At 64.2% G+C, this 113,261-nt stretch carries 105 protein-coding genes, 3 tRNA genes and 2 pseudogenes (2 of these 110 running past the window's edge); 43 read left to right on the forward strand and 67 right to left on the reverse strand.

The features are described from left to right. The 3 genes in view from K3F49_RS23455 to K3F49_RS23465 are tightly spaced (at most 2 nt apart) and all read left to right on the forward strand, a layout consistent with a single transcriptional unit that may run on beyond the window. Positions 1-255, forward strand: partial view of a DUF3302 domain-containing protein gene (locus K3F49_RS23455; protein WP_234683313.1) — the 3' portion only. Its footprint begins 114 nt before the window's first position; 255 of the gene's 369 nt are visible here — the last part of the coding sequence; its start codon lies off the left edge, out of view; the stop codon is at positions 253-255. A 2-nt stretch (positions 256-257) separates the two neighbouring features. Continuing rightward, the gene (locus K3F49_RS23460; protein ID WP_234683314.1) at positions 258-455 is read left to right on the forward strand and encodes a hypothetical protein; all 198 of its coding nucleotides are present in this window, start codon (positions 258-260) and stop codon (positions 453-455) included. Next, positions 452-1,591, forward strand: a complete 1,140-nt coding sequence (locus tag K3F49_RS23465) for an HlyD family secretion protein (RefSeq protein WP_234683315.1) — start codon at positions 452-454, stop codon at positions 1,589-1,591. The genes K3F49_RS23460 and K3F49_RS23465 overlap by 4 nt, the downstream gene beginning before the upstream one ends. Positions 1,592-1,789: 198 nt before the next feature. Here K3F49_RS23465 and K3F49_RS23470 read toward each other — a convergent pair. The 9 genes from K3F49_RS23470 to K3F49_RS23510 all read right to left on the reverse strand — a co-directional run bounded on the left by K3F49_RS23470 (position 1,790) and on the right by K3F49_RS23510 (position 7,732). Then, positions 1,790-1,865, reverse strand: a tRNA-Phe gene (locus tag K3F49_RS23470). Between the two features lie 197 nt (positions 1,866-2,062). Continuing rightward, positions 2,063-2,245, reverse strand: a complete 183-nt coding sequence (gene yacG / locus K3F49_RS23475) for a DNA gyrase inhibitor YacG (RefSeq protein WP_234683316.1) — start codon at positions 2,243-2,245, stop codon at positions 2,063-2,065. 136 nt (positions 2,246-2,381) lie between these two features. Continuing rightward, the gene (locus K3F49_RS23480) at positions 2,382-3,011 is read right to left on the reverse strand and encodes a Maf-like protein (protein ID WP_148774643.1); all 630 of its coding nucleotides are present in this window, start codon (positions 3,009-3,011) and stop codon (positions 2,382-2,384) included. Positions 3,012-3,166: 155 nt separating this feature from the next. Next, a complete protein-coding gene (locus tag K3F49_RS23485) occupies positions 3,167-3,634 on the reverse strand; it encodes an arsenate-mycothiol transferase ArsC (RefSeq protein WP_234683317.1) in 468 nt (155 codons plus the stop codon). Positions 3,635-3,639: 5 nt separating this feature from the next. Further along, complete coding sequence (locus K3F49_RS23490) at positions 3,640-4,137, reverse strand: UPF0262 family protein (protein ID WP_234683318.1); 498 nt, start codon at positions 4,135-4,137, stop codon at positions 3,640-3,642. Next, the gene (gene hisD / locus K3F49_RS23495; protein ID WP_234683319.1) at positions 4,134-5,429 is read right to left on the reverse strand and encodes a histidinol dehydrogenase; all 1,296 of its coding nucleotides are present in this window, start codon (positions 5,427-5,429) and stop codon (positions 4,134-4,136) included. The genes K3F49_RS23490 and hisD overlap by 4 nt, the downstream gene beginning before the upstream one ends. Positions 5,430-5,575: 146 nt before the next feature. Further along, a complete protein-coding gene (locus K3F49_RS23500; RefSeq protein ID WP_234683467.1) occupies positions 5,576-6,025 on the reverse strand; it encodes a DUF2948 family protein in 450 nt (149 codons plus the stop codon). An 82-nt stretch (positions 6,026-6,107) separates the two neighbouring features. After that, a complete protein-coding gene (locus K3F49_RS23505; RefSeq protein ID WP_234683320.1) occupies positions 6,108-6,767 on the reverse strand; it encodes an NAD-dependent epimerase/dehydratase family protein in 660 nt (219 codons plus the stop codon). 26 nt (positions 6,768-6,793) lie between these two features. Continuing rightward, positions 6,794-7,732, reverse strand: coding sequence for an SDR family oxidoreductase (locus K3F49_RS23510; protein ID WP_234683321.1), 939 nt, complete (start codon positions 7,730-7,732; stop codon positions 6,794-6,796). An 86-nt stretch (positions 7,733-7,818) separates the two neighbouring features. On the opposite strand from K3F49_RS23510, the gene K3F49_RS23515 reads away from it, so the two are divergent. Next, complete coding sequence (locus K3F49_RS23515) at positions 7,819-8,457, forward strand: TetR/AcrR family transcriptional regulator (RefSeq protein WP_234683322.1); 639 nt, start codon at positions 7,819-7,821, stop codon at positions 8,455-8,457. Between the two features lie 9 nt (positions 8,458-8,466). Here the strand turns inward: K3F49_RS23515 and K3F49_RS23520 are convergent, their stop codons facing one another. From K3F49_RS23520 to K3F49_RS23540, 5 genes are all read right to left on the reverse strand, one after another. Next, positions 8,467-9,291, reverse strand: coding sequence for an alpha/beta fold hydrolase (locus K3F49_RS23520; protein WP_234683323.1), 825 nt, complete (start codon positions 9,289-9,291; stop codon positions 8,467-8,469). Between the two features lie 27 nt (positions 9,292-9,318). Next, positions 9,319-9,828 carry a hypothetical protein gene (locus K3F49_RS23525; protein ID WP_234683324.1) on the reverse strand — a complete coding sequence of 170 codons (510 nt, stop codon included), beginning with the start codon at positions 9,826-9,828 and terminating at the stop codon, positions 9,319-9,321. 190 nt (positions 9,829-10,018) lie between these two features. After that, a complete protein-coding gene (locus tag K3F49_RS23530) occupies positions 10,019-10,327 on the reverse strand; it encodes an EthD family reductase (protein WP_234683325.1) in 309 nt (102 codons plus the stop codon). 212 nt (positions 10,328-10,539) lie between these two features. Next, complete coding sequence (locus K3F49_RS23535; RefSeq protein WP_234683468.1) at positions 10,540-12,246, reverse strand: FAD-dependent oxidoreductase; 1,707 nt, start codon at positions 12,244-12,246, stop codon at positions 10,540-10,542. A gap of 25 nt (positions 12,247-12,271) precedes the next feature. Then, positions 12,272-12,460: a hypothetical protein gene (locus K3F49_RS23540; RefSeq protein WP_234683326.1), complete on the reverse strand. Its 189-nt coding sequence runs from the start codon at positions 12,458-12,460 to the stop codon at positions 12,272-12,274. A gap of 315 nt (positions 12,461-12,775) precedes the next feature. Here K3F49_RS23540 and K3F49_RS23545 point away from each other — a divergent pair. Beyond that, positions 12,776-12,850 (forward strand) — tRNA-Thr (locus tag K3F49_RS23545). Between the two features lie 1,024 nt (positions 12,851-13,874). Here K3F49_RS23545 and K3F49_RS23550 read toward each other — a convergent pair. The 3 genes from K3F49_RS23550 to K3F49_RS23560 form a co-directional block, all read right to left on the reverse strand. Beyond that, entirely contained in the window at positions 13,875-14,351 is a 477-nt protein-coding gene (locus K3F49_RS23550; protein WP_234683469.1) for a Crp/Fnr family transcriptional regulator, read from the reverse strand. A 198-nt stretch (positions 14,352-14,549) separates the two neighbouring features. Next, a complete protein-coding gene (locus K3F49_RS23555) occupies positions 14,550-15,179 on the reverse strand; it encodes a ferric reductase-like transmembrane domain-containing protein (RefSeq protein ID WP_234683327.1) in 630 nt (209 codons plus the stop codon). 11 nt (positions 15,180-15,190) lie between these two features. Beyond that, entirely contained in the window at positions 15,191-15,694 is a 504-nt protein-coding gene (locus tag K3F49_RS23560) for a peptidase associated/transthyretin-like domain-containing protein (RefSeq protein WP_234683328.1), read from the reverse strand. A gap of 271 nt (positions 15,695-15,965) precedes the next feature. On the opposite strand from K3F49_RS23560, the gene K3F49_RS23565 reads away from it, so the two are divergent. Then, a complete protein-coding gene (locus K3F49_RS23565) occupies positions 15,966-16,961 on the forward strand; it encodes an LLM class flavin-dependent oxidoreductase (RefSeq protein WP_234683329.1) in 996 nt (331 codons plus the stop codon). Positions 16,962-17,100: 139 nt separating this feature from the next. Here the strand turns inward: K3F49_RS23565 and K3F49_RS23570 are convergent, their stop codons facing one another. From K3F49_RS23570 to K3F49_RS23600, 7 genes are all read right to left on the reverse strand, one after another. Next, positions 17,101-18,810, reverse strand: a complete 1,710-nt coding sequence (locus tag K3F49_RS23570) for a methyl-accepting chemotaxis protein (RefSeq protein WP_234683330.1) — start codon at positions 18,808-18,810, stop codon at positions 17,101-17,103. Positions 18,811-19,070: 260 nt separating this feature from the next. After that, entirely contained in the window at positions 19,071-19,946 is an 876-nt protein-coding gene (locus tag K3F49_RS23575) for an amidohydrolase family protein (protein ID WP_234683331.1), read from the reverse strand. Positions 19,947-19,959: 13 nt separating this feature from the next. Beyond that, the gene (locus K3F49_RS23580; protein WP_234683332.1) at positions 19,960-20,352 is read right to left on the reverse strand and encodes a RidA family protein; all 393 of its coding nucleotides are present in this window, start codon (positions 20,350-20,352) and stop codon (positions 19,960-19,962) included. Between the two features lie 24 nt (positions 20,353-20,376). Beyond that, the gene (hpaH, locus tag K3F49_RS23585) at positions 20,377-21,180 is read right to left on the reverse strand and encodes a 2-oxo-hept-4-ene-1,7-dioate hydratase (protein ID WP_234683333.1); all 804 of its coding nucleotides are present in this window, start codon (positions 21,178-21,180) and stop codon (positions 20,377-20,379) included. A 3-nt stretch (positions 21,181-21,183) separates the two neighbouring features. Next, complete coding sequence (locus tag K3F49_RS23590) at positions 21,184-22,044, reverse strand: fumarylacetoacetate hydrolase family protein (protein ID WP_234683334.1); 861 nt, start codon at positions 22,042-22,044, stop codon at positions 21,184-21,186. Positions 22,045-22,082: 38 nt separating this feature from the next. Continuing rightward, entirely contained in the window at positions 22,083-22,700 is a 618-nt protein-coding gene (locus K3F49_RS23595) for a flavin reductase family protein (RefSeq protein WP_234683335.1), read from the reverse strand. Positions 22,701-22,703: 3 nt separating this feature from the next. Further along, on the reverse strand, positions 22,704-23,672 hold the full coding sequence (locus tag K3F49_RS23600; protein WP_234683336.1) for a Bug family tripartite tricarboxylate transporter substrate binding protein: 969 nt from the start codon (positions 23,670-23,672) through the stop codon (positions 22,704-22,706). Between the two features lie 127 nt (positions 23,673-23,799). Here K3F49_RS23600 and K3F49_RS23605 point away from each other — a divergent pair, with 127 nt between their 5' ends. The 3 genes from K3F49_RS23605 to K3F49_RS23615 are packed head-to-tail and all read left to right on the forward strand — an operon-like array spanning position 23,800 to position 26,746. Continuing rightward, positions 23,800-24,603: an IclR family transcriptional regulator gene (locus K3F49_RS23605; protein WP_234683337.1), complete on the forward strand. Its 804-nt coding sequence runs from the start codon at positions 23,800-23,802 to the stop codon at positions 24,601-24,603. A gap of 60 nt (positions 24,604-24,663) precedes the next feature. Beyond that, positions 24,664-25,959 (forward strand): O-acetylhomoserine aminocarboxypropyltransferase, encoded by a 1,296-nt coding sequence (locus K3F49_RS23610; RefSeq protein ID WP_234683338.1) that lies wholly within the window; start codon positions 24,664-24,666, stop codon positions 25,957-25,959. A 4-nt stretch (positions 25,960-25,963) separates the two neighbouring features. After that, positions 25,964-26,746: an alpha/beta fold hydrolase gene (locus tag K3F49_RS23615; RefSeq protein WP_234683339.1), complete on the forward strand. Its 783-nt coding sequence runs from the start codon at positions 25,964-25,966 to the stop codon at positions 26,744-26,746. A 6-nt stretch (positions 26,747-26,752) separates the two neighbouring features. Here the strand turns inward: K3F49_RS23615 and K3F49_RS23620 are convergent. The 11 genes and pseudogenes from K3F49_RS23620 to phnG form a co-directional block, all read right to left on the reverse strand. Continuing rightward, a pseudogene (locus K3F49_RS23620) lies at positions 26,753-27,706 on the reverse strand (aliphatic sulfonate ABC transporter substrate-binding protein). A 12-nt stretch (positions 27,707-27,718) separates the two neighbouring features. After that, complete coding sequence (locus tag K3F49_RS23625; protein ID WP_234683340.1) at positions 27,719-27,940, reverse strand: hypothetical protein; 222 nt, start codon at positions 27,938-27,940, stop codon at positions 27,719-27,721. 694 nt (positions 27,941-28,634) lie between these two features. Next, positions 28,635-29,246, reverse strand: a complete 612-nt coding sequence (locus tag K3F49_RS23630; protein WP_234683341.1) for a pyridoxamine 5'-phosphate oxidase family protein — start codon at positions 29,244-29,246, stop codon at positions 28,635-28,637. Positions 29,247-29,273: 27 nt separating this feature from the next. Continuing rightward, on the reverse strand, positions 29,274-29,870 hold the full coding sequence (gene phnN / locus K3F49_RS23635) for a phosphonate metabolism protein/1,5-bisphosphokinase (PRPP-forming) PhnN (protein ID WP_234683342.1): 597 nt from the start codon (positions 29,868-29,870) through the stop codon (positions 29,274-29,276). Then, a complete protein-coding gene (locus tag K3F49_RS23640; RefSeq protein WP_234683343.1) occupies positions 29,867-31,024 on the reverse strand; it encodes an alpha-D-ribose 1-methylphosphonate 5-triphosphate diphosphatase in 1,158 nt (385 codons plus the stop codon). Before K3F49_RS23640 ends, phnN begins: the two co-directional genes overlap by 4 nt. Before the next feature lie 12 nt (positions 31,025-31,036). Further along, entirely contained in the window at positions 31,037-31,735 is a 699-nt protein-coding gene (gene phnL, locus K3F49_RS23645) for a phosphonate C-P lyase system protein PhnL (protein WP_234683344.1), read from the reverse strand. 22 nt (positions 31,736-31,757) lie between these two features. Next, positions 31,758-32,555: a phosphonate C-P lyase system protein PhnK gene (phnK, locus tag K3F49_RS23650; protein ID WP_234683345.1), complete on the reverse strand. Its 798-nt coding sequence runs from the start codon at positions 32,553-32,555 to the stop codon at positions 31,758-31,760. Further along, entirely contained in the window at positions 32,548-33,444 is an 897-nt protein-coding gene (locus K3F49_RS23655; protein WP_234683346.1) for an alpha-D-ribose 1-methylphosphonate 5-phosphate C-P-lyase PhnJ, read from the reverse strand. Before K3F49_RS23655 ends, phnK begins: the two co-directional genes overlap by 8 nt. Continuing rightward, a complete protein-coding gene (locus K3F49_RS23660) occupies positions 33,441-34,556 on the reverse strand; it encodes a carbon-phosphorus lyase complex subunit PhnI (RefSeq protein WP_234683347.1) in 1,116 nt (371 codons plus the stop codon). Before K3F49_RS23660 ends, K3F49_RS23655 begins: the two co-directional genes overlap by 4 nt. A gap of 4 nt (positions 34,557-34,560) precedes the next feature. Then, positions 34,561-35,169: a phosphonate C-P lyase system protein PhnH gene (phnH, locus tag K3F49_RS23665; protein WP_234683348.1), complete on the reverse strand. Its 609-nt coding sequence runs from the start codon at positions 35,167-35,169 to the stop codon at positions 34,561-34,563. Between the two features lie 4 nt (positions 35,170-35,173). Beyond that, positions 35,174-35,638: a phosphonate C-P lyase system protein PhnG gene (phnG, locus tag K3F49_RS23670; protein WP_234683349.1), complete on the reverse strand. Its 465-nt coding sequence runs from the start codon at positions 35,636-35,638 to the stop codon at positions 35,174-35,176. Positions 35,639-35,757: 119 nt separating this feature from the next. On the opposite strand from phnG, the gene phnF reads away from it, so the two are divergent. Next, positions 35,758-36,486: a phosphonate metabolism transcriptional regulator PhnF gene (phnF, locus tag K3F49_RS23675; protein WP_234683350.1), complete on the forward strand. Its 729-nt coding sequence runs from the start codon at positions 35,758-35,760 to the stop codon at positions 36,484-36,486. A gap of 136 nt (positions 36,487-36,622) precedes the next feature. On the opposite strand, the gene phnE (K3F49_RS23680) is transcribed toward phnF, so the two are convergent. The 4 genes from phnE (K3F49_RS23680) to phnC form a co-directional block, all read right to left on the reverse strand. Next, positions 36,623-37,471, reverse strand: a complete 849-nt coding sequence (phnE, locus tag K3F49_RS23680) for a phosphonate ABC transporter, permease protein PhnE (protein ID WP_234683351.1) — start codon at positions 37,469-37,471, stop codon at positions 36,623-36,625. After that, a complete protein-coding gene (gene phnE, locus K3F49_RS23685; protein ID WP_234683352.1) occupies positions 37,468-38,352 on the reverse strand; it encodes a phosphonate ABC transporter, permease protein PhnE in 885 nt (294 codons plus the stop codon). Before phnE (K3F49_RS23685) ends, phnE (K3F49_RS23680) begins: the two co-directional genes overlap by 4 nt. Positions 38,353-38,430: 78 nt before the next feature. Then, entirely contained in the window at positions 38,431-39,366 is a 936-nt protein-coding gene (gene phnD, locus K3F49_RS23690) for a phosphonate ABC transporter substrate-binding protein (RefSeq protein ID WP_234683353.1), read from the reverse strand. 65 nt (positions 39,367-39,431) lie between these two features. Continuing rightward, complete coding sequence (phnC, locus tag K3F49_RS23695) at positions 39,432-40,241, reverse strand: phosphonate ABC transporter ATP-binding protein (RefSeq protein WP_234683354.1); 810 nt, start codon at positions 40,239-40,241, stop codon at positions 39,432-39,434. A gap of 174 nt (positions 40,242-40,415) precedes the next feature. Here phnC and K3F49_RS23700 point away from each other — a divergent pair, with 174 nt between their 5' ends. The 3 genes from K3F49_RS23700 to K3F49_RS23710 are packed head-to-tail and all read left to right on the forward strand — an operon-like array spanning position 40,416 to position 42,988. Further along, the gene (locus K3F49_RS23700; protein ID WP_234683355.1) at positions 40,416-41,075 is read left to right on the forward strand and encodes an LbetaH domain-containing protein; all 660 of its coding nucleotides are present in this window, start codon (positions 40,416-40,418) and stop codon (positions 41,073-41,075) included. Continuing rightward, positions 41,072-42,265, forward strand: coding sequence for an alpha-D-ribose 1-methylphosphonate 5-triphosphate diphosphatase (locus K3F49_RS23705; protein WP_234683356.1), 1,194 nt, complete (start codon positions 41,072-41,074; stop codon positions 42,263-42,265). Before K3F49_RS23700 ends, K3F49_RS23705 begins: the two co-directional genes overlap by 4 nt. A gap of 18 nt (positions 42,266-42,283) precedes the next feature. Beyond that, entirely contained in the window at positions 42,284-42,988 is a 705-nt protein-coding gene (locus K3F49_RS23710; RefSeq protein ID WP_234683357.1) for a DUF1045 domain-containing protein, read from the forward strand. Between the two features lie 102 nt (positions 42,989-43,090). On the opposite strand, the gene K3F49_RS23715 is transcribed toward K3F49_RS23710, so the two are convergent. The 5 genes from K3F49_RS23715 to K3F49_RS23735 all read right to left on the reverse strand — a co-directional run bounded on the left by K3F49_RS23715 (position 43,091) and on the right by K3F49_RS23735 (position 48,279). Then, on the reverse strand, positions 43,091-44,029 hold the full coding sequence (locus K3F49_RS23715) for a dihydrodipicolinate synthase family protein (RefSeq protein ID WP_234683358.1): 939 nt from the start codon (positions 44,027-44,029) through the stop codon (positions 43,091-43,093). A 136-nt stretch (positions 44,030-44,165) separates the two neighbouring features. After that, on the reverse strand, positions 44,166-46,247 hold the full coding sequence (locus K3F49_RS23720; protein ID WP_234683359.1) for a methyl-accepting chemotaxis protein: 2,082 nt from the start codon (positions 46,245-46,247) through the stop codon (positions 44,166-44,168). Positions 46,248-46,369: 122 nt separating this feature from the next. Beyond that, a complete protein-coding gene (locus K3F49_RS23725) occupies positions 46,370-47,140 on the reverse strand; it encodes an enoyl-CoA hydratase (protein WP_234683360.1) in 771 nt (256 codons plus the stop codon). Positions 47,141-47,172: 32 nt separating this feature from the next. After that, positions 47,173-47,625 carry a MarR family winged helix-turn-helix transcriptional regulator gene (locus tag K3F49_RS23730; RefSeq protein WP_234683361.1) on the reverse strand — a complete coding sequence of 151 codons (453 nt, stop codon included), beginning with the start codon at positions 47,623-47,625 and terminating at the stop codon, positions 47,173-47,175. A 45-nt stretch (positions 47,626-47,670) separates the two neighbouring features. After that, a complete protein-coding gene (locus K3F49_RS23735) occupies positions 47,671-48,279 on the reverse strand; it encodes a TetR/AcrR family transcriptional regulator (protein ID WP_346657341.1) in 609 nt (202 codons plus the stop codon). 157 nt (positions 48,280-48,436) lie between these two features. On the opposite strand from K3F49_RS23735, the gene K3F49_RS23740 reads away from it, so the two are divergent. Both K3F49_RS23740 and K3F49_RS23745 read left to right on the forward strand, forming a co-directional pair. After that, positions 48,437-49,696 carry an HlyD family secretion protein gene (locus tag K3F49_RS23740; protein ID WP_234683363.1) on the forward strand — a complete coding sequence of 420 codons (1,260 nt, stop codon included), beginning with the start codon at positions 48,437-48,439 and terminating at the stop codon, positions 49,694-49,696. Further along, positions 49,644-51,260 carry a DHA2 family efflux MFS transporter permease subunit gene (locus K3F49_RS23745; RefSeq protein WP_276575413.1) on the forward strand — a complete coding sequence of 539 codons (1,617 nt, stop codon included), beginning with the start codon at positions 49,644-49,646 and terminating at the stop codon, positions 51,258-51,260. Before K3F49_RS23740 ends, K3F49_RS23745 begins: the two co-directional genes overlap by 53 nt. Before the next feature lie 54 nt (positions 51,261-51,314). Here K3F49_RS23745 and K3F49_RS23750 read toward each other — a convergent pair whose 3' ends face one another. The 8 genes from K3F49_RS23750 to K3F49_RS23785 form a co-directional block, all read right to left on the reverse strand. After that, positions 51,315-52,976, reverse strand: coding sequence for a tannase/feruloyl esterase family alpha/beta hydrolase (locus K3F49_RS23750; RefSeq protein WP_234683364.1), 1,662 nt, complete (start codon positions 52,974-52,976; stop codon positions 51,315-51,317). 79 nt (positions 52,977-53,055) lie between these two features. Then, on the reverse strand, positions 53,056-54,510 hold the full coding sequence (locus K3F49_RS23755; protein ID WP_234683365.1) for a GntP family permease: 1,455 nt from the start codon (positions 54,508-54,510) through the stop codon (positions 53,056-53,058). 3 nt (positions 54,511-54,513) lie between these two features. Next, positions 54,514-55,533, reverse strand: coding sequence for a patatin-like phospholipase family protein (locus K3F49_RS23760; protein WP_234683366.1), 1,020 nt, complete (start codon positions 55,531-55,533; stop codon positions 54,514-54,516). 116 nt (positions 55,534-55,649) lie between these two features. Further along, positions 55,650-56,894, reverse strand: a complete 1,245-nt coding sequence (serA, locus tag K3F49_RS23765) for a phosphoglycerate dehydrogenase (protein ID WP_234683367.1) — start codon at positions 56,892-56,894, stop codon at positions 55,650-55,652. Between the two features lie 77 nt (positions 56,895-56,971). Further along, on the reverse strand, positions 56,972-58,204 hold the full coding sequence (locus K3F49_RS23770; RefSeq protein ID WP_234683368.1) for a rhodanese-like domain-containing protein: 1,233 nt from the start codon (positions 58,202-58,204) through the stop codon (positions 56,972-56,974). A 76-nt stretch (positions 58,205-58,280) separates the two neighbouring features. Further along, complete coding sequence (locus K3F49_RS23775; protein ID WP_234683369.1) at positions 58,281-59,462, reverse strand: PepSY-associated TM helix domain-containing protein; 1,182 nt, start codon at positions 59,460-59,462, stop codon at positions 58,281-58,283. Continuing rightward, positions 59,455-60,483: an extracellular solute-binding protein gene (locus K3F49_RS23780; RefSeq protein WP_234683370.1), complete on the reverse strand. Its 1,029-nt coding sequence runs from the start codon at positions 60,481-60,483 to the stop codon at positions 59,455-59,457. Before K3F49_RS23780 ends, K3F49_RS23775 begins: the two co-directional genes overlap by 8 nt. 2 nt (positions 60,484-60,485) lie before the next feature. After that, positions 60,486-62,813, reverse strand: coding sequence for a TonB-dependent siderophore receptor (locus tag K3F49_RS23785; RefSeq protein WP_234683371.1), 2,328 nt, complete (start codon positions 62,811-62,813; stop codon positions 60,486-60,488). A gap of 343 nt (positions 62,814-63,156) precedes the next feature. On the opposite strand from K3F49_RS23785, the gene K3F49_RS23790 reads away from it, so the two are divergent. Genes K3F49_RS23790 through K3F49_RS23805 form a run of 4 tightly spaced genes read left to right on the forward strand, consistent with a single transcriptional unit; the run spans position 63,157 to position 65,765 of the window. Next, positions 63,157-63,609, forward strand: coding sequence for a MarR family winged helix-turn-helix transcriptional regulator (locus K3F49_RS23790; protein ID WP_234683471.1), 453 nt, complete (start codon positions 63,157-63,159; stop codon positions 63,607-63,609). A gap of 34 nt (positions 63,610-63,643) precedes the next feature. Beyond that, positions 63,644-64,213 carry an isochorismatase family protein gene (locus K3F49_RS23795; RefSeq protein WP_234683372.1) on the forward strand — a complete coding sequence of 190 codons (570 nt, stop codon included), beginning with the start codon at positions 63,644-63,646 and terminating at the stop codon, positions 64,211-64,213. Next, positions 64,210-64,539 (forward strand): hypothetical protein, encoded by a 330-nt coding sequence (locus K3F49_RS23800; RefSeq protein ID WP_234683373.1) that lies wholly within the window; start codon positions 64,210-64,212, stop codon positions 64,537-64,539. Before K3F49_RS23795 ends, K3F49_RS23800 begins: the two co-directional genes overlap by 4 nt. Further along, positions 64,536-65,765, forward strand: a complete 1,230-nt coding sequence (locus tag K3F49_RS23805) for an MFS transporter (RefSeq protein ID WP_234683374.1) — start codon at positions 64,536-64,538, stop codon at positions 65,763-65,765. The genes K3F49_RS23800 and K3F49_RS23805 overlap by 4 nt, the downstream gene beginning before the upstream one ends. A 5-nt stretch (positions 65,766-65,770) precedes the next feature. Here K3F49_RS23805 and K3F49_RS23810 read toward each other — a convergent pair whose 3' ends face one another. Continuing rightward, entirely contained in the window at positions 65,771-66,655 is an 885-nt protein-coding gene (locus K3F49_RS23810) for a dihydrodipicolinate synthase family protein (RefSeq protein WP_346657343.1), read from the reverse strand. A gap of 178 nt (positions 66,656-66,833) precedes the next feature. Between K3F49_RS23810 and K3F49_RS23815 the strand changes: the two genes are divergently transcribed. Then, positions 66,834-68,246 carry an FAD-binding oxidoreductase gene (locus K3F49_RS23815; protein ID WP_234683376.1) on the forward strand — a complete coding sequence of 471 codons (1,413 nt, stop codon included), beginning with the start codon at positions 66,834-66,836 and terminating at the stop codon, positions 68,244-68,246. Positions 68,247-68,254: 8 nt separating this feature from the next. Beyond that, positions 68,255-68,920, forward strand: a complete 666-nt coding sequence (locus tag K3F49_RS23820; RefSeq protein ID WP_234683377.1) for a GntR family transcriptional regulator — start codon at positions 68,255-68,257, stop codon at positions 68,918-68,920. Positions 68,921-68,926: 6 nt separating this feature from the next. Here the strand turns inward: K3F49_RS23820 and K3F49_RS23825 are convergent, their stop codons facing one another. Beyond that, a complete protein-coding gene (locus tag K3F49_RS23825) occupies positions 68,927-69,148 on the reverse strand; it encodes a hypothetical protein (RefSeq protein WP_234683472.1) in 222 nt (73 codons plus the stop codon). Positions 69,149-69,222: 74 nt separating this feature from the next. Next, positions 69,223-69,408 carry a hypothetical protein gene (locus K3F49_RS23830; protein ID WP_234683378.1) on the reverse strand — a complete coding sequence of 62 codons (186 nt, stop codon included), beginning with the start codon at positions 69,406-69,408 and terminating at the stop codon, positions 69,223-69,225. A 230-nt stretch (positions 69,409-69,638) separates the two neighbouring features. Here K3F49_RS23830 and K3F49_RS23835 point away from each other — a divergent pair, with 230 nt between their 5' ends. From K3F49_RS23835 to K3F49_RS23845, 3 genes are all read left to right on the forward strand, one after another. Beyond that, a complete protein-coding gene (locus tag K3F49_RS23835; RefSeq protein WP_234683379.1) occupies positions 69,639-71,660 on the forward strand; it encodes a YgiQ family radical SAM protein in 2,022 nt (673 codons plus the stop codon). Between the two features lie 503 nt (positions 71,661-72,163). Then, entirely contained in the window at positions 72,164-72,622 is a 459-nt protein-coding gene (locus tag K3F49_RS23840) for an Rrf2 family transcriptional regulator (protein ID WP_234683380.1), read from the forward strand. 20 nt (positions 72,623-72,642) lie between these two features. After that, complete coding sequence (locus tag K3F49_RS23845) at positions 72,643-73,326, forward strand: class I SAM-dependent methyltransferase (RefSeq protein WP_452101114.1); 684 nt, start codon at positions 72,643-72,645, stop codon at positions 73,324-73,326. Positions 73,327-73,380: 54 nt separating this feature from the next. Here K3F49_RS23845 and K3F49_RS23850 read toward each other — a convergent pair whose 3' ends face one another. The 3 genes from K3F49_RS23850 to K3F49_RS23860 form a co-directional block, all read right to left on the reverse strand. After that, on the reverse strand, positions 73,381-74,352 hold the full coding sequence (locus tag K3F49_RS23850) for an alpha/beta hydrolase (RefSeq protein ID WP_234683382.1): 972 nt from the start codon (positions 74,350-74,352) through the stop codon (positions 73,381-73,383). A 423-nt stretch (positions 74,353-74,775) separates the two neighbouring features. Further along, positions 74,776-75,063: a DUF1488 family protein gene (locus K3F49_RS23855; protein WP_234683383.1), complete on the reverse strand. Its 288-nt coding sequence runs from the start codon at positions 75,061-75,063 to the stop codon at positions 74,776-74,778. 42 nt (positions 75,064-75,105) lie between these two features. Beyond that, complete coding sequence (locus tag K3F49_RS23860; protein ID WP_234683384.1) at positions 75,106-75,444, reverse strand: hypothetical protein; 339 nt, start codon at positions 75,442-75,444, stop codon at positions 75,106-75,108. Positions 75,445-75,653: 209 nt separating this feature from the next. Between K3F49_RS23860 and K3F49_RS23865 the strand changes: the two genes are divergently transcribed. From K3F49_RS23865 to K3F49_RS23875, 3 genes and pseudogenes are all read left to right on the forward strand, one after another. Next, positions 75,654-76,712 (forward strand): AraC family transcriptional regulator, encoded by a 1,059-nt coding sequence (locus K3F49_RS23865; RefSeq protein WP_234683385.1) that lies wholly within the window; start codon positions 75,654-75,656, stop codon positions 76,710-76,712. A 232-nt stretch (positions 76,713-76,944) separates the two neighbouring features. Then, complete coding sequence (locus K3F49_RS23870; protein ID WP_234683386.1) at positions 76,945-77,943, forward strand: ABC transporter substrate-binding protein; 999 nt, start codon at positions 76,945-76,947, stop codon at positions 77,941-77,943. Between the two features lie 164 nt (positions 77,944-78,107). Then, a pseudogene (locus tag K3F49_RS23875) lies at positions 78,108-78,206 on the forward strand (IS5/IS1182 family transposase); the annotation flags it as partial. Between the two features lie 298 nt (positions 78,207-78,504). Here K3F49_RS23875 and styB read toward each other — a convergent pair. Beyond that, positions 78,505-79,008: a styrene monooxygenase NADH-dependent flavin reductase subunit StyB gene (gene styB / locus K3F49_RS23880; protein ID WP_234683387.1), complete on the reverse strand. Its 504-nt coding sequence runs from the start codon at positions 79,006-79,008 to the stop codon at positions 78,505-78,507. A gap of 6 nt (positions 79,009-79,014) precedes the next feature. After that, entirely contained in the window at positions 79,015-80,265 is a 1,251-nt protein-coding gene (styA, locus tag K3F49_RS23885) for a styrene monooxygenase subunit StyA (RefSeq protein WP_234683388.1), read from the reverse strand. Between the two features lie 117 nt (positions 80,266-80,382). On the opposite strand from styA, the gene K3F49_RS23890 reads away from it, so the two are divergent. After that, on the forward strand, positions 80,383-81,312 hold the full coding sequence (locus tag K3F49_RS23890; RefSeq protein WP_234683389.1) for a LysR family transcriptional regulator: 930 nt from the start codon (positions 80,383-80,385) through the stop codon (positions 81,310-81,312). A 30-nt stretch (positions 81,313-81,342) separates the two neighbouring features. Continuing rightward, on the forward strand, positions 81,343-82,365 hold the full coding sequence (locus K3F49_RS23895) for an LLM class flavin-dependent oxidoreductase (RefSeq protein WP_234683390.1): 1,023 nt from the start codon (positions 81,343-81,345) through the stop codon (positions 82,363-82,365). Between the two features lie 63 nt (positions 82,366-82,428). Here the strand turns inward: K3F49_RS23895 and K3F49_RS23900 are convergent, their stop codons facing one another. Continuing rightward, complete coding sequence (locus K3F49_RS23900) at positions 82,429-83,988, reverse strand: autotransporter family protein (protein ID WP_234683473.1); 1,560 nt, start codon at positions 83,986-83,988, stop codon at positions 82,429-82,431. Beyond that, positions 83,978-85,312 carry a hypothetical protein gene (locus tag K3F49_RS23905; RefSeq protein ID WP_234683391.1) on the reverse strand — a complete coding sequence of 445 codons (1,335 nt, stop codon included), beginning with the start codon at positions 85,310-85,312 and terminating at the stop codon, positions 83,978-83,980. The genes K3F49_RS23900 and K3F49_RS23905 overlap by 11 nt, the downstream gene beginning before the upstream one ends. 506 nt (positions 85,313-85,818) lie before the next feature. On the opposite strand from K3F49_RS23905, the gene K3F49_RS23910 reads away from it, so the two are divergent. After that, positions 85,819-87,072, forward strand: coding sequence for a cation:proton antiporter (locus K3F49_RS23910; RefSeq protein ID WP_234683392.1), 1,254 nt, complete (start codon positions 85,819-85,821; stop codon positions 87,070-87,072). Positions 87,073-87,122: 50 nt separating this feature from the next. Here the strand turns inward: K3F49_RS23910 and K3F49_RS23915 are convergent, their stop codons facing one another. Then, a complete protein-coding gene (locus tag K3F49_RS23915; protein WP_234683393.1) occupies positions 87,123-87,719 on the reverse strand; it encodes a TetR/AcrR family transcriptional regulator in 597 nt (198 codons plus the stop codon). Positions 87,720-87,820: 101 nt separating this feature from the next. On the opposite strand from K3F49_RS23915, the gene K3F49_RS23920 reads away from it, so the two are divergent. The 6 genes from K3F49_RS23920 (at position 87,821) to K3F49_RS23945 (ending at position 100,009) form a co-directional block, all read left to right on the forward strand. After that, complete coding sequence (locus K3F49_RS23920) at positions 87,821-89,116, forward strand: MFS transporter (RefSeq protein ID WP_234683394.1); 1,296 nt, start codon at positions 87,821-87,823, stop codon at positions 89,114-89,116. Between the two features lie 197 nt (positions 89,117-89,313). Further along, complete coding sequence (locus tag K3F49_RS23925; protein WP_234683395.1) at positions 89,314-90,411, forward strand: glycoside hydrolase family 3 N-terminal domain-containing protein; 1,098 nt, start codon at positions 89,314-89,316, stop codon at positions 90,409-90,411. Between the two features lie 115 nt (positions 90,412-90,526). After that, positions 90,527-91,780 (forward strand): efflux RND transporter periplasmic adaptor subunit, encoded by a 1,254-nt coding sequence (locus K3F49_RS23930; RefSeq protein ID WP_234683396.1) that lies wholly within the window; start codon positions 90,527-90,529, stop codon positions 91,778-91,780. An 8-nt stretch (positions 91,781-91,788) separates the two neighbouring features. Continuing rightward, entirely contained in the window at positions 91,789-94,968 is a 3,180-nt protein-coding gene (locus K3F49_RS23935; RefSeq protein WP_234683397.1) for an efflux RND transporter permease subunit, read from the forward strand. Then, entirely contained in the window at positions 94,965-98,072 is a 3,108-nt protein-coding gene (locus tag K3F49_RS23940) for an efflux RND transporter permease subunit (protein ID WP_234683398.1), read from the forward strand. The genes K3F49_RS23935 and K3F49_RS23940 overlap by 4 nt, the downstream gene beginning before the upstream one ends. A 155-nt stretch (positions 98,073-98,227) precedes the next feature. Further along, a complete protein-coding gene (locus K3F49_RS23945; protein ID WP_234683399.1) occupies positions 98,228-100,009 on the forward strand; it encodes a tetratricopeptide repeat protein in 1,782 nt (593 codons plus the stop codon). A 190-nt stretch (positions 100,010-100,199) separates the two neighbouring features. Here the strand turns inward: K3F49_RS23945 and K3F49_RS23950 are convergent, their stop codons facing one another. Beyond that, on the reverse strand, positions 100,200-102,707 hold the full coding sequence (locus tag K3F49_RS23950) for a hypothetical protein (RefSeq protein ID WP_234683400.1): 2,508 nt from the start codon (positions 102,705-102,707) through the stop codon (positions 100,200-100,202). Between the two features lie 342 nt (positions 102,708-103,049). Between K3F49_RS23950 and K3F49_RS23955 the strand changes: the two genes are divergently transcribed. Both K3F49_RS23955 and K3F49_RS23960 read left to right on the forward strand, forming a co-directional pair. Continuing rightward, positions 103,050-103,673 (forward strand): tyrosine-type recombinase/integrase, encoded by a 624-nt coding sequence (locus K3F49_RS23955; RefSeq protein WP_234683401.1) that lies wholly within the window; start codon positions 103,050-103,052, stop codon positions 103,671-103,673. 426 nt (positions 103,674-104,099) lie between these two features. Further along, the gene (locus K3F49_RS23960) at positions 104,100-105,506 is read left to right on the forward strand and encodes a DUF5906 domain-containing protein (protein ID WP_234683402.1); all 1,407 of its coding nucleotides are present in this window, start codon (positions 104,100-104,102) and stop codon (positions 105,504-105,506) included. A 60-nt stretch (positions 105,507-105,566) separates the two neighbouring features. Here K3F49_RS23960 and K3F49_RS23965 read toward each other — a convergent pair whose 3' ends face one another. The 3 genes from K3F49_RS23965 to K3F49_RS23975 all read right to left on the reverse strand — a co-directional run bounded on the left by K3F49_RS23965 (position 105,567) and on the right by K3F49_RS23975 (position 109,320). Further along, a complete protein-coding gene (locus K3F49_RS23965) occupies positions 105,567-107,447 on the reverse strand; it encodes a site-specific integrase (RefSeq protein WP_234683403.1) in 1,881 nt (626 codons plus the stop codon). 101 nt (positions 107,448-107,548) lie between these two features. Next, positions 107,549-107,625: transfer RNA gene (locus K3F49_RS23970), tRNA-Arg, on the reverse strand. Between the two features lie 165 nt (positions 107,626-107,790). Next, positions 107,791-109,320: a sensor histidine kinase gene (locus tag K3F49_RS23975; RefSeq protein ID WP_234683404.1), complete on the reverse strand. Its 1,530-nt coding sequence runs from the start codon at positions 109,318-109,320 to the stop codon at positions 107,791-107,793. Between the two features lie 362 nt (positions 109,321-109,682). Between K3F49_RS23975 and rpmH the strand changes: the two genes are divergently transcribed. From rpmH to K3F49_RS24000, 5 genes are all read left to right on the forward strand, one after another. After that, the gene (gene rpmH / locus K3F49_RS23980) at positions 109,683-109,817 is read left to right on the forward strand and encodes a 50S ribosomal protein L34 (protein ID WP_008542748.1); all 135 of its coding nucleotides are present in this window, start codon (positions 109,683-109,685) and stop codon (positions 109,815-109,817) included. 26 nt (positions 109,818-109,843) lie between these two features. Further along, positions 109,844-110,248: a ribonuclease P protein component gene (gene rnpA / locus K3F49_RS23985; RefSeq protein WP_234683405.1), complete on the forward strand. Its 405-nt coding sequence runs from the start codon at positions 109,844-109,846 to the stop codon at positions 110,246-110,248. A 16-nt stretch (positions 110,249-110,264) separates the two neighbouring features. After that, on the forward strand, positions 110,265-112,109 hold the full coding sequence (yidC, locus tag K3F49_RS23990; RefSeq protein ID WP_234683406.1) for a membrane protein insertase YidC: 1,845 nt from the start codon (positions 110,265-110,267) through the stop codon (positions 112,107-112,109). A gap of 141 nt (positions 112,110-112,250) precedes the next feature. After that, positions 112,251-112,904, forward strand: coding sequence for a ribosome biogenesis GTP-binding protein YihA/YsxC (gene yihA, locus K3F49_RS23995; protein WP_234683407.1), 654 nt, complete (start codon positions 112,251-112,253; stop codon positions 112,902-112,904). A 32-nt stretch (positions 112,905-112,936) separates the two neighbouring features. Further along, positions 112,937-113,261, forward strand: partial view of a DUF423 domain-containing protein gene (locus K3F49_RS24000; RefSeq protein WP_234683474.1) — the 5' portion only. 8 nt of this gene lie beyond the right edge of the window; only the first 325 of its 333 coding nucleotides appear in the window; its start codon is at positions 112,937-112,939; its stop codon lies off the right edge, out of view.

Consider the following 113,261-nt stretch of genomic DNA (forward strand, 5'->3'; position numbering starts at 1 on the left):
GGTGCGATCGCACGCTCGCGCAACCACCCGCAGGCCGACGCCATCGGTATCTGCGGTTGGATGGGTATCATCACAATCGTGCTGTGGCCGATTGCGATGGTGTGGGCCTATCTGGTGCCTGGCAGACCGGTCGCGGGACCAGAACATGGCGCGCCCGAAGACCGAACGGCGTTGACGTCCAGGCTACAGCAATTGTCCCAACGCATCGCCGCCATTGAGAGCGAGCTACCCAAGCCCACCACCGGTGGAGCGTAGCCATGCTGTGGTCCCTGATCAGTTCCGCCTACATCATCTATCTCTACCGTAAGCTGAAGGCCGAGCAGGAGCCGCAGACGACGGCGCCGGCCGGGAGCGCATCGTCCAGCCTTGGCGCCGAACTGGACAGACTTGACCACCAGCTCGATTCACTTGAGGCGAGGCTCGCGGGCATCAAGGGACGGGAGACCATCCGATGATGGCCGCGATCTTCATCACCTATGCCGCCATCATCTGGCTTGTCTTCGACAAGCTGCGGCTCATCCGCTTGAGCCTTCCGCTGGCGCTCGCGCTGGCGGCGGTTGGACCGGTCTTTGCCTTCTATGTCATCGTGTCGATGAACAACTTTCACCCGTCATCGGCGGATGCGCGCGCCTTTCAGCGCGTCGTGCAGGTGGTTCCACATATCACGGCGCCAGGGCGGGTGCGGGACGTGGTGGCGCAGCCGAACGCTCCGATGAAGAAAGGCGACGTGATCTTCGCTATCGATCCCGAGCAATTCCAGTTCGACGTCAAAAGGCTGGAGGCAGCGTTGGCGGCGGCGGAGCAGACCGTGCCGCAATTGAAGTCGTCGCTCGATCAGGCCGCGGCCGCGGTCGAAAAGGCGAATGTCCAGCTCAAGCTCGCCAACGAAGACTTCGAACGTCAGAGCGAATTGTTCGAGAAGAAGGTCGTCGCGCAGGCCACACTCGATCGCGCCGAGCGCAATCTGGAAGCAGCCAAGCAGGCGGTCGCCGGCGCGCAAGCGGCGGAGGACCGCGCACGCCTGGCCTATCAGTCCAATATCGGCAGCGAGAACACCGCGGTCGCGCAAGTGCGGCAGCAACTGGCGCAGGCCAAGTACAATGTCGAGGAATCGACCGTGCGCGCGCCCTGCGACGGCTACGTTACGAACATCCAGCTCGTGCCCGGGGCCGTCGTGAGCGCCGCGGCGTCGGTGCTGCCGTTCGTGTGCGACCGGGACGAACGCAATCGGGGCGTGGTCGTGGCCACGTTCATGCAAGGGCCTTATCTGCAGATCCATCCGGGCGACTACGCGGAAGTGGTCTTCCCGATGTATCCGGGACGGGTGTTTCCGGGAAAGGTGTTGACGACAATCGACCTTGCCAGCGAAGGGCAATTGAGTGCGAGCGGCCTGTTCCCGGGCGCCAACGTCCCAGGCACGGCGCGCTTCGCCGTGCGCATCAAGCTGGACGATGCGGATAAGCTGCGCTTGCCGGCCGGCGCGCAAGGCAATGCCGCGGTCTACACCGGCAATGTGCAAATCGCCGGAATCATTCGCATGGCGCTGATGCGCATCACCAGCTGGACCAACTATCTGTTCTTCAGCGCTTAACGCAGAACCTGAGATCGGCAGCCCGTTCGGCGCGAATCAGACCCGCCGACTTGCGGACTACTGCTCGCTGGGGGCTTGAACGTACGCAAATTTGGTGAGCCGGAATGTAGCGAGCGAATTCTGCGAGCGCTCTTCGCGTCGACCGTCCAGCGAACACAATCCTGTTTGTGAGCGCTCCGGCGTGGAAAAGCGTAGGAATGGTGCCCAGGGGCGGAATCGAACCACCGACACTGCGATTTTCAGTCGCATGCTCTACCAACTGAGCTACCTGGGCGTGCTGAGGGAAGGACCCAAAGAGAAGGTCAAGGCCCATCGAGCGGGCGGTTTATAGTGGGCCGAGAGCGGCCTGTCCACCCGGCTTCGCCAACAGGCTTCGCCGGGGGCGGCCCGGCTGTGTACAAGATTGGGCGGGCTTGCCGCGGAGGGCGCGGGGCGCGGCCGGCGCCAGATTAAATAACTGATATTACTTGATTATTCTTCGCCGTCAGCCTCGTCGTCGCGACCGGGGATGACGTAGGAGCCCTTCAGCCATCGGTTCAAATCGACGTCGCGGCAGCGCGAGGAGCAGAACGGACGGGTGGCCGGCGCCTGCGGCTTGCCGCAGATCGGGCAGGTTTTAAGGTGCCCGGCGGTTTTTTTGACGTGGTCGTTCATGATGGCGGCAATCTACACGAGGTGAGAGGGTTCAAGCACCTCTCGGCAAACAGGTTCCGGCGGCGCAGGCGCAGAATCCCCGCCGGCCGATTCTACTGTGCATGGGGTTGTTTTCGAGATTTTTGTCGGGCCGCGATCAAACCGCGGTGGCGTTGAGCCAGCCGAAGCGGATCGGAAAGCCCTCACCGCCGAGCAGCGTGGTGGTCTCGTAGAGCGGCAGGCCGACCACGTTGGTATAGGACCCCACCATCTTCACCACGAAGGAGCCGGCGATGCCCTGCACGGCGTAGCCGCCGGCTTTGCCGCGCCATTCGCCGGAGCCGATATAGGCCTGGATGTCGTCTTCCGACAGGCGCTTGAAGCGGACGCGGGTCTCGACCAGGCGCTGGCGAAACGCCTCGCGCGGCGTCACCAGGGTGATCGCGGTGTAGACGCGGTGGTTGCGGCCCGACAGCAGCCGCAGGCACTGTGCGGCCTCGTCCACGAGATTGGCCTTGGGCAGGATGCGACGGCCAACCGCCACCACCGTATCGGCCGACAGGATGAAGGCGCCGCGGAGCTCGTCGTCGAGCTGGACTGATTTAAGCGCCGCATCGGCCTTGGCCCTCGCCAGGCGATTGGCGCAGGCGCGCGGCAGCTCGCCCCGCTTCGGCGTCTCGTCGACGTCGGCCGGCCGGAGCGCGTCCGGGTCGATGCCGGCCTGGTTGAGCAACGACAGGCGCCGCGGCGAACCGGAGGCAAGAACGAATTTGGGGCGGCCGAGCATCGGGTGATTTGGGGGATGAAGCAGGGGTGAATTTCGCGCGGAACCTATCGGAAGGGGGCTGATTTCACAACCCGGGAACCCAGACTTTACTGATTCGATGGGCCCACGATGCGTGTGCCCTTAGTCTGTGACGCGGGTGTTACGGCAGCCAAATACTACCCGCTCGCCGCGCCGACCTTGGCGAAACGCCGGCGGATCCGCATCAGGAGCTGGTCGCAGACCTCGCGATAAGCGGCGAGCTTCTGGTCGCGGCTGCCCTCGATGGTGGTGGGATCCTGCGTCGGCCAGTACTCGACGTCGGCCGCGAGCGTGCGGGTCAGCTCCAGCGCCTTGTGGTGCGCCTCCGGCGACAACGTGATGATGAGGTCGAAATTCAGCCCCTCCCAGTCCTCCAGCTCCTCGAAGGTCTGCGGCTTGTGGCTGGAGATGTCCTGCCCCAGCTCGTCCATCACCGCGACCGCGAAGGGATCGAGTTCGCCCGTCCTGGCGCCGGCCGACTTCACGTAGAGCCCTTGCGGAAACATGTGCTGCAGCAGGCTCGCGGCCATCGGCGAGCGCACGCTGTTCATCGCGCAGGCGAACAGCACCGATTGCGGATCGCGTGCGCGTGGCGGACCCGCCATCGCACTTAACCCTTCCAATGAAGAACAGTGATGAGCGTGAACAGCCGGCGCGAGGTCTCGAAGTCGACCCGCACCTTGCCCTTCAGCCGCTCCTGCAGCGTGCGCGAGCCCTCGTCATGGATGCCGCGGCGACCCATGTCGATGGCTTCGATCTTGTCCGGGGTCGCGGTGCGGATCGCCTGGTAGTAACTGTCGCAGATCATGAAATAGTCCTTCACGATCCGCCGGAACGGCGTCAGCGACAACAGATGTACGACCACTGGCGTACTGTCCTCGCGGCGGATGTCGAACATCAACCGGCTGCCGGTGATGCCGATATGCAGCGTGAACGGCCCCTTGCCGTCCGCACCGTCGGGCGCGAACAGGTTCTGCTCGATCAGATCGTAGATTGCGATCGCGCGCTCGTGCTCGATGTCGGGCCCGGAACGGCCGATCGAGTCCTCGTCGAGGGTCACCGCGACGATGCGATTGGTCGAGTCGTCCTGTTCGGGCGGCTGGGTCATGACAGATTGAGGCGCAATCCAATCGAGCGCGAATGGGCGTCCAGCCCCTCCGCTTGTCCGAGCGTCATCGCAGCCGGTCCCAGCGCACGCAGTTGGTCCGGGCCGCATTTCAGGATCGAGGTGCGCTTCATGAAGTCGGCGACCCCGAGCCCCGAGGAGAACCGCGCCGAGCGCGCCGTCGGCAGCACGTGGTTGGAGCCGCCGACGTAATCGCCGATCGCCTCCGGCGTATGCGCCCCGAGAAAGACAGCGCCGGCGTTGCGGATTTTCGCGGCGAGCGCGTCGGGATCACCCGTCATGATCTCGAGATGCTCGGCGGCGATCGCATCGGCGAGCGGAATGGCGTCAGCGAGAGACTTCACCATGATGATCGCGCCGAAATCGGCCCAGGACTTGCCGGCAATCACAGCGCGCGGCAGCGTCTTCAATTGCGCTTCGACCGCCTTCTCGACATCGGCGGCGAGCCGCGCCGAGTCAGTGATCAGGATCGATTGCGCGCTGGCATCGTGCTCGGCCTGCGCCAACAGATCAGCGGCGATCCAGTCGGCATTGCCGGTATCGTCGGCGATCACCAGCACCTCGGAGGGACCGGCGATCATGTCGATGCCGACCTTGCCGAACACCAGCCGTTTCGCGGCCGCGACATAGGCATTGCCGGGACCGACGATCTTTGCGACGGGCGCAATCGTCGCGGTGCCATAAGCGAGCGCGGCCACAGCCTGCGCGCCGCCGACGCGGTAGATCTCGCTGACGCCGCCAAGATGCGCAGCCGCCAGCACCAGCGGATTGAGCTTGCCGTCAGGCGACGGCACCACCATCACCAGGCGCGAGACGCCGGCGACCTTGGCCGGCACCGCGTTCATCAGCACCGAGGACGGATAGGCGGCAGTGCCACCGGGTACGTAGAGGCCGGCGGATTCGATCGCGGTATAGCGCCAGCCGAGCTCGACGCCGAGCGGATCGGTGAAGCGCTCGTCCTTCGGCAGCTGGCGGCGATGGTAGGTCTCGATGCGGTCGCGCGCGAGCTCGAGCGCATCCAGCGTCGCGGCATCGCAGGCTTTCTTCGCGGCTTCGATCTCGGCGGCCGAGACCCGAAGGCCGGATGCATCCAGCGTCAGCCGGTCGAACTTTGCCGTGGCCTCGAGCAGGGCAGCATCGCCGCGCCTGGCAACGTCATCGACGATGGTGCGCGCGGCGGCCTCGACATCGGCCGAGACCTCGCGCTTGGCGGCCAGGAAGGCCGCGAATCGCTGGTCAAAATCGGCGCTGCTGCGGTCGAGACGAACGGGCATTTTTGGCTTGGCTTCTGCTGGTTGAGGGGGCGCAGTCTGGCTCACCGGCCCCCTGCTCAATGGCGCGGCGGGGAAGCTGCGTCAACCCTTCGAAATCGACCGTTCCGGCGAGGGCCCAAGCCGGTTCGGCTGGTATACAGGCGATCTCAGCCCTCCCCCTCGATCTCCAGCCCCGTTCCCAATTCGTCCGCCCCCAGATCGGTGAGCTCGCATTCCAGGCATTCGACGTCGAGGCGAATGGCGCCGCCCTGGGCGAACAGCAAGAGCGCGCTGCCGCCGGGCTCCTCATCGCGGCCGCCTCGGGGATGAAACTCGATACCGACGAGGTCCAGGACCGCCTCAGGCGTCGCGAGGTCGATGTTGCGCGACTTGCACGCGAGCACGCGGTCGAAGCGGAGCGCTGAGACCAGCCGGCGCGGTTCGGCCTCGCCCGCCAGCGTCTGCTCCCAGTCCAGCCGGCTCATGCCGACCACCAGGCGCTTCTCGCCCTGCCGCCAGATGATGTCGGAAGGCTGGACGCGAGCATCCTGCACATGGGTCGAGATCACGGCGAGATCGTCGGCATCGAGCGCAATCAGTTTGAGTTGGGGAGACATCACCGACACTTCTCCTCGAGGGCTGGTACGGCTCAACGCGCAGGACTGCCGAAATTTCCGCGCAAACTAGCGATCGCACGACCTAGAGGCTATTGATATCCTTCATCTCCAGCACCTTCTTGGGATAGCCGACCCGGGCAACATGGATCATGGCGCGGCCCATCTGCTCAGTCGAGGTGACGAGCCCGGGCGAGATCCGGCGCAGCACCGACCACAGCGGCCAGGTCACATCATAGACCGCCTGCACCCAGGCCGTCTTCGAACGGATCCCGTGCAGCGGCTGGATCGCGCCGGGCCGGAACATGTAGGCGGCCTTGAACGGCAGCTTGAGCAAATCGTTCTCGGTCTTGCCCTTGACGCGCGCCCACATCCGCGAGCCCTGTTCGGTGGAATCGGTACCGGCGCCGGTGACATAGGTGAAGGTCATCTGCGGATTGAGTCGCGCCAGCGTCGTCGCCGCCGCGAGCGTGATGTCATAGGTGAGATGGCGGTAGCGCTCTTCGCTCATGCCGATCGAGGAAACGCCGAGACAGAAGAAGCAGGCGTCATAGCCGGCGAGCTGCGTCGCGATCTTCGAATAGTCGGTGAAGTCGTCGTGGATGATCTCGGTGAGCTTGGCGTTGCGCACGCCGATCGAACTACGCCCGACCACGAGCACGCGCTCGACACCGGCATCGACCAGGCACTCGCGCAACACGCCCTGCCCGACCATGCCGGTCGCGCCGAAAATGATGATTTTCATCGGGCCGTCCCCACCCAAATCGCGGCTCATGCGGCGGCCGCGATCCCGTCGAAGGATACACCGGTCAGCGCCGCCGAGACATCCCACAGCCTGGCAGAAGAAGCGAAATCCTTCGCCCGCGCCATGATCCGCGCCGCGACAGGCGGCCCCTTCAATTCGAAGAACCAGTTCGGGCCGTAATAGCCGCCGGGCTCGGCGGCCATCGACGTTGCCGCGAACAGCGTGGGCAGCGCGCCTTCCGCTGCGGACTGGCTCATCAGCGGCTGGAGCAACCGACCAACTCGCCATTGCAGGGTGTGGGTGCCGGGTCCGTTCGGAATGAGATCGGTGCGCGCGTAGCCGGGATGCGCGGCGACGCTTCGCAAGCCCCAGCCGGCCGCATCGCTGCGCCGCTGTAGTTCGAGCGAGAACATCAGCATTGCGAGCTTGGACTGGCAGTAAGCGCGCCAGGGGCGATAGGACCGCTGGCTCTGCAGATCGTCGAAATTGATCGCGCCGGAGCGATGCGCAAGACTGGAGAGATTGACGACGCGCGCAGCCTTTGCGCGGCGAAGCTGCGGCAGCAGGCGGGCCGTCAGGGCGTAGTGGCCGAGATAATTGGTGCCGAGCTGCATCTCGAAACCGTCCTCGGTCTGCTGCCGCTTCGGCAGCGCCATCACGCCGGCATTGTTGACGAGGAGGTCGAGCTGATCGTTGCTGGCGGCAAAACGCCTGGCAAAATCGGCGACGGAGGACAGGCTGGCGAGGTCGAGATGCTCATAGGCGATCAGGGCGTTGGGAAACTGCGCGCAAATGGCCTCGATCGCCCGCAGGCCCTTTGCGTCGTTGCGCCCGGTGAGTATGACGATGGCTCCGGCGCCCGCCAGCGCCAGCGCCGTCTCATAGCCGAGGCCGCCAGTGGCCCCGGTGACGACGACAGTCTTGCCGCTGAGAGAGGGGATGTCTGCCGTGCTCCAGTCGGTCATGCCAAATCTCCGCGTTCCGGGCTGGAATGAGGCCCGCGACGGGTCTAAATGTGCACTGAGTGCAAGTTTGCAAGAGGTGAAATGATTTGAAGGCTTCGAAGCCGAGCGGGAAACACCCCAAGTCGTTGAACGTCGGAGAGAAATCGCCGGCGACCGGGCTGCGCCAGCGCAAACAACAGGAAACCCGCGAGCGGCTGAAGCGCGCGGCGATGGCGCTGTTCCTGGAGCGCGGCTTCGAGGCCACGACCATCGACGACATCGCTGATGCGGCCGACATGTCGCGGCGGAGCTTTTTTCACTATTTCGCGTCGAAAGAGGACGTGGTCGCTGCCTGGCAGGAGGATGCGGCCGCAGCGCTGGTCGCTGAAATCCTGGCGCGGCCTGTGGACGAGTCCATGCTGACGGCGGCGGAGAACGCCATCGCGGCGGCGGTCAAGCGGATCGATCCGACCGAAGCGGCCGCGATGTCGCGGCTCAAGCGCGACAATCCCGCGCTTCAGGCCCGCGACCAGCTCAAATACGAAAAGCTCGAGCGCGCGCTCGCGGACGGGCTTGCGCAACGTTCGGGGCGCAAAGCGGACCGGCTCAAGGCCCGGCTCGTCGCCATGATCGCCACCGGCGCGATGCGCGTCGGCGGCGAGAGCTGGCTCAGCGAAGGCACACGCGACAAGCCGGAGGCTTTCGTCAAGCGGACCTTCGATGCGATCAGGGCGATCCTGAAGTGAGCGATCCGCTCAGCTCTTGAAGAACGCGAGCAGGTCCGCGTTGATGGTTTCGGAGTGCGTGGTCGGCATGCCGTGCGGAAAGCCCTTGTAGGTCTTCAGCGTGCCGTTCTTGAGCAGCTTGACCGACAGCGGCGCGGAATCGGCGTAAGGCACGATCTGGTCGTCGTCGCCATGCATCACCAGCACCGGCACGTTGATTTTCTTCAGATCCTCGGTGAAATCGGTCTGCGAGAACGCAACGATGCCGTCGTAATGCGCCTTCGCGCCGCCCATCATGCCCTGACGCCACCAGTTCTGGATCACCGCCTCCGACGGCTTTGCGCCGGGGCGATTGTAGCCATAGAAAGGCCCGGCAGCGATGTCGCGATAGAACGCCGAGCGGCCCGCGGCGAGCGCGGTCTGAAAACCGTCGAACACGTCCTTGGGCAGACCGCCGGGATTGGCCTCCGTCTTCACCATCAGCGGCGGCACCGCGGAGAGGATCGCGGCCTTCGCCACGCGAGACTCGCCGTGGCGCGCGATGTAGTGCACGACCTCGCCGCCGCCGGTGGAATGGCCGACATGGATGGCACCCTTGAGGTCGAGATGCGCGGTCACCGCCGCAAGATCGTCGGCATAATGATCCATATCGTGACCATCGGCGACCTGCGCGGAGCGGCCATGACCGCGGCGGTCATGGGCGACGACGCGATAGCCGCGGGTGACGAAGAACATCATCTGCGCGTCCCAGTCGTCGGACGACAGCGGCCAGCCATGGCTGAACACGATCGGCTGGCCCGAGCCCCAATCCTTGAAAAAGATCTCGACGCCGTCTTTGGTGGTGATGGTGGGCATTGGGGGGACTCCTTTAGCGAGATGCGATCAGGCGAATGCCATCGGCCTGTAGCGGCGCCAGGCGCCGATGGTGACCAGCACGAAGAACACCAGCACGATGCCCTGAACCACGGCGAACACCGGACCCGACGGCGGCGCCGGCGGCACGGCCGGTGCGAGCGCGGCCAGCGCCGGCACTTTCAGGAATGACTGGATCACCAGCACGAAGACGTTGAAGTACAGCGAAATCATCGCGGTCACGATGTAGACCGGCCGCCACGCGCCTTTAAGCTTCATGCCGTACAGCGCGATGCAGGCGATCGCCAGCAGCACCAGCGAGATGCCGGCGATGATGTACGAGGGCAGCAGCTCCTTGAACGGAAACAGGAAGCCGGTCGCATTGGTCAGAATGGTGAAAATGAGAAAGATCGCGGTGAGGCCCGGCATCGGCTTCGAGCCGAGCAGGCCGAACATCACGATCAGGCCGACCACGATGGCGATCAGGCTGATGATGACATGGACCAGTGTGAAGGCTTGCAGGCTCATCCCGAGAACCATGACATCTCTCCTATTCTCAACATTGAGATCGAAAGATTGATATTACGGTCCTCATCGGATTGCCACATGCGGCACGATCACACATGTGCGTGCAGCCATGCGTCATCGTGCGAATCGACAAACGCATGGCTGAATTTTTTTGCAGCGCTGTCACAAACGACAGCAGCCAAGCTGAAATCGATCGTCGCGATCAAACGTCCTTGGTGTCGAAGATCAAGAGATCGGCACCGCCACTGGCGAATTTCGGCACGTCGCCTGCGGCCGCCTTGCCCGCCTCGCTGCCGAAGGCCTTCTGGATGTCGCCCACGCTATCGAAGCTGAGAATGGCGACGAGGTGGATTCCGGACGGACCGGCGGGCGACCCGACTGCGCCCGTGCTCACGGCGTATTTCTTCAAACCGGGAAGTTTCTTCGCGAGCGGAATGTGGGTCTCGGCATAATGCTTGTCGAAGGCGGCAGCGTCTTTGGGCGTCTTGTAGAGCACGACGAGTTCGGCCATTTAGTCCTCCCGTTAAGCGTTTTGTTTGTAGATCCTCATGGTGAGGAGCGTGCGAAGCACGCGTCTCGAACCATGCAGGCCCGGGTTTGGCAGTCGGGCCTCGATCCTTCGAGACGCCGCTATCGCGGCTCCTCAGGATGAGGGGATACTCTGCATCAAGACGCGCAATGGCAAGCCAGATTCGACTTGCCGTCTGCTTGTCTTCTGCTTGACTAAAGCGCCGGTTTTGCGGCGTCGCCGAGATAGCCGTGCAGGGAGGCCACGACCTGCGCGCCTTCGCCGATGGCGCCGCCGACGCGCTTGACCGAGCCGGAGCGGACGTCGCCGACGGCGTAAACACCGGGCACGGAGGTCTCGAGCGGCGCCACCAGCTTGCCCTGGTTCAGCTCGGACTGCGCGCCCGTCACGACAAAGCCGCCGCGATCGAGCGTCACGCCGCAGCCGTCGAGCCAGCCTGTGGCGGGATCGGCGCCGACGAACAAAAAGAGATTCTTGATGTCGGCGGTTTCCTCGTCGCTCGACAACCGGCTCCGCAAGCGGATGCGCCGCAACAGCGAGGCTTCGTCGCCTTCGAGCGCGCTGATCTCGGTGTTGAACAGCAATTCGATGTTCGGCGTCGCCTCGATGCGCTCGATGAGATAGCGCGACATGCTGGCGCCGAGGCCGCCGCCGCGGATGATCATCAGCACCTTCTTGGCGTGTCCCGACAGGAACACGGCTGCCTGCCCCGCCGAATTGCCGGCGCCGACCAGCGCCACCTCTTCGCCGGCGCACAGCTTCGCCTCGACCGGAGAGGCCCAATACCAGACGCCGCGGCCCTCGAACTTGTCGAGGTTTGCGATGTCAGGCCGGCGATAGCGCGCACCGCTCGCGACCACCACCGCGCGCGAGCGCAAGGGATCGCTGCCATCGAGCGCGACGGAGAACGCGCCGTCCTTGCGCGCGCAGTCGAGCGACTGCACCGTCACGGGGATCATGATGTCGGCGCCAAATTTTTGTGCCTGGTTGAAGGCGCGCGCGGTGAGCGCCAGGCCGGAAATGCCGGTCGGAAAGCCCAGATAGTTTTCGATGCGCGCGCTGGCGCCGGCCTGGCCGCCGAAGGCGCGGGTGTCGAGCACGGCGACCGAAAGCCCTTCGGACGCCGCATACACCGCAGTCGCAAGCCCGGCCGGGCCGCAGCCGACGATCGCGACATCGTAGATGCGGTCATTGCGCGGGCCGCCGATCATGCCGATCGCGCGCGCAAGCTCGGTCTCGCCGGGATTGCGCAGCACCTCGCCGCTGGCGGCCACGACCAGCGGCCAGTCTTCCGGCTTCGGCGAATAGCGCGCGATCACCTCGGCGGCGTCGCGATCGCGCTCGGGATCGAGCAGATGATGCGGCTGGCCGTTGCGGGTGAGGAAGCCTTGCAGGCGCACGACGCCGGCCGAATGCGAGGGCCCGATCAGCACGATGCCGCCGACACCGGCCTGGAGCAGATTGACCCGGCGCAGGATCAGCGCACGCATGATGCGCTCGCCGAGCTCGGCCTCGGCCACCAGCAGCGCGCGCAGGCGCTCCGGCGGCAACAGCAGCGTCTCGACATCGCCCTCGGCGCGGCCGTCGACCAGCGCCGGGCGGCCGGAGAGCTGGCCGAGCTCGGCCAAAAATTGCCCCGGCCCCTGGTCGATCAACGGGGTGACATTGCCGAGCCCGTCGCGCTGGGTGATGGCGACATGCCCTTTCAGCACGACGAACATGCCAGGTCCCGGCTTGCCGGTTTCGAACAGCAGTTCGCCGTCTTTATATGTGCGGAGCTCGCCGAAATGCCTCATGCGCTCGATTTCGGCGGATGTCAGCGCGGGAAATGTCTGCTCGGGGCGGGTGAAACGCGACATCATCGCATTCCTGTCGGTCTGGTTCTGCTCGTTCTGCCCCATGGCCACGTCCACGTACTCCAAAATTCTAGCGACCCGCCTCGTCGGCGGTCCCCTCACTTAGGGAACCATCGTCGTTTTGCGAGGGGTCGGCGCTTGCGGCGCGTTCGCGCGCCTGCGCCTTGCGCCGCTTCAGATTCTCCCGCAGCGCCGATTTCAGGCGGTCGTCTCGCGATGCCCTCGCCTGTCTCGTGGTCTTGTCGTTCTCGTCAGCCATCACGGGTCCATACAGCGGTTGGCGATAACATGCCCGGAGAATGCGGCAGCTCAAGAGGCCCGCGCGGTCCCGATCGTGCGAAACTCAAAATGGGTCGAATCTGCCGCACGGGCCAACTGGCCAGTTGGCCGGGGACGCGGAACCAAAATCAGCGGAAAGTCGGCCGTTTTGGGCCAAAACAGCCGTCTTACCCCGGATATCGCTTCCATTTTCTCGCTTTGGCGGGTCCTGCAAGCTTGCACAGCGGGGAGGCCTGTGGCAGATATCGGCCCGCTTGGTAGGCCCCTCGGGCGGCCGATTCTTATCCCAGCACACGCTGCCGTAGCTCAGTGGTAGAGCACTCCATTGGTAATGGAGAGGTCGACAGTTCAATCCTGTCTGGCAGCACCATTCCATCTTCCACAATACGCATGAATCAGCATTCTCGCGGCCCCCAATGCCCGAGTTTTGCTGAATGCCGTCGCCCTCCTCTGTGAAGAGGGCGCAGGGAAGACCGGGTGCCGACGGGCACCCGCGGTCCGCTGCGCGAAAGTGTAGCGCAAGGAGACCGCACAGCAGCATACAGGTGACGCCGAACACTCGGCCTTCCCTGCGCGATGGGTTGACGGCGTATGCCGCGCTCTCCCCGGCGACGAATTCTTGTTGTCACCGTCACTTCGCGAGAGGCGACGCAACGCGCCCGGTTGAGGCGATGCATCCTCGCGAAAGCTTGGCTGTAGCGACGACAGCCGGGACCACACGGTTTGGCCGTACGCAGCGGCCCAGCTCTGCCCAAAGGCTTCGCCGGACTTGAGGCGCCGTTCGTACGACACGGCTTGCGCTGAGCTCACGGGGTTCGGCTCAATCCTCTGCCCGCCCTGCTCCCACATCCGCGCCGGCGCTGCCGCGTCCACCGCATCTCCGGCCCACGTTCGTGACGACGTACGATCGCCCCTCTCCTCGGGCCGGGATAGTGGCAATATGTCGTAATTCCGAATTTCGGTAAAGTGGAATATTTTTGCGGAAGAGGGTTGACGGGGTTTGGGGGGAGGCGGGTGTTTTGCCCGACCGGGTTAGATCAGCGCGCATATCGGATCCAAGATGCCGAGGCTCCGACCAGCTCAGCCGCGCAGGTAAGGTTAATTCTTCCTTTCGATTGTCGGTAAAATTTTATCCATTATCGTCTTTGTCATTGATGACAACCAGAGGCTCCATAGTGCTTGCGTTTTGCCTGATCGTGACTGGGACTGCGCTGCTTCTCTCCGGCTTGGTTGCCTTCGGCTTTCATAGAAACTCGCTGCACTCATTGGCGCTGCTGTAACCGGGCCGGCTTGTCGGATGGGTCGAGGGCAAGCGAAACCCATCGAAGGGCTCATTCGGTGCCGAGGTATGATGGGTTTCGCTGCGCTCTACCCATCCTACGCGCTACGCACAGTCAATTGTCGTCGCCGAACTGATGTCCCGTGATGCGATTGTCGGCGCGGCGCAGCCGCCGGCACAGTTCGCGATTGATGTTCTGCAGGACGATCACATAGGCGTGGATATCGGCCTTGTAGCAGGCGTAGAGTTTTTGGGCCGTCAGCTCGTAGAGCACCGTCGGGGTCTCCGCGACCACCGTGGCGGAACGGCTTTGCATTTCGATCAATGTCATTTCACCGAAGAAATCGCCGGGCCCCAGCCCGGAAATCGGGATGACGCTCCCCGAATTCCCGCGTTTGCTCACCGCGAGCCGACCGGATTTGACGATGAACATCGAGCGTCCCGGCTCGTCTTCCGCCACGACGGTTGCACCGATGTCGAAGTTGCGTTCGACCAGCATCGATATCAGGAGCTCGAGGCTTGGGTCCGTGAGACCGCCGAAGAACGGCGTCGCGAGCAGGAATGCTTTCAGATCGGGGGAGCTGACAGTCATCGTATGATGATATGCCCCACCGGAATTCACGGCAAGCTGAGCAGAGGACGGGTTGCGCATCGTCCAATCAGATAATCCGTGGCAGCAGCGTAGCCCGGATGGAGCGAAGCGCAATCCGGGACGACGGCGTCCGTGGCCAATGGCCCCGGATTACGCATGCGCTCCATCCGGGCTACGAATCTGAATCGGCGCGACGATTCACTGCCGCACGGCACTCTCCCCGCGCAGCGCCCGCTTGCGCCAGAGATCAGCCATGACCTTGATGGTTGCGGCAAGGACAAGCGCACAAAGCGCGGCCTTCGAGATGGTCTCCATCGTGCCTTCGATCAGCAGGCAATGAACCACGCTGCACGCGACGATGACGATCGCGAGGGGAACGTGCACGATGCGCCAGGTCCGCAATCGTAGCCCCAACCACCGTCGTAACGCAGCCAGAAGTGCGACAACGAAGATGGCCCACATCGCGATCACGCCGAAGGGCGAGAACGGCGTCGGCGATGAGAAAGTCAGCGCGTCGATCATGTCGGGCGGACTTGTGATCCAGAGGCCGGCGACATGGATCACCACGGCCAGAGCAAGCGTACCGCCAATCCAGTGATGGGCACGCCGTCCGCGATAAGCCGACAGGCCAGGCAGATATCCGCCGATCAGCAAAGGCTGGACCAGCACGAGACCGAGGGCAACAATTCCGGCGAAGCCGGCGAGGATATAGACCGCACCGCGCCATGCGAGTTGCTCGCTTGCCGCAGCGAACGCGATCGGCACGCCAATGGCCACAGCAAGGCCGGCCCAGATCAGGGGCGCCCGGACCGATCTCCACCCCTTCATCTGCAACGCGGTCAGGCCGGCTGAAGCACGAAGTGCGCCTCGAGGCTGGTTTCCTTGGCGCTTCGCATGATCGGACGCAGAAACACGGTTTTGAATTCACCGCTGTCATAAGCGAGGTGGCCGTGCGGCTGGCCGAAGATCGGAATGATCTGCGGCATCTCGAGCCGGAACGCGCCGTCCTTGTCGGTGAGCGTGGCGCCGTGACTCTGCGGCTCGTGCTCCTGCCCTTCGACCGTGTGCGCCCAGATCTGGATGCGCTGCCCGGCCAGCGGCGCGCCGTCGCCGGCGCGGCGCACGGTTCCGCTCATCCAGAAGCCGCCCTTGCCGATCCGGTCCACGATCGCCGCGCCCTTGCGGTAGTTGTTCGCGCCGCCCGTCATCGATTCCGTCGGTGCGAGGCCGTCTGCACGGGCGGGCAGCAGGAGGCCGGAAACCCCGGTCGTCAAAATGCCGGTCGCAAGGACGGCACCGCCGGCGACGAGGAGGTTGCGGCGGCTGAGTACGACGATGGTCATGTCGGTTCCTCCTGGCAACGGTGGGGCACGGTTAGCTCTCGTGCCCCGGCTCTGCGGCGCACCGTTCCACGCTGCACAGCGTCCGGGACACGAGATCGGCGCGTAGTAGCTGCCCCAAAGATACAACAACACGCGGGAAACGCCCAGTTGAGACGACGGGTGCAACAGGTCGGAATAACAGGGTTGTGAACGGCGCTCTACCTATCCTGCGCGCCGACACTACATGTCGCTCTCTCGGACGCGCAGATCCCCCCAGTTCGGCAGCCCTCACATGATCCCCTTTTCCGTGCTCGACCTTGCGCCCATCAAGCAGGGATCCAATGCGTCGCAGGCGTTTCGCAATTCGCTCGATCTTGCCCAGCATGCCGAACGCTGGGGCTTCAAGCGGTTCTGGCTGGCCGAGCATCACAACATGACGGGCATTGCGAGTGCGGCGACGTCCGTGGTGATCGGGCACGTCGCGGGCGGCACCAAGACGATCCGCGTCGGCTCCGGCGGCGTGATGCTGCCGAACCATTCGCCGCTGGTGATCGCCGAGCAGTTCGGCACGCTGGAATCGCTTTATCCGGGGCGGATCGACCTCGGCCTCGGGCGCGCGCCGGGCACCGACCAGTTCACGGCGCGGGCGATGCGGCGCGATCTTGCGACTGCGGCGGAGAATTTTCCGCATGACGTGCTGGAATTGCAGGCGCTGCTCGGCGACGTGCAGCCGAACCAGGCCATTCGCGCCGTGCCCGGCATGGGGACGAAGGTGCCGCTGTGGATCCTCGGCTCCAGCATGTTCGGCGCGCAGCTCGCGGCCATGCTGGGGCTGCCGTTCGCCTTCGCCTCGCATTTCGCGCCACAAATGATGATGCCGGCGCTGCGCGAATATCGCGCGCGGTTCGAACCCTCGGCGCAGCTCGACAAGCCCTATGCGATGGTCGGCGTCAACGTGTTCGCCGCCGACAGCAACGGCGAGGCGCAGCGCATGTTCAGCTCGCTGCAGCAGCAGTTCATCAATCTGCGCCGCGGCACGCCCGGCCAGTTGCCGCCGCCGGTCGACGACATGGACGCGCTGTGGTCGCCGGCCGAGAAGGCCGGCGTCGCGCAGTCGCTGGCGATCTCCGCGGTCGGTACGCCCGCAATGGTCGAAGAGAAGCTGAAGGCCATCATCGCCGACACCGCGGCGGACGAGCTGATGACCACGGGCCAGATCTACGATCACGCCGCGCGGCTGCGCTCGTTCGAGATCGTGGCCGAGGTGCGGGATCGGCTGGCGGGGTGATCCGTGTTGGTTGAAACGGTGCGAGCCAAGAGCTCGTCATGCCCGGGCCTGTCCCGGGCATCCACGTTCTTCGCGCGACGCAGAAAGACGTGGATGGCCGGGACAAGCCCGGCCATGACGCCATAATTCAGAGTGGCGCTTACGCCGCCCTGATCGAGTTCATAAAGCTGGCGACGCCGCGCTTGAGGCGGGTGCTTTCATTGGCGAGCGATTGCGCGGCCGACTGCACCTGGGCGGAGGCGCTGCCGGCCTCCGACGCGCCGCGCTGAACGTCGGCGATGCTGGTCCCGACCTGCGAGGTGCCTTCGGCGGCGCGCTGCACGTTACGGGAGATCTCCTGCGTCGCAGTGCCCTGCTGCTCGACCGAGGTCGTGATCGCAGCCGAGATCTCCGAGATCTTGCCGATCGTCGCACCAATCTCCTTGATCGCCGCGACCGAATCCCGCGTCGCCGACTGGATGTCGTTGATCTGCTGGCTGATCTCGTCGGTCGCCTTCGCGGTCTGCTCGGCGAGAGACTTCACTTCGGACGCCACCACGGCAAAGCCGCGACCGGCCTCTCCGGCACGCGCGGCCTCGATGGTCGCGTTCAGCGCCAGCAGATTGGTCTGGCCGGCGATGGTCTGGATCAGATCGACGACGTCGCCGATGCGGCTCGCGGCCTGCGACAGCTCGCTGATGCGGCTGTCGGTCTTCTGCGCCTGGCTGACCGCGTCGCCGGCGATCTTGGCCGAGGTCTCGACCTGGCGGGAGATCTCGCCGATGGAGGAGGCAAGCTCCTCGCTCGCGGCCGCCACCGAATGCACGTTCGCGGATGCTTCGTTCGACGCCGTTGAGGCGCGGTTAGAGACCTGCGAGACGGTATCGGCGGTCTTCGACAGCATCGTCGACGACGTCTCGAGCTGGCCGGCGGCAACCGAGACCAGCTCGATGATCTCGCCGACTTCGCGCTCGAACTGATCGGCCAGCCGGCTCATGTCGACCTTGCGGGTTTCGACCTGGCGCTTCTCGGCCACCACCTGCTGTTCGCGCATGCGGTTGGTCTCGAGCATGGCGTCGCGGAACACCTGCACCGTGCGGGCCATCTCGCCGATCTCGTCATGACGGTCGGCATAAGCCACCGGCGCATCGAGCTGACCGGCACTGAGCGAGGCCATACGCTCCTTCAGGCCCGTGAGCGGCTTGACCACGCTGCGCCCGACCGCCCAGGCGATCATGATCGAAATCAGCATCAGCACGGCGATGACCATCGAGGCCGTCTGCGCCATCGACCAGAACGAGTTGTCGACCTCCGACATGTACTCAGCCGAGCCGATCATCAGGTTCCACGGCGCGAAGCCGCGGGTGAAGGCGATCTTCGCGAGCGGGGTCGGATCGGAGCCGCTGCGGCGGAATGAATAACGCAGTGTGCCCTGGCCCTTTTTGGCGATGTCCATCAGGGTGACGGCAAAGAAATTGCCGTCGGCGTCCTTGTTCGGACGCATGTCCTTGCCGACGAATTGCGGAATGCCGGGGTTGGAGACGCACAGGCCCGTCTCGTAGTCGTAGATATAGGCGTAGTTGCTGTGGTCTTCGTACCAGACGCTGTTATTGGCTTCGAGGAAGCGCTTCCTGGCCTCCTCCTCGGTCATCTGGCCGGCCTTGAAGGCCTTGTAGTAGCCATCGGCCAGATTCCAGACGATGTCGACGGCAGCATGCGCCTTCTCGACCCGCTCGGTGACGAGCTGATTGCGCGCGATCCACAGCACGGTGGAAGCGACCAGCGCCATGCAGATCGCACCGACCACGGTCATGATGGCGAGCTTGGCGCCGATCGAGCGCAGCGAAAACAGGTTCTTGAGAGCCGGCATTCTGCCTCTTCGAGGTTGCTGGGCACGGCGCCATCGAGAATTCAGGCGGCGGGCCATCACGAGGTGGGAATGCGCAAACTAGAGGCAATTCGTTAAGAACTCAGTTACGCCACGAAGGTGTCACGGAAGCGGCGCGGGTGTTACCGAAGGATTAATATCGCCGCGTTCGTCATTGCGAGCGCAGCGAAGCAATCCAGAGTCCCTCCGCGGAGACAGTCTGGATCGCTTCGCTGCGCTCGCAATGACGGCGGAGGGGAAGACTAATCCGTATAGCCGAACAACTTCGCCGGATTATGCACCAGGATCTTTTCCAGCTCGACCTGATCGGGCGCGTAGCGATACATCAGCTCGAGCAGATCGGCGTCGTTCGGCGGCTGCTTCACCGAGACCGGATGCGGCCAGTCGCTGGCCCAGACGCAGCGGTCGATGGCGGCTTCGATATAGGTGCGCGCGATCGGGATCACGTCGTCATAGGGAGGGCCCGCCTGCGAGGTCTTCTCGCCGAGCGAGAGCATGACCCAGAAATTGCCCTTGGCGAGCAGCTCCAGCATCTTGCGCAAATTCGGATCGTCCTTGCCGCGCGAGGGCTCGGGCCGCGCCATGTGGTCGATCAACACAGGCACATCGAGATGTTCGTACTTTGCGACGCTGGAGATGATGCCGTCCTTCTCCGGCTGGATCTTGACGTACCAGCCGAGCTCGCGGATTCGTGCAATCGCCCGGGCGAAATCCGCGTCCGATAATACTGCGCCCAGCTCCTGCCGAAAACTGAAGCGCGCGCCGCGCACGCCGGCGTCATGCAGCTTGGCAAGATAAGCGTCGTTGGCTTCCGCGAACACCAGCGCATTGGCGCAGCCGCGATAATTCGGGCCCATCGCGGCGAGACCGTCGAGCACGACGGAATGATCGGCGCCATAGGTCGTGGTCTGCACGATGATGCCGCGCTCGATGCCGAGCGTCTTGTGCACGCGCAAGGCCGCTTCCCAGGTTGCACTCGGCATCCGATAGGCCGCGCCAGGGCGCTCCGGATATTTGTCGATGGGACCGAGCACGTGAAACTGGCTGTCGACGGTTTTCGGCGGCGGCGGCTTCACCGGACGGCGCGGGTTGGGATCGAACGGCAGATAGGTCGGCATGCGCAGGACTCCCTCAGTCGATCACGGCGGTGAAATCGCACTGCACCAGCGCGCCGCCGTCCATGTTGTCCATCGGCAGCGCATGACGCGCCGGGCGCGAATGCTCATCCGGAAACATTTTCAGCCACTCGACATTGACCGGGCCGCGCTGCGTACGGTCCTTCAGCCACACCGTCATCTTGATGATGTCGTCCGTGGTACCGCCGGCGGCCTCCACGGTCGCTTTCATATGCGCGAACATGTTGGCGCATTGGGCGTCGAGGGTCGAAGGCATCGCGCCGGCGGCATCGCGACCGAGGATGACGCCGGACATCACGAGATTGCCGATACGGCAGGCGTTCGGAATCGGATTGGCGTGCCTGAAGCCGCCGATATGGATGCTCTTGCGCCGCGTTGAGCCTGTCACGATGCGCCTCCTCTTATAGTTGGTTCAGACGAACTGGCACGACACGGAGCCGAAGGCGCCGTAGTCGGCATGAAAGGTATCGCCGCGGCGGATGTCGACCGGACGCGTGAACGATCCCGCCAGCACGACCTCGCCGGCGGCAAGGTGCTCGTCATGCGGCGCCAGGCGGTTGGCGAGCCAGGCGATGCCGTTGGCGGGATGGTTGAGCACGCCGGCGGCAAGCCCGGTCTCCTCGACCTCGCCGTTGCGGAACAGCAGCGCGCCGATCCAGCGCAAATCCGCGTCCAACGGACGGAACGGCCGGCCACCGAGCACCAGCGCGGCATTGGCCGCGTTGTCCGAGATCGTATCGACGACTTTTCGCGCCTTGCCCGTTTCAGGGTCGACGCGATGCATGCGTGTCTCCAGAATCTCCAGTGCGGGCGTGACGTAATCGGTGGCATTGAGCACGTCGAAGATGGTGCAATCCGGCCCGCGCAGCGGCGCCTTCAGCACGAAGGCGAGCTCGACCTCGATCCGTGGCGCGTGGAAGCGGTCGAACGGAATCGGCGTGGCGTCGGCATAGAACATGTCGGCGAACAGCACGCCGTAGTCGGGCTCGGAAATGCCGACGGCATTCTGCATCGCCTTCGAGGTCAGGCCGATCTTGTGGCCCCTGACGACGCGGCCGCGGCCCAGCTGCAGCCTGGTCCAGGCGCGCTGGACGGCATAGGCGTCCTCGATGCTGAAGCCGGGATAGTCCCTGGAGAACATCGGGATCAGCGCCTTGGTGCGCTCGGCTTCGTCGAGGCGCGCGGCAAGGCGCTCGATCGTGGCAGTATCGAGCATGATCTATTGCTCCGCGGCCACAGTGTTGCGCAGCACGCCGATGCGGCTGGACTCGACCTCGACGACGTCGCCGACCTTCAGCCAGCGCGGTGGGTCGAAGCGTGCGCCCGCCCCGGTCGGCGTGCCCGTCACGATCATGTCGCCGGGCTTGAGCGTAGCGAAGGTGGAGAGATAAGAGATCAGAACGTCGAACGGGAACATCAGCCGCTCGGTCGTGTCCTGCTGGCGCACCTCGCCGTTGACGCGCGTGACGATGTCGTGCGGCCCGCGCGGATCGAGCTCGTCCGCCGTGACGATCCACGGGCCGATGCTGCCGGAGCGATCAAAATTCTTGCCCTGCGTCACGTTGAACTTGCCGTGGCGCAACCAGTCGCGGATCGTGCCCTCGTTGCACAGCGTCATGCCGAAGATATGCGACCAGGCCTTTTCGCGCGGGATATGACGACCGCCCTGACCGATCACGATGACGAGCTCGCCCTCATAGTCGAGCTGCTCCGACACATGCGGCTTCTCCAGCGGCTGGCCGGAGCCCGTCATCGACGACATGCTGCGCACGAACAGGCTCGGATATTTGGGCAGGTCCGAATTGTCTTTGTACTCGGCATTGCGCTCGGCGTAGTTGACGCCGATGCACCAGAGCTTTTCCGGCGTCAGCACCGGCGGCAATAGCGCAAGCTGCTCCAGCGCGTAGTCCGGCTTCTGCCCGGCCACCGCCTCTTGCGCCTCGGCGAGCGCATTGGCCGCGATCAGCGCCTTCACGTCGGAGTAGTCGCGGCCGATCCGCCTGGTCAGGTCGACGACACCGCCATCAAGGGCCGCGCCGTAGCGCGGCTCTCCGTCCACCAGATAGCTCAACAGTCGCATCGTCGTTCTCCAATGGTCTTAAGGCGGCGTCCGCACGCTCAGTCCTTCGATTTGGGCGTCTGAAAGACCGTGTTCAGCGTCACGATCTCGCCCAGCGTGGCGTAACGCGGACCGCCGATGCGGGCGATCGGGTCAAGCGCTTTGGTCTCGACCTTGCCGTCATTCACGAGACCGTCGCGAATGTGGAACATCACGACCTCGCCGACGAGCAGCCGGCTGCGCGCCTCGCCGAATTCCAGACATTGGCGGAACACGCACTCCATCGCGACGGGTGCAACGCTAAGCCGCGGCACCTTGATGCGGTCGCAGGGCAGCGTCTCCAGCCCGAGATGCTCGACCTCGCTGATCTCTGGGGGATACTCCACCGAGCTGTCGTGCACCGCCGACATCAGCGGCGTATCGGCGATGTGGATCACGTATTCCTCGGTGTCGAGGATGTTGTGCGCGGTGTCCTTGTAATCGGCACCCTTGCGGCCGACGCTGATGGCCAGCATCGGCGGCTTCTGCGAGACGAAGGTGAAGGCGCTGAACGGCGCAAGGTTGAGCACGCCGCTTCGCGACAGGCTGGTCACCCAGGCGATCGGGCGCGGCACCACGATGCCGGTCATCAGCCGGTAGATGCGCTCCGCGCCGAGCTCGCTGGGGTCGATCCGCATCGTTCAGTCAGCCTTGATGTTGGCCTTGCGCACGATCGGAATCCATTTGGCGTCCTCGCGCTCGAGATAGGCCCTGAATTCGTCGGGCGTCATCGCGACGGCTTCGCCGCCGAGCTTGTCGAACTTGTCGACCACGCCCGGGTCTTTCAGGATCGCGACCAGCGTTTCGTGCAGCTTGTCCACGATCGGCGCAGGCGTGCCCGCGGGCGCAAACAGGCCGGTGAAGGTCTGGCCGTCAAAATCCTTGTAGCCGAGCTCGGTGAAGGTCGGCACGTCGGGCAGAGACTTCAGCCGATGCGGGCTGGTGACGGCGAGCGCGCGGAAAAGACCGGCCTTGATGTGCTGGAGGCTGACGGTGAGCTGGTCGAACGCGAACTGCACCTGCCCGCCAAGGAGATCGTTGATCGCCGGCGCGTTGCCACGGTAATGCGCCGTGACCCATTGCAGATCTAGGCTCGACTGCATCAGCTCGCTGAGCAGGTGGTTGGTAGTGCCGGGGCCGGGCGAGGCCATGGTCAGCTTGCCGGGCTCGCGCTTGGCGAGGTCGACGAATTCCTTGAAATTGTTGGCCTGCACCGACGGATGAACCTCGAGCACCAGCGGCGTCATCGAGATGGTCGAGATCGGCAGGAAATCCTTCTTCCAATTATAGGCGTCGCGCTTGTTGATCTCGGTCGCGAACAGCACCGGGCCGTTGGCGCCGACGAACAGCGTGTAGCCGTCGGGTGCCGATTTCGCGAAGGCCTCGCCCGCGATCATGCCGCCGGCGCCGGCCTTGTTCTCGATGATGAAGGGCTGGCCGAGCTTTTCCTGGAGCTTGTCGGCAATGATGCGGGCTGCGCTGTCGACATTGCCGCCGGCGGGATAGGGCACCAGAAGCTTGACGCTGCGGGCCGGCCATTGCTGGGCCGACGCGGGCCCCGCCAGCATCGCCGCCATCGCGGCCGCAACGGCGATCCAGATACCTCTCATGATGACCTCCCAGCACTTCCAATTCCACGTCGGGTGCCATGACGTCGCGCACAGCATTCCGATCGACGCGCAATCTCCAGACGCAGCCTTTACCTGTCGAGTGAATTGTGGCGTTGTTGTCCATATTATGGACAAAATACGCTCCCGAAGTTCCGCTCGCGTGACAGAGCCGCGACAAGGTGCGCAGGCGATCCGCCGCGCATTGTCTGTGCTGCGTATTCTTGCCGCAGGCCGCGAGAACGGCGTGCCATTGGCCGAGGTGGTGCAGGTGACCGGCCTCACGCGTCCGACCGTGCATCGCATCGTCCACGTGCTGATCGAGGAAGGCATTGTCGAGCGGCACGACCGGACCGGCCGCTACGCGATCGGCAACCAGGTGCCGGAGCTGGCGCTCGCGCGCCCCCGGCCCTCGCCGCTGCTGGTCGCCGCGGGTCCTTCGCTGCGGCGCGCCTCCGCCGAGATCGGCGACACGCTGTTCCTGACGGTGCGGACCGGCAACGACACGCTGTGCGTCGATCGCAGGATCGGCGCATATCCGATCCAGGTGCTGTCGATCGAGGTCGGCGCGCGCCGCCCGCTCGGCGTCTCCAGCGCAGGCGTCGCCATCCTCGCCGCACTGCCGGCGCCGGACGCGCGAAAAATCGTCACAGCGAACGAGAAGCGCTTCGAAGGTTACCGCACCGACGTCGCGACGGTGCTCGGCGAGATCACTGCCGCGCGACGGCTCGGATACGGCATGCGCGAGATCGGCCTCGTGCAGGGCACGAAATCGATCTCGACCTGGATCAAGACGCCGGACGGCCGGCCGGCGGCGGCGATGACCGTGTCCGCCGTTCGGACGAGGCTCGGCCCGCGCCGCGAGCAGGAGGTCGCGGAGATCTTGTTGCGCGAGACCCGCGCGATCGAGCAGGCCATTCGCGCGAGTGCCTAGGTCTGCGCGCGTTTTTGTGGCACAAGGGCCGCCATCGCCGATCGATCAACGAGGCCACGCATGCCCGCGCCAAAACCGCCTGCCTTCGAGACCCTGAGCCTGCACGCGGGCCAGCATCCGGATCCCGCGACCGGCGCCCGCGCGGTGCCGATCTACCAGACCACGTCCTACGTGTTCCAGGATTCCGATCACGCCGCCGCGCTGTTCAATCTGGAGCGCGCGGGCCACATCTATACGCGCATCTCCAACCCCACCACCGGCGTGCTGGAGGAGCGGCTCGCTGCTTTGGAGGGCGGCGTCGGCGCGATCTGCACCGCCAGTGGCATGGCCGCGCTGCATCTCGCCATCGCGACGCTCTTGAACGCCGGCGACCACATCGTGGCGTCGAGCTCGCTCTATGGCGGCACCATCAATCTGCTGGCGCACACGCTGCCGCGCTTCGGCATCACCACGACGTTCGTGAAGCCGCGCGATCATGACGCCTTCCGGAAAGCGATCAAGCCGAACACAAAACTCGTGATCGGCGAGACCATCGGCAACCCCGGGCTCGAGGTGCTGGATATCCCGAAGGTCGCGGAAATCGCGCATGACGCAAAAATTCCGCTGCTGATCGACAACACCTTTGCGACGCCCTATCTCAGCCGGCCGATCGAGCTCGGAGCCGACATCGTGATGCATTCGGCGACCAAATGGATCGGCGGCCACGGCATCGCGATCGGCGGCGCCATCGTCGACGGCGGCCGCTTCGACTGGCGCGCGTCCGGCAAGTTCGGCGTGCTGACCGAGCCTTATGGCGGCTATCACGGCATCGTCTTCGACGAGCAGTTCGGCACCGCGGCCTTCATCATGCGCGCGCGCACCGAGGGCTTGCGCGATTTCGGCGCCTGCCTGTCGCCAACCAACGCGTTCCAGCTGTTGCAGGGTGTCGAGACGCTCGGCGTTCGCATGGACCGCCACATTCAAAACACCCATCTCGTGCTGGAAGCGCTCAAGGCCAACAAGGCGGTAGACTGGGTGCTGCATCCCTCGCTTGAAGATCATGTGGACTACCAGCTCGCAAAGCAACTGCTCCCGCGCGGCGCGGGCTCGATCGTCTCCTTCGGCATTAAGGGCGGACGGCCTGCGGGGCGCAAGTTCATCGAACAGCTGCGCATGATCAGCCATCTCGCCAATGTCGGCGACGCCAAGACGCTGGTGATCCACCCGGCCTCGACCACGCATCAGCAGATGGACGCCGAGCAGCTCAAGGTGGCCGGTATCGGCGAGGAGCTGGTGCGGCTGTCGGTCGGCATCGAGACCGCCAGCGACATCATCGACGATCTCGCGCAGGCGCTGCGCATCTCGCAGAAGGTTTGACACGATGAAGCTCTCCGTCAACGGCGCCGAGGTGTTTGTCGCAACCGGCGGCCGCGAATTCGACAAATCCCTGCCCACGGTCGTCTTCGTCCACGGCGCCGGCTTCGACCATTCGACCTGGGCGCTGCATACGCGCTGGTTCGCCCATCACGGTTTTGGCGTGCTGGCGCCGGACCTGCCCGGCCACGGCCGTTCGGCCGGACCGTCACTCACAAGCATCGCCGACATGGCCGACTGGACGGCAGCTTTGCTCGATGCGGCGGGCGCGACCGAGGCGCACCTGATCGGCCACTCCATGGGATCGCTGATCTCGCTGGAGACCGCGGGGCGCCATCCCGAAAAGGTCTCGGCACTGAGCCTGATCGGCACCGCCGCGACCATGACCGTCGGCCCGGATCTGCTCAAGGCCGCCGAGGCCAACTCGCAAGATGCAAACGACATGGTCTCGATCTGGGGCCTCGGCTTCAACGCCGAGCTCGGCGGCAGCCTCGCGCCGGGCCTGTGGATGCATGGCGGCGCGCAGGCGGTGCTTAAAGCTTGCGAACCGGGCGTGCTGTTCAGGGATTTGTCGGCCTGCAATGCCTACGCGAATGCGCTTCAGGCGGCCGCGACCGTCAAGGTGCCTGCCACCCTCATCCTCGGCGAGCGGGACATGATGACGCCGGCAAAAGCCGGCAAGGCACTTGCGGCCGCGATCCCGCATGCGAAGACCGTCGTCGTGCCGGGCGCCGGCCACATGATCATGGCAGAGCGCCCGGATGAATTGCTGGCGGCGCTGAAGGGCTGAGCCGCCTCAGGAGCCCGGCGTCCACTTCCAGACGATGTCGGACACGTTGACCGGCTTCGGGATCAGGCCGAGCTTTGCGAAGCGATCGGCCACCGCTTGCTGGCTCTTGATGACCTCGGCGTCGAGAGGCACCACGCTATAAGTGGAGCGATTCACGAAGCGGCGGACGGCCGCGATATCCACGCCGGTCGCCTCCGATTGCGCTTTGGCGACCTCCTCGTGATGCTGTCCTGCCCATACGCCTTCAGAAGCGAAGGCAGTGTTGAGCCTGGCGACCAGCGACGGATATCTTTCGACGAAATCCGTATTGGCGATGTAGAAGGCATTCGGCTTGTGCACGTCCTTGTCGAAGACGAGAACGCGTGCATTCTCCTTCAACTCGGCGAGCGCGAGATAAGGATCCCAGATCGACCAGGCGTCTACCGAGCCCTTGACGAAGGCCGCGGTCGCATCGGCCGGCGCGAGCGGCGCGGGCGTGATGTCGGACCACGACACGCCGGCCTTCTCCAGCACGGCAACCAGCAGATTGTGCGCGCTCGATCCTTTGCCGAAGGCGACGCGCTTGCCCCTGAGGTCGGCAAGCGTCTTGATCGAAGACTCCTTCGGCACGATGATCGCCTGATTGTCGCCTTCGGACTTCACGGCGGCGACATAGCGGATCTTGGCGCCGCCGGCCTAGGCGAAGATCGGCGGGGTGTCGCCGACAAAGCCGAAATCGACGCTGCCGACATTGATGGCTTCGAGCAGCGGTGGACCGAATTGGAAGTCGATCCACTTGACCTCGATGCCGAGCGGCCTGAAGGCGTTTTCAAGCGTCCGGCGCTGGCGCACCGCGGGGAAGAAACCGCCCTTCTGCGTGCCGATGCGAATTTCCGTCGGCTTGTCCTCCGCGTGCACGGGTGCCGCGACAGCGGTCACAAGCAGCAGCGCGGCGATCAAGAGCTGTCGTCGTGCGGTCATGTCAAGGTCCTTTCAGTTGGCGAAAAGTGAAGAGTTCGCGCGCCGGCTCCGCTCGGAAAAAACGGCGCGGGCAGCACGCTCGGCTTCGCGCGCCGAGCGGAACTGGCGGCCTTCGAGGCTGTCGAACAGGCGCTCCGAGGAGAAGAAGCGGAAGCCGCGCTCATCTCTTGTGATGATGCCGGCGGCGCGGTCGTGAATCTCGATGATGTAGGCGTTCGACTGGTGCTGGGACATGACTGCTCGTTCGCCGGACTTTCGGCGCTTCTGTCTTGGGATTTGCAGTGTGGAGCGCTGTGAGGGTGCCGGTCAGCAACAACAACAGGCGCCGGTCGCCGCCGAGAAACAGCGCCGCGTCATGCACGCATGCATGTCGCTCGGGTTACGCTGGTGATCGGTTCTCATATCGCGGCATCAAGCTCGAGGAGCAGTTTCGATGCTTTCGAATATCGAGCGATTGGCGCGTTCGGTCAATGAAATGGCTATCCATATTTGAAGGCCGCGCGCTCGCCGCCTTCTCCCACCGCAAGCACTGACAGGCGGATTCAACTCGCGATCAGTTCAACACGGGGAGCGCGGCCAGCGTGGTAAGCTCTAGCTAACGTAAAGCAGAAATAGGGAGATCCCGATGCTGCTGGTCGACAACGCCTACATGACCGGACAGACGATCGCGCTGAGTGGCGGGATGGCGTTTAATTAGAGAGGACGTAGCGCCCGCGGCGCACGCTCTTTTCCAAGTTGGGGGAATGCCGTAGGGTGGGCAAAGCGAAGCGTGCCCACCATTTGCATGCGATTGGTGAGAATTCGTGGGCACGGCGCAAGTGCGCCTTTGCCCACCCTACGAATTCCGACTCGTCGATAGATTCCGCTCACCCGTCTCGCCGCTATCGCGGCGAGCCACCCTCTCCCACAAGGGGGGAGGAAAAGACCCTCACCACATTGTCGCGGCAGCGCGCTCCGGCCAGATGCGGTCATACTCCGCGCCGCCGACCTTGTTCTGGCTCATCTCGGCGAGGATCTGGCCGGGCGTCGGCAGCGTCTTCGGATCGATACGCTTGTCGGGATTCCAAAGGTCGGAGCGGACGATGGCACGGGCGCACTGGAAGTAGATCTCGTCCACATTCATCACCATGACGCTGCGCGGTGCTTTGTCCTCGACCTTGAACGAGGAGAGCAGCTGCCGATCGACCGAGAGATGCGCGCGGCCGTTGGCGCGGACCGCGTTGCCGGAGCCGGGGATCAGGAACATCAGCGACACGCGCGGGTCGCGCACGATGTTGCGCAGGGAATCGACCCGGTTGTTGCCGCGGCGATCGGGCAGCATCAGTGTCTTCTGATCGTGGATGCGGACGAAGCCGGGGAGATCGCCGCGCGGCGAGCAGTCGATGCCCTCGGGCCCGATGGTGGCGAGTGCGGCGAACGGCGCCTTCTCGATGAAGATGCGGTAGAGCGGCGTGACGTGATCGGCGACTTTCACGGTCGAGGCGTCATTGGTGGCGCCGTAGATGGCTTCGAGTTCCTCGACCGTCTTGATCACCGTCATTCCACACCCTCCTGGTTGCGCCGGCGGTTACTCGCGCCAGCATTCGTTCCTGATCGCGCGCACGAGCTGGCGGCTGTGATACTCCGCGCTGCCCGAATTGAGAATGGTGACGTCCGCATGTGCCGACTTGTCGTCGACGCTGCGCGCCAGGCGGTCAGCGAGATTACCGTCGGTGTTGCGCTTGCGCGCAGCAAGGCGCTGCGCCAGCACGTCCGGCGGCGCCGTAATCGCAACGACGACGACATTGGCGTAAGTCCCGCGCAGCGCGGCGATCACCGTGCGCGAGACGTTGGCGACGACGGCACGCCCAGTGCGGATGTCGTCGTTGATCTCGAGCGGCAGCGCGTACGAATGCCCATGCGCGTCCCAATGCACGGCGAAATCGCCGTGGGCCCGCGCGCGGGCGAATTCGTCGGGGCTCACCGCGATGTTGTCCTCGTCGGCAGAGGACGCACGCGTCACGACACGGCGCGGGAAGACGACGTCATGGTCGTCGGCACAGGCCGCCTGTGCCAGCCGCAGCAGCGTGTCCTTGCCGGCGCCACTCGGGCCGACCACGAGCACCAGCCGCCCGGGCCCGATTGCGCCCGCCGCGCCCTTCGCCGTCGTGACCGTCTCGCTCATGCGACACGGCCCCCTTCGCGCCAGACGCTGCGAACCACGGGAACGCTGCCGGCAACATGGACGCGGATCAGATCGGCGCGCTTGCCGATTGCGATCTCGCCGCGATCGGTGAGGCCGACCGCATCGGCCGGCGCCTTGGTCACGGTGCGAACCGCCGCCGGCAGGCCGATCGACGGCGCATGCTCGGGCAGTTGCAGCGCGCCCATCAGCAGGCTCGACGGGATGTAGTCCGACGACAGGATATCGAGCAGGCCTTCGCGGGCGAGATCCACCGCGGCGATATTGCCCGAATGCGAGCCGCCGCGCACCACGTTGGGCGCGCCCATCAGGATGTCGATGCCGGCCTGGTGCAGGCCGCGCGCGGCCTCCAACGTGGTCGGGAATTCCGCCACCGCGACGCCGTCTCGCACGGCGTCCGCAACATTCTCCTCCGTGGTGTCGTCATGGCTCGCGAGCGGAATCTTGTATTCGTGCGCCAGCGCCACGATCTCGCGCATGTTAGTCGCGGCATATTTCTGCTGGTACTCGAAGCGCTTTGCGAACAGTTCGTCGAGTTCGGCATCGGTCTTGCCGCCGCCCTTGCCGCGGTAGTAATCGCGCAGCTTGACCTCGTCGCGGAACTGGCGCTGACCGGGCGTATGGTCCATCAGCGACATCAGCTTGACGTCGGGACGGTCGATCAGCTCCTTGGCTTCCTCGACCACGCTCGGCATCGGGATTTCGCAGCGCAGATGCAGGAAGTGGTCGGCGCGCAGCAGATTCGAGTCGCGCGCGGTCGTGATCGCGGCGGCGAGCACGCCGGCACGGCCATCGACCTCCTCGGCGCCGTCCTCGCGCCAGACCCGCAGCGAGTCGAACACGGTGGTGATTCCCGAGGTCGCGAGCTGGCCGTCATAGGAGATCACGGCCGCGACCGGATTCCAGAACACCTTTGGCCGCGGCACGTAATGCGCCTCGAGATGGTCGGTGTGGAGCTCGATCAGGCCCGGCATGATCAGATCACCGCCGGCGTCTTCTGCGCCCGCCGGCGCCCTACCCTCGCCGATCTCGGCAATGCGTCCGTCTGCAAGAGCAAGCCAGCCCTGTTCGATCACCCGGTCCGCCAGCACGATCCTGGCGTTGGCGATCACGATATTGTTCGGCTTGGCGTTCATGTCCCTCTTCCTTCAGGCCGCGGCCGCAAAGCTGGTGACGTCGACGATGCGGTCGGCAATCAAATGGCGGATTTCGTCGTCATGGACAATGGCGACCATGGCAACGCCCTGGCGTTTCTTCTCGGCGACCAGCGCGACCACGACGGCGCGGTTGGCGGCATCGAGCGAAGCGGTCGGCTCGTCCAGCAGCAGGATCGGCAGATCCGAGATGAAGCCGCGGGCGATGTTGACGCGCTGCTGCTCGCCACCGGAGAAGGTCGCGGGCGGAAGCTGCCGGAGTCTTTCAGGGATATTGAGACGATGCAGGAGCTCGCCGGCGCGCGCCTGTGCGTCGGACCGGCTCATGCCGTTGACGATCAAGGGCTCGGCGACGACGTCGACGGTGGCGACCCGCGGCACCGCGCGCAAAAACTGGCTGACATAGCCAATGGTGGCGCGACGGACGTTGAGGACCTGCCGGGGCTCGGCCGTGGCGAGATCGATCACCTCGCCGCGATGGCGGATGCCGATGCGGCCGGAATCGCAACGGTAATTGCCGAAGATCATCTTCAGGATCGAGGATTTGCCGGCACCTGATGGCCCCGACAGCACGACGCACTCGCCGGGATCGACGTGGAAGGTCACGCCGCGCACGACAGGCAATTCGATGCCGCCTTGCAGGTGCATCGTGAAGGTCTTGTTGGCGTTGGCGACGTCGATCATGGCGGTCATGGGAGAACTCTTCTCGGAAGGCTTATGGCGGCAGAATCGAGGAGACGAGCAGCTGCGTGTAAGGCTCGCGCGGATCGTCGAGCACCTGGTCGGTGAGGCCGGTCTCGATGACGCGGCCGCCCTTCATCACCATCACACGATGCGACAGAAGGCGGGCGACCGCGAGATCGTGGGTGACGATGACGACGGCGAGATGCAGTTCGGCGACGAGATTGCGCAGGAGATCGAGCAGGCGGGCCTGGACTGAAACATCGAGGCCACCGGTCGGCTCGTCCATGAACACCAGCCGGGGCCCGGTGACGAGGTTACGCGCGATCTGGAGGCGCTGGCGCATGCCGCCCGAATAGGTGCGCGGCGCATCGTCGATACGCGCGACGTCGATCTCGACCCGCGTCAGCCAGTCGGAGGCGGACTCGCGAATGCGGCCGTAATGGTTCCAGCCCACCGCCATCAGCCGCTCGCCGACATTGGCGCCGGCCGAGACGGCCATGCGCAGGCCCTGCGCCGGATCCTGGTGCACGAAACCCCAATCGGTACGGAACAGCAGCCGTCGCTCGGCCTCGCCGAGTGCGGCGAGATCGCGGGTGACACCGTCGCGCATCCGATAGGACACCTGCCCGCCGCTCGCCGCGAGCTGTCCGGACAGGAGTTGCAGCAGCGTCGACTTGCCGGAGCCGGATTCGCCGACGATCGCCAGCACCTCGCCGGGATAGAGCGAGAACGACACGTCGCGGCACGCGGCAATGCGGCCATAGGACTTGCTGAGGGTCTCAGCGACCAGCAGCGGCTGATCGGTTTCGAGCAGATCCTGATCAGCCATTTGCCCCTCCCTGCGCCTTGTCCTTGTACGGCGCAGCACTCAAGGCACCGTGATGGCCGGCGGCCTGACGTCCTTCGCAATAATCGGTGTCCGAGCAGACGAACATCCGGCTGCCCTTGTCGTCGGTGACGATCTCGTCGAGGTATGAATTCTCGGCGGCGCACAGGGCGCAGGGCGCGTTGAAACGATACGGTTCGAACGGGTGGTCCTCGAAATCGAGCGACACCACCTTTGTATAGGGCGGGATCGCATAGATGCGCTTCTCGCGGCCGGCGCCAAACAATTGCAGCGCCGGGCAATTGTCCATCTTGGGATTGTCGAATTTCGGCGTCGGCGACGGGTCCATCACGTAGCGCGCGTTGACCTTCACCGGATAGGCGTAGGCGGTCGCAATGTGGCCGAAGCGGGCGATGTCCTCATAGAGCTTCACGTGCATCAGGCCGTATTCGGCGAGCGCGTGCATGCGCCGCGTCTCGGTCTCGCGCGGCTCGAGGAAGCGCAGCGGTTCCGGGATCGGCACCTGGTAGACCAGCACCTGGTTCGCGTGCAGCGCCGCCTCGGGAATACGATGGCGCGTCTGGATCACGGTCGCATCTTCCGTCGCCGTGGTCGTGGCGACGCCGGCAGTCTTGGCGAAGAATTTGCGGATCGAGATCGCGTTGGTGGTGTCGTCAGAACCCTGGTCGATCACCTTCAGCACGTCCTGCGGTCCCAGGATCGCAGCGGTCACCTGCACGCCGCCGGTGCCCCAGCCATAGGGCATCGGCATCTCGCGGCTGGCGAACGGCACCTGGTAGCCGGGGATCGCGATCGCCTTCAGGATCGCGCGTCGGATCATCCGCTTGGTCTGCTCGTCGAGATAGGCGAAATTATAGGCGGGCGCGTTCATTCCGCGGCCTCCTTCATGGCAGCGGGCCCGTTGGCCTCGGCAGAGGTTTCGGCAAATTCCTTGCGCAGCTTGCGCAGCAGGCCGAGCTCGGACTGGAAGTCGACATAATGCGGCAGCTTCAGATGCTCGACGAAGCCGGTGGCCTGGACGTTGTCCGAATGCGACAACACGAATTCTTCATCTTGCGCCGGGGCTCCGACCTCTTCACCGAGCTCGCGGGCGCGGAGTGCCCGGTCGACCAGCGCCATCGACATGGTCTTGCGCTCGCTCTGGCCGAAGGCAAGGCCGTAGCCGCGGGTGAAGCACGGCGCTTCCGTCGCCGAGCCCTTGAACTGGTTGACCATCTGGCACTCCGTCAGTTCGATCGAGCCCAGCGGCACGGCAAAGCCGACGTCTTCGGCAACGAATTCCACCTCGACCTCACCGAAGCGGATCTCACCGGCGAAGGGATGGTTGCGGCCGTAGCCGCGCTGGGTGGAATAGCCCATCGCCAGCAGAAAGCCCTCGTCGCCGCGCGCGAGATTTTGCAGGCGCAGATCGCGGTCCGCAGGAAAGTTCAGCGGTTCGCGGGTGAGATCGCCGACGCTGGCGCCGTCTTCGGCCCGCGGCGAGGTCTCGATCAGCCCGTCGCGGCCCAGAATATCGGTTACGCGCGGCGTCGGCGCCGTCGAGGCTTCGGCCACAGCCGGCGCTTCCGGCACAAAACCCTGGCCAAGCGAGGGATCGAGCAGGCGATGGGTGTAGTCGAAGGTTGGCCCGAGAATCTGGCCGCCGGGAATGTCCTTGAAGGTCGAGGACACCCGCCGCTGCACCCGCATGGCGCCGGTGTCGACCGGCTCGCTGGCGCCGAAACGCGGCAGAGTGGCGCGGAAGGCGCGGACCAGGAAAATCGCCTCGATCAGATCGCCGCGGGCCTGCTTGATTGCGAGCGCAGCAAGCTCGCGGTCATAGAGCGAACCTTCGCTCATGACGCGGTCGACGGCGAGCCCAAGCTGTTCCGAGATCTGGTCGAGCGAGACTTCCGCAACGCTCTGGTCGCCACGCCGCGCATTGGCGAGCAGGCGATGGGCGTTCTCGATGGCGCGTTCGCCGCCTTTGACTGCGACATACATGCCTCTAGCCTCCCTTGCTCATGACACGCGTGGTCCGCGGAATCGCCACCACGGCATCATCGGCGACCAGCACCACGTCGATGCCGCGCGGAAACAGCGGCTCGTTGAAGCGCAGGCGTTCAAACAGGTCGAACGGCTTGATCGACGCCTGGAGCGTTGCGACGCCGTCGATGCCGGGACCGCGCAGCTCGAAGCTGCGGCCTGCGTCAAGGCTATCGACCTGAATGATCACCGTGGTCGACCGATCCGGATATTCGTTGGTGCCGAGCGCGAAACGCTCCAGCGCCGGCAGTGCACCGCCGTCGCTGATCAGCGCAAAGGCCGCGATCGCGGAATCCTGGATCACAGGCGCGCCGGTATGAAACTTCAGCCATTTCAGCACGTCAGAGCTTTCCGACATCCGCGCATCGAGCCAGAGCGGCGTGTCGTGGTCGAACAGCGTCAGCGCGATTGCGGCGGTGCCGCGCATCATCGTGGCAGGCGTCCCAGCCATCGGCACGATGCGCTGGACCGAACCCGGCCGCGCCATCGCATCCATGACCGAGCGAAAGGTCGATTGCGCCGACAATACCTTGTCGACGAAACCCGGCGGCAGTTCCGCAATCGTGGTCATGGCCTCACCCCTCACCGCGCACCATGGTGTAGAAATCAACCTTCGTCGCAGCGGTCTCTTCCGCCGCCTGCTTGCGCCGAATCATAAGCTGCTCTCGCAACGGCGCGATAACGTCGCGCTCCACCAGCCCGCCAAAATCGCGCGACTGCACCAGCGCATCGCACAGCGCGATCAGCCGCGCCTTCTCACCGTCGCGCCCGAGCGTGTAGCCGAAACCGACCTCTCCGCTCGCAAGCCGCACCGCAGCGCGCGACACTGTCGCCTCGCCGAGATTGAAGGGCGCGCCGTCGCCGCCGACCCGGCCGCGCAGCATCACGAGGCCGTTTTCCGGCTCGCGCAGCTCTTGATGGCCGGGCAATGAGATCGTGCGGAGGCGGGCGGCGATCTCGCCCGCCTCCGCGTGCGCCAGCACGGCCATGGCGGCCTGGCGCTGGGCTTGCTGGGTGTTGTGCTGGGTCACCGAATCCACCGAACTTTTGACAGACCTTGCCGAATTCAAGTTGTCTATGATACTAGACAACTTGATACGGAAGCGCCATGACTGTTTCGTGACAGAGGTGTGATTTTCGGGCTAGGCTGATCGGCGACATGAGCATGCAGGACACCGCCTCCTCAGGCGTCGCGCTGTGGCGCCTCGTTGCCGACGGCATCGAGCGCGGCATTGCCGACGGCCGTTTTGCCGCAGGCGACAAATTGCCGGGCGAGATGGAGATCGCCGAAACCTATCGCGTCAATCGCCACACCGTGCGGCGCGCGCTGGCGGCGCTCGCCGAGCGCGGCATCGTGCGTGCCGAACGCGGCAGCGGAACCTATGTCGAGGCGCAGAAGCTCGCTTATCCACTGCGCTCGCGCACGCGCTTCTCGGAGATCGTCGGCGCCGAGGGTCGCGAGCCGCATGGCCGCATGATCGAGGCGTCAGAAGATGTCGCAACCCGCGAGCTGGCGCGGGAACTGGGATTGAAGACCGGCGCGCCGCTGGTGCGGATCGAAGCCATCCGCCTCGCCGACCGCACGCCGATCTGCGTCTCCACCACCTGGCTGTCTGCGGAGCTGTTTCCGGGCGCGGGCACGGTGTTTGCCGCGACGCGCTCGATGACGAAGATGCTCGAGCATTACGGGATCCGCGATTATCGCCGCGGCGCGACCCGGATCACTGCCGGCATCGTCGACGCCACCGACGCCGCGCGGCTCGACCTGCCGCTGGGGCGGCCGATCCTCGTGGTCGATGCGACGGACCTCGATCTCGAGGGCAAGCCGCTGGTGACGAAGCACTCGCGGTTCGCGGCCGAGCGGGTGGAGTTTTTGGTCGAGCCGTAGAGAGGCTCTCCTTCTCTCCACGAATCCGGACTTGTAGGGTGGGCAAAGGCGCATTTGCGCCGTGCCCACCATCTGTCAAACATTTCGAGAGAGGTGGTGGGCACGCTGCGCTTTGCCCACCCTACGGCACTGACGATTAGGCGACTGCTCGCCTTCCAATAATCGCGAACCGCAACTTGCTCGAAATAAAATCGATCGCGGCGACCGCGACCAGGATCATCAGGATCAGGAACGACACCTTCTGCCATTCCAGCACGCGGATCTGCTCGGCCAGTTGAAGCCCGATGCCGCCGGCGCCGACGATGCCGATGATGGTGGCCGAGCGCGTATTGGATTCGATGAAATAGAGCACCTGGCCCGCGATGACGGGCAGCACCTGCGGCATCAGGCCGAAGCGGATCTCGTGCAAGGCACTGCCGCCGGAGGCGCGGATACCCTCGACCTGCTTCTGGTCGGCCCCCTCGATCGCCTCCGAGAACAGCTTTCCGAACGCGCCGAAATCCGACACGGCGATGGCCAGCACGCCGGCGAACGGACCCAGGCCAACGACGTTGATCCAGACCAGCGCCCAGATCAGCGTATCGACGCCGCGGATCGAATCGAGAAAGCGACGGACGGGAAAGCGCAGGATGATCGACGGCACGACATTGCGCGCGGCAAGCAGGCTGACGGGCAGCGCGAACAATGCGGCCAGCGTGGTGCCGAGCAGCGCGATCGACAGCGTCTCGCCCAGCGCCTTCAGATAGATCGGCAGCGACGAGCCGGGATCGGGCGGGATCATCATCATGCTGATCCAGCCGAGTTGACTAAGGCCGGCGACAAAGCGCGACGGCGAGAAATCGAGATCGACCAGGCCGTAGATCAAGATGCCGAGCGCTGCGACGATCATCGCGGGCATAGCGAGCCGCGCCAAGGCCGGCCGGTCGAACACATCCGGGTAGCGCGCGCGGATCTCGGCGGTATCGACCTCCTGCGGTCCCGTCACGTCCGCGCCTCCTTGCCGAACAGGCGCCCGCGCAGCCAGCCGGTCGAGATGTCGATGATGAAGACGGTGACGATGATGAGCAGCAGGATCGCGCTGACGTCCGAATAATAGAATTTTCGGATGGCAACGACGAGCTCCTGCCCGATGCCACCGGCGCCGACGAAGCCCATGACGGACGCTTCGCGGACGTTGATCTCGAAGCGCAGCAGCGCGTAGCTGGCATAGCCCGCGGTCACCTGCGGCAGGATCGCGAAGCGCATGCAGGAGAGCCAGCTCGCACCGGTCGAGCGGATGCCCTCGACCGGCTTCATGTCGGCGTTCTCGACCATCTCCGAGAACAGTTTTCCCAAAGCGCCGGTGGAGTGGATCGCAATCGCCAGCACACCGGCCATCGGCCCGAGGCCGAAGGCGATGACGAAGATCAGCGCGAACACGATTCCGGGAACAGTGCGCGCGAATTCAAGCAGGCGCCGCACCACGAAGCGCAGCCATGGCGCAGGTGAAGTGTTTTCAGCGGCGAAGAAGTTGAGCGCGAAGGCGAACACCGCGCCGGTCAGCGTGCCGACATAGCTGATCAGCAGCGTCTCACCCAGCATCTTCAGGCATTTGCGCCAGCCCCACAGCCATTCGCCGACATCGGTCCAGACGCGCTGGCCGCTGTCGAGCGTGAGGATGCGGTCGAAATAGCTGACGAAGTTGCCGAAATAGGTGAACAGCGTGCGCAGATTCACCTCTGCGCCGATCGCGGCGAGAAGCAGTGCCGCGGCGAAAATCGCGACGCCCAACAGGAGGCGGAGCCGCTTGCGAAAGACCGCCTTGTTATAGGCAGCGTTCAGCACAGCGAGCTGCTGCTCGGGGAGGATCGAAACCGCGACGGTCATCTGGTCAAGACAAGTGGCCGGTCAAAAAGAGAAAGAGCCGGGTCCATCGACCCGGCTCGAGTAGCTCGTCCCGAAAACTCAGGACGCCTTCTTCTTACGCAATGCGTCGACGAACTTGATCAGCTCGACCGTGCCATCCCAGTCCTTGGTGGTGGCGGGATGGAAACCCTTCTTCTGGCCATCGGACAGGCGCTCGAACGCGGCCTTGTCCTTGACGGGCGCATCGAAGAACGCCTTCGCGATCGCCGCCTTGGCATCTTCCGGCAGATCCGCGTTGTAGGCATATGGACCGTTGATGATCGGCGCCGACTTGTGGATGATGCGGAAATCGTCCTTCTTCATCGCCGAGCCGTCGGCATTCTTCAGCATGTTCTTGGTCAGCATCTGGGCCAGGGTGGAATCGTCGTCACTCGTCCACTGGTTGGCGGCGACATCCACCGTGCCCTGCGACAGCGCCAGGATCGCGTTCTCGTGGCTACCGGTGAAGACGACCTTGCTGAAATAGGTGTCGGCATCCGGAATGCCCATCTTGTCGAGCTCGAAACGCGGCACGTTGTTGCCGGAGGTCGAGTTCGGGTCGACCAGGCCGAGGTTCTTGCCCTTGAGGTCGTCGACCTTCTTGTACGGGCTGCTCGCCTTGACGAAGAACACCGAGTAGTAGCCGGTCGAGCCGTCGGCGTTGATGTCGTTGGCGAAGGCATCGGTCTTGACGCCGGTCAGGCGGGCGCGGGCGAACGAGGCCGAGCCGTAGCTCGCAATGTGGATGTTGCCGGCGCGCTGGCCTTCGATGACCGCGGCGTAGTCGTTGGCGATGCGCAGCGTGACCTTCACGCCGAGCTGCTTCGACAGATATTCGACGAACGGGGTCCAGCGCTCGGTGACGCCCGAGGCGTTCTCGGCCGGCACGACCGCGAAGGTCAGCTCGGGATATTTGGCTTTCCAGTCGTCCGCCAAGGCGGAGGTCGTGAAGGCAAGCGCGGCGGCGCCGGCAAGAATGAGTCTACGAGTGATCATGATACCCTCTTCATCGGTTGGGGTCGGTTGACGCGAAACGGGAAATTCAACAGGTGCGGCGCGGCTCAGGCGGCGGCCGCCGTTCCGAGTGCCGGGACCCCCTCGGGTGCCGGCGCAGGCGGACCGCCCATGACGTCGGCGGCTTCGAGATCGTAGAGCTCACGGGCGACGAGGTCCGTCAGCGCGGACGGTGCGCCGTCGAACACCACACGACCCTGCGCCATGCCGATCAGGCGGTCGCAATAGCTGCGCGCCAGATCGAGCGAGTGCAGATTGCAGAGCACGGTGATGCCAAAATGCTTGTTGATGCGCAGAAGCGCATCCATGACGATCTTGGTATTGCGCGGATCGAGCGAGGCGATCGGCTCGTCGGCGAGGATGATGTCGGGCTGCTGCACCAGCGCCCGCGCGATCGCGACGCGCTGCTGCTGGCCGCCGGAGAGCTGATCGGCGCGCTGGGCGGCGAGCGAAGCGATGTCGAACTGCTCAAGCGCCGACATCGCCAGCGCCTTGTCCTGCTCGGGCCAGGTCTGCGACAGCGAGCGCCAGGCCGGCATAGTGGCAAGACGTCCCATCAGCACATTGGTCAGCACATCGAGCCGGCCTACGAGGTTGAACTGCTGGAAGATCATCGCCGAACGCGCCCGCCACTGCCGCAACTCCTTGCCGCGCAGCGCGGTGACGTCGAGCCCGTCGAACCTAATGCGCCCCTGCGTCGGCGTCACCAGACGGTTGATGGTCCGCAGCAGGGTCGACTTGCCGGCGCCGGAGCGCCCGATCACACCGACGAAGCCGCCGGGGGAGATTTGAAACGAAGCGTCGTCCACCGCGGCTTTTGCGCCGAAGCGGCACGTCAAACCTTCAACCACCAGCATGCAGGGCTCCAGAGTAGCTCGAGCCCACCGCTATCGCCGACGCTTGACACTTGTGTGACATGCACGATGCGGTGCGGCGATCCAGCACACTTCATCCCCTGTCATTGTATCGTCATGACATTGTCATCGAGCCGCTCGAAGACGAGCGCCCGCCCTCAAGCTTTCGGATGCAACATGGCCGGCAAAGCGCTTTCGGTCGAGCCGACCGTCGATCCTTCGGCGAAGCTGCACGAGACCCGGCTCGGCGCCTATACCGAGGTCGGACCGCGCACCATCCTGGACGAAGTGGCGATGGGCGATTACTCCTACGTCGTCAACGACGCGCAGATCACCTACACCACCATCGGAAAATTCTGCTCGATCGCGGCGATGACGCGGATCAATCCCGGCAATCATCCGATGCATCGCGTCACGCAGGCGCACTTCACCTACCGCTCCAGCGCCTATTTTCCGGGCGAGAGCGACGACAGCGAATTCTTCGACTGGCGGCGCCAGCATCACGTCCATATCGGCCATGACGTCTGGATCGGCCATGGCGCGGTCGTGCTGCCGGGCCGCAACATCGGCACCGGCGCGGTGATCGCGGCCGGCGCCATCGTCACCAAAGACGTGCCGGCCTATACCATCGTCGCCGGCAATCCGGCGCGCATCGTGCGGCGCCGGTTCTCGGAAGAGGTTGCCGGACGGCTTGCAAAGCTGGCATGGTGGGACTGGGATCACGACAAATTGCGTGCGGCACTGCCCGATTTCCGCAAGCTCGCGATTGAAGATTTCCTGACGACATACGAAGCAGGGGCACATTCCTCTGCCAGCAAACGAAGCGCGGTCGCGTGACAGACATTTTCATCGAGGGTGGCCGGACCCTGATCGGCTCCGAGCTCACTGAGACCTCCCTTGCAGTATCGGGAACCGACATCGCGCAGATCGATGCATCTCGCGGCCGCGCACGGCTGGCGATCGATGCGCGCACCCTGCTGGTGCTGCCCGGCATCGTCGATCTGCACGGCGATGCCTTCGAACGGCAGATGATGCCGCGCGCCGCCGTCGATTTCCCGATCGACGTCGCGCTGGCCGACACCGACCGCCAGGTCATCAGCAACGGCATCACCACCGTCTTCCACGCCACGACCTGGTCGTGGGAGCCGGGCCTGCGCAGCGGCGATAATGCAAGGCGTCTGCTCGAGGCAATCGAGCGGCAGCGTCCGCAATTTGCCGCCGACACCCGCTTCCATTTGCGGCACGAGACCTACAATCTCGATGCCGAGGACGAGATCGGCCAGTGGCTCGCCGAGGGCCGCGTCGACCTGTTCGCCTTCAACGATCACATGGACGGGGTTGTTGCCGAGATCTCCAATCCACGCAAGCGCAACCGCATGGTGGAGCGGACGGGACTGTCGGGCGAGGCGTTCGACAAGCTGGTCGCGCATATTGTCTCGCGCGCCGCCGATGTTCCGGCGTCGATCACCCGGCTCGCTGCGGCGGCACGCCGCGCCGGGGTACGGATGCTGTCGCATGACGATGCGAGCCCGACGATGCGTCGGGATTTTCGCAACCTCGGCGTGACGCTCGCCGAATTTCCGATCAACGAAGAGACGGCGCGCGAAGCCGCAGATCACGGCGACGCCATCGTCTACGGCGCGCCGAACGTCGTGCGGGGCGGCAGCCACACCGGCTGGACCAAGGCCTCGGACATGATTGCGAAGGGGCTCTGCTCGGTGCTGGCCTCCGACTATTACTATCCGGCGCCACTGCTTGCGGCCTTCCGCCTTGCCGCGGACGGCGTGCTGCCCCTGACGGAGGCCTGGAAGCTGATCTCGTCGGCACCGGCGCAGGCCACCGGCCTGACCGATCGCGGCACGCTCGCCGCGGGCCATCGCGCCGACATCCTGCTGGTCGACGACAGCGCGCCGCAACGGCCGCGGCTGGTCGCGGTGATCGCCGGCGGCAAGCTCGTGCATCTCACCGATGCGACGCGGCTGCTCGGTGCAGCAGTGACGCCGCGCGAGACTGTCGCTGCGGCATAAATTGGTTATGCTCGAGCAATGACAGGTTCTCCCCGCTACGCGATCTATTTTGCCGCCGGCGCCGACAATGCGCTGTCCCGTTTCGGCGCCGAGTTGCTCGGCTATGATGCCTATACGGGCGACGAGGTTCCGTTTCCGCAAGACGCCCTGCATGTCGCGCCGGACTGGCGCGACATCACCGCCGATCCCCGCAAATACGGCTTTCACGGCACGCTGAAGGCGCCGATGGCGCTGGTATCAGACAAGACCGAGGCCGAGCTCACGGCTGCCTGTGCGACGTTCGCCGCGAAGGCAGGGCGGATGCCGGTGGTCCGGCCGGTCGTCGATTCCATCAGCGGCTTCATCGCCGTCATCCCGGCAGAGCCAGTCGACGCGCTCCAGCAACTGGCGGCCGACTGTGTCCGCGAATTCGATTCATTCCGTCCGCCCCTGACGGACGAAGGCCGCGCGCGGCGAAAGCCCGAGAAGCTCAGCGAGCGCCAGCGCGAGTATCTCGACGGCTGGGGCTATCCGTACGTGATGGAAGAATTCCGCTTCCACATGACGCTGACGGGGCGGCTGGATGCGGAGCGACGCGGGCCGATTCTGGAGATGCTGCGGGCGAGGTTTGCGACGCTGAAGCTGGATACGTTGGCGATCGATCGCATCACGCTGTTCATGCAGGATGATGCGAAGGCGCGCTTCCGCATCATCGGCGAGTGGAAGCTGGCAGCGGCCTCGTAGGGTGGGCAAAGGCGCGAAGCGCCGTGCCCACCACTCTTGGTGACGGCAACAGGTGGTGGGCACGCTTTCGCTTTGCCCACCCTACGATAGCTAAGTGTGTGGCTACTTCCCCCAGCGCAACGCCAGCGCGTCGCGCTCCTTGGCCAATTCCAGCAAGCCCGCCCGGGTCGCCGGATGCAGCGGCTGTAGCGGATGACGGACCGCGTCCGACTTGATCACGCCGCCGGCCTGCATCATCGCCTTGCAGGCGATCAGGCCGCATTGGCGGTTCTCGTAGTTGATCAGCGGCAGCCAGCGTTCGTACGCGGCCTTCGCCTTCTCCCGATCGCCGGCGAAATAGGGATCGATGATCTGGCGAATGCCGTCGGGATAGCCGCCGCCGGTCATGGCGCCGGTTGCGCCCGCATCGAGATCGGCGAGCAGCGTGATCGCCTCCTCGCCGTCCCAGGGACCCTCGATGTCCTTGCCGCCCGCCTCGATCAGGCTGCGGAGCTTTGACGCCGCACCTGCGACCTCGATCTTGAAATAGCGGATGTTGCCGAAGTCGCGCGCAAGCCGCGCCAGCAGCTCGACCGAGAGCGGCGTGCCCGCCACCGGCGCATCCTGAATCATGATCGGGATGTTGATCGCACCCGAAAGCACCTTGAAGAACTCGACGACGCCCTTCTCGGGCACGCGGAAGGTGGCGCCGTGATAGGGCGGCATCACCATCACCATGGCGGCACCGGCGGCCTCGGCCTGCTGGCTCCGCGCCGCGCACACGGCCGAGCTGAAATGAGTGGTGGTGACGATCACGGGCACGCGGCCGGCGACACGCTCCAGCACCGCATGCATCACGGTCTCGCGCTCGGCGTCGGTCAGCACGAATTGCTCGGAGAAATTGGCAAGAATGCAGATGCCGTGGGAGCCGGCATCGATCATGAAATCGATGCAGCGGCGCTGGCCCTCGAGATCGAGCTCGCCGCGCTCGTCGAAGATGGTCGGCGCGACCGGGAACACGCCGCGATACGGGCGCTGGGCATTGTGTGGGGTGACCGGCATCGAAATTCTCCCTGTATTCCTGCCGTTGGCTTTGATGCGCCTGCGGGCAGGTTAGAGCGTGGTACCGCTACCATTTACAGCGCGCACGCATGCGCGGCAATGCCGATCCGCGTGCCGTTGAACGGAGAATGCAAGCCTAAGCGGTCTTTACCGCGCCAAGGAAGCCCTCGACCGCGACGCGGAGACGGTCGGCGTCGGCCGACATCTTGGTCACGGACTGGGACAGCACCGAGCCGGCATTGCCGGTCTCCTGGTTGAGCTTGGCGACGCTGCCGATGGTATCGGTGACCTCACGGGTGCCCTGGGCGGCATGCTGGAAGTTGCGCGAGATTTCGGTGGTGGCCGCACGCTGCTGCTCGACGGCGGCGGCAATCGCGGTCATCTTCTCGTCGATGCCACTGATGGCACCGCCGATCGAGCGGATGGCGGCGACCGCCTGCCCGGTCGCACCCTGGATTTCCTCGACCTGGCGCGAGATTTCCTCGGTCGCGGTCGCGGTCTGCGCCGCGAGGCTCTTGACCTCGCCGGCAACCACAGCAAAGCCGCGGCCGGCTTCACCGGCGCGGGCCGCCTCGATGGTCGCGTTCAAGGCGAGCAGATTGGTCTGGCCGGCGATGGCGTGGATCATCTTCACGACTTCGCTGATTCGACCCGCGGTCTGGTCGAGGATCTCGACGGTGGCATTGGTCTGCTCCACCTGCGACACTGCCTCGCGTGCATCGCGTGCGCTGGACTGCACCTGCGCGGAGATTTCGCCGACGGACGCCGAGAGCTCCTCGGTCGCAGCCGCAATGCTTTCGAGATTGTTGGTGGCCTGCTCGGCGGCTGAGGAGACCGCAGCCGTCTGGCTGCTCGATTCCAACACCAGCGTGCGCACTTCGGTCGCGGTGGCATCGAGCTCCTTGGTCGAGGCGGCGACGCTGTGGATCACCGCCTGTACGGTGTCGTCGAAACTGCGGCACGCATCATCGACGGTACCGGAGCGGGCGAGCTGCAGCGCCTGCTGCGATTCGCGTTCCTGGCCCAGACGTTCCGCAGTTGCTGCGCTCTCGCGCAGGCTTTCGAGGGCCGCGGCCATGGTGCCGAACTCGTCGGGATAGCGCGATTGCGGGACTTGCGTTGCGTAGTCGCGGGCGCTGATCCGGGCGATGGCGTCGAGAATGGCGCGGACCGGACGCATCAGGCGATTGCGCACGACATAAACGCCGGCGAGCGTCACGGCGAGCGCGATCAGGAACGCGAGCGACTGGATCACGAGACTGGTCAGAGCCTTCGCCTGCACCGTCTCGGCGCGCGCGATCGACTGGTCGAGCGCCTTGGTCGCGACCGCAACGATCAGCGGAAACGGCGACTGGCACAGCGTATTCCATTCCGAAGCGGCCATCGCCGGCTTGCCGCTGCCGTCGAAATTCCTGGTGAGCTCGTTGATCTGCTTGAGGACGCCGTCGGTCTTGGCCTGCGCCTCCTTGGCCGCGGTGACCAAATCCGCCGTCACATCGGGCGCGGCCAGCAACTCGGCCATGCCGGCCCAGCCGGAAGCGATGGTGCCATCCCATTGCGCCACTGACCGCTTCTGACCGTCGTCGAGCGGCTTGCTGCTGTTGACGTTGGAGCGGAGCGACGAACAATGGATTCCGTAGCGGTCGCGCACCTGCCAGGCGAGGCGGCGGACCTGGATCATGCGGGCGATGAAGGGATCGTTCATCCAGGCGCGGTTCGACACTGCGGTGGAGGCGAGGTTCGCGGTGTCGATGACCTTTGTGACGGCGTCGTACCAGGAGTTGGTCCGCTCGATCTTGCGCTCGGCGCGCGGGCGCTTGGCCTCGTCGTAGAACAGCTGGAATTGCGGTGCGGCCTCACCCCAGCGCTGCTTCAGCGTGCTGGCGAGCTCGTCACGGCGCGCGAAGTCGACAGTGGCCAGCGCTGCGCCGATGCCATCATAGCCGCCCTGCTCCGCCTTCTCGGCTTCACCGAGCTTACTGCGTGGATCGTCGTCGCCGAGCAGCGCGCTTTGTGCGTCGCCGCGATTGTTGCGCAGGGACAATACGCCGTGGAAGATCGCCTTGTCGGCGGCGGCAAGCCGCGCGGTCTCGAGACTGTCGCTGTAGCGGCCGAAGGCCCCGACCATCTGGATCGCCGTGCTGGCGAGCGCACCGGCCGCCAGCAAGGCCATCAACACCAGGAGAAGCGAACTTACCGATTTCTTAAACATTGCCATGAGTCAGGGGCCTACTCTTCCAAGAGAGGCCACCTTGCACCGCGACATGCCAATGTTCAGTTAAGGTTTTAGGCAAATGCCGGGAATTCCGGTTTGCCAAACCTTTAAGCAGGCCGCAGGCGTCACGAAACCTTCGTGAAATCCGGCGGACGGCGCTCGGCAAAGGCGGTAAACGCCTCGCGCGCCTCCGCCGTGCGCAGGCGCTGCGCGAATTGCTCGCCCTCCGCCAGCATCTGCGCCACCAGCGCCTCGCCGTTGCGCATCAGTCTCTTGGTCGCGGTGAGTGCACCGGCCGGCTGCCTGGCAAGCCGCTGAGCGAGCGCGAGCGCCTCGGCGTCGAGCTTGTCGAGCGGCACGACGCGGTTGGCCAGGCCCCATTCCAGCGCGGCCTTGGCCGGCACGGTCTCGCCGAGCGCAAACATCTCATAGGCGCGGGCATAACCGATGCGCGCCGGCATCAGCAGGCTCGACGCGGCTTCCGGCACCAGCGCAAGACTGACGAAGGGCGTCGACAATTGGGTGTTGTCGGCGAGCACGACGAGATCGCAATGCAGGAGCATCGTGGCGCCGACGCCAACGGCGCGGCCCTGCACCGCCGCAACCAGCGGACGGGTGCAGCGCGCCAAGGACTGGATGAAGCGCCCGACATTGCGGCTGCCTTCGGACTTCCCCGACGCGACGGCTGCAAACTCGCCGACGTCATTGCCGGCAGTGAACATGTCGCCTTCGCCGCGGATCAGCAGCACGCGCGCGGACGGATCGAACTCGGCAGACTCGATGGTGTCGGCAAGTTTGCCGTACATCGCATCCGTCAGCGCGTTCTTCTTGTCAGGGCGCGCCAAGGTGAGCGTGAGAATTCCGCTGTTGTTCTCAACTCGTACATGCTCGGTCATTTCTCTCTCCTCTTAGTCCTCTGGATCTCTTGTCAGGTCTCTTTTGAGTCTCTTGGAAACTTGTCCTGAATGCTCGTCAGCCAGCGCGCGACGATGTCGATCTCCGCGCTGGTAAATCCTTCCGTCAGCGCGGCATTGACCGCGGCCGCGTCGGTCTTCGCCCGCGCCAGCACGGTTCGGCCCTTCGACGTCAGCCACACGCGCCAGGCGCGCCCATCCTCGCGGTCGGCCCGCCGCTCGACCAGCCTCGCCGCAACACTGCGATCGACCAGACCCGAAATGCCGGCCGGCCCCAAATCGAGCGCCGCACCCGCCTCGCCCATCAGGACGCCATCCTGCTTGCCGAGGATGAACAGCAGTCCCGCCTGCGCCGGCGTCACCTCGCTCGAGGGCTGGGCCGCCATCCACCGCAGCAAGCGCCGTTGCGCGACGTTCAGCAAATAGATCAGCCGATGATGCCTCGCCGCGGCCTCTTTATTTCGCATGCGAAGCATTTAAGCGAGGCCGGAACCGTTGTCAAACGGGAGCCGCTATGGCGATTTGGCGCGGCAGCCGTCGAGGAACAACGCCGCGCAGGTCTCCACGCGACGCCCGATCTGCTTGCGCGACGGCAGAGGTGCGCCGCCATAGATCGCGGCCCGCTGCGGGGCGGAAGCGACCATGCCGATCAGCATGCCGGCGACTTCCTCGGCATCGTCGACGACGATGCGCTTGCGCTTGACCTGAAGCCGCAACCAGCCGGCAAGTGCCTTGGCTGTGCGGGCAATACCGTTCGTGTAGAAGTTTGCAGCGAGCTCGGGAAATGTGGCGGATTGCTGCAGCACCATGCGTTGCAACGCCACGACTTCCGGATCGAGCGCGAGATCGGCGCAAGCCATCAGCGCGGCGCGCAGGCCCGTTTCGATATCGACGCCGTCGCTGGCCTGGAGGTCGACGGCAGAGAGCAGCCGCTCGAGCCTGTCCGCGCACATCGCTTCGAACAGCGCAGCTTTGCCCGGAAACAGACGATAAAGCGTCTTCGTCGAGATGCCGGCGCGGCGCGCGAGCTCCTCCGTGCTGGTCGCAGCATAGCCTTCGACCGCGAACGTGTGCCGCGCTGCTTCGAGGACGATTCTCGTCGTCTCCTCGTCGCTGCGCACCGGCGGGCGTCCGCGCGGGCGGCACTCCTCCGAAGCTTTTGCGCTTTCCGATTTTGCCTGAGCCATGTCTTTAAATGATGCCTGTCATTCCATTGACAATTCCAAAGCTAGTCTCAATTTGGAAATTATCAAGTTTCCTAATTTAGGGGAGCCGGCCATGACCGTCCACACCACCCCATCTGCTGCCGCCCAAACCGCCCTTCCGGCTTCCGCGCTGGAGGGCGTCCTGGCAGGCGCACCGACCCTCGCTGCCCGAAGAAAGCTCAATCTTCGCAAACTGTTGCTCATCGGGGCCGCGGTCGTCGCTCTCGCCGGCGCGAGCTGGTACGGTTACGATTACTGGACCGTCGGCCAGTACCTCGTCTCCACCGATGACGCCTATGTGAAAGCCGACAACACCACCATCGCTCCGAAGGTCAGCGGCTATCTCAACGGCGTCCTGGTCGCCGATAACGAGCATGTGAAGGCCGGCCAGATGCTGGCCAGGATCGACGATCGCGACTTCAAGGTCGCGCTCGATCAGGCCAGGGCCGACGTCGCCGCCGCGAACGCGACGGTGACGAGCAAGGAAGCGCAGCTCGACGTTCAGGACGCGGTGATCGCCGCAGCCAAGGCGACCGTCGATGTCGACACTGCCGCGAAGACCTTCGCGCAACAGGAAAACAAGCGTTACACGGATCTCGCCGCGACGGGCTATGGCAGCGTGCAGAACGCGCAGCAGGCGCAGTCGCGCAACGCCGGTGCCGATGCCGCGATCCAGCGCGACACCGCCAACCTCGCCTCAGCCCTCAAGCAGGTCGAGCTTCTGAAGGCCGAGATCCTGCAAGCCAAGGCTGCCGCCGCGCGCGCAGCGGCACTGCAGCGCCAGGCCGAGCTCAATCTCGGCTACACCACGATCGTCGCTCCGATCGACGGCGTCGTCGGCAACCGCTCCTTGCGCGTCGGCCAGTTCGTGCAGGCGGGCACGCAACTGATGGCGATCGTACCGGCCGAGGGCGCCTATGTCGTCGCCAACTTCAAGGAGACGCAGCTCACCAACGTCCACGCCGGGCAGCAGGTCGAGATCGAGGTCGACACGTTCCCCGGTCAGGTCGTGCACGGTCATGTCGATTCCATCGCGCCGGCCAGTGGCCAGGAATTCGCGCTGCTGCCGCCCGACAACGCCACCGGCAATTTCACCAAGGTGGTGCAGCGCATCCCCGTCAAGATCGCGCTGGATGCCCAGCATGGACTCGCGATCGCGCTCCGTCCCGGCATGTCCGTGATTCCGACGATTGCCACACGTTCGATCGCGCCGACCGCGAATGCGGCCGACACGCCCAAGACCGCAGCAAAGGCCAAGCTCGTTTCCGGAAGGTCGTGCCATGTCAAACAGCCTCTCACTTTCGACATCAGCAACATCGGCCGCGACGTCTAACAACGCCGCCGTCGATCCCAATCGCGCGAGTGCCGCGGTCTGGATCGCCGTGCTCGCCGCCATGATCGGCTCGTTCATGGCGATCCTGAACATCCAGATCACCAACGCATCGCTGGCCAACATCGAGGGCGGCATCGGCACCGGCGCCGACAACGGCTCCTGGATCTCGACGTCGTATTTGATCGGCGAAATCATCGTGATCCCGCTGACCGACTATCTCAGTCGCGTGTTCTCGTTCCGCCGCTACATGATCGCAAGCGCGGCGCTGTTCGCGGCGTTCTCGGTCGCCTGCGCCTTCACCCACGATCTGCCGTCGATGATCGCGATGCGCGGCCTGCAGGGCTTTGCCGGCGGGGTGCTGATCCCGATGGCGTTCACGCTGGTGCTGACCAAGCTGCCGAAGCCGCAGCAGCCCGTCGGTCTTGCGATCTTCGCGCTCTCCGTCACCTTTGCCCCTGCAATCGGTCCGACCATCGGCGGTTATCTCACCGAGAATTATGGCTGGCGTACCATCTTCTTCGTCAACGTGATCCCGACCGCCGTGATGGTGGCGGCGCTCTATCTGACGCTTGAGAAGCAGAAGATGCAGCTCGGCCTCTTGAAGGAGGGCGACTGGGCCGGCATCGTCACCATGGCGATCGGGCTGTCGGCGCTGCAGGCCGTGCTGGAGGAGGGCAACAAGGACGACTGGTTCTCCTCGCCCTTCATCGTCAAGCTCGCGATCATCGCAGCCGTCAGCCTCACGCTGTTCGTCACGATCGAGCTCAACATCGAGAAGCCGCTGATCAGGCTGCGCCTGCTGACCCAGCGCAATTTCGGCTTCGGCACGATTGCGATGACCATGGTCGGCTTCGCGCTGTTCGGCTCGGTCTACATCCTGCCGGCCTATCTCGGCCAGGCGCAGGGCTACAATGCCGAGCAGATCGGCAATGTGCTGGCCTGGACCGGGCTGCCACAGCTCGTGCTGATCCCGCTGATTCCAAAGCTGATGCAACGTTTCGACACGCGCTACATCGCAATCACCGGGCTGCTGATCTTCGCCTATAGCTGCTTCATGAACACCGCGATGTCACCGGACTATGCCGGCGACCAGCTCTGGATCCCGAACATCGTGCGTGCGATGGGCCAAGCCATGGTGCTGACGCCGCTGACTTCGGTGCTGACAGGCGGCATCGCCCCGCAGGATGCGGCCGCAGCCTCCGGCATCAGCAACATGTTCCGCAATCTCGGCGGCGCGATCGGCACCGCGACGCTCGCGACCATCATCACCAAGCGCGAGCAATTCCACTCCAACATCATCGGCCAGTCGGTCACGCTCGGCCGCGAGGAGGTCCGCACCCGCATCGCGCAGATGACGGACTACTTCATGGCCCACGGCGTGCCCGACCCCAACACCGCACGTGAGCAGGCCATCATCGCACTCGGCAAGACGGTGAAACGCCAGGCGCTGGTGATGGGTTATTCCGATGCCTTTGCCGTCATCGGCGTGGTGCTGGTGCTCGCCGCGATCGCGGTGCTGCTGACGCGACGCGTGAAGGCGGCCGGTGGGGGCGGCGCGCACTGAGCATTCACAGAGGTCGTCATGCCCGGGCTCGCCCCCGGGCATGACGCTGGAATGTCACGGTGCGCAGCTGAAGCTCGACGCCGCCGTCACCGGGCCGGACTTGTAGTGCGGCCAGCCCGGCCAGCGGCACAGCGGCATCGCGCGCGTGACCGCAAATGACGGCGCCTCGACCCTCTGCTCGGTGACTTCGAGGTCACCGGGCGCCGTGCCCTTCTCGACCCAGTCGACCAGCGCGCTCAGCATGTCGACATTGGCGGGCGCGCCGGAGCCGACATGGTCGACGCCGGGCGCGGTGTAGAGCCGCGCGAATTCGGCGGTCTCGGCCTTGCCGAGCTTGCGCTCGACGCTCTCGAAATAGCGGATGCCGGCATAGGGGCTCTGCGCGTAGTCCGCCATGTGCTCGAGCATGATCAGCCGGCCGCCGCGGGCGCGGAACCGGCTGAGATCGGGATCGGTCGAATCCATCAGGCTCGAGACTTCGAGCAGCCGCGCCTTGTGGTCCTCCACCTTGTAGGTGGTGACGTCGAGCTTGGGATCGCGCGCGAACACGTATTGAATGCCGCCGGCACCATAAATCCAGGCGATACCGTTGTTGGGCGCGGGCGGCTGCGCCGGCGGCGCGACGCCGAGCCACCACGCCATCCAGCCGCCGGTCGGGCCGATCGCGGGCGTGTCCTCACCCGACACGCCCCATCCCGGATAGTCGTCGAGGCCATTGGCGAGCGCGAACGGGAATTTGTAGCTGGCATGCAGCGTGTCGACCGCCTTGATCTGTGCGTCGGTGAGACACTGATCGCCGCTCTTGCCGTCGGCGCAACGCAACGTCTCGACCTTAAACGCCGCCTTGCAAGCGACGGGGTCCTGCACCAGCGCATCGTCGGATCCGTCCGCCTTGTCGCAGGCTGCCCGCACCGCATCGCCCACGAGCTTGACCTGCGCCGGATTGATCCAGCCCTCGCCCATGGTGACGAGGCCAGAGCGCGTGCCCGCATGCTGCAACCCGACCCAGTTGATGACGGGCACGCGCGCGAAGATCCCGTCGAAATCGTCGGGATAGCGCTGCGCCATGGTCAGGCCTTCGCGGCCACCTTCGGACGAGCCCATGAAGTACATCTTGTCCGGCTTCTTGCCGTAGGCGCGCTGCATCAGCACGACCGCGGCGTCGCGCACCTTCTTGTAGGCGCCGTGGGCAAAATTCTCGAATGCTTCGTCGTTCAACGCGAACAGCTGCGGCGGCTCGCCCGGCTTGGACTCATGACCGGAATCGGTGCCGTAGGTGACGAAGCCGCGCGCGAGTGGCGACGGCTTGTCGAAGGGATAGGCCGGCGGCAAACCGAGGCCGGTGATCAGCACACCGTTGAAACCGCCGCCGCCATATTGCACCGAGCGCCCGTTCCATTCGACGGGTAGATTGACCTGGAATTTGACCGGCGGCGCCTTGGGATCCACGGGCTCGATATGACCGAGCACCTTGCAGAACACAGGATTGGCCGGCGTGATGCGTCCCGCCGGCGTCGGTCCGCGCTCGGCGACAGCGAGCTGGGACGCTGTCTGCAACGTCGCAGCGTCGATCTTGACGGTATCGGTGCCGCCGGCGAGACCTTTGCAGACGGTATCCGCATCCTCGGCCAGCGTCGCCGCGAACGCCCCGGTCGTACTCAACGCTGCCGCCGTTCCCACCAGCCATGCGCACAGTCTTGCCCTTATCAGCGTCATCGTTTCCACCCGGCTTTCTCGGTTTTGCGTCCGACAGTTGGCCGCATTGAATGCAACCTTCTCCGCGGCGTCAATCGCTTCAGAACGATCCAAGGGCGCTACCCAGCGCAATCACGGCCACCAGCGCCAGCAGCGACGTCACGATGCCCACCATCACGATGTCCAGATAGCTGTCGCGATGGGTCAGGCCACAGATCGCGAGCAGGCTGACCACCGCCCCATTGTGCGGCAGGATGTCCAGCGTCCCCGAACCGATCACCGCGACGCGGTGCATCAGCGCAAGGTCGATGCCGGTGCGCGCGGCGAGCTCGACATAGGTCTGGCCGAGCGCGTCGAGCGCGATCGTCAGGCCGCCCGACGCCGAGCCGGTCAGCGCCGCCAGGATATTGGTCGCAACAGCGAGCGAGACCAGCGGGCCGCCTTCGATCGCGAGCACCCATTCGCGCACCATTGCGAATGCGGGCAGCGCAGCCACGACCGCACCGAATCCGACGAGACTGGCGACGCTGAACGCCGGCAGCACCGACGCATTGGCCCCGGCGTCCATGGTCTGCCGCAATGCCGGCAGCCGCGTCCAGTTCAGCGCGATGGTCATGACGATCGCCGCGGTCAAGGCGACCACGACCGACCACACGCCTGCCACGGCGGCAAGCGACGTCTCGCCAAAGCGCTGCTCGGCAAGGTAGCTGACATCGAGCCGAGGCAGTACCACGAGCGACATTACGAGATTGACGGCCACGACGATCACCAGCGGCAAGACCGCACTCGCGATCGGCGCTGGCTCGCCGCTGCGATGCCCGTGCTTCATCTCGGCCGGGTCGAACTCCCGCGCCGTCGTTGCGCGTTCGCGCACGAGTTGGTCGGATGAGGCGCGCTCAGTCGTATCCTCGACGTCGTCGCCGTAGCCCTCTCCGGCGCGTCGGGCCTTGGCCTCGGCGCGATGCAGCCACCACAAGCCCGTGCCGAGCATGATGAGGGAGGCGACGATGCCCAGGCCCGGCGCGGCAAAGGGCGTCGTACCGAAGAACGGCATCGGGATCGCATTCTGGATCGACGGCGTGCCGGGCAGGGCCGACATGGTGAAGGTCGACGTGCCCAGCACGATCGCAGCCGGAATCAGCCGTCGCGGAATCGCGGCGGCACGAAACAGCGAACGTGCCATCGGCACGATGACGAAGAAGGCCACGAACAGGCTGACGCCGCCATAAGTGACCAGCGCACCCGCCAGCACGACCGCCAGGATCACGCGGCGCTCGCCGAGACGCTCGGCCATGAAGGCGGCAACCGACGTCACCGCGCCGCTATCGTCCATCAATTTGCCGAAGACGGCGCCGAGCAGGAAGATCGGGAAGAACTGCGCCAGAAATCCCGCCGCATTGACCATGAAAACCTGGGTCAGGTTCGCCAGCAGCGGCTCGCCGCCAAACAGCGCGGCAACGAGCGCGGCGAGCGGCGCGAGCAGCAGCACGCTCCAGCCGCGAAAGGCAAACAGGACAAGCAGCCCGAGCCCGACGAAGAGGCCGAGAAGCCCCATGCCTCAACACTCCGCCAGGAGGACATCGAGATCGGCGGTCGATTGCCGGCCGATATCCGCACCGTGTTCGGCGAGGAACGCCTCCGCGGCGATGCGCCCTTCGGCGCGCAGCATCGAGACGAACTCCCATTCCGCGTTGAGCTTCGAGGATGCACCGAACGTCGCGAGCATGTCGCTCTTGATCCGATGCGTCCGCATTTTCGCCCAGCGCGCGCCCTCGCCGCCGCCGGGATCTGCCGCCTGGCGCAGCAACGCGATCATGCGCAGCTCCTTCATCAGCGGCGAGTTGAACGAGATTTCGTTGAGTCGGTTGAGGATCTCCGCGGCAGTGCGCGGCTGCTCCAGCCGCTCGGTCGGATTGATCTGGACGAGGATGGTGTCGTGCGCGTCGCTCTCGCGGACCAGCGGCGTGATGGTCGGGTTACCTGCGTAGCCGCCGTCCCAATAGGGCTCCCCGTCGATCTCGATCGCGCGAAACATGGTCGGCAGGCAGGCCGACGCCAGCAGCACGTCGGCCGTGATCTCGGCGTTGCGGAAGATGCGGCCGCGGCCGGTGCGCACCCGCGTCGCGGTGATGAAGAGCTGGATCGGCGAGCGCGCGAGCCGCTCGAAATCGATGCTCTCAGCCAGCACCGCGCGCAGCGGATTGAAGCCGGTCGGATTGAGATCGTAGGGCGACAGCACCCGCGACATCAGGTCGGTCAGGATGTAGAAAGGCGACGTATCGAGCGTCCAGCGTCCCATCAGCCGGTCGAGCGGCGAACGCTGCAGCGGGCTAAAGGCCGCGGCCTTCGAGACACGGCGCCAATATTGTTCCAGTGCAGCACGCGCGCCTTCGGCGCCGCCCCCCGTCCAGCCATCCGCCAGCACCGCCGCATTCATCGCGCCCGCGGAGGTTCCGGAGATCGCGGCGATGGGGAGCCACTTTTCCTCCAGCAGTCGGTCGAGCACACCCCAGGAGAAGGCCCCGTGCGAGCCGCCGCCCTGAAGCGCGAGATCAATCAGTACGGCGTCCCGTTCCATGGCGGACACTCACACAACTGAAGCTCAAATTCGACGCGACCTGTCACACGCCGAGGGTGAGGGCAGTCTAAAGAGCTGTGGCCAGGTGATGCAACCGGAACGTGACGTCGCGCCGTCTAATGCTCGAATACCAGCCGTGCGCCAACCGTGCCGTCGAGCGCGCGGATCTGCGCCAGCAGCGCGCCTGAATCCTCGCCGCCGAGATCGGCGTCCAGCACGACGTAGCCGAGGTCGCCCGCGGTCTCCAGATATTGCGCGGCGATGTTGATGTCGCGCTGGAGGAACACCTCGTTCAGCCGGCGCAGCATGCCCGGCACGTTGCGATGGACGTGGCTGAAACGCACGCCCGACGGACGCAAATGCAGCTGCACTTCCGGGAAATTCACCGCGCCCATGGTCGATCCCGTGATGAAATAGTCGACCAGCTTGCGCGCCACCTCGCCGCCGATGCGCTCCTGCGCCTCTTCGGTCGAGCCACCGACATGTGGCGTGAGGATGACGTTGCCGAGGCCCTGCATCGGGCTCTTGAAGCGCTCCGAATTCGAGGAGGGCTCGACCGGAAACACGTCGATGGCGGCACCGGCGATGTGGCCGTCGCGCAGTGCGCCTGCGAGAGCATCGAGATCGACCACCGTGCCGCGGCTGTTGTTGATCAGGAACGAGCCCGGCTTCATCGCGCGCAGCTCCTTCTCGCCGATCATGCCGGCCGTCTCCGGCGTCTCCGGCACGTGCAGGCTGACGACGTCGCTCTGCGCCAGCAGCTCCCCCAGCTTCTCGACCGGCTCGGTGTTGCCGTGCCGAAGCTTGTCGGTGCGATCGTAATAGATCACCCGCATGCCCATGGCTTCCGCGAGCGTCGAGAGCTGCGAGCCGATATTGCCGTAGCCGATGATACCGAGCGTACGGCCACGCACCTCGCGGCTGCCGGCCGCGGACTTGTCCCAGCCGCCGTCATGGGCCGACACCGAGCGCGGAAAGATCTGCCGCAGCAGCATCACGATCTCGCCGATCACGAGCTCGGCAACGCTGCGTGTGTTGGAGAACGGCGCGTTGAATACGGGAATGCCGCGCTTGCGCGCTGCCAGCAGATCAACCTGGTTGGTGCCGACGCTGAAGCAGCCGACCGCGAGCAGCCCGTCTGCGGCTTCCAGCACCTCGTCGGTGATCTGGGTGCGGGAGCGGATGCCGAGCAGCGAGACACCCTTGAGCGCTTGGCGAAGCGTCTCGCCGTCCAGCGCCTTGGTCAGGCGCTCGACGTTGGTGAAGCCCGCGCTCTTGAACAGATCCACGGCGCTGTCGTTGACACCTTCAAGCAGCAGCGCCTTCGCGCTCCGCTCAGGGCTTTGGCCTGGGGCTGGCATAAAATCTCCATGGAATGGCGGCTTTGCCGCAGCACATAGACCGCCGACGCCGCCCAGCACAATAGGGTTTGGCCGCTTCAGATCACATAGAACCCGTGCGTGCCGTCGCGGCGGAGCTGGTCGACGAGGCCGTACTCCCAGTCGAGATAGGCCTGCATCGCGCGCTCGGCGACGTCGGTTCCCTCGTAGGGTCGACGGTAGCGATGCGCCGGATCTGGCTTCGGCAGGACGAGCGGCGGACCGACCTCGAGGGTGCCGGCATAGCCGCTTTCGAGCACATAGACCTCCCAGCCCATCTGCGCGAGCCAGGAGGCCGTCATGTCGGCGCGCACGCCCTTGTCGTCGGTCAGGAGGATGCGCGCGCCGCGCACGGGTGCTGCCATGTCGGTCTCCTGCACGAGCTGCCCGCCGGGATAGTGACGGAAGCCCGGGAGATGACCGGCCGCATATTCGCCAGCATCGCGCACATCGAAGCGATAGAGCGTGCGGCTGGTCTCAGCAACCAATACCGCCATCTCGTTCGCGCCGACATGGCGGACGCCGGCGCGATAGGCGACGTCGCGGGCATTGGCCGGGCCGCCCTCGAACGACCCGATCGCGCCGCGCCGGTCAGCCCCATGAGCGAGCGTGTGCCGCGCCAGCGTCCAGCCGATCGTGCCGTTGCGCAGCGCTCGTACCTTGTTGGGCACACCGGCGTTGATCAGCGACTGAGTGCCGATGATCGAGCGGGTGCGGCCGGCGCAGTTGACGATGATGGTGGTGTCGGGATCGGGCGCGGCCTGCCCGGCCCGCAGCACCAGCTCGGCACCGGGCACGCTGACCGAGCCTGGAATATTCATGGTCGCATATTCGTCGAAGCGGCGGACGTCGAGGATGGCGATGTTGGCCTTGTCCGCGATCAGTTTTGCCACTTCGTCGGCGCTGAATGACGGCGTGTGGCGGCGCGCCTCGACCAGCTCGCCGAACGCCTTCGAATAGGAGTTCACGTCTTCGAACACCTCGTAGCTCGCCGCGCGCCAGGCTTTCAGCCCGCCATCGAGTACACGGACATTGCTGTAGCCGAGTGCCAGGAGGCGTTCGGCGCCTGCCGCGACCAGCCCCTCGCCGTCATCAAAGAGCACGATCGGCACATCCTGGCGCGGCAGCCGCACCGCGGCCTCGATCGCGATCCGGTCCGCGGCCATGTTGGCCGCGAACAGCGGATGTCCGGTGGCGAAGGCCGCCTCGTGCCTGAGATCGAGCAGCGCGATCTCCTCGCGCAACAGCAGCGCGCGGCGGATATCCGCGGGGGTGACGGTCGAAAGCTTCATGGCATGAACCTTGGAAAGGACATCCGTGGGCTTTTGAACGATTGCGACGGGCTTGGCTAGCCTCTCGCGCGACAGCTCACTCGCCCGGAACCAGCCGCCCGAGCGGTGGCTGCACCGGACGTCGCAGCTTGCGGCGCGACAAATACAAGAGCACGCCGGTGATCGCGAACAGCGGCATCAGCGCCGCGGCGACCATGAAGGCAAGCTTGCCGAGCCGGCCCAGAATCGCGCCGCGGTGGATGTCGAGCACGCTCGCGATGGCCTTCTCACCAAGCGTCTTGTCGGCATAGCGCTCCGCCGAGACGACCTGGCCGGTGACAGCATCGATGCGGAACTCATCGCGCATGGACTCCAGCGTGGAGTTCTTCGGCCACGACCGGATCCGCATCACCGTACCCGGGCCGGCCAGGAGCGTCAGCTGGGCCCTGGCGAAACCGCCGCTCTCCTCATGCTGGAGGGTCGACCATGCGCGATCGAACCCGACCGGCTGAGCCGGTTCGGGACGGCCGGGTGGTCGCGATTGCTTCGGCTGCATCTTCGCCGCCGCCACGTGCGGACGCGACAGCAGCCAGACCACGCCGTCCTTGTACCAGTCGAACGAGTACCAGAGCCCGGTCAAGGTCATCACGAGATAGACCGGCAGGACCCAGGTGCCGATGACGACGTGCAGCGAGCGATGCAGGCCGCGGCCACTGAGCCCGAGATTCGGCTTCAGCCACATCTTCACGCGGCTTGCTCGGCGCGGCCAGCGCAGCACCAGACCCGAGATCAGCATCACGATCAGGCCCAGCGCGGCAACGCCAGTGATTTGGCGCCCCCAGCCTTTGGCATCGCCGGGGATGAGCAGCCAGCGATGCAGCCGGCGCACCGTTGCGAAGAAGTCCTCGCCGCGGGGAACACCAAGCACATGGCCGTCATAGGGATCGACATAGAGCGAGGACGGCCGCGCGCCCTGCTCGTCGCGGGCAAAGCGAACATGCACGGCCGCCGACGGATCGCTCGACAGCATGATGGCCGCAACCTTGCCGGCATCCGGCACCGCCTTCAGCCGCGCCACCAGCTCATCCGGCAACAGCGCCGGCGTCGTCCGCGGCGCGACCTGCATGATGCCGGCATTCAGACGGTCGACGATCTCGTCCTCAAAGCTCATGATCACGCCAGTCAGCGCGATCAAGGACAACAGCAGCGCCAGCACGAGGCCGGCAATGGAATGGACCTGGAGCAGCGCCGCCTTGATTGCGTGCACGAGCCTACCCATCGAAGCCCGCCTTCTTGATGAGCCCGATGGCGGCTTGCTGGGTCCGGCCGATCACGTCGATCGGCAGCGCATCGGCGGTGAAAGACCCCATTTCGGCAACGATCGGCGCGCACTCCGCCGTGGCCATCACGGGAAATTCGAGCTCGGCGGCCGCAAACATCCGCTGCGCCGGGGGCGTCACCAGGAATTCCATGAATTTCTGCGCGTCGGCCATGTGCGGCGCATACTTGGCGATGGCCACGCCGGTGAGGTTCACATGCGTACCGCCGCCTTTGAAGGTGGTCGGAACTGCCTTGACCGCCATCGCCCAGTTGCGCCAGTCGGCCCCTTCCCGTCCGTCACGCAACTGCGCCAATGCCACGGTGTTGCCGATGCCGATCTCGCACGTCCCTTGCGCGATCTCGCGGACCACATCGTTGTCCTTGCCATCAGGCTTGTGGGCGAGATTGGCCTTCAGACCGGCGAGCCAGGCTTCGGTCGCCGCTTCGCCGTGATGAGCGAGATAGGCGGCGACCAGCGCGACGTTGTTCTGATGCAGCAGCGAACGCATGCAGAGCTTTCCGCGCCATTGCGCCCCCGCGAGGTCTTCATAGTCGATTGCCGTGATGACGTTGTCGTTGCGCGCCATCACCACGCGCGGGCGGATCGCAAGCGCGATCCACTGCGAACTGCCTCCCTGAAGATTGGCCGGAACCGCTTGTTCAAGACGTGGCGACGTGAAAACCTGTGTCCGGCCGGACGTGGCAAGCTGAATGGTCTTGTCCAGTCCGATCGTCAGCAGGACGTCGGCGGGCGATGCCTCGCCCTCCGACGCCAGGCGCTCGACGAGGCTGTCCCCGACGAGGACGATTTTGACCTTGATGCCGCTCGCTTCCGTGAAAGCGGCAGCGACAGGCGCAACCAGGGCCGCTTCCCTGGTCGAATACAGCGTGATCTCCCCGGCGCGGCTCGCAGCTGTGGCCGCAAGGCAGGCAGACGCCAGCGCGATCGGGATCGCGATGGATTTGCGCCGCGTCCCCATCGCTAGAACTTCACCGTCGCCGATAGCGAGATGCGGCGCGCATCACCCATCGCGACGTTCAGATTGTTGACGGCGGAAGGATAGTAGACGGTGTCGAACAGGTTCTTGACGTTGAATTGATAGATCACCGGCGTGTTCTGGTACTTCGTCTCATAGGTCGCGAAAATATCGGCGACGACATAGGACGGCAGGAAGAAGCTATTCGTCGAATCGCCGGGACGATCGCCGACATAGCGCGCGCCGCCGCCGAGGCGGAGCTGGCCCGGCAATGCCGTGCCGAAGTCGTAGACCAGATAGAGCGACGCCGTGTTCAGCGCGACGTTCTGCAGCCTCCTGCCGAGCAACGTCAGATCCTCGGACGCCGTCACCCGCGCATCGGTATACCCGTAGCTTCCGATCAAGGCCCAGCTGTCGGTGAGCCTGCCGGTGACGTCCAATTCGACGCCCCGCGAGTGAGCACGGCCGACGGTGTGAATCTCCACGATTCCCGCACTGTTCGTCCGCGTCGTCTGCACGTTCTTCTTGTCGAGATCGTAGAGCGCCAGCGTACCGGAAATGCGCTTGTTCAAATCGAATTTCACGCCGGTCTCGTACGAGACGCCTTCTTCAGGCGCAACGTTAGAGCCGATCACGACGCCGATCGGCGCGATGGTCGAGTTCGGCTTCAGTGACCCGGTGTAGCTCGCATAGAGCGAGATCTCGTCGGTCAGCTTGAAGATGGCGCCGCCGAGTGGGAGCACCTTGTCTTGTGACACGTTGGTATTGGTGACGAACGGCTTTCCGCGGCCAGCGATCTGGTCGTAGTCCATGTAACGCACCCCACCGACCAGCGCGAACCGCTCGGTCAAATGCAGCGTGTCCTGGACGAACATCGACCACTGGCCGAGCTTGTCGGTCTGGGCACTGTCGGAATTCGACACTGTCGTGCCCGGTCCGACCAGCCCATACACGGGATTGTACACATTGATGGCTGGCGTCGCCTGCCGGATCAGGTTGTCGCGGTAGATGGTGCGATACTGGCCGTCGCCGCCGAACACCACGTCGTTGCGCATGTTGCCGAGCCAGAAGCCGCCCGAAACATACGACGTTCCGTAGCTGACATTGCTGAGCGAGCCCTGAGTGCCGTCATTGCTGCGCGTCTCGACGCCGGTCGTGAAGTTGAGGGTGGAGATACGGAGCTGGTTGGCACTGAAGGTCTCGGTGTTGTAGCTGTAGCCGGCGTAGAGCTTCCAATCCTGGTTGAAGCGGTGCTCGATCGAGGCTTGCATCAGGTCGGACGTGCCCCAAGTATTGTTGAAGGGCTCGTCGAGCCGGCGCGTGGCAGGGACCGCCAGCGGCGCCTTGGTCACCGGGCTAAACGCCGTGCCGCGGTCGAACGGATAGATGAACTCGCGATGCTCGTAATTGAGCTGAACCGTGGTGTCCTGGCCGTACCAGGCCAGTGACGGCGCGACCAGCATTTCGCGGTGACGGCCGAAATTGCGCCAGTAATCTTCGCTGACACCGTAGCCTAAGAAGCGATAGGCCAGACCCTGGTCTCCGATCGGACCGGTGACGTCGAGCAGGCCATCGGCTCCTGTCTTCGAGGCATTGAATGCGGAGCCGAGCAGCGTGACCGAACCATGCTGATAGAGCTCGGGGCGTTTGCTGATCGTATTGACGATACCGCCGGGATCCATGATGCCGTAGAGCAGCGAAGCCGGCCCCTTCAGCACCTCGACGCTCTCGACCGCTGAATTGAAGCTGCGGCCCTGTACCAGCGGCATGCCGTTTCGCATGATCGAACCGTCGCGGTTATCGCCAAAGCCGCGGCGGATCACCGCGTCCTGGCTGCCGGCGAGCGTGTTCGTCTGGGTAACGCCGGAAACATTGATGAGCGCATCGTCGATGTTGCGGGGGAGTTGATCCTTCAATACCTGCTCGGGCACGACGTTGACGGCCTGCGACGTATCGAGCGGCGACGCGCCGGAGCGCAGCGTGCTCGCGCTCGGCATCGCACGATAGCCGAGCTTTGCCGCTTGCCACGCAGCGGCTTCAGCCGCGGCGCGTTCCGACAATGTCTGTGTGGCGGGCGCGGCGACAGCGTGGTTGCGCTGACGCTGGACAGCCTGTGTCCGCCGTTGCGACTGCTCCGAAGCGCGCGCCGATTTCGGCCGCGGCATCGGCGCATCGACAATCACCGGCGGCAGCGCCGTTTGCGCCTGCGCATTGGCGGTGTCGAAGGGAGATCCGGCGAGCAGCACGGCCGCTCCGATGAGAAGGCTGGCGCGGCTCTTGCCGGCGCGATTTCGATGACCGCTGGCACGACGGCCATCCACAGGAGCACGCACTTTCGATTCACTTCCAAGTCACAGCATTGAAGTTGGCGCATCTATCAGCCGCGGCGAATGAAGAGAACATGGCGGCGACTTGAATAGCTCTAGTGTTGAATTGTTCTAAGAGCTGGAACGATCGCGCCATCATGCGGCGTCCGTGCCGTGACGCCTACGTAAGCGGAACGCGCTCGAGATGAACGCAGCTGCTCATGGTCGATGATGCTGACGAGGCGTCATCGACGCGACGCCATGTCGCCGGATGCTCTGCGGCCGAAATTTCCGCTCACGTCGTTTTGTTCAGATCGCCTACACAGTTAATCTTTACAGATTACCTTCAGATATGGCATCCACATGCGCCATGATCAATTCGTCGGACCAACGCCCGTCCGCGCGCGCCGGTGCGCTCGCAGAAGACCTCCGTTCGCTGGTCGGAAGGCTCAGGCGCCGGTTGCGCGAGCAGGCAGGTCCGGAGGATTTGACGCCGTCGCAGGTGTCGATCCTGCTCCGCCTGGAAAAAGATGGCCCCGCCACGGTGTCGAGCCTGGCGCGATCGGAAAAGATGCGGCCACAATCGATGAGCACCGCGGTCGCCGCGCTTCTGGCCGCAGGCCTGATCCGTGGCGCGCCCGACCCGGAGGACGGCCGTCAGACCATTCTGTCGCTGACGAAAGCGTGCCGCGACTGGATCCGGGTCGGTCGCGCTGCCCGGCAGGACTGGCTCTCGCGCACCATTTCGGCACGGCTTTCACCGCGGGAGCAGGACGAACTGACCGCCGCCGTCTCCTTGCTCAAACGGCTCGTCGACGATTGAAGCGGCCCCGCCGCGCTGCCGGAAGGACATGATCATGGCTCTCACGATGCTCGACCCGATCAGCGCGCTCATCATCGTCGACCTGCAACGCGGCATCGTCGAGCTCCCTTCCGTTCACTCGATGGGCGACGTCGTTGCGCGCTCAAGTGCGCTTGCCGGGGCGTTTCGGCGGCATCGCTTGCCGGTCGTGCTGGTCAATGTCGCCGGCGGCGCACCGGGCCGCACCGAGCGGCCGCGCCCTGGCGGTCCGTTCCCCGATGGATGGATCGATCTCATTCCCGAGCTGGATCGACAGCCAGACGATATCACCGTGACCAAGCGGACATGGGGCGCATTTGCCAGCACCAATCTCGAGAGCCAGTTGCGACAGCGCGGCGTCACGCAGGTCGTCATCGCCGGCGTCGCCACCGGCACCGGCGTCGAGTCCACCGCGCGCCAGGCTTACGAGGCGGGCTTCAACGTCACCCTTGCCACCGACGCCATGACCGATCCGCGTTCCGAAGCTCACGACTACAGCATCGCGCACGTCTTTCCGCGGCTCGGCGAGAGCGGCTCGACGCGGGCGATCATCGATCTATTGGCAACACGGAGCGCGCAGGCATGAACTGGCTTCATCTCGTATCCTATTTTGGGGGCGGCGCATTTCTTGCGAACGCCATTCCACATCTCGTCAGCGGCCAGCGCGGGGAGCCGTTCCAGACCCCGTTCGCAAAACCGCCGGGAGAAGGTTTGTCCTCGTCGACGGTCAATGTGCTCTGGGGCTCCTTCAACGTGATCGTTGGATATCTCCTCATTTGTCGCGTCGGAGAGTTCGCCTTGCTCGACACGGGCGATATCGTCGCGCTCGGGCTCGGCGCGCTGCTCCTGAGCCTCTTTCTCGCGCGCCGGTTTGGCCGGTTCCACGGCGGCAACACGCCGACGGGTTCGTGAGCGTTCCGGTGGCGGGCACGTTTCGCTCACTGCGGAACTACAATTACCGGGTCTGGGCAGCGGGCGCGCTGGTGTCCAACACCGGGACATGGATGCAGCGCGCCGCGCAGGACTGGCTCGTTCTCACCGAGCTCACACGACACAACGCGTCGGCGGTCGGCGTGGTGATGGCGCTCCAGTTCGGGCCGCAGCTTTTGCTGATGCCGTGGACGGGCTTTGCCGCCGATCATTTCAACCAGCGACGGCTTCTGGTCGCGACCCAGGCGACGATGGGCGTGCTGGCGCTCGTGCTCGGCCTTCTCACGGTCACCGGGAAGGTAGCGCTCTGGCATGTTTACGTGCTTGCCTTCCTGTTCGGCTGCGCCGGGGCCTTCGACGCGCCGGTGCGCCAGACATTCGTGGCCGAGCTTGTCGGCGACGGCGAGCTCTCCAACGCGATCGCGCTGAACTCGACGTCCTTCAACGCCGCACGGATGATCGGGCCCGCGGTCGCAGGGATCGTCATCGCTTCGATCGGCACCGGATGGGCGTTCTTGCTCAACGCCGCATCCTTCATGGCGGTGCTCGGCTCGCTCGCCTTGCTGCGCACCTCGGAGCTTCGCCCCAATGCACGGGCACACCACACCAAGGGCGGCATGACGGAAGGCTTTCGCTACGTATGGTCGCGTGGGGATCTGAGAGCGATCATGATCATGCTGTTCCTGATCGGCACGTTCGGGCTGAATTTCCCGATCTTCATCTCGACCATGGCAGTCAGCGTCTTCCACACCGATGCGCGCGGCTTTGGCCTTTTGTCCTCGACGATGGCGGTCGGCACGATCTCGGGCGCGTTGCTGGCCGCAGGGCGCGCGCAGCCGCGGTTTATTTCGCTGCTGCTGGGGGCCGCGGCTTTCGGCGCGGGATGCACTTTGGCAGCGCTTGCACCCAGCTACTGGCTGTTCGCCGGCAGCCTTGTCCTGATCGGCGTCGCGGCGCTAACGGTCACGAATACCTCGAACGCCATGATGCAGCTCTCCACCGAACCGCGGATGAGGGGGCGCGTGATGGCGCTGCGCCTCGGCGTCGCGCTGGGCGGCACACCGATCGGCGCGCCGATCGTCGGATGGGTGGCGGACAATCTCGGTCCGCGCTGGGCGCTCGGCGTGGGTGCAGCGGCTGGTTTTGCGGCCGCACTCGTCGCGGTCCGCGCCATGTCGGCGCGCACCGCGGAGGTTCGGAGCGAATAGAACGCTCAGGCGATGGCGGGACTGGTGAGCTCGTCCAGCTTCGCCTTGAGCGCGGTGCCACCTGTCAACGCACGCAGCGGGGGACGCACGCGCAACCAGCCGGCGTCGCCGGTCTGCGCGGCGAGAATGGCCTTCAGCGTCGTCAGGAAGGACGGCGACTTCACCACGATATCGACCGCGGCCTGCATGCGGGCTTCGACATCCTTGCCGTCGATCATCGCCTTCACCAGCTCAGGCGCGATGTTGGCCATGCCGCAGATGGTGCCGGCGCCGCCGCCGGCGATCGCGCGCGCAATGTCGGTTTCGTTGCCGACGGTGATGGCGAGTTCCGGCGCAGCAGCGCGGAATGCCTGGAACTGTTTGAAATCGCCGCTGGAGTCCTTCAGGCCCGCAACCACCTTGCCGTACCGCTTGCGCAAATTCGCCGCGGCCGTCGTCGGGATCGCGACGCCCGAGACTTGCGGAATATGATAGAGATAGGCACGCAGACGATCGTCGGCGACGCCGTCGAAGATCGCCGCGAACGCATCCTCGATGCCTTCAGGGGTGACGCTGCGGTCGAAGTAAGGCGGCAGATACAGCACGTGGCGCAGACCAAGGCCGAGCACGGCGCGCGTCAGCGCGATGCCGTCACTGATGGCGGGGAAGCCGCCGCCGATGCCGATGCGTTCCGCCGGCACACCGGCCTTGAGCACGGCGTCGATGGTCGCGACGCGCTCCGTGACATTGAACGAGGTCCCCTCGCCAGTGGTGCCGAACAGCACAACACCGTCGACGCCCTTGCCGAAGAGTTTTTTGGCATGAACGGCAAGCTTGGCGGAGTCCACGCTGCCGTCCGTCGCCAGCGGCGTTGCCGACGCCACCCAGAACCCGCGAATTGCCTCCGTCATAGCACCACCCATTGTTGCGCCTCCCGAATAAGTCCCTGATCTCCAATGATCTTAGCGGGCTTAGGGAGCCTTGTTTTTGCTTTACTTTTTGTCTTGTACCTTACATACAAGATAGACGCAAATTCTTTCCGCCGTCACGGAGCGCATGAGGCGCAGCCAAAATTGGAGGAGGTCTCGCATGAACATGGTGACCCCCGTCGGACATCCCGAGCCATTACTCGCCGCCTTGCGTGACAAGCTCGGCGCCGCAGCCGTGCTGACCGGCAGCGACGTGCCCGCGCGCAATTGCAACGACTGGAGCGCAAGCCTGCCGCAGACGCCGCTCGCGGTGATCCGGCCGCTCGATGCGCAGGGCGTTGCCGATGCGATCATGACTTGCCGGCAGGCGCGCCTGCCCTTCGTGCCGCAGGGCGGCTTGACCGGGCTTTGCCGCGGCGCTGCGCCCGAAGCGGGCTGGGTCGCGATCTCGCTGGAGCGCATGACCGGCATCGAGGAGATCGATCGCGCCGCGATGACGATGACGGTGAAATCGGGCACGCCGCTGGAGACGATCCAGAAGGCCGCCGACGAGGCCGGCTTCTTCTTTCCGCTCGATCTCGGCTCGCGCGGCTCCTGCGCGATCGGCGGCAATCTCTCGACCAACGCCGGCGGCAACCGCGTGATCCGCTACGGCATGACGCGCGAGCTGGTGCTCGGTCTCGAAGTCGTGCTGCCGGACGGCACCATCATCACCAGCCTCAACAAGCTGATGAAGAACAATGCCGGTTATGACCTGAAGCATCTCTTCATCGGCTCGGAAGGCACGCTTGGGATCATCACCCGCGTGGTGCTGCGACTGTTTCCGAAACCCCGCTCGACGATGGCCGCCCTCTGCGCATTGAAGGACTATGCGGCAGTGATCGCGCTGCTCGATGCCGCACGCAGCGGGCTCGGGCCGCTGCTGTCGGCGTTCGAGGTGATGTGGCTGGACTATTGGGACGTGATCACGACGCGTGCCGGCGTTAAGCCGCCGGTCGCCGCCGGCCAGGGTCTCTATGTGCTGGTCGAGGCGCAGGGCACCGACGAGAGCGTCGATGCGCCGCGTTTCCAGGCCTGGCTCGAAGAGCTGATGGAGCGCGGGCTGCTGGCGGATGCCGCCGTGGCGCAATCGCTGGCGCAGACGCAGGCGTTCTGGCGTGTGCGCGACATCTGCGCCGAATTCGGCCAGGTGCTGGGTCCGCACATCTCCTACGACATCGGACTTGCAGTGGCGCGGATGGACGAGTTCGCCACGCGCTGCAAGGCTGCGCTCGCCTCCGGCATCAAGGGCTGCGAGAGCGTCTATTACGGCCATATCGGCGACGGCAATCTGCACCTGGTCTCCTGGGTCACGGGCCTTCCCGTCGAGCAGCAGCCCAAAGAAGAGATGGACACGATCATCTATGGTCTCGTGCGCGACATGGGCGGCAGCGTCTCCGCAGAGCACGGGATCGGCACGCTGAAGAAGAAATGGCTCGGACACGCCCGCAGCGAGCCCGAGATCGCCTTGATGCGGACGTTGAAAGCCGCGCTCGATCCCGATCATCTGCTCAACCCCGGCAAGGTGATTTGAGAACATCGATGCGCTCGCTGAAGCTCGATGCGCCGAAATCGCTGTCGCAGCGGGTGATGCTGCGGCTGCGGCAGGCGATCATCGAAGGCGAGTTTGCGCTTGGTGCCGCCATCTCCGAGGAGATGGTGGCGAATTCCTTCGGGGTCAGCCGCACGCCGGTGCGCGAGGCGATGGGCCAGTTGCAGGCGCAGGGGCTCGTCGTGATCCGCCCCCAAGTCGGCAGTTTTGTGTTCACGCCGAGCGCCGAGGACATTACCGCGCTCTGCACGTTCCGCATCGCGCTCGAACCCAAGGCCGCCGAGCTTGCGTTTCGCCACGACCGCGATGGCGCGATCGCGACCATGAACGATGCGATCGCGGCGATGGAGCCGGCGGTCGAGGCCAAGGACAACATCGCCTATGGCCGCGCCGACGCCACCTTTCACGAGGGCCTGTTCGCGCATTGCGGCAATCGCTACCTCGCCGAGTCCTACCAGCTCGTCTCGGGCCGCGTCGCCGCCCTCCGCACCAATCTGACCTCGCCGATCGACGTGCGCACCCGCTCCTCCTTCGACGAGCATCGCAAGCTGCTCGATCTGTTCGCGCGCGGAGAGTTCGCGGCCTTCGAAGCGGCGATGACGACGCACATCACCAATTCCGGCGTAGTCTACGCAAAAGCGCTGAAGGTGAACTGAGGGGGCCTACCGCGCGTCTCTCGATTCCGGTCTGTCCAGAAAATCCAGCGCGGTGTTGATCTGTTCGAGCTGATGCTCAATTTTGTCGCGGTCCTCGACCGACTGCGCCTTCTCGAGCTGTTCCACAAGCGTCTGCTTCCGCGACAGCAAATTCTCTATGACTGTATTCACAGTTCCCCCATCGCCCGAGGCGAATATCGAGGCAACCCAGATCCCGGGCACCGGCACGCGCAAGCCGGGCTCAGCACGAGCCCTCAGGTCAGAATGTTCGCAAGCGCAGATAGTTCCTCCGAATGAACCAATCAACGCGTCGCGACAACATCAGCGACCTGCGCGGGGGCGAGATGCGAGCGCGCGACGGAGACCGAGAACACCGACGCCAATACGCAGAGCATGCAGAGCCGCATCCGCACCGTCCTGCGATCGGAGATCGGCAGGAACACGAAAAACATCATCGCCAGAACCAGCAAAACGTCGAACAGAAGCATCGATCTCTCCCTCGAAACGAAGGGGAGGATGACCCGCTACCACCGCCCGGTATGTGGGTGGCGTCACACACCCGATGGCTGGCCTCGCGCGCATGGTGGCGAGCCGGGCACGACGGCGGAGGTCCGGCAGGCGCTGGCGAAGGGTTGACGCGCCGAGCGACCGCGGAACCGCCATCTTTCATCCGTCCGTCGGTTGTATTCGTGGGCGCGGAGTCCTATGCGTAGGCGCCATGGACATCCAGATCATCGCCGCCGAAAAGCCCCTGATGGCGCATGCCCGCCCGCGCAAGCCGGCGCCGTTTCTTCCCATGAGCCGCGCCGAGATGGACGCGCTCGGCTGGGATGCCTGCGACATCGTGCTGGTGACGGGCGATGCCTATGTCGACCATCCGAGCTTCGGCATGGCCATCATCGGCCGGCTGCTGGAGGCGCAAGGATTCCGGGTCGGCATTATCGCGCAGCCCGACTGGCACTCGGCCGAGCCGTTCAAGGCACTCGGCAAGCCAAAGGTGTTCTTCGGCGTCACCGGCGGCAACATGGACTCCATGGTGAACCGCTACACCGCGGATCGCCGCCTGCGCAGCGACGATGCCTATACGGCCGGCGGCGAAGGCGGCAAGCGGCCCGACCGCTGCACCATCGTCTACGCCCAGCGCTGCCGCGAGGCGTTCAAAGACGTGCCGGTCGTGCTCGGCGGCATCGAGGCGTCGCTGCGCCGGATCGCGCATTACGACTACTGGTCCGACAAGGTGCGCCGCTCGGTGCTGGCCGATGCCAAGGCCGACCTGCTGCTCTACGGCAATGCCGAGCGCGCCGTCGTCGAAGTCGCGAACCGCCTTGCCGCCGGCGAAGCACCGCGTGAGCTCGACGACATCAGGGGCGTCGCACTGTTCCGCCGCGTGCCCGAGGATTATGCGGAGCTGCACGCCGACGATCTCGATTCCGCCGATGAAGGCGCCGCGCGCCAGAAGGGCGCGACCGTGATCCGGCTGCCGGCGCTGGAGCAGGTCGAGGAGGACAAGGAAGCCTATGCGCGCGCCTCACGCGTGTTGCATCGTGAGAGCAATCCCGGCAACGCGCGCCCGCTGGTGCAGCGGCACGGCGACCGCGATCTCTGGCTCAACCCGCCGCCGATCCCGCTCACCAGCGAGGAGATGGACGCGGTCTACGACCTGCCCTATGCGCGCGCGCCGCATCCGTCCTATGGCGAAGCAAAAATTCCCGCCTGGGACATGATCAAGTTCTCGGTGACGATCATGCGCGGCTGCTTTGGCGGCTGCACCTTCTGCTCGATCACCGAGCACGAAGGCCGCATCATCCAGAACCGCTCGGAAGGCTCGATCCTGCGCGAGATCGAAAAGATCCGCGACAAGACGCCGGGCTTCACCGGCGTGATCTCCGACATCGGCGGCCCGACCGCCAACATGTACCGGATGGCGTGCAAGGACCCGAAGGTCGAGGCCGCGTGCCGAAGGCCGTCCTGCGTCTTCCCGGAAATCTGCCCGAACCTCAACACCTCGCATGACGATCTGATCCGGCTCTATCGCAAGGTGCGCGAGACCAAGGGCATCAAGAAGGTGATGGTCGCCTCGGGCGTGCGCTACGACCTCGCGGTCGAGAGCCCCGAATACATCAAGGAGCTCGTCACGCATCACGTCGGCGGCTACCTGAAGATCGCGCCGGAGCACACCGAGCGCGGCCCGCTCGACAAGATGATGAAGCCGGGCATCGGCGCCTATAACAAGTTCAAGCGGATGTTCGACGCCGCGGCCGAGCAGGCCGGCAAGAAATATTACCTGATCCCGTATTTCATCGCGGCGCATCCGGGCACGACCGACGAGGACATGATGAACCTCGCGCTCTGGCTCAAGAAAAACCGCTATCGCGCCGACCAGGTGCAGACCTTTCTGCCCTCGCCGATGGCGACCGCAACCGCGATGTACCACACCGGCGTCAATCCGCTGCGCGGCGTACGCCGCGGCGGCAGCGACAAGGTCGAGGCGATCAAGGGCCTGCGGCAGCGCCGCCTGCACAAGGCGTTTTTGCGTTACCACGACCCCGACAATTGGCCGGTGCTGCGCGAGGCCTTGATCGAGATGGGCCGCCGCGACCTGATCGGCTCGCGTCCCGACCAGCTCGTGCCTGCGCACCAGCCACCCGGCACCGGCAAGGCCGCCGGCACCAAGCGCCCCCTGCGCCCCGGCGGCAAGACGCAGAAGTTCACGACCAAGGGTCTGCGGGTGATGAAGTAGCGGGCGAGAGCAAAAACGCGCCCGATGCCGTCGCCCTTGAAAACGAAAGTCGAAAACAACCCCATGCACAGTAGCCGGGGATAGCGAAATCAGGCGCTTAAAGCGCAACGAGATTTGGGTGAACCGTCATCACGCTTGATCTTGTTGTTCAAGCACGATTTTCTGAAAACCCGCAGAACGCTTGACCCGTCGGGCAAAACAGGCGCATGGTGACATCATCGGGACTGTGGGCCGGCCCCTCGCCCGCTACTCCGTATCGATATCCTCGAGCTTCACGCCGCGTCCTGCGCGCAAACTATTCCGTGCCTGTTCGACACGCTGCAGGAAACGAGGATCAGCACCCCGGCTGGCTTGCCGTGACGCGTGATGACGATCTCCTGCGTTTCCGCTTCACAGAACACCCGGACGTCGTCCACACGCAGCCTGTATTGCGGCCGGCGCTTTCCGTCAGATGCGCTCAAGACCGGTTGACTTCGCGCCAATAATGTAACATGTAAAGTTACATGAAACGAGACAGCCGTCTATCCGGCGTTCTGCACGTGCTGCTGCACATGGCGCAGAAGCCGGGCCCCTTCACGTCCGAGACTTTGGCGAAGGCCATGGACACGAATCCCGTGGTGATCCGCCGCATCATGGCTGGCTTACGGGACCTCGGTTATGTCCGCTCCGAAAAGGGACACGGCGGCGGCTGGACGCTCGCCTGCGACCTTTCCAAGGTGACGCTGCGCGACGTTTACATCGCACTCGGTAGTCCCACGCTTCTGGCCATGGGCAACCGGACGGAGGCGCCCGATTGCCTCGTCGAGCAGGCCGTGAATGCCGTGCTCGATCAGGCATTCCATGATGCCGAAGCGCTGCTGCTGGCGCGCCTCGGCGAGGTGACGCTGGCCATGCTGAGCGACGACCTGCGCAAGCGCCTCGGGTCGCGAAAGCATCAGGGCATGAGCGCACATCACGGGTGATGAACTCAGCAGGACGACAGATGACCGACATTCAAAACGCGTTCGCCGATCCGCAGATGGTGGCGAAATACACCGAAGGACCGCCGCGCTTCGTTCCCGGCTACAATTCCATGCTGTCGATGGCAGCGATTCTTCTGGCCGAACGCGCGCGTGAAGATGCGCGAATACTCGTCCTCGGTGCCGGCGGGGGCCTGGAAATGAAGGCCTTCGCGCAAGTGCAGCCACGCTGGAGCTTCGATGGCGTGGATCCGTCCGCCGCGATGCTCGATCTCGCGAAACAAACGCTTGGACCGCTGGCATCGCATGCGCATCTGCACCAAGGCTATATCGACGGTGCGCCGGAGGGACCATTCGACGGCGCGACGTGCCTGTTGACGCTACACTTCGTCGACGTGGAGGAACGGCTGCGGATAGCCTCCGAAATCCGCCGCCGCCTCAAGCCTGGCGCACCGTTCGTGGCGGCCCATTTCAGCATTCCCGGCGACCACCATGAACGCCCGCTGTGGCTCTCGCGATATTCTGCGTTTCTGGCCGCATCCGGCGTCGAGCCCGACAAGGCGGCCGCAGCGCGGAAAGCGGTCGATGGCCAATTGAGCATTTTGGCACCAGAGCAAGATGAGGTGATCTTGCGCGATGCCGGCTTCTCCGATCCAACGCTGTTCTACGCCGGGTTCACCTTCCGCGGCTGGGTCGCATATGCCTGAGGCGACGCCGCTTAGTGCCTTGACTGGAGTCACCTGTCCGCAAGCCTTCGCCACCTACTCGGCAAGCTTGGCAAGCGGATTCACGTCCGGCTTCTGTTCACCCAGCGCCTGGCCCTGGGCCATGCGCTGGCGGATCATGGCGACAACCGGTCCCACCTGCTCGAACGCGCGATCATGGGCGTCATCGCCGGCGACCGCCAGTTTCGTCAGGTCGTAGACGTCGATCCGGTCGCGCGCGAGTTCGCTTCGGTAGGGCTCCTGGGTCGGGTCGATATCGCCCAGGCGGGCGACGTCGCCCCAGATCGTCTTCGACAGCGAGAGCGCGCCGTCGTCGCGCGAGACGAACAGCGAGATCGGCGGCCGCACGCCACCCATCCGGTTCAGTTGCGATCGGAAGACATCGACATCGACGTCGGGAGCCACCAGCATCACATTTTTCAGCTTGCCGCGCCTCGCCGCGACAGAAGGGGCGCGGATCGCACGGCTCCGCAGCGCTTCCAGCGCGATCCAATTGCCCATCGAATGAGCCAGGAGATAGACTTCGCCGACGGCAGGCGAGCTATCGAGCGTGCTCAACACATTGTCGAGCGCGTCGCGCGAAAAATTGGCGCTTTCCCGGTCATAGGTATAGGCGCGCAGCCGCAACTCGCCGCGCGATGGCCAGGTGAACAGCACGGGCACGACCGGAACCTTGGAATCGTGAACGATCTGCGCGAAGCGATAGACCGCATCATCGAAGCGATTGTTGAAGCCGTGGACGAAGACAAGCACCTTGTTGCGACCCGACTGTTTCATCGCCGCGGTGAGGGATGCAGCGAAACGCGTCTTGTCGAGATAGTCGGCCGACACGGTCGTAAAATCTCGCTGGGGGTCGCCGGGCAGGCTCGCAGGCCATTGCACCTCGCCGATCTTGCGCGAAGCATCGGCCGGGATCGAGACCGTCACCTCGGCAAAGGACAGCTCGTCCGAACGCTCACCGCTGAACATCTCGCCGGGATCGACGTCCGACCGCTTGCGATTGGTCACGACATAGATCGGGACATTTGTGTTTCCGGGAGCGGCCTGCGCTGTCGGAACAAGCACGCCCTGCGACGGACGCCCTGCACAGCCTCCAAGGACTGCTGCGATCGACAAGGCCAACAGGACTGCTGGAGCACTGATGCGACTTGTCCGGACCACAGGCAAAACTCACAACTGAACGCAAGAGCGCGACAATTCATCGTCCGGGCAACGGAAGCGGCACCGGATATGAACCAGTCTACACCGGCTGAGCGTGCCGGGATGTCGCGGCGCGGCAACACCCAAAGGGCAACAGCTCTGGAACCTCGCCTCCCAGGCAAGAGTCGAACGGAATGGTTAAGAGGGGGACAGGGATGCCAACATCATGTCATGTGGCACAAAATGCATATATGCACAACCGCCGGCGCTGTCCTCGGCGATCCGGCCACCTCAGACAGATCGGAGGCTTTTGACGTGCTTGGAGAAGATGCGGAGCCGCTCGCGCTGCCGCCTGCCCTGCTGCTCGAAAGCGTATGATGCAACGCGCTCGACCGCGTCGCGGAGACGCCTGAATTGGGTCTCCCTTTCGTCGGGACGCGTGCCCTTCGCGCCGTCAAGGTCGTCCAGCGCGACGCTGCTTATCTCGCAGTCGACGACGCGGGCGCCGTACGTCATCGTAAACAGAAACGCCATCCGTTCCCTGTCGTAGCCAAGAACCTGGCCGCGCGTCAGCAGCACTGCGTTTTCCGCTGGGGACACTCTCGGTGGACGCGGCAATTGTCAGCCTACGGCTTCGCCGATGTCGCGCGACGGCAGCTCCGCGAGGCGGCTCGCCTGCGACGCAAAATCGTTGAACGCTGCGACCGCGTCGCTCATGTTGTGGCAGCCGCGGCTGTCGCGAGAGGCGTGAACGCGAAGATCGAACAGCTCCATCCAGAACAGGGGCGCCGCAGCTGAACCGGCTTCAAGCGTTTCGAACATGGTGATCTCGCAATCGCCAACGCGCTCGAGCGCAACCGTTCGTGCGCCATGAGCGGTATGAGGAATTCCGAGCAACTTGCCGTAACTTCGCAATATCTTCACGTTTATAGGCGGCGCGGCGCCGTCACTGCTGGACATCAAGGCCTTCGGAGCATTGGGAAAAGGGGCTGCCCCGAGAACGCAGGACCTGTCTGAGGGCAGACAACCGATTTAAGTCACGCGACACCCGGTTTCTTGTTATCGTGAGCCAATTATTTGATTTTCCATGCCGTGCGCGATCCGCGAGCGCGGCGGCAACGACTAAAGGGTTCGGCGTGCCGGCTGCCCGTTCGCCCCATCTGGAAGCAATGCCCAGCGCCACCGGCGGGATCGCTCGCCTTGTATGGGCACGCCTGCTGAACGCTGGCGTTCGCGCCGACGGTTTGCTGTCAAAGGCCGGAGTGACCTACGCGCAGATCGAGGACCGCAAGGCGCGTCTGAGCGCCGAAAGCCAGATCAAATTTCTGGAACTTGCCGCCGAGGTCCTGCACGACGACGCCCTCGGATTCCATTTGGCGCTGGACTTCGATCTCCGAGAGATCGGCCTGCTCTACTATGTCGCGGCGTCCTCAGGGACAGTCGCCGATGCCCTGACCAAGACCGAGCGCTATTGCCATCTCGCCAATGAGGGGATTTCGCTGCGATTTGCCGCGAAGGACATGGCGATCACGCTGAGATATGTCGGTGTGGAGCGACGGTCGGATCGGCACCAGGTCGAATTCTGGCTCACCTCGATCATTCGCATGAACCGCGTCCTGACCAACCGCCGCGTGGTGCCGGCCCGGATCAAGGTCGCCCATCATCGTCGCACGACGCCCGCTGAGGTCAGGTCGTTCCTGGGTTGCGAGATCGAGTTCGGGTCGGATATCGACGAGATCGTTTTCCCGCAACCCGTGGGGCTGATGCCGATCGAGAGTGCCGATCACCATTTGAACGATCTGCTGGTGTCCTTCTGCGAGGAAGCGCTTGCACATCGGAGGCCCGGCGGGGTTTCGCTCAGATCGAGCGTCGAGAATGCCATTGCGCCATTGCTTCCCCATCGCGAGGCACGGGTCGAGGAGATCGCGCGACGGCTCGGCATGAGCCATCGCACATTGGCGCGGCGCCTTGCCTCAGAGGGGTTGACCTTCACCGGCATTCTCGACGAGCTGAAGATCGACCTCGCCAAGAGCTATTTGAAAAAGGACGAATTGCCGATTTCGCAAACCGCCTGGCTGCTCGGTTATGGCGAAGTCAGCGCATTCACCCACGCCTTCAGGCGCTGGACCGGAATGACGCCACGACAATGGCGCGCCGCGAACGCTCCCAAGCGCGCCAACGACGTCAACGATACGCCCCCTCGCGCAAAGAGCGCCCGGGCAAGCTAGGGCGTGAACTCTTGAAATCAGAGTGCTCGGCCAACGTCCGCTTTGGCGCGTATTCCGGACCTAAGTCGGACATCGCGTAAGGTGCGAAAAGGGCCCAGGGCCAGTAGCCGACCTCGACTGTCAATTCGCTGAGCATACGAGACAGGTAGGCAGCGAGGCCGAACTTACTAAAGCTCGACTGGCGTGTTAGAAACCCTACGCTTGCCTCTTCTGGGCTGCTTGGGGGGTATTGTTGAAACGTCGCGACTTCATGACGCTGGTGACTGGCTTGGTCGCGGCTGTGCCGCTCGCTTCCCATGCTCAACACGCTCCGAAGCGGCTCGCCATCTTCAACCCATCGGAGGCAAATGCCGTTCTTCGCCCCGAAACCGACCAGAGATACTTCAAGGCATTTTTTGATGAGCTTCGACGACTGGGCTATGTCGAAAACCAGAACCTGATTGTCGAACCTTTCGGAAGAGAGCAGAACACATCCGGGCCTCAGACCCTGGCTGCGGAGATTGTGCGAGGCAAACCAGACCTTGTTTACGCCGTTGGGCCGGGCGCAGCGCTCTTTAAAGAGTATACAACAACTATTCCAATAGTAGCGCTGACAGGGGATCCGATAGCCTTGGGAATGGCGGACAGTCTATCGCATCCCGGTCGAAACTTTACCGGCGCAAGTATCGATACAGGCCCCTCAATCCATGGCAAACGGATGGAGTTATTGCGCGAGATCAGTCCTGCTTTATCGAAACTCGGCTGCCTCCTTCTCCGCATTCAGCTCGATGGAGTTGCCGGTCCGGCGATCCGAGCCAATGCCCAACGGGCTGGCTTGCCGATTGCTGTCTCTCTATTGGAGTTCGGTGCAAAGGAAGCCGACTACAGGAGCGCCATCGACAGCCTTTCAGGCCAAGGTGCCAATGGGCTGATGGTGGTGGACTCACCTGAGACTTTCCGCAATAGCCGTTTGATCGCACGGCTCGCGGCGGAAGCAAAACTTCCTTCGATCGGAGCTTTCCGCGAGTATGTCGAGGCGGGCGGCCTAATGGCCTATTCCTTCGACCTAACAGACTTGAACAAACGTTGCGCGAGCGATGTTGATCAGATTTTCAAGGGTGCGGCCCCAGGCAACATTCCATTCTACCAAACTTCAAAATTCGAGTTGTCGGTAAACCTTGCGACAGCCTCCCATCTCGGTCTCTCCGTGCCCGCATCACTCGCCGCCAGTGCTGACTGGATTATTGAGTAGAACGGCAATGGCGATCATCGTTCCGCTTCGGGTCATTCGCGTCGATTTTGGTATGTCCGCGTGATGTCCGGTTAGGGGATAATCTCAGAAATGCCGATTGTCCGGTTTTGCCGGTTGAACGCATCGGTTCGGATGCGATTCAAGCGCCCAAACGGGGGTCTCGAATGATGCGGTATGAACTCACGGACTTTGAATGGGCTGCCATCAGGTCGTTCCTTCCGAACAAGCCGCGTGGCATTCGCCGTGTTGACGACCGGCGCGTCCACCCTCACCCGAGACGGAATTCCGATCCCGACGAAGCTATCAAAGCGCGATAGATCCTATTGCTTGCCGCTGCCGACGGTGTCTGTTGCGCTGTCAGCCGTATATTCAACGGCACGCCCCTGGGGCAGCTCGTGGTAGCGACCGAACCCTAGACCTGCACGAAGCAGGCTGGAAGAACGCCCGGGGAGAAATCGATCTGGCAATCACCCGAAATGGGTCATCGCCAATGACCGACTTCACGATGACTTCGCACGGCGAGAACACCGGATCCGCTCAAGCCGCGGGCCGCTGCGACCCTCACCGATCCACCGGCGCGCCCGGCCCGAGATGATACCGGCTGGAAAAGAACACCAGCGGCGTGGTGTCGCGAGAGTCGCAGCTGGAGACTTCGGCGATGATCAGCGTGTGGTCGCTGACGTCGATTTGGCGTGTGACCTCGCAGGCGAACCAGGCGATGCACCCGGACAGGCGCGGCAGGCCGTCGACGATGTCATAGTCGGGACTTGCGCCGGTGTTCGGCTGGCTCGCGAAGTGCCGCGACAGGTCACGGCCATGGTCCGGCAGGACGTTGACGCAATAGCGGCCGGTCGCCGAGATCGCGCGGTGCATGCGGCCGGGCATGACGGAGACCAGCACGGTCGGCGGCGACAGGCTGACGGTGACAAAGCTGTTCGCCGTCATGCCGCAGACGCGGCCGTGCTCGTCGAGCGCAGTCAGCACCGCGACGCCGGTCGCAAAGCGCGAGGCGGCTTCGCGGAACGATGCGGGATTGGCGCGCGCCATGTCGGTCTTCGTCCGCATCGATCCTCACGCAATCGCCCTGACGGGTTCTGATGGTGCCGACATGCGTTCGATCCAGGCCTGGATGCGCTGCGGCGTCGAGATGCGGTCCCACTGCCGGTCGGGATAGTTGAAATTCTCGGTAAACTCGTTGGCCAGTGCAGGATTCTGGCTCATCGCCCCGATCAGCATGCCCAGTGCTTCCGTCGGCGGCTGCAGCATCACGTTGGTCCAGCGTGACGCCGCCAATACGCGATCCTGCCGCTTCAGATCGATCTTCTCGCACAGGCGCGCATCGAGCGCGTCGGCGTTGACGATCTCCTCGCCGAGCACGAAGGCCGCATAGGAGGCGATATTGGCGCCCTGTCCCATCATGGGATCGACGATGGCGTGGACGTCGCCGAGCGCGATCGCGCATTTGCCGTCGTCGAATTCGACCATCGTGTTGCGCACGGTCGGGACCACGCCGCCCTGCAGCAGATCCTGGGGCTGGGCGAGATCGAACCGCGCCGTATCGATGCGATCGTAGGTGGTCGGGTGATGCTTCTCCAGCTTGCCCAACAGCACCTTCAAGAAATGCTTCGGGTTGTCGTCGTAGCTGAGCGTGGCGAGTTCCTCCATGTCGCCGCCCGGCACGTTCTCCATCAGCAGCGCGTTGGCGATGCCGCCAAAGGTGATGGTCGGGATCACGATCATCTCGCCATGCCCGGGCGAGACCGAGAGCGTGACATTCATGGGATCGGGCTGCCGCACGCCGGTATAGAGCCCGACGCACAGCCGCCGTTGCGGCTGCGAATAGGGCGTGTGCTCCGGCCGGTACGTGAAGAGCTGGCCCAGCGGCCCCTTGCCGGTCGAGACGACCAGCAGATCGAAACGGGCGACCAGCGGACCAATGTCGCGCTCCTCGATGCGACGATATTCGATCTTTCCGCCACGCGTCGTGAAGTCCTGCATCAGCGCGGGGAGATAAATCCGGTAGTCGACGGCGCGGCTCGCCTTCGAGAAATCACCGCGAAAGCTCAGCGGCTGCGGAAAATTGAAGACGTGATCGTGGTAGTAATAGTGATCCTTCGGATCGGTCCAGTGATTGACGCCGAGATAGTCCTCGCGTGCGAGCGTCACGTGGTGATGCGCGACGGTGTTGAGCAGCCGGATATTTCGGTACTCGTCTGGCGACCGATCGGTGATGACCGTGGCGTCCACGCCGTGCTTCTGCAGATAGAGCGCGAGATGCAGACCGGCGATTCCGGCGCCGACGATTCCGATGTTGCGTGCCATGTCGTCCCTCCCCCGTTTCCTTGCTCGTGACTGCTTGTTTTGAGGAAGCCTAACGGCCTGCCGTGTTGCGCACCACGGAATAAATGGGATATAATTTATTCCAAATCGGAATGAATGATGGACCGGATCGATTGCCTGCGCGCTTTCGTTCGCACCCTCGAGGGTGGCAGCTTCTCGGCTGCGGCCAAGGAGCTCGGCATCGGCCAACCGGCCATCAGCAAGCGCATCGCGATGCTGGAGCGCGAGTTCGGCACGCAGCTGTTTTCGCGCACGACGCGGACGCTGAAGCCGACGGCCGAGGCGCACCGCATCTACGACCTTGCGCGGCAGATCCTCGACAGCTTCGACATGGCGCGGTCGAGCGTCGAGCAGGCAGCGCCCCGCCCCACCGGCACGCTGCGGATCGGCGTGCCCTCGTCGTTCGGACGGCGCTACCTGATGCCCGTGATCGCCGAATATGTGCGGCACCATCCGGAGGTGCGGGTCGACATCCGCTTCAGCGAGCGGTTCGTCAATCTGGTGGAAGAAGGCATCGAGCTCGCGCTGCGAATTGGAAATCTCGAAGCAAGCACGCTGGTCGCGCGCCGGCTCGGCACCGTGCAGCGCTATCTGGTCGCGACACCCACCTATCTGCATGGCCGGCCGCTGCCGCGGACGCCCGACGATCTCAGCTCACATCAGTGCATCGTCTATTCGCGGATGTCGCCTTCGCACCAATGGGCCTTCGAATCCGAGCACGGCCGTCACGTCGCGTCGATCAACGGACCCATTCACGTCGACGATGCCGACGCGATGCAGGAGGCGACGATGCAGCATCTCGGCATCGCCATCCTGCCCGACTGGAATGCGGCGGACGGTCTTCGCCGCGGCGAGCTCGAGCATGTGCTTCCCGACTACGCCATCGCCGCACTGCCGCTGCATGCGGTCTATCCGGAGACGCACTGGATGTCGCTGCGTGCACGAAGCTTTCTCGATCTCCTGGTCGCGCGCGCCGGGCATTTCGTGCCCGCCCCGTCGCATACCGACGCCGCCGGAACTGGCGGTTGACGCCGCCCCTGCCATCATTAAATGACGCCCATGAAAAAGATCGGATTTCTGTCCTTCGGACACTGGACGCCCTCGCCGCAATCGCAGACCCGCTCGGCCGGCGACACGCTGCTGCAGTCGATCGAACTGGCCGTGGCGGCGGAACAGCTCGGCCTCGACGGCGCGTATTACCGTGTCCACCATTTCGCGCGTCAGCTCGCTTCGCCCTTTCCCTTGCTGGCCGCGGTCGGTGCCAGGACGAGCAAGATCGAGATCGGCACGGCCGTGATCGACATGCGCTACGAGAACCCGCTCTACATGGCGGAGGACGCAGGCTCAGCCGACCTCATCGCCGGCGGGAGGCTTCAGCTCGGCATCAGCCGCGGCTCGCCCGAGCAGGTGATCGACGGCTGGCGCTATTTTGGCTATCGACCGGCCGAGGGCCAGAGCGATGCCGACATGGGCCGCCGTCACACCGAAGTCTTCCTGGACATTTTGCGCGGCCAGGGTTTTGCAGAGCCCAATCCGCAGCCGATGTTTCCGAACCCGCCGGGGCTGCTGCGCCTCGAGCCGCATTCGGAAGGCTTGCGCGAACGCATCTGGTGGGGCGCCGGCTCGAACGCGACCGCCATCTGGGCCGCCAAGCTCGGCATGAATTTGCAGAGCTCGACGCTGAAGAACGACGAGACCGGCGAAGCTTTTCACGTGCAGCAGGCCGCCCAGATCCGCGCCTATCGCGCCGCGTGGAAGGAAGCCGGCCACGGCCGCGAGTCCCGCGTCTCCGTCAGCCGCAGCATTTTCGCGCTGATGGACGATCGCGACCGCGCCTATTTCGGCGGCGAGCGCGGCGGCGAGGACCAGATCGGCTTCATCGATCCGCAGACGCGGGCGATCTTCGGCCGCTCCTATGCCGCCGAGCCGGAGGCGCTGATCAAGCAGCTCAGGCAGGACGAGGCGATCGCCGAGGCCGACACGCTGCTGCTGACGATCCCGAACCAGCTCGGCGTCGACTATTGCGCCCATGCGATCGAGGCGATCCTGAAGCACGTGGCGCCGGCGCTGGGGTGGCGGTGACATCTCTCAATGAGCTGCCGGGTTGCCGGATGCCAACACCGGCGCGCATGGTTCGCGATCAACTCACCAATTGATCCGGAATCCGGCCTTGCCGGTATAGGCAAAGCCGCCGCCATCGAACCGGCTCTGGTAGGACGCGTTTGCGTAGAGCGTCGTGGTCGCGTTCACCTGGCCGCTCACGCCGGCGTTGATCTCTCCCCACAAGCCACCCAGGCTGGCGTGAAACGGAACGGGGCCGGTCTCCGAAGAGAAGAAGGTTGTCGGGTTGCCGAGGAATTCGTTCCACAAATTGGGACGAATCCACGCGGTGATCGTCTGCGAGCTGTTGTCAATCGCCCAGGTCCTACCGAACCGGGCGCCGATCCGCGCGGCCAGCGAATCCACCTTGCTGAAGCTGATGAGCGCAGCCGTATCGCTGGCACTATTGATGTGGATGTTCTGATAGACGAGCTGCGCCTGCGGTTCGATGAAGTATCCGCCTCCGAGCTTGAAGGGGTAGCCGCCTTCGACGGAGGCGGCAGCGCCCTGGCCGCCGGTCTTGAGCGCCGGAAGCTCGCCACTGCCGGGGCTATTGATATCGTAGAATGTGCCTTGAAGGACCGAGTCGACATACCATCCAGTCGGACCGAAATGTGTCCAGTAGCCGCCGAGCGTGTAGGCATTGAAGTTGCTTTCGCCCGGCGTGCCGTCGACATGGGTGACCCGCCCCTGCGCCGTGCCGATCGCGAAATAAGCGCCGGCCTGATCGCGCGAGCCGTCGGGACTGTCGTGGCGATAGACGTCCATGCCGCCCTGCAAGGCCAGGAAATCATACGCGAAGTGCGGGCCCGCCGAACCACCCAGCACACCGAAACTGTCGCCCTGCTGCACGCCGTTGACACCGATCATGCGGGCCCAGCCGACCTTCGCATTCTCGGGATTTGCGCGGAAGCGTTCGTCCTCCTCCTCACCCACGCGCTCATGCAGCGTGTCGAGCAGGTTGCGTCCGTACAGAAGCGCCATCGCCGGGATTACCGCATCGAACGAGGTCTCCGGTCTGTAGTCGGGGATGTCGCCGCCGCCGCCGCCTCCGCCACCACCGCCACCGCCACCACCGCCTCCTCCGCCACAGATGGCCGCCGCAGGATGATTGGCACAAAAGACGCCGCCACCGCCACCGCGACAGCCGGGCAGGTCTGGGTGACGGAGGCAGTCGATATTTGAGCGCAGATACCAGGCTTCAGGGTTACTGGCATCAACACTCGAACGGAACAAACTGTACCGGTAAGGGCCTGCCAGGACCGGCCGGGACAGACTGAAGGCACCGGTCGCCGTCGTCGCACCATTGAGCGCGTCGACCACGAGGATTCCGTTGCCGGTCGTGAGCGCGCCGGCGCCGGTGGTATTGGCAATCCTCAAGAAGGAGTTGCCGGTCGCCGTGCCGCCATTGATGACCAGCCTGTCCGAGGGCGAGCCGTCGGTCCCGAGAAACGTGTTGAGCCCGAGCGTGCCGCCCTGGCCCACATAGTTCACAACCGTCAGGGTCTTGTAGTTCGACAGCTGTGTCGGATCACCGGCAGGCGGCGTGAACTGGATCAGACTCGAAGCATTGGTCAAATTGGTGACGTTCGAGTTACCCGTCATGGTCCAGAGCGAATTGTTTTGCAACGTGACATTGGAGGTACTGCCGGCGTCGGTGAGGGCAACACCCCGCAGCGTCGAACTGTCTGCGACAAGGTTGAGCGTGGAGCCGCCGCTGACGTTCAGCCATTGACCGTTGTTCACGACCGCCGTCACGCCGGTCAGGTTCACATTGCTGGTATCGCCGGGCGCGGCGATCGAAGCCCCGTTCGGGCTGGTCATGGTCACGCCGCTGAGTGTCGCGGTGCCGCCACTCACATTGAGCGCATTGGAGCCAGCCGTTGGCGGTCAGCGTGCCACCGGTCATGCTCAGCGTGCCGCCGCTCGTCACTCCGGCCGCGTGCGTGCCTGCGCCGGACGTGGTGACCGTTGTGCCGGCAGTGAGCGTGACGCTGCCGGAATTGTCTGCCTGCACCCCGCGGCCGCCGATGCTGTTCGGAACGGTGACAGTCACGCCCGTCGCCGCGAGCGTGCTTCCGGCGCCGCTCGCTTGCAGCCCGATTTCACCGCCGCCGCTGCCCGTCGCAGCGACGCTTCCCCCATTCAACGTGACTGCGCCGCCGTCGAGCGCCTTGGCGCCAACATCTCCGCCGCCGCCGGCGACCGTGACCGCGACTCCGGTCGCCTTGACCGTGCTTCCGGCGGATTGTGCCAACAGACCGGTTTCCCCGCCGCCGTTGCCCTCAACGGCCACACTTCCCCCGACAAGCGTGACGGCACCGCCTCCATCCGCCTTCGCACCGACGTCATTACCGCCGCCGCCCGGCATCGAGATCGTCGTAGCGGTCGACGTTATCTGGCTGCCGGATCCGGTGGCCCACAGACCCGTATTGCCGCCACCACCAACTGCATAAGTAATAGAATCATTCAGCAGGTTAATGGTGGCGCCATTCGTTGCTCGCCCGGCCACGTTGTTGCCGGCGCCGTTGAGATTGACCGTGAGACCCGTCGCACTGATCAGGCTGCCCGTTCCATCGGCAAGCAATGCAGTTCCTCCGCCACCGAAGGCTGGGTTGATGGCGGATCCTGACTGAAAGATGATCTGGCCGCCGCTTTGCGCCGAGGCAGCGGTGCTCCAGTTGCCGTTGATGCTCGATCCGGAACTGAAGATGATGGTGCCGGCCGTGTCGGCCAAACCGCCGATGCTGCCGCCATTGTTGGGATTGATGGTGACGTTGTTGGTGGTGATCTCTGCGTTCGTACTGGCATGAACGCCGGGCGTGCCGGTCAAGGTCGTATTCGGGGCGATCGAGCAGGTTCCACTTGTGGCTGAGACGGTGGAGTCCGGCGCCACCGTGCAGGTTTGCGCGGCGGCGGCATCGACCAAAGAGCCAGCGATGAGGCCGGCGCACACAGCGAGACAAGCTTTTCCTGGAATGACCGAAATCGCCCGCCGGAGGGTACGCCGCCAGTAACCTGATTTGCTTTCCGCTAGAGGCGGGGCCGAGCAAACATGATCTCTCGCGGGTTCCACCTCCTCTGGAGACAAGGCTTGCGAAGTCCGATGGACCGCACTGCTCATTGCGCCACTCCCTGAACGTGCCTGCCGTCAATTCTGACAAAACGAAAGCAGTCAAGCCGTTCTGGCGCAAAAATCGATAGAGTTTAGTTCAATCTGAGATCGCAAATCACTTTCAGAGCAATCCCATTCGAAATTGCCGCGATTGTGGCGATGGGGGGCGTTGCGGCAGTTGGTCGCGACCTGTCGCTCGCCAGCAACGAATGGGACAGAAGCGCTGACGCTCTGCCTGAAGGTTCCACTCGCCGCAAAACTCCATTATCGTGCATTTGCGCCAAAGCGCAGCCGATTCACTCTCGCGGATGGGGGCCCGCTTGGAGTTCTTTTCGCACCTGCCGATTCTTACTTCATTCTCGCTGACATTGATGCTGACACTGGTGCTTCCAAGCCTGATGCAGCGCCTGCACCTTCCCCGCCCGGTCGGATACATCCTGGCGGGCATCATCCTCGGTCCGAGCGTCCTTTCTGTCCTCAACCCCGAGGGCAAGGTCGTCACCTTCTTCGCAGAGCTCGGCAAGCTCCTGCTGATGTTCTTCGCCGGATTCGAGGTCAACATTGCCAAGTTCAACGAGGCCCGGCGCAAGGCCGCGACATTCGGCCTGCTCACGTTCGCGTGGCCCTTTGCGCTCGCAATCGGCGTGGGCGCGACGGTCGGTTACTCCGCGAATTCGTGTGCGGTCATCGGCGCGATCCTTGCGTCCCACACCTTGCTCGGGCTGCCCATCGTCAAGGAGAAGGGTCTGCTCGATCAGGAGGCCACTGTCGTAACGGTCGGAGCGACGCTGTTCACCGACATGCTGTCGATTCTCGTGCTGGCGCTTTGCGTGCCAATCCACCTCCGCGGCTTTGACCCTGCCGGGGTTCTGGTCACGCTCTTCTGGCTGGCGATCTACGTGCCCGGCGTGCTGATCGGATTGAGTTGGCTGGTCAAGCGCCTCTTGACCGTGTTCGGGACAAGCCGGGTCTCGAGCGCGCTGATCATGCTGCTGGTGATGGCCATTGCCGCGCAGGTCGCGGAATGGATCGGCATGGAAGGCATCATCGGCGCCTTTCTTGCGGGCGTCAGCCTGAAGCGCGCGTTCGGCGAGATCAAGGGCGATGACTCCCTCGAGATCATGAGCCAGGCTTTGTTCATTCCCGTCTTTTTCATTGCCGCCGGCTTCCTGGTCGATTTCAAGATCTTCTTCGCGACCGTGAGGGACCAACCGTGGCTCGTGCTCGGTGTGCTGGCAGCGCTGTTCGGCGGCAAGTGGCTTGCGGCAGCCACCACCGCACACTTGTTCGGCTATGGGAGGCCTGAACGAAACCTGATGTTCGCGCTGACCCTACCGCAGGTCGCGGCAACGCTGGCGGTCGCGCTCGTTGCCTATGGGTCGAAGAATGCTGCCGGCGAGCGCCTGATCGACCAGCCGATGCTGAACGCCACCATCGTCCTCGTCATCGTGTCATCATTGGTCGGGTTGATCCTTGCGGAGCGCGCCGCAAGACAGATCGAGCGGGCAGCACCATCGCCGGAAGCCGCGCATGCGGCGAACAGCTTGCGGGAAGCAGCACCAAATCTCAAATAGCGCCGATCTGGCGACTTATTCGTCAAAAGCGGGCGCCGTCCAGGTCGCCCTCACCCCGCCTTCACGCTCGCATCGATCAGCAGCTTCGCGGCCGCAAGCGCCGATTGCGCCGGGCCGTCTTCCGATTGCTGGCCGGTGACGTAGACGCCCTCGATCAGCAGCAAGAGCGCATCGCCGAGCACGTTCGGCTGACGCGCGCCCATGGCGGCCGCGAGCTCGCGCAGGCGCTTGCGGAAGACCTTCTTGTGCGCTTCGGCGACCTGGCGCGCCGGATTGTCGCGCGAGGGATATTCCACCGCGGCGTTGCTCAGCCCGCAGCCGCGATAGCCCTTGGCGACCGCACGCGAGGCGAGCTCGCCGATATAGGCGAGCACATGATCGCGCGCCTTGCTGTAGGACTTGCCGCCGGGGCGCTCGAAATTTTCCCAGAAGCCCAGATCGTAGTCGCGCAAATAAGCGGCGGCGAGATCGTCCTTGGAGGCAAAGCTGCGATAGAGGCTGGGTTTCGTCACACCAGCCCGGTCCACCACCTCGTCGACGCCGACGGCGCGGATGCCCTCGCGGTAAAACAACTCGCTGGCGGACGCGCGGATCCGGTCGGCGGCGCGGAGCGGCGCGTCTGCGGGCTTTTCGGCTTTTTTCGGCATCTGGCTTCGTCCGAGCTGCGACTTGAGTTTGGGCATGGGCTTGACAATGTTACTGACCGGTACGTATTAGTATCGCATCGCAATACGTACCGGTAAGTAACATGCCCCCTTCCTCCTTTCAATCCTCGTCCGTCTCCCGGCGGCCATTCGGCCAGAAATATGCCTTCGTGGTCGTCGCCGTGATCTTCATGGCGCTGCTGGCCTCGGCCGGCCTGCGCGCGACGCCGGGCGTGCTGATGCTGCCTTTACAGAAGACGTTCGGCTGGGACGTCAGCGTGATCTCGTCCTCGGCCGCGATCGGCATCTTCCTTTATGGGCTCGCAGGTCCGTTCGCTGCCGCCGTGATGCAGCGCTTCGGCATCCGCCGTACCATGCTGGGCGCGCTGGCGCTGATGTCGGTCTCGACGGCTGCGAGCTATTTCATGACGGCGCCGTGGCAATTGTTCATGACCTGGGGACTGCTGTCCGGCATCGGTTCGGGCGCGGTCGCCAACGTGCTCGGCGCCACCATCGTCAATCGCTGGTTCACCACCAATCGCGGCCTGGTGATGGGATTGCTCACGGCGAGCACCGCCACCGGCACGCTCATCTTCATGCCGGGCCTCGCGAGCCTGGTCGAATGGGGCGGCTGGAGGCCCGTGGTGCTGACGGTCGCCGCGTGCTGCGCGGCGCTGATTCCGCTGGTGTATTTTCTGGTGCCCGAGCGGCCGGCGTCGATCGGCCTGCGTTCCTATGGCAGCGCGCATGACGATCAACCGGCGGCGCCCGCTCAAGGCAATCCGTTCGTCGCTGCGATCAGCAATCTCGTGCGCGCGACCAAGGTGCCGACCTTCTGGTTCCTGTTCGCGACCTTCTTCATCTGCGGCTTCACCACCAACGGCCTCGTCGGCACCCACCTGATCGCGTTCTGCGGCGACCACGGCATCTTCGAAGTGCAGGCCGCAAGCCTGCTGGCGCTGATGGGCTTCTTCGACCTGTTCGGCACCACGCTGTCGGGCTGGCTCACCGACCGTTTCGATCCGCGCAAGCTGTTGTTCTTCTATTACGGCCTGCGCGGGCTGTCGCTGATCTACCTGCCCTACTCCGATTTCTCCCTTGTCAGCCTGTCGGTGTTCGCGGTGTTCTACGGGCTTGACTGGATCGCGACCGTGCCGCCGACCGTGCGCATCGCCAACGAAGCCTTCGGCGACAAGAACGCGCCGCTGATCTTCGGCTGGGTGGTCGCCGGCCATCAATTAGGGGCGGCCTGCGCCGCCTTCTTCGCCGGCTTCATGCGCTCGTCGCAGGGCGATTATCTGCAAGCCTTCATGATCGCGGGCGCAACCGGCATCGTCGCCGCCGTGCTGTCGCTGATGATCGGCCGGCAGCCGAAGCAGCCGGCGCTTGCTGCGGCGTGAGGATGGCGATCGATTGGTCACGACCCGCTCGTCGGCGCACTGCGCCGGCGGGCCGATTTGAAGATTGATTCCGTTGAGGAAATTTGAAATATTGAGACGACGAAGCGGGCCCCGTGAAAGCTCGCGCAGGGGCTGAGAGTTCGCGTTGCGTCCAGCTCCATCTCAATCAACCAAACGATTGGTGGCGGCCACGGCGGATGAGCGATTCCCTCCTTTCAACGGTCGGTGACCATTTCTTCATTGGCCTGAAGCCGACCAGCGTCCTCGAAGACCGCGACCGTGCGCTGCTGCGGGATCTCAGGCCGGCTGGAATCATCCTCTACAAGAGCAATTTCCGTCATGACCTGCCCTATCGGGACTGGCTGTCGGTCCACCGCGACCTGATCGCGGCGATCCGCGACGCCTCGCAGCGCGACAAGCAATTCATCGCCATCGATCACGAAGGCGGACGCGTGTGCCGCACGCCGGCGCCGATCACGCGCTTCTCCTATGCGGCGCGCTGGGCCGGCACGTCTGAGCAGGTCGGCGACGCCATGGGCGTCGAGCTGGCTTCGCTCGGCTGCAATCTCAACTTCGCGCCGGTGCTCGACATTCACTCCAATCCCGCCAACCCCGTGATCGGCGAGCGTGCCCTCGGCCGCACCGCCGACGATGTCATCAAGTCCATGCTGCCGTTCACCAAGGCGATGGAACGTCGCGGCGTGCGGGCCTGCGGCAAGCATTTTCCGGGGCATGGCGACACGCAGGTGGATTCGCATCACGAATTACCGGTGCTCGATCTCGACCTCGAGCAGATCAAGGCGCGCGAGCTGAGGCCGTTTGCCGCGGCGATCGCTGATGGCATCGGGATGATGATGACCTCTCACATCCTGTACCGGAAGCTTGACGCCAACGATCCCGTGACGTTGTCGCGGCCGATCACGCAGGGGCTGTTGCGCGAGGCGATGAAGTTCGATGGCGTGATCGTGTCCGATGACGTCGGCATGCGCGCGATGGCAGGCCGGCTCGACGCGCCGGATTCCGGTGCACGCTTCATGGCCGCCGGCAACGACATGCTGATGATCTGCTCGCACCTGACCGACACCGAGCGCGCCCGCTTCCTCGCCCAGTCGATCATCAACGGCGTCGACCAGGGCAAGCTCGATCCGGCGGTGCTGGCGGCATCAAGCCAGCGCGTCCATGCGATGCTGGATAGCACCGCGCAGAACGAGGTCGCGGAGCTTTCGGGCGAGGTGCTCGCACGCCACCGCGCCGCCGGCACCCAGTTCGACGCGGCGACCGTCGAGGTCGTCTAGGGTTATACCGGCCGGCCTCCGGCAAAATCCACCGCAAGACAGACGTTCATCGGCGCCAGCGCCGTTGATCTCATTGTGCTACGCGTGCTAATGTTACGAGTAGTAGCATATAGCGATGACGGGTTTGAACGTGAAACGCGCAGCCAAACTCCTAATCACCGCGCTGGTCGTGTTGCCCGCGGGCTACGCTGCCTATTATTTCAGGAATGACATCAAGGACATCAAGTTTCCGTTCGCGCTGCCCTTCATGCAGGCGGCGGAGGCGGAGCACGGTGCGACCGCCGCACCTCCGCCGAGACCGCCGGTCGCCGTCAAAGTCGCCGCCGCGAAGGCGGAGGACGTCCCGATCTATCTGACGGGCATCGGCACCATCCAGGCCTACAACACCGTCAATTTGCAGAGCCGGGTCGATGGCGAGATCGTCCAGATCCTTTTCCAGGAAGGGCAGGACGTCAAACAGGGCGACATCCTCGCCGTGATCGATCCGCGCCCGTTCCAGGCCCAGCTCGACCAGCAGATCGCGGTGAGGCAGAAGGATCAGGCGCTGCTCGACGGTGCGCAGATCGACATGGAGCGCTACGATTCGCTGATCCAGAAGGCCGCCGCGATCTCCCGGCAGGTCGTGGACCAGCAGCACGCGCTGGTCGAGCAGTACAAGGCGCAGGTCAGGAACGACGAGGCCCAGATCGAATACGCGCGCACGCAGCTCGGCTTCACCAACGTCCGCGCGCCGATCAGCGGACGGCTCGGCATCCGCCAGGTCGACCAGGGCAATTACGTCCGCGCGGTGTCGCCGACGACCATCGTCACCGTCACGCAATTGCAGCCGATCTCGGTGATCTTCACGCTTGCGGCGGTCGCGGTCGGCCAGACCCGGCTCAGCCTCGGCCAGGCCGATGCACCGGTGGTCGCGCTCACGGCCGACAACACGATCGAACTGGACAAGGGCACGATCACGCTGGTCGACAACCAGGTCGATCAGGCCAGCGGCACGATCAAGCTGAAGGCGACCTTTCCCAACAAGGCGCTGAAACTCTGGCCCGGCAATTTTGCCAACGGGCGGATCACGGTGGACACGCGCAAGAACGCGATCACCGCGCCCGCGATCGCCGTGCGGCACGGGCCGCGGGGCGATTTCGTCTGGGTCGCAAAGGCGGACGATACGGCGGCCTTCCGCCCCGTCACCGTCGGGCAGATTTTCGATGGACGCGCGCTGATCGACAAGGGGCTGGCCAAAGGCGAGCGCGTCGTCACCGACGGCTATTACCGGCTCGAGAACGGCGCCCGCATCACCATCGAGGGCGCGTCGCCGGCCGCGAAGGCGCAGCCCACCATTCAGCCACGCCCCGCCGAGCTACGCGTTGACTGAGGCCCGCCATGTCCGCGCCCTTCATCCTCCGGCCGATCGCGACGACGCTGATGATCGTCGCGGTCGTGCTGCTGGGCATGCTCGGCTACCGTGAGCTCCCGATCGCGCCGCTGCCGAATGTCGACTTTCCCACCATCCAGGTGGTGACGCGCTATCCTGGCGCCTCGGCCACCGTCGTCGCAACCTCGATCACCGCGCCGCTGGAGCATTATTTCGGCACGATCTCGGGGCTGACGGACATGAGCTCGACCAGCTCCTATGGCTACAGCCAGATCACGCTGCAGTTCGACCTGTCGCGCAAGATCGACGCCGCCGCGCAGGACGTGCAGGCGCGGATCAATGCCGCCGCGGGCTGGATTCCGGTCGAGCAGCTGCCGAGCCCGCCGACCTATCGCATGGTCAATCCGGCCGATACGCCGGTGCTGATCCTGGCGCTGACCTCCAGGACGATGGCTCTGCACGAGGCCAACGATCACGCCGCGACCATTCTGGTGCCAAAGCTGTCGCAGATTCCGGGCGTCGGCGCCGTCAGCATCGAGGGCGGGCAAACGCGGGCCGTACGCCTGCAGATGAATCCCACCCGGCTTGCCGGGCTCGGCATGTCGCTCGACGACGTCCGCCGCGGCATCGCCGCCACCACCGCAGACAATCCGAAGGGATCGCTCGACGGTCCCAGGCAGGCGTTTCACGTCGACACCAACGACCAGCTCTTCACCGCGGAGGCCTATCAGGATGCGGTGATCGCCTATCGCAACGGCGCGCCGGTCTTGCTGCGCGATGTCGGCACCGCCATCGACGGCGTCGAGGATTCCGAGCAGGCGGCGTGGTTCCAGGGCGAGCGCGCCGTGCTGCTCGACATCCAGCGCCAGCCTGGCGCGAACACGATCGAGGTCGTGAATGCCATCAAGAGCATTTTGCCGAAGCTGCAGGATTCGCTCCCCGCGGCGCTGAAGATCTCGGTCGTCAGCGACCGCACCACGACGATCCGGGCCGCAATCCACGACGTGCAGTTCACGCTGGTGCTGACGGTCGCCCTCGTCGTGCTCGTGATCTTCATCTTCCTGCGCAAGCTGTGGGCGACCGTAATCCCGAGCGTCACGCTGCCGGTCTCGCTGGTCGCAACCTTCGGAGCGATGGCGCTGTGCGGCTTCAGCCTCGACAATCTCTCGCTGATGGCGCTGACGATTGCTTCGGGCTTCGTCGTCGACGACGCCATCGTGATGATCGAGAACATCGCGCGCTATGTCGAGGAGGGCGAGGACCCGCTCGCGGCGGCCTTGAAGGGCGCGCGACAAATCGGCTTCACCATCGTCTCGCTGACGGTGTCGCTGATCGCCGTGTTCATCCCGCTGCTGCTGATGGGCGGCGTGGTCGGCCGGCTGTTCCGGGAATTCGCGATCACGCTGTCCTTTGCCGTCGTCATATCAGGGCTGGTGTCGCTGACGCTGACCCCGATGATGTGCGCGCAGCTTTTGCAACGTGAGGACCCGGATGCGCAGCACGGCTGGCTGTACCGCATCAGCGAGCGCGGCTTCGACGCCTCCGCCAGCTTCTATCTGTGGGGGCTCGACTGGGTGCTGAGGCACCGCGGCCTCACGCTGGTCTTCACTCTGCTCACTTTGGTCGCCACCGGGATGCTTTACGTCGCAATCCCCAAGGGATTTCTGCCCTTGCAGGACACGGGTCTTTTGATTGGCACCACCGATGCGGCTCAGGATATCTCCTTTGCGGCGATGGCCGAGCGGCAGCAGCAGCTCGCGGCCGTGGTCGGGCGCGATCCTGATGTCGTCACCGTCGGCAGCTTCGTCGGCATCGGATCCGTCAACACGACGCTGAACAGCGGCCGGCTCTATATCGATATCGGCAGCCCCGACGCCCGAAAGTCATCCGCCGCAACCGTCATGGCGCGGCTGCAACATGCGGTCGAGGGCGTTCACGGCATCACGCTGCATCTGCAGCCGGCGCAGGATCTGCAGATCGAATCGCGGGTCGCGCGCACGCAATACCAATATGCGCTGCAGGATCTCGACGAGGACGAGCTTCGGCTCTGGAGCCGGCGCCTGGTCGAGGCGCTGCGCAAGCGGGGAGAGCTCGCCGACGTCGCCGACGACCGCCAGGACGAAGGCCTGCAGATGTCCGTCACCATCGACCGTCAGCTCGCGGCGAGCTACGGCGTCAGCCTGAACACGATCGACCAGACGCTGTATGACGCGTTCGGGCAGCGCCAGATCGCAACCGTGTTCGGCCCCCTCACCCAGTATCACGTGATCCTCGAGGTCGATCCTGCGCTTCGCAACGATCCCAATATCCTGGGCAAGATCTATCTGACCGCAGCTGCGGCGCAGGCCAGCACCATCGATCAGCAGACCGGCGGTTTCAGTGGCGCCTTCAGCAAGGCTTCCGCGCCGGTGCCGCTGTCGGCCTTCGCGCGGATCGAGCGGCAGCACGCCCCGCTGCTGATCTCGCACCAGGGCCTGTTCCCCGCCACGACCATTTCATTCAACCTCGCCGAAGGCGTTTCGCTGAGTCAGGCAACAGACGCCCTGCGCCGGACCGAGCGCGAGATCGGTCTGCCGGATGCGGTCACGACCAAGCTGATCGGCACGGCCGCCGAGTTCGCCAACTCGCTCTCGGACGAGAAGTGGCTGCTGCTCGCCGCGATCGTGACGGTCTACCTGATCCTCGGCATGCTCTATGAGAGCTACATTCACCCGATCACGATCCTGTCGACCTTGCCGTCGGCGGGCATCGGTGCGCTGCTGGCGCTGATGCTGTACCGGCAGGATCTTAATCTGATCTCGCTGATCGGCATCATCCTGCTGATCGGCATCGTCAAGAAGAACGCCATCATGATGGTGGATTTCGCGCTCGCCGCCGAGCGCGAGGACGGCGCGTCCTCGTTCGACGCCATCCGGCAGGCCTGCGTTCTCCGCTTTCGCCCGATCATGATGACGACGATGGCGGCGCTGTTCGGCGCGCTGCCGCTCGCGATCGGCTCGGGCACCGGCTCCGAGCTGCGCCAGCCGCTCGGCATCGCCATCGTCGGCGGACTGATCGTCTCGCAGGTTCTCACGCTCTACACGACCCCGGTGGTCTATCTGGCGTTCGCCTCGCTGCGCACCCGGTTCGGATGGCAATCCGCCGATGATCCGGCGGCCATGCCGCAAGCGGAGCGACCAGCGCCGTGAGCATCACCGCACAATTCGTGCTGCGGCCGGTCGCGACGACGCTGCTGATGATCGGCGTGTTCCTGCTTGGTTGCGTCGCCTATTTCCGTCTGCCGATCGCCTCGGTGCCGGCGGTGGAGCGGCCCACCATCGGAATCTACGCACCATTCCCCGGCGCGAGCCCGGCAACGGTCGCCAACGCGCTGTCGCAGCCGCTCGAGACCACGCTCGCGCTGATCCCGGGCGTGACGGAAATCACCTCGTTCAGCGCGATGGGCGGCACCAGCATCACGGTGCAGTTCGAGCTCTCCGTGGATGTCGATGCCGCCGCGGGCGCGGTCCAGGCCGCGATCAATTCGGCGGGGCCGAACTTGCCGAAGGGACCGTGGCCGCCGACCTATTGGAAGGCGAACCCGGCGGGCCCCGCGGTCGTCGCGCTCGCTTTGACCAGCGACGTGTTCACCCCCGGCGAGGTCTACAGCCTTGCCGACGGCGTGATCTCGCCAAAACTGTCGCAGCTGCCGGGCGTCGCGCGGATCAACGTCAGCGGCGCCGAGCGCAGCGCGGTGCGCATCCAGGTGTCTCCGGCGCGGCTCGCCGCGATGAACCTGTCGCTGGAAGCCGCGCGCGTCGCCGTCGTCAACGCATCGCAGAACCTGCCGAAGGGCGCGATCTCGGTTGACGCCCATCGTCTCACCATCGAGGCCAACGACCAGTTGCTCCAGGCCTCCGAATATCGCGACATCGTGCTGGCCTGGCGCAACGGCGCCCCGGTCCGCCTCGGCGACGTCGCGTCGGTGACCGACAGCGTCATCAACAACCGTCTCGCCGGCTGGTACGGCACCGAGCGCGGCATCGTTCTGTTCGTCTACAAGCAGTCCGACGCCAACATCGTCGAGACCGTCGACGCCATCAAGGCCGAGCTGCCGGAAATCCAGCGCTGGCTGCCGCCGGGCATCAAGCTGCATACGGTCTATGACCGCACCACGCTGATCCGGGCTGCCGTGAACGACGTCAAGCTCACGCTGGTGATCGCGTCAATGCTCGTCGTGCTGGTCATCGCGCTGTTCCTCCGGCGCTTCTGGGCCACCGTGATTCCGAGCGTCACGATTCCGGTCTCGCTGGCCGCGACGCTGTTCGTGATGAGCCTGTGCGGCTTCAGCCTGGACAATCTGTCGCTGATGGCGCTGACCATCGCCGCCGGCTTCGTCGTGGACGATGCGATCGTGATGATCGAGAACATCATCCGGCGCATGTCCGAAGGCGAGCCGGCGCTGCAGGCCGCCATCAACGGCGCCCGCCAGATGGCCTTCACGGTCATCGCCATCACCGTCGCCCTGATCGCCGCGCTGATCCCGATCCTGTTCATGCCCGATGTCGTCGGGCGCTATTTCCGCGAGTTCGGCGTGACCCTGGTGGTCGCCATCGTCTCCTCGGCGGCGATCTCGCTGACGCTGACGCCGATGATGTGCGGACATCTCCTGGATCGCGGCCGGCCGCGGCTGCATAACCCCGAAGCTGACCCCGGCCGCCGCACCTTTTATGCCCGCAGCCTCGACTGGACGCTGCGCCACCGTTTCCTCACCGTCCTGATGATCACCGCGCTGACGGGGACCAGCGTCTGGCTTTATTGGCAACTGCCGAAAGGCTTCATGCCGACCCAGGACACCGGCGTGATGTTCGTCCGGACCGTGGCTCCGTCGAACATCTCGTTCCTCTCCATGGAAGACCGGCAGCGCGCCGTCGGCGAGGCGATCCTGCAGGACCCTGCGATATCCGGTCTGACGTCCTATATCGGCGAGGGCAATGGCAACGCGCTCAGCGTCGGGCAGATGCTGGTCGCACTCAAGCCGCCTGACATCCGCAAGCTGTCGATCCAGCAGGTCATCACGCGCTTGCGCGAACGCATGAACCGCATCGACGGCGTCCGGGTCTTCTTCGTGCCGCTGCAGGATCTCAATCTCGGCGTCCAGTCCGGCGGCTCGCGTTACCAATATACGATGTGGGGCATCGACGAAGAACAGGTGCTGCGCGCCGGGGAAAACATGATCCGCCGCGTCCGCGGCATTCCGCAGATCATCGATGTCATCGCGAGCTGGGAAACCGGCGGCTTGCAGGCGGGCCTGACCATCGACCGCCTGCGCGCCGCGATGCTCGGCGTCACGCCGGTCGCGGTCGACAACACGCTCAACGACGCCTTCGGCCAGCGTCAGGTCAATCTGCTATTTTTGCCGACCAATTATGCGCGCGTGATCTTCGAGGTCGAGCCGCAGGCGGCGAGTGGTCCCGACTCCATGAGCCAGATCTACGTGCCGAGCGCGAGCGGCAAGGCGGTGCCGCTGACGGCCTTGACCCGGCCGCAGCGGGCGCACGCGGCGATGTGGGTCCGCCACAGCGCCCAGTTTCCGGCCGCGACGATTTTCTTCGACATCAAGCCCGGCACGTCGATCGGAGACGTCCTCGCGGCAATCCGTAACGAGGAAGCCGCGGCAAAGCTGCCCGATGACATCAAGGCGGAATTCCGCGGCGAGGCCAAGGAGGCCGACAAGTCGATCGTCAAGCAGGCCGCGCTGTTCGCGGCGGCCCTGATCGCGATCTACATCGCACTCGGCATGCTCTACGAGAGCTATGTCCATCCCCTGACCATTCTCTCGACCCTGCCACCGACCGCCTTCGGCGCGCTGGTCGCACTGTGGGCGACGGGAACGCAGTTCACGCTGGTGACCACCATCGCCTGCATCCTGCTGCTCGGCATGGTGATGAAGAACGCCATCATGATGGTCGACTACGCCCTCGATGCGGAGCGGCATCGCGACCTCAACGCCCACGACGCCATCCTGCTCGCGGCACGGCTGCGGGCGCGGCCGATCACCATGACGATGCTCGCCGCATTCCTCAGCGCCGTCCCGATCGCCTTCGGCACCGGCCCGGGGTTCGAGATCCGCCAGCCGCTCGGCATCACCATCATGGGCGGCCTGGTCGTCGCCCAGCTGTTCACGCTCTACTCGACGCCGGCGATGTACCTGATCCTCGACAGGCTGAGGCGGCGGAAGAAGGCGGCTGCGCCCGCGCGTCAGACATCCGCTGCCGGCGATGCGCCGGCTCTGCCCGATCTCGGCGGCTAGGACACAAGGCGGCTTCGAACCTGGCCGCAAGCTTCGCGCAAGCTCCCGCTGCTGAAGTCGAATCAACCGCGACGCCAGAGAGGCGGGGTTGCGCCCGTCAGAAGCCGCTGCCGCCACCGAGGCGGACGTTCGCCATGAACGGGACTCGAGCAGCGATGAGCACAGCAGCCGCCTTCTGTGAAGCGGGCCTTGCGCATTTCAGGGACGGGCGACATCTCGACGCGCATGCCTGCTACCAGCAGGCTCTTGGAATCGATGCGGAGCATACCGACGCCCAGCATCTCATGGGGCTGCTGTTTCTCCAGGCCAGGCAATACAACGAGGCCCTCGCGTGGATCGTCCGCGCGATCCAGCGCGCGCCGAAGCCCGAATATCTGGCGAGCTTCGCGACGGTCCTGCAGCAGCATGGGCGCTGCGACGAAGCCCTCAACGTCATCGACAACGCGATACAGCTTCGACCTGACGATTCCGAGCTTTGGCGACAGCGTGGCGACATCTTCATTCAGCTTGCGCGCCTGGATCAGGCCCTGCCGAGCTTTCAGCACGCGCTCGAGCTCAATCCACATCATCACGATGCCCTCTGTAAGAGCGGGATTATCCTCCACAAGCTCGGGCGGAACGAGGAGGCACTTGCCCGTCTTGACCTCAGCGACAGCCTGTTCCCGGACCATGCGCCGACGCTGCGGACCCGCGCATGGGTTCTCTATTGCCTGAAACGGTTCGAGGACTCCGCGACCGACGGCCGGCGGGCGCACCAGCTCGATCCCGGCAATGCCGAGATCTGCAACAATCTGGGTCTTTCATTGCGGCAGCTCGGCAGCAATGAAGAGGCGTTGGCATGGTTCGACAAGGCCATCGAGATCCAGCCGCGCTTCGTGGATGCCTTCGACAACAAGCTGGTCGCGCTGTTCCACCTTCATCGCTTCGACGAGGTCTTCGCGCTGTCCGATCGCATGACGTCGCTTGGGCTGAAGAGTACGGTGACAGAGTGGAATGTGTCTCTGGCCCATCTTCTGACAGGCAATCTCGAAGCCGGCTGGCGCGGACACCAGACCCGATTGAAGCTGCCTTCGGCAAGACACCCCCAGCTTCAGCGACCGATGTGGCTCGGGGAAGAAAGCGTCGAGGGAAAGACGATCCTTGTCGCAGCGGACGAGGGATTGGGCGACACCATTCACTTCGTTCGCTACGTCCCCATGCTGGCAGAGCGCGGCGCACGCGTTGTGCTCGTCGTTCAGGACCCGCTGCATCGGCTGATGTCGACGCTGAGCGGTGCATCCCTTTGTGTTCCGAGGTCGGCGATGGGCACGCTGCCGGCTTTCGATCTGCACTGCCCGATATCCAGCCTGCCGCTCGCCTTCAAGACCCGTCTCGATACGATCCCCTCGGGACCGTATCTGCCCTCCCCTCCGGACAGTCTTGTTCAGGCCTGGGAGAATCGCCTCGGTCCTCGCACCAGGCTCCGGATCGGCCTGGCCTGGTCCGGCGATCCACATCACGTGAACGATGAGACGCGCTCGATTCCCCTGCGAGCGCTGACCGGTCTCCTCGACATCGATGCCAGCTTCGTCAGCCTGCAGAAGGCCCCGCGCCCGCATGACGCGGCATTGCTGCGGGAGAGAAGCGACATTGTCGACCTGACCGCCGATCTCACCGACTTCACTGATACGGCCGCGTTGATCGCTTGCCTTGATCTCGTGATCACCGTCGACACCAGCGTCGCCCATCTCGCCGGCGCGCTTGGCCGCCCGACCTGGATCCTGCTGCCGTGGACGCCCGACTACCGCTGGCTGCTCGATCGTACGGACAGCCCCTGGTATCCGAGCGTGCGGCTGTTCCGGCAGACCGAGACGCGTGACTATGAGAGTGTGCTCGATCGCGTGCGAAGCGAATTGCGGGGTCCCATCATCGTGCGCATAGTTTATCCCACGCAGTGATACCACCACGGCAGGACCAAGCTATTGAGCTATCGACCTATTCCCAGAAAGTAAGGGGTTCTAAGGTTACTGGCGCGCCCGGAACGAGGGACCGCGCAGCCGCGAAAGCTCTTGAATTTGCTCGGGTTTTGACCGTCCTGCCGAGGCGCACGATACCACCGGGGAGTACCACCGCACAAGGCCGCGAGCCTTAGTACTTGTTCTTGCCTCTGGTGTTCCAGCCTCGCCCTTTGCTTTGCGCTGCATGTTTCTTTTGGTTGCCTTCAACTGCCCGCCTTACCGCGTCGAACTGATCCTGACCTTCTCGAACCACTTCGTGCCAATCGAAGTATGGAACGCGCAGACCCGAGGCATCCCAAGCCTCGCTAAGATAGTTGCGAAAAGCGGTGGTGCGCTCCAGTCGGAGCTGAATTTCAAAGCTCTCTAAATTCTGCGAGATTGCCGCCTCAGCCTGCTGATCTAAGATAGGGGTGTCGAACAAAACCGCATCCAGATACCCAAACGTCCCGAGCCATCTTCGCAAATGGTAGGCTCCGACCGTAGTCACACGGAAGCCGTGCGGCATCGCGCCGACCAATCCTGCAATGTCCTCCTCAAAGGTAATGCGCTCTGTCGTCTCGATGAGCTTCTTGTTGGTCAGCCGCCGTAAGGCCCCCTCGATCTGGGTCGGCAGAAACGCGAGCGCCTGCATTGAACTGAGTATCAAACTCGCTTGAACGAACTCATCCTTATCTTTCGCCGTGTGTTCGTACATTAGAAACGCAACTACGAGCGGGCACAAAAAGTGCTCTCTTGGGTCCGGGTTCTGAACATCGAGCAAGTTCATTGCAAGCGAGGAGTTGGGGTTGAAGTGCGAGTAGTCACCCAGAATGGCGGCCTTGGAGAACTCGTGCAGTGGAATGTTGTATTTCCCGGTCTGAGATTGAATTCTCACAATCTTCTCGGCTTCGACATTTGGGCTGCCGATGAACTGCGTCACGAACTCAACAACAGCACGAATGTTGCCGCCACTGATGTTGGCGAGGATTTCGGTCAGACTGCGATTGTGCTCCAAAGAAAATAGCAGGGCTTTGAGGAAATGAGCCATACTGTCGATACTGAGCCGCACGCCTTGGAGCATCGATGCGGGAATTTTTCCTTCGGCCACCTTCAGGGCGAAGAGAAGCCGCTTCTCAATGACGACCTCTGGACGGGGCGGCTCAATCGTAAAGACCTTGTGGGGGTATGCGGCCAGCACGCCCGCTCGCTTTGACTGAAAAAATGTTTGCGGCCTGACGGTGATAAACACCAGCGCGTTCCATCCTTGGGCCAACTCCTGCGCGATCAGAAACGCCTCTTGTTGGATGGCAGTGGTTCGTTGGTCGGCGTTATCAATCATGAAGATGATTTGCTTCTGCCTACCTGAAGCCAGATGTTCAGCCGAGCGGCGGAGGTGTTCCGACTTATCCGCGACGGTTTCCCTGAGAAACGTGTTTATCTCGGCGTCAACTGCGCCAGCATCGTCCTTGAGAGAAGCAACGCGAAAACTCTTGCGAAATCTCTTTATGTCGAGGTCATACACACCACGAACAAAACCATCCTCGTAAACATCCACTTGGTATTTGGCGTAGAGTTGGCGCTCAATCTCTTTGAGCACGTGGGCCTTGATGTCCGTGTTCAGGGCGGCCTTCGATCCAAGATCAACATAGATGAGGAGCGAATTCTCAAACTCCTTTGGCGCGCGGATGTAAATCAGGTCTTCAAGGAAAGAGGTCTTTCCGACGCCGACGTCCCCCAAGAGGACGATGGGGCGCTTGGCCAGAGCCTCGGTCAAGATTTGGTTTGTGAGCCCACCAGCCTCATCCTGCCCCTTGGCCGGCTCCAGTGTAGGAGAGCCCTCTTGGGACGGAAACAACGAGGCGTAACGGGCTTTCAAGACCTGCTGGCTTATGAGAGCGTCACGGCTCAGTGCTCCTGTATCGGCGTAACACTCATTGTAGAACCGCTTCTTCATCGCCTCGGTGCGAACGATGTCTTCGAGGAGCAGCTCACTAATGGCGCGCAAAGTGGCCTGCAAATCCGACTTGTATCGGAACGACGGGTATCGCAGTAGGCGCGAGGATAGTTTGCGAGGAAGGTTGGTTTCGATCCTGTATCCCAAGGATGTCGCAAGGCGGCGCTCAAAAAGGCCATCGGGAGAAAGGCACTGCCAGTAGGCTGGAAAATCCTCCTCCAGTTGTTGCAGGCTGCGGCAGACGAGCGCTCTACCGTCGAGCCACGATGACCCAATCCGCTGCCCAATGAAGGCAATCAGTTGATCCCCGTTGCAGACGACAGCGAATTCAATTCCCCCGCCATTACAATAACCTTGCGCTTGCCTGATCGCCGCGTCGGCACTTTTGCTGACCGACATGACGGACTTAAGGCTCTGTATGAGGCCCTTGTCTTTGTCAGCCGGAAAGTCGAAGTACGCTCCCGCCCGCTTGGCTTCCCAGACAATTTCGGCGGGATTGCCCAGCACGTAGTCTCGAATGTCACCATCCAAGCGGCTCTCCGTCTTGATGACTTCGCGCGGCCAGCCAAAGCATTCGATGAGCAGCCGATCAATAAATTGAAACCGCGTGTCGGCCTCATTCCACGCAGGGAGCTTGTCGCCGAACTCGGCGCGGATCGAACGGAGGTTCTTTAGTCCTTGATCCAGTGAAACGGTTGAGCGCATGTTTCATCCTCGGCCTGTTCCACCCTACGGCTATTTCAAAGTCGTATACAACTGTTCTTGGCGGCTCCAGTAGCGGTTGAACCTCTGGCTGCGATCACAGGGAAACATCAGGCGGCTTGGAGCGCTTGCGGACACAGCTTCCGTAACCCGGGCGGCGGCCGCAGCCTTTAGTCCGTGTTTTTTGAAGTCACCCCCCGAGCCTCGTTGCCAAAGGGGCCCACCTTGGAAAAGGGGACCCGTTCAAAGGGCCCTTCACAACGGCGCGCGGCTGACCGGCCCTTGCAGACTGTCCGTAATTCGGTCATTATACGAACAGTTGCTTCGTCGCGAATGGGGAAAACATTGGCCAAATCGCACCTCCGCCTGATCAGGCCGCACACCGAAAAACGAACAGTTATGCCCAAGCGGCTTCCTAATGCCGACCTGCGGACCCGCGAGTATCTGACCGAGGCCGAGGTTGAGCGGTTGCTTGAGGCCACCAAGGGAAACCGTTGGGGGCACCGCGACGGCACCATGATCCTCGTGGCCTACCGTCACGGCCTTCGGGCGGCCGAGCTGGCGGACCTGCGCTGGGATCAAATCGACTTCACAACGGCCACCCTCCACGTCCGCAGGGTCAAGCAGGGCAGCCCGAGCACCCACCCGATCCTCGGGGACGAACTGCGGCGGCTGCGGCGGCTCCAGCGCGAACAGCAACCCAAGTCACCCTTTGTGTTCACGTCGGAACGCGCGGCGCCCTTCACCACCGCAGGCTTCGCGCGCATGGTCGAGCGGGCGGGCGAACAGGCAGACCTCGGGTTCAAAGCCCACCCGCACATGCTGCGGCACGCCTGCGGCTTCGCGTTGGCCTCTAAGGGGCATGATACCCGTGCCCTTCAGGCGTACCTTGGGCACAAGAACATTCAGCACACGGTGCGATACACCGAGCTATCGCCCTCCCGGTTCCGCAACTTTTGGCGGGACTGATCCCAGCACCGCGCTCAATTGTTTATGTCCAGTGCGGATAAGTTTATCGCTGCGTGGGAAGCGGACCAGATGAGGATCGATCCGAGCTGATTTCCGCCACATCCGTTGGTGCAAGAACTGCATTTGCATTGAAAATAAGTCAATGACCGGGTGGGAAACCGACCTCGGACCGCTAAATTCCGGCTCCGAGCGATTGACCCGAGACCGCTACGGCCCGCGCCTCTGGCAAGACCCGCTCCTGAGCAGTCGCTCATGTGCCTCAGTTTATGTCTATGCGGAAGCACCTCTGATTTGAAAGAACATCAAGTTCCCAGCGATTGAGATTTGCGTTCACGCGGTGAGCGGACTATCTCAGTGGCGCGCGCGGACGGCCTTTAGGCTCAGCATGCGCCGTGAGTTCCGCAGACAGAACAACAAGGATGCGCCGTGACGAACGGCAGCACGCATAACTCCCTGAAAATGCAATCGACAGATCAATCTCCCGACACCGAAGTTCAAGATGATTTGCCCCGCGTGGGCACACCCGAGTTCGAAGAGCGATGCGAGCAGGCCATGAAAAAGGTCTGCGACAAGTACGCTTGGACTGCACAGCACGGCGGGATCGTCCTGCGTCGCAATCCGCTCAAGATGGCACCCCTCCAGGACTACGTATGGATGCGGATTGCAAAGGCGGAGTACGGCTTTCGTTACTACGATAGTGGAGGGCGAAAGAAGGTCTGGTTTCCGTCCTTCGAGACGGTTCTGTCGCAGTACTACGAACCTGAGTATCACGATGAACCCTATGATGGCGTGTTTGTCATCGCGGAACGGGTCGAGTTTCTTCCCGGCGAGCCTGAGATTTCACACGACCGCGACGGTTGCCGCGTGCTCAACCTTTGGACGCCCCCGCCTTGGAGCGGGAACGGGCACACCGAGGAGCCCACGGTTTTCCTTGAGCATCTCGCGTACATCTTCGACAATGACAGCGCCGCCATCGAGCACGTCCTGAACTTCCTTGCGCATCTGGTGCAGCGCCCGCAGGAACGGGTCGGGCACGCGCTATTGATCACCAGCGAAGCCAAAGGCATCGGCAAGTCTACCTTGGGGACCGTGGTGCGCCGTTTGGTTGGTGAACAGAACAGCCGCGTCGCGCAAACCAAGGACCTCAAGAGTTCCTTTGATGGCTGGCTCATTGGCAAACTCGTGGTGCAGGTGGACGAAGTCTACGAGGCAGGAAATTGGGACTTGGCCAACAAGCTCAAGCCGCTCATCACCGAGCCCACCGTCAGCGCCAACATCAAATACGGCCCACAGCTTGAAATCGAGAACTACGCCCGGTTCATCATGTTCTCAAACCACAGCGCTCCGCTGAACATCGAAGAAGGCGACCGCCGCTACTTCGTCTTCAACAGCAAGGCCCAGCCCCGTCAGGACGACTACTACGACCGTCTCTACGGCTACATCGAAACCCCGGAGGCTATGAACGCTCTTTACGGTTTCCTGATGAAGCGCGACCTGTCCGGGTTCAGCCCCTTCCGGCGACCACCGATGACTGAGGCTAAGCAGCAGATCATCGCGGAGAGCGAGCACCCGCTACATACCTACATCATCGACGCCGTCGTCAGCGGCCACTTCCGTCGCGAACTTGGAGCCGAGTTCTCCTTTGACGCCCTCGCGCGCCAGTTGGCGAAAGATGGCTACAGCGCGCAGGCGAAAAATACCAAGGAGGTAGGTAGCGCGATGAAGCTGGCGGGGGCCACACAGGCTCGCAAATCGGTCGGAGACCGGAAGGTGCGCATGTACGTTCTCCCGGCAGTGGACGAAGACGGGGACGACGAGGACCACAAATTCTGATGTCAGTAAGAGTTTCGAAGGCACCCCGGCCTACCCGGTCCCCACGCTGCTCCCCTACGTTTACCGAGGTTTCTGCGGGCCGGGAATGACACGCCTACCCGGTCCACCACGGACCCTCTTGGCTCCTCGCGTGCTCATGTGGTCGGGCGTCCATCGGACATGGGAGAGGTTGAGGCCGGGGTAGCGGACCTTCTCAACGGCCTCTGAAAGCCTCTGGAAGCCAAACCGACGAGCCATTTCCTTCCATCCGTAGTCCCGAGCTACCGGATTGTTGCCGCTGTGTCCTGTGAGCGCATCGTTGATGTCCTCGTTCACACCTGCTGCGCGCAAAGCGTCCTTGAAGCCGTGGCGGAATGAGTGAAACACGCTGTCCGGGTTAGTGATGCCGAGCTGGCGCTTGTAGCGGCCAAACCATTTCGAGAAGGCTTCCCCAAAGAGCCCCTTGGAGCCCGGTGTGAGCTGTGGAAACAACCGTGCTGATTGTCCGCCTCCAGCGCTGACGTGCTCCACGAACTCCAGAAAGCCAATGCGGATCAGTTCGGAGTGCACGGGGATGGCGCGTAGAGAGCTTTCGGTCTTCACGCTTCTGCCTTCTTCCTCCGCCTCGATCACAGTGAGGAAACGGACGCCTGTGGGGTCGTCGGTCTTCACATCCTCCACGCACATCGGCGCAAGTTCGTTCAGGCGAGCACCACTGAAAACTCCGAGCAGCGGCAGCCAGAACGCCGCTTCACCCTTTCCACCTGTTGGCCGTTCTCCCGAAACGTACACTGGTGAGGAGAAGAGGGCCTTCAGCTCCTGTGGCTCCCAAGGCTGTCGTGTGGATCGCGTCTCCCGCAGCCTCATTCCTTTGACCGGATCGGACCATGGCATGTCGTCGGGAATGATGCCGTTGTTTCGTGCCCAGTTCAGCACCGCGCCCAAGCAGTTCAGCCATTTGTTGATGGTTGCGGCCTTGATCCGAGGAAGTTCAGGATGCTTGCGCGAGTAAGCGGCAAGCTCGGGCAGAGGAGCCTTCAAGAGCTTCCCCGACCTCTTCGCTGGCACGAGCTGCGCAGCGTCACGAAACTGCCGAACATGACCTCGGTTGATCTTGGTTACGTCAAGGTCACCGTGCAGCTCGATGAAGCGCTCGATGCCGCGTTCAAACTCCATGCTGGTGCTCTTCCTGCGGGGTGTGACCTTGAGCCAACCTTCGTAAGCAGCACGAAGCCCTGAGCCTGACGAGGAGACGTTGAGGACGCCGCTGGGTTCGACCAGCTTCGGGCTCTCAATGGGCTCCCCACGGTGTCGCGCTTGAACCGCCTCCAATGCGCGGACCTCCGCCCTCATGACCGCAAGTGCCAGCTTGCGAAAGTCGGGACTATCGGGGTCGAGGTTGATGCGGAAGACCTGAAGCAGCTCGTTCACCTCATAGCGGATGAAATCGACTTTGCCGCGTGCCAAGGCTTCTTTGAGGGCGGGAAGCACGGTCGAGGTGTCCTCCTCGATTTTGTGCATCATCCTGTCGGAGAGACCGGAAGTCGTCTGCGGGACCTCAAATGGAGTAGCAAACTCAACACCGGCTTCGGTGAGCTGACGGTGAACGCCCGCAAACACCTCATCGGACCCGATGCCCTCCTCGCGAAGCTCTTCGTCTGCGCCCAGCTCGTGGGCATAGAAATAGTCGCTGATCGTCTTGATTTCGGCTTCGGTCAGCGACGTGCGAACCGGGTGCTCCACAAGAAGAGCTTCTGCGTTCGCGATGATGCGGTCGAACTCCATCATCACAGGCTTGGACAGGACCTTTGCGCGCTTTTCGTCCTTCGTGCGGAGCGAGCGCTTGAGCCAAGGCTGTCGGGTCTTGCTTTGCCCCTGCACTCTCGCCACGGCTTCTTCGAGGTGCTTCGGCACCTTGCGTCGCACGCACCACACGCCGTGCTCGTTCTTGATCAAACCCATTCCAACGCGCGCCATTGATCCCACCGCTTGATACCAGTGCGGCAGGACGAAGCTATTGATTTGTCGATTTTTTCCCGAGAAACAAGGACTTCGCGAGATGATGGCGCGCCCGGAACGATTCGAACGTCCGACCCTCAGATTCGTAGTCTGATGCTCTATCCAGCTGAGCTACGGGCGCGTGTTTCGCAAACAATTGTGCGGGCTGGGCCCGCACGCAGCCTCCAGCTAGCGCCGGAGGGGTGCGAAAGAGCGCTCTGACTAACCGCTCTTGGCCGGATTGGCAAGGTCCGGGATGAGGAGATTTTGCAGGGAGATGACGGTTTTCGCATCGGCCGTTGGCGGATCAGGCTCGCTGCCGCTCGTTGCGGATGGAGAGGAGTTCCACGGGACGGTCGGGGATGACGATCCGGAAGGTGGCGCCGATGGTGCCTTCGACCAGATGGATGTCGCCGCCATGGGCACGGATGAGCTCGGCGGCGATGGCGAGGCCCAGCCCGCTGCCGCCGGGGCGGCCGGAGGTCTGGAACGCCTCGAACAGATGCTCCCGGGTCCTCTGGGGCACGCCCGGGCCGGTATCGGAGACCTCCAGGATGGCAACCGCGCCCTCACGCTTGCCGGTGATCCGGATCTGCTGCGGGCCGCCGTCGCCGGAGGCATGGCTCTCCAGCGCCTGGGCGGCGTTGCGCACGAGGTTGAGCAGCACGCGGAACAGCTGGTCGGGATCGGCATCGACCGCGAGGCCGCGCTCGATCGCGGCGACCCAGGCAATCGAGACGTCGTTGGCAAGACCGGCTGTCTCGCGCACCTCGAGCACGACCGGCTCGATCAGCATCATGCGGCGGTCGGGCGCGGCCTCCTGGGCGCGGCCGTAGGACAACGTCGACTGGCAGAAGGCGATGGCGCGCTCGAGCGAACGCACGAGCTTTGGCGCGAAACGCTGCACCCGCGGATCGGGCACACTGGCGAGTTGGTCCGACAGCAGCTGCGCCGAGGCCAGCAGATTGCGCAAATCATGGTTGATCTTGGAGACCGCGAGGCCAAGCGCGGCGAGCCGGCTCTTCTGATGCAGCATCGACATCAGGTCGCGCTGCATGTCGGACAATTCGCGCTCGGCGACGCCGATCTCGTCGCTGCGCTGGCTCGGCACGATGATCCGCGCCGAGCTCTCGGGATTTTCGTGGAAACCGACCAGGCTCGCGGTCAGCCGCCGCATCGGCCGCACGAAGAGATAATGGAGCGCAAGGTAGACGAGGCCCGCGGTCAAAACGCCGATGATCAGCGCGACCACCACGACGTTGCGGGAGAAGCGGTACATCGACTGCCGCAGCGGCAGATCGTCGGTGACGATCTCGATGAACTGGGCGTTGCCGACGCCGGGGCCGACGATGCGGATCGGCTGGTTGCCGGTCTCCAACATCATCTGGAACGAGCCGGTGATCGCCTCCCACACCGTCATGTCGCGAAGGTCGATGTCGTGCTCGATCGTGGCGGGCAGATTGTCGCTGGCGAGCAGGCGGCGCTGCTGGCCCATCTTGATGGCGACCGCGCGCGCATTGATGCTCTTGAGGATTTCCCGCGACAGCGAATCCGGCACCATGCCGAGCGGCGCGGCATCGAGCACCAGCGCGGCCGTGTTGGCCGCGGCGACGCGGTCGTTGAGCCGGTTGACCCAGAAGTTGGCGATCGCGGGCACATAGAGCAGGACGGCCGCGATCATCACCAGGGGGACGGTCAACAGCAGCAGCTTGCCGGACAGCCCGAGCCCACCCGGTCCGCGGGATCGCGTCACCGGCTGGTCCGCTGGCTGATCCGGGCCTTGATCGGTAACGCGATCCAGATCCTGGGTCGGCTGCTGGAGGTCTGTCGCTACCACGAAATTCGCCCCTGCTGGCCTTCTGATAGAGCTCGACTGATGGAGCATGCGACCCGCCCCGGGGGGCGGTCAAATTACGGATCGCTAATCTGCCGAGGTGGGATGTAAGCGCTGATACTGCTAATCGCCACCTCAAGAGTTAAAAACCCCAAGGAAACAGCGATATTCACCGGAACTGTGCGGTCCTGCGGCGTTGACGAAAACAAGGCGCTCGCTTATAAGCCGGCCAAATTGTCCGCGATGACCCGGTGCGACACCGGGAGCGGCTCTTCTGGGGCCGGAAATGGCTCATTTTGGGCCGCATCTTCCGGACTTTATCATCAATTCTACAGGCAAATTGCCCGGTCAGCGGAGAAAAACCCGTGAAGCGGACTTATCAACCCAGCAAACTGGTGCGCAAGCGCCGCCACGGCTTCCGGGCCCGTCTCGCGACCGCCGGTGGTCGCAAGGTTCTGGCTGCCCGCCGCGCCCGCGGCCGCAAGCGTCTGAGCGCCTGAGCCGGACCCCTTTTTGGGATTTCATTATGGATCGGCTGAGGCAGCGAGCGGATTTCCTCGCCGTTGCCAATGGCGCGCGGGTGAATAGTCCCGCGTTCGTCCTGCAAAGCCGTGGTCGCGACGACAGCGGCCCGATCCGGATCGGCTTCACCGTTACCAAAAAGAACGGCAACGCCCCCGAGCGCAATCGCATCCGGCGCCGGCTTCGCGAACTGGTGAAGCGGCTCGATCCGGTGTCGATGCTACCCCATCATGATTACGTGCTGGTCGGCCGCAGGGACGCGCTCTCGCGCGACTTCACGACCATGCTCGACGATCTGCGCATAGCGTTCACGAAGCCCGCGCGGCATACGGCCAAAGGACCTAACAAGGGACAGGCAAAGGGACGCGGGCCAAAGCCCGACCCCGCCGCCAGCCGCAAACCGGATTGATGACGAGACAATAGTGATGACTGACAATCGCAATACCATCCTCGCCGTCATTCTGTCCGGCCTGGTGCTGATCGCCTGGCAATACTTCTACAATATGCCGGCGATGGAGAAGCAGCGCGCCCAGCAGCAGGCGCAGGCCGAGCTCCAGAAGAGCACGCCGCAGCCGACGGCCACCGCGACGCCGGGCGCAACGCCGCAGGCCGGCACGCCTGCACCGACCACCGCGCCGGGTGCGAACCAGCAGGCCGCGCCGACCGTCAGCCGCGACACCGCGATTGCCGCGAGCCCGCGCGTGAAGATCGATACGCCGCGCCTCGCCGGCAGCATCTCGCTGAAGGGCGGCCGCATCGACGACCTCGCGCTGCTGCAGTTCCGCGAGACGGTCGACCCGAAATCGCCGCCGATCATTCTCTATTCGCCGTCCGGCACGGCCGAGCCCTATTACGCCGAGTTCGGCTGGGTGGCGGCGACGGGCGTGACCTCGAAGATGCCGGACGCGCAGACCGTCTGGCAGCAGGAGGGCAGCGGCAGCCTGACGCCGACCACGCCGGCGGTGCTGAAGTGGGACAATGGCGAAGGCCTCACCTTCCGCCGCACCATCGCGGTCGACGACCACTATCTCTTCACCATCAAGGACGACGTGAGCAATGTCGGCAACGCGCCGGTGACGCTCTACCCGTTCGCGCTGATCTCGCGCCACGGCACGCCGCAGGTGTCGGGCTATTACATCCTGCATGAAGGCTTGATCGGCTATCTCGATGGCCTGCAGGAATATGCCTACAAGAAGATCGACGAAGCCAAGTCGGTCAACTTCAAGGCCACCAATGGCTGGCTCGGCATGACCGACAAGTACTGGGCTTCGGCGCTGCTGCCCGACACCAGTGCCCAGCTTCAGGCGAAGTTCTCCTCGAACCTCGTCGGCAACGTCCATACCTACCAGACCGACTATCTGCTCGATCCCGTCACCGTCGCGATCGGCGGCAGCGCAACCGCGAACGCGCGGCTGTTCGCCGGCGCCAAGGAAGCCGGCGTCGTCGGCGTGTTCCCGTTCGCAGGGCTCGGCGGCTACAACAAGGCGCTCGGCCTGAACCATTTCGATCTCTTGATCGACTGGGGCTGGTTCTACTTCATCACCAAGCCGATGTTCCTTGGCCTCGACTTCTTCTACCGCTTCTTCGGCAATTTCGGCATCTCGATCCTGCTCGTGACCGTGATCGTGAAGCTGCTGTTCTTCCCCCTGGCGAACAAGTCCTACGCCTCGATGGCGAAGATGAAGTCGGTCCAGCCGCAGCTTCAGGCGTTGAAGGAGCGCTATCCCGACGACAAGGTGAAGCAGCAGCAGGAGATGATGGAGATCTACCGCAAGGAGAAGATCAATCCGGTCGCCGGCTGTCTTCCCGTGGTGATCCAGATCCCGGTGTTCTTCTCGCTCTACAAGGTGCTGTTCGTCACCATCGAAATGCGGCACGCGCCGTTCTTCGGCTGGATCAAGGACCTCTCGGCGCCCGATCCGACCAATTTGTTCACGCTGTTCGGCCTGATCCCGTTCGATCCGACCACGCTTCCGCTGTTCGGCCACTACCTCGCGCTCGGCATCTGGCCGATCATCATGGGCATCACGATGTGGTTCCAGATGAAGCTGAATCCGACGCCGCCGGATCCGACGCAGCAGATCATCTTCAACTGGATGCCGCTGATCTTCACCTTCATGCTGGCGGGCTTCCCGGCGGGCCTCGTGATCTACTGGGCCTGGAACAACACGCTGTCCGTGCTCCAGCAGAGCTTCATCATGCGCCGCAACGGCGTGAAGGTGGAGCTGTTCGACAATCTCAAGGCGACGTTCGCGAGGAAGGCGACGTAGCCGTCCGACACTGCCAGGCAAACTGCCTCCACATCGTCATGCCCGGGCTTGTCCCGGGCATCCACGTTTAGGAGGGTGCCAAGCGGACAGGCGTGGATGGCCGGGACAAGCCCGGCCATGACGAGAGGATAGATCGTTCTCATGAACGAGAATAAAGACGACAGGCTGATCGAAACCGGGCGAAAGCTGTTCGCCCGCGACTGGCAGTTCATCTGGGCCTCGCCCTCGATTCAAACGCTGCCGCCGATGGCGGGGCTGGAGATCGCTTTTGCCGGCCGCTCCAATGTCGGCAAGTCGAGCCTGATCAACGCGCTCACGGGGCGCAACGCGCTGGCGCGCACCTCGCATACGCCGGGCCGCACCCAGGAACTGATCTTCTTCGAGGTCCCCGGGAAAACCGACCTGCGTCTCGTCGACATGCCCGGCTATGGCTATGCCAAGGCGCCGAAGAGCCAGGTCGCGTCCTGGACCGAACTGATCCACACATTCCTGCTGGGGCGTACCTCGCTCGCACGCGTCTATGTGCTGATCGACGCGCGGCATGGGCTGAAGGACGTCGACCTCGAAGTCCTCAAGACGCTCGACCGCTCCGCCGTCAGCTACCAGATCGTGCTGACCAAGGCCGACCAAGTGAAGGCCGCCGAGCTTCAATCGCGCATCACCGAGACCGAGGCCGCGCTGGCCAAGCATCCAGCGGCGTTCCCGAACGTGCTCGCGACCTCGTCACGCAGCGCGACCGGCATGGCCGAACTGCGCGCCGCGATGGCAAAGCTGCTGGAGGAGCGGACCAAGTGATCGCTCGCCTGCTGATCGCCCTTGCCGGTTTGATGGGCGCTGCCGGCGTCGCGCTGGCGGCCGCCTCCGCCCATGGCGCTGACGCCAGCCGGCTTGCCTCCGCCAGCGCCATGCTGCTGTTTCATGCAACTGCCATATTGGCCTGCGTCGCCCTGCTCGCGCGCGGCCTTCTGCACGGCGGAATTGGCCTGATCGCCGCGTTCGGCTTCGTGAGCGGCGCCGCGCTGTTCGCAGGCGACCTCACCTTGCGGCAATATGCCGGCCATTCGCTGTTTCCGATGGCGGCACCATCAGGCGGAACGCTGATGATCGTGAGCTGGCTGGCGGTGACACTGGCGGCGGTGTTGCCGAAGCCCA

The sequence above is a fragment of the Bradyrhizobium monzae genome, assembly GCF_021458635.1.
In the GTDB taxonomy this organism is placed as follows: domain Bacteria; phylum Pseudomonadota; class Alphaproteobacteria; order Rhizobiales; family Xanthobacteraceae; genus Bradyrhizobium.

Coding starts and splice junctions, on each gene's coding strand:
- K3F49_RS23460 (WP_234683314.1), top strand. CDS start 258: ATGCTGTGGTCCCTGATCAGTTCCGCCTACATCATCTATCTCTACCGT.
- K3F49_RS23465 (WP_234683315.1), top strand. CDS start 452: ATGATGGCCGCGATCTTCATCACCTATGCCGCCATCATCTGGCTTGTC.
- yacG (WP_234683316.1), bottom strand. CDS start 2,245: ATGAACGACCACGTCAAAAAAACCGCCGGGCACCTTAAAACCTGCCCG.
- K3F49_RS23480 (WP_148774643.1), bottom strand. CDS start 3,011: ATGCTCGGCCGCCCCAAATTCGTTCTTGCCTCCGGTTCGCCGCGGCGC.
- K3F49_RS23485 (WP_234683317.1), bottom strand. CDS start 3,634: ATGGCGGGTCCGCCACGCGCACGCGATCCGCAATCGGTGCTGTTCGCC.
- K3F49_RS23490 (WP_234683318.1), bottom strand. CDS start 4,137: ATGACCCAGCCGCCCGAACAGGACGACTCGACCAATCGCATCGTCGCG.
- hisD (WP_234683319.1), bottom strand. CDS start 5,429: ATGCCCGTTCGTCTCGACCGCAGCAGCGCCGATTTTGACCAGCGATTC.
- K3F49_RS23500 (WP_234683467.1), bottom strand. CDS start 6,025: ATGTCTCCCCAACTCAAACTGATTGCGCTCGATGCCGACGATCTCGCC.
- K3F49_RS23505 (WP_234683320.1), bottom strand. CDS start 6,767: ATGAAAATCATCATTTTCGGCGCGACCGGCATGGTCGGGCAGGGCGTG.
- K3F49_RS23510 (WP_234683321.1), bottom strand. CDS start 7,732: ATGACCGACTGGAGCACGGCAGACATCCCCTCTCTCAGCGGCAAGACT.
- K3F49_RS23520 (WP_234683323.1), bottom strand. CDS start 9,291: ATGCCCACCATCACCACCAAAGACGGCGTCGAGATCTTTTTCAAGGAT.
- K3F49_RS23525 (WP_234683324.1), bottom strand. CDS start 9,828: ATGGTTCTCGGGATGAGCCTGCAAGCCTTCACACTGGTCCATGTCATC.
- K3F49_RS23530 (WP_234683325.1), bottom strand. CDS start 10,327: ATGGCCGAACTCGTCGTGCTCTACAAGACGCCCAAAGACGCTGCCGCC.
- K3F49_RS23535 (WP_234683468.1), bottom strand. CDS start 12,246: ATGGGGCAGAACGAGCAGAACCAGACCGACAGGAATGCGATGATGTCG.
- K3F49_RS23540 (WP_234683326.1), bottom strand. CDS start 12,460: ATGGCTGACGAGAACGACAAGACCACGAGACAGGCGAGGGCATCGCGA.
- K3F49_RS23550 (WP_234683469.1), bottom strand. CDS start 14,351: ATGACTGTCAGCTCCCCCGATCTGAAAGCATTCCTGCTCGCGACGCCG.
- K3F49_RS23555 (WP_234683327.1), bottom strand. CDS start 15,179: ATGAAGGGGTGGAGATCGGTCCGGGCGCCCCTGATCTGGGCCGGCCTT.
- K3F49_RS23560 (WP_234683328.1), bottom strand. CDS start 15,694: ATGACCATCGTCGTACTCAGCCGCCGCAACCTCCTCGTCGCCGGCGGT.
- K3F49_RS23565 (WP_234683329.1), top strand. CDS start 15,966: ATGATCCCCTTTTCCGTGCTCGACCTTGCGCCCATCAAGCAGGGATCC.
- K3F49_RS23570 (WP_234683330.1), bottom strand. CDS start 18,810: ATGCCGGCTCTCAAGAACCTGTTTTCGCTGCGCTCGATCGGCGCCAAG.
- K3F49_RS23575 (WP_234683331.1), bottom strand. CDS start 19,946: ATGCCGACCTATCTGCCGTTCGATCCCAACCCGCGCCGTCCGGTGAAG.
- hpaH (WP_234683333.1), bottom strand. CDS start 21,180: ATGCTCGATACTGCCACGATCGAGCGCCTTGCCGCGCGCCTCGACGAA.
- K3F49_RS23590 (WP_234683334.1), bottom strand. CDS start 22,044: ATGCGACTGTTGAGCTATCTGGTGGACGGAGAGCCGCGCTACGGCGCG.
- K3F49_RS23595 (WP_234683335.1), bottom strand. CDS start 22,700: ATGCGGATCGACCCCAGCGAGCTCGGCGCGGAGCGCATCTACCGGCTG.
- K3F49_RS23600 (WP_234683336.1), bottom strand. CDS start 23,672: ATGAGAGGTATCTGGATCGCCGTTGCGGCCGCGATGGCGGCGATGCTG.
- K3F49_RS23605 (WP_234683337.1), top strand. CDS start 23,800: ATGGACAAAATACGCTCCCGAAGTTCCGCTCGCGTGACAGAGCCGCGA.
- K3F49_RS23610 (WP_234683338.1), top strand. CDS start 24,664: ATGCCCGCGCCAAAACCGCCTGCCTTCGAGACCCTGAGCCTGCACGCG.
- K3F49_RS23615 (WP_234683339.1), top strand. CDS start 25,964: ATGAAGCTCTCCGTCAACGGCGCCGAGGTGTTTGTCGCAACCGGCGGC.
- K3F49_RS23625 (WP_234683340.1), bottom strand. CDS start 27,940: ATGTCCCAGCACCAGTCGAACGCCTACATCATCGAGATTCACGACCGC.
- K3F49_RS23630 (WP_234683341.1), bottom strand. CDS start 29,246: ATGACGGTGATCAAGACGGTCGAGGAACTCGAAGCCATCTACGGCGCC.
- phnN (WP_234683342.1), bottom strand. CDS start 29,870: ATGAGCGAGACGGTCACGACGGCGAAGGGCGCGGCGGGCGCAATCGGG.
- K3F49_RS23640 (WP_234683343.1), bottom strand. CDS start 31,024: ATGAACGCCAAGCCGAACAATATCGTGATCGCCAACGCCAGGATCGTG.
- phnL (WP_234683344.1), bottom strand. CDS start 31,735: ATGACCGCCATGATCGACGTCGCCAACGCCAACAAGACCTTCACGATG.
- phnK (WP_234683345.1), bottom strand. CDS start 32,555: ATGGCTGATCAGGATCTGCTCGAAACCGATCAGCCGCTGCTGGTCGCT.
- K3F49_RS23655 (WP_234683346.1), bottom strand. CDS start 33,444: ATGAACGCGCCCGCCTATAATTTCGCCTATCTCGACGAGCAGACCAAG.
- K3F49_RS23660 (WP_234683347.1), bottom strand. CDS start 34,556: ATGTATGTCGCAGTCAAAGGCGGCGAACGCGCCATCGAGAACGCCCAT.
- phnH (WP_234683348.1), bottom strand. CDS start 35,169: ATGACCACGATTGCGGAACTGCCGCCGGGTTTCGTCGACAAGGTATTG.
- phnF (WP_234683350.1), top strand. CDS start 35,758: ATGAGCATGCAGGACACCGCCTCCTCAGGCGTCGCGCTGTGGCGCCTC.
- phnE (WP_234683352.1), bottom strand. CDS start 38,352: ATGACCGTCGCGGTTTCGATCCTCCCCGAGCAGCAGCTCGCTGTGCTG.
- phnD (WP_234683353.1), bottom strand. CDS start 39,366: ATGATCACTCGTAGACTCATTCTTGCCGGCGCCGCCGCGCTTGCCTTC.
- phnC (WP_234683354.1), bottom strand. CDS start 40,241: ATGCTGGTGGTTGAAGGTTTGACGTGCCGCTTCGGCGCAAAAGCCGCG.
- K3F49_RS23700 (WP_234683355.1), top strand. CDS start 40,416: ATGGCCGGCAAAGCGCTTTCGGTCGAGCCGACCGTCGATCCTTCGGCG.
- K3F49_RS23710 (WP_234683357.1), top strand. CDS start 42,284: ATGACAGGTTCTCCCCGCTACGCGATCTATTTTGCCGCCGGCGCCGAC.
- K3F49_RS23715 (WP_234683358.1), bottom strand. CDS start 44,029: ATGCCGGTCACCCCACACAATGCCCAGCGCCCGTATCGCGGCGTGTTC.
- K3F49_RS23720 (WP_234683359.1), bottom strand. CDS start 46,247: ATGGCAATGTTTAAGAAATCGGTAAGTTCGCTTCTCCTGGTGTTGATG.
- K3F49_RS23725 (WP_234683360.1), bottom strand. CDS start 47,140: ATGACCGAGCATGTACGAGTTGAGAACAACAGCGGAATTCTCACGCTC.
- K3F49_RS23730 (WP_234683361.1), bottom strand. CDS start 47,625: ATGCGAAATAAAGAGGCCGCGGCGAGGCATCATCGGCTGATCTATTTG.
- K3F49_RS23740 (WP_234683363.1), top strand. CDS start 48,437: ATGACCGTCCACACCACCCCATCTGCTGCCGCCCAAACCGCCCTTCCG.
- K3F49_RS23745 (WP_276575413.1), top strand. CDS start 49,644: ATGTCAAACAGCCTCTCACTTTCGACATCAGCAACATCGGCCGCGACG.
- K3F49_RS23750 (WP_234683364.1), bottom strand. CDS start 52,976: ATGACGCTGATAAGGGCAAGACTGTGCGCATGGCTGGTGGGAACGGCG.
- K3F49_RS23755 (WP_234683365.1), bottom strand. CDS start 54,510: ATGGGGCTTCTCGGCCTCTTCGTCGGGCTCGGGCTGCTTGTCCTGTTT.
- K3F49_RS23760 (WP_234683366.1), bottom strand. CDS start 55,533: ATGGAACGGGACGCCGTACTGATTGATCTCGCGCTTCAGGGCGGCGGC.
- serA (WP_234683367.1), bottom strand. CDS start 56,894: ATGCCAGCCCCAGGCCAAAGCCCTGAGCGGAGCGCGAAGGCGCTGCTG.
- K3F49_RS23770 (WP_234683368.1), bottom strand. CDS start 58,204: ATGAAGCTTTCGACCGTCACCCCCGCGGATATCCGCCGCGCGCTGCTG.
- K3F49_RS23775 (WP_234683369.1), bottom strand. CDS start 59,462: ATGGGTAGGCTCGTGCACGCAATCAAGGCGGCGCTGCTCCAGGTCCAT.
- K3F49_RS23780 (WP_234683370.1), bottom strand. CDS start 60,483: ATGGGGACGCGGCGCAAATCCATCGCGATCCCGATCGCGCTGGCGTCT.
- K3F49_RS23790 (WP_234683471.1), top strand. CDS start 63,157: ATGATCAATTCGTCGGACCAACGCCCGTCCGCGCGCGCCGGTGCGCTC.
- K3F49_RS23795 (WP_234683372.1), top strand. CDS start 63,644: ATGGCTCTCACGATGCTCGACCCGATCAGCGCGCTCATCATCGTCGAC.
- K3F49_RS23800 (WP_234683373.1), top strand. CDS start 64,210: ATGAACTGGCTTCATCTCGTATCCTATTTTGGGGGCGGCGCATTTCTT.
- K3F49_RS23810 (WP_346657343.1), bottom strand. CDS start 66,655: ATGACGGAGGCAATTCGCGGGTTCTGGGTGGCGTCGGCAACGCCGCTG.
- K3F49_RS23815 (WP_234683376.1), top strand. CDS start 66,834: ATGAACATGGTGACCCCCGTCGGACATCCCGAGCCATTACTCGCCGCC.
- K3F49_RS23820 (WP_234683377.1), top strand. CDS start 68,255: ATGCGCTCGCTGAAGCTCGATGCGCCGAAATCGCTGTCGCAGCGGGTG.
- K3F49_RS23830 (WP_234683378.1), bottom strand. CDS start 69,408: ATGCTTCTGTTCGACGTTTTGCTGGTTCTGGCGATGATGTTTTTCGTG.
- K3F49_RS23835 (WP_234683379.1), top strand. CDS start 69,639: ATGGACATCCAGATCATCGCCGCCGAAAAGCCCCTGATGGCGCATGCC.
- K3F49_RS23840 (WP_234683380.1), top strand. CDS start 72,164: ATGAAACGAGACAGCCGTCTATCCGGCGTTCTGCACGTGCTGCTGCAC.
- K3F49_RS23845 (WP_452101114.1), top strand. CDS start 72,643: ATGACCGACATTCAAAACGCGTTCGCCGATCCGCAGATGGTGGCGAAA.
- K3F49_RS23860 (WP_234683384.1), bottom strand. CDS start 75,444: ATGTCCAGCAGTGACGGCGCCGCGCCGCCTATAAACGTGAAGATATTG.
- K3F49_RS23865 (WP_234683385.1), top strand. CDS start 75,654: ATGCCCAGCGCCACCGGCGGGATCGCTCGCCTTGTATGGGCACGCCTG.
- styB (WP_234683387.1), bottom strand. CDS start 79,008: ATGCGGACGAAGACCGACATGGCGCGCGCCAATCCCGCATCGTTCCGC.
- styA (WP_234683388.1), bottom strand. CDS start 80,265: ATGGCACGCAACATCGGAATCGTCGGCGCCGGAATCGCCGGTCTGCAT.
- K3F49_RS23890 (WP_234683389.1), top strand. CDS start 80,383: ATGGACCGGATCGATTGCCTGCGCGCTTTCGTTCGCACCCTCGAGGGT.
- K3F49_RS23895 (WP_234683390.1), top strand. CDS start 81,343: ATGAAAAAGATCGGATTTCTGTCCTTCGGACACTGGACGCCCTCGCCG.
- K3F49_RS23900 (WP_234683473.1), bottom strand. CDS start 83,988: ATGACGGGTAACTCGAACGTCACCAATTTGACCAATGCTTCGAGTCTG.
- K3F49_RS23915 (WP_234683393.1), bottom strand. CDS start 87,719: ATGCCGAAAAAAGCCGAAAAGCCCGCAGACGCGCCGCTCCGCGCCGCC.
- K3F49_RS23920 (WP_234683394.1), top strand. CDS start 87,821: ATGCCCCCTTCCTCCTTTCAATCCTCGTCCGTCTCCCGGCGGCCATTC.
- K3F49_RS23925 (WP_234683395.1), top strand. CDS start 89,314: ATGAGCGATTCCCTCCTTTCAACGGTCGGTGACCATTTCTTCATTGGC.
- K3F49_RS23930 (WP_234683396.1), top strand. CDS start 90,527: ATGACGGGTTTGAACGTGAAACGCGCAGCCAAACTCCTAATCACCGCG.
- K3F49_RS23935 (WP_234683397.1), top strand. CDS start 91,789: ATGTCCGCGCCCTTCATCCTCCGGCCGATCGCGACGACGCTGATGATC.
- K3F49_RS23945 (WP_234683399.1), top strand. CDS start 98,228: ATGAGCACAGCAGCCGCCTTCTGTGAAGCGGGCCTTGCGCATTTCAGG.
- K3F49_RS23950 (WP_234683400.1), bottom strand. CDS start 102,707: ATGCGCTCAACCGTTTCACTGGATCAAGGACTAAAGAACCTCCGTTCG.
- K3F49_RS23965 (WP_234683403.1), bottom strand. CDS start 107,447: ATGGGTTTGATCAAGAACGAGCACGGCGTGTGGTGCGTGCGACGCAAG.
- rnpA (WP_234683405.1), top strand. CDS start 109,844: ATGGATCGGCTGAGGCAGCGAGCGGATTTCCTCGCCGTTGCCAATGGC.
- yidC (WP_234683406.1), top strand. CDS start 110,265: ATGACTGACAATCGCAATACCATCCTCGCCGTCATTCTGTCCGGCCTG.
- yihA (WP_234683407.1), top strand. CDS start 112,251: ATGAACGAGAATAAAGACGACAGGCTGATCGAAACCGGGCGAAAGCTG.